This is a genomic window from Nocardia sp. NRRL WC-3656 (assembly GCF_000720265.1).
Taxonomy (GTDB): Bacteria; Actinomycetota; Actinomycetes; order Mycobacteriales; family Mycobacteriaceae; genus Nocardia; species Nocardia nova.
On sequence record NZ_JOJF01000019.1, the window covers coordinates 1 to 115,343 of the forward strand.

The window sequence follows — 115,343 nt, forward strand, 5'->3', positions numbered from 1 at the left end:
CGTCAAGGGCGAGAACATTCCCGAGCCGGGTATCCCGGAATCGTTCAAGGTTCTGCTCAAGGAACTGCAGTCGCTGTGCCTCAACGTCGAAGTGCTGTCCTCCGACGGCGCTGCGATCGAGATGCGCGACGGTGACGACGAGGACCTCGAGCGTGCCGCGGCGAACCTCGGCATCAACCTGTCCCGCAACGAGGCTGCGACGGTCGACGACCTCGCACAGTGAGCCGATCGGTCCCGGCGCCCGCATTGGGCGCCGGGGCATAGTTTCCCGCTCCGCGGAAGTGGCAGCGGTCCGCTCCGGCGGAAGAACTAGCGAACTTTGCTCGATACTGAACCCGAACAGGGGAAAGGAAGTTACGTGCTAGACGTCAACTTCTTCGATGAACTCCGGATCGGCCTGGCTACCGCCGAAGACATTCGCAACTGGTCTTTCGGTGAGGTCAAGAAGCCGGAGACCATCAACTACCGCACGCTCAAGCCGGAGAAGGACGGCTTGTTCTGCGAGAAGATCTTCGGTCCCACCCGGGACTGGGAGTGCTACTGCGGCAAGTACAAGCGCGTGCGCTTCAAGGGCATCATCTGTGAGCGCTGTGGCGTCGAGGTGACTCGCGCCAAGGTGCGTCGCGAGCGGATGGGACACATCGAGCTGGCCGCGCCGGTCACCCACATCTGGTACTTCAAGGGTGTGCCGAGCCGCCTCGGCTACCTGCTGGACCTGGCGCCGAAGGATCTCGAGAAGATCATCTACTTCGCCGCCTACGTCATCACCGCCGTCGACGAGGATCTGCGCCACAACGAGCTGTCCACGCTCGAGGCGGAGATGGAGGTCGAGAAGAAGGCGATCGCCGACCAGCGCGATGCCGACCTGGAGGCCCGCGCCCAGAAGCTCGAGGCCGACCTGGCCGAGCTCGAGGCCGAGGGTGCCAAGTCCGACGTCCGCCGCAAGGTCAAGGACGGCGGCGAGCGTGAGATGCGCCAGCTGCGCGACCGTTCCCAGCGCGAGCTGGACCGGCTCGACGAGATCTGGACCACCTTCACCAAGCTGGCTCCCAAGCAGCTGATCGTGGACGAGGTTCTCTACCGCGAGCTGCAGGACCGCTACGGCGAGTACTTCACCGGCGCGATGGGTGCCGAAGCCATCCAGAAGCTGATGGAGAACTTCGACATCGACGCCGAGGCCGAGAACCTGCGCGAAACCATTCGCACCGGTAAGGGCCAGAAGAAGCTGCGCGCGCTCAAGCGCCTGAAGGTCGTCGCGGCCTTCCAGGCCAACGGCAACTCGCCGATGGGCATGGTTCTCGACGCCGTTCCGGTGATCCCGCCGGAGCTGCGCCCGATGGTTCAGCTCGACGGTGGCCGCTTCGCCACCTCCGACCTGAACGACCTGTACCGTCGCGTGATCAACCGCAACAACCGCCTCAAGCGACTGATCGACCTCGGCGCCCCCGAGATCATCGTCAACAACGAGAAGCGGATGCTGCAGGAGTCCGTGGACGCGCTGTTCGACAACGGCCGTCGCGGTCGCCCGGTGACCGGCCCCGGTAACCGCCCGCTGAAGTCCCTGAGCGATCTGCTCAAGGGTAAGCAGGGTCGTTTCCGTCAGAACCTGCTCGGTAAGCGCGTCGACTACTCCGGCCGTTCGGTCATCGTCGTCGGTCCGCAGCTGAAGCTGCACCAGTGTGGTCTGCCCAAGCTGATGGCGCTGGAACTGTTCAAGCCGTTCGTGATGAAGCGTCTGGTCGACCTGAACCACGCGCAGAACATCAAGTCCGCCAAGCGGATGGTCGAGCGGCAGCGTGCCCAGGTGTGGGACGTCCTCGAAGAGGTCATCGCCGAGCACCCGGTCATGCTGAACCGTGCGCCCACGCTGCACCGCCTGGGTATCCAGGCCTTCGAGCCGCTGCTGGTCGAAGGTAAGGCCATCCAGCTGCACCCGCTGGTCTGTGAGGCCTTCAACGCCGACTTCGACGGTGACCAGATGGCCGTGCACCTGCCGCTGTCGGCGGAGGCGCAGGCCGAGGCCCGCATCCTGATGCTGTCGTCGAACAACATCCTGTCTCCGGCGTCCGGCCGCCCGCTGGCCATGCCGCGTCTGGACATGGTGACCGGTCTGTACTACCTGACCCGCCTGGAAGAGGGCGCCAAGGGCGAGTACCGGCCTGCCACCGCGGATGCTCCCGAGCACGGCGTCTACGCGTCGCCGGCCGAGGCCCAGATGGCCGTCGACCGCGGCGAACTGACGGTTCGCTCGCTGATCAAGGTGCGTCTCACCGAGCAGCGTCCGCCGAAGGATGTCGAGGCGGAGCTGTTCCCCGAGGGCTGGCGGCGCGGCGACGCGTGGCTGTGTGAAACCACCCTGGGCCGGGTCATCTTCAACGAGCTGCTGCCCGCCGACTACGCGTTCATCAACGAGCAGATGCCGAAGAAGCGGCAGGCGACGATCATCAACGATCTCGCCGAGCGCTACCCGATGATCGTGGTCGCGCAGACCGTCGACAAGCTCAAGGACGCCGGCTTCTACTGGGCCACGCGTTCGGGTGTCACCGTCTCCATGTCGGACGTTCTCGTTCCGCCGGAGAAGGCCGAGATCATGGAGCGCTACGAGGCGCAGTCCGACCAGATCGAGAAGAAGTACCAGCGTGGTGCTCTCGACCACCAGGAGCGCAACAACGCCCTGGTCAAGATCTGGCAGGAAGCGACCGAAGAGGTCGGTAAGGCGCTGCGTGCGCACTACCCGGCCGACAACCCGATCATCACGATCGTCGATTCGGGCGCCACGGGTAACTTCACCCAGACTCGTACCCTCGCGGGCATGAAGGGTCTGGTGACCAACCCGAAGGGTGAGTTCATTCCGCGGCCGATCAAGTCCTCGTTCCGTGAGGGCCTGACCGTTCTGGAGTACTTCATCAACACCCACGGTGCGCGAAAGGGTCTGGCCGACACCGCGCTTCGTACCGCCGACTCGGGTTACCTGACCCGTCGTCTGGTGGACGTGTCGCAGGACGTCATCGTGCGCGAGACCGACTGTGGCACCGAGCGCGGCATCCTCGTCGCGATCGCCGAGAAGCAGCCCGACGGCCTGCTCATCCGCGATCCGCACGTGGAGACCAGCACCTACGCCCGGACGCTGGCCGCCGACGCGGTCGACGCCAACGGCAACGTCATCGTGGAAAAGGGTCACGACCTCGGCGACCCCGCCATCGAGGCGCTGCTCGAGGCCGGCATCACCGACGTCAAGGTCCGCTCGGTGCTCACCTGCACCACCGGCACCGGCGTGTGTGCGACCTGCTACGGCCGCTCGATGGCGACCGGCAAGCTGGTCGACATCGGTGAGGCCGTCGGTATCGTCGCCGCCCAGTCCATCGGTGAGCCCGGTACCCAGCTGACCATGCGTACCTTCCACCAGGGTGGTGTCGCGGGTGACGACATCACCGGCGGTCTGCCCCGTGTGCAGGAGCTGTTCGAGGCTCGTGTGCCCAAGGGCAAGGCGCCGATCGCGGAGGTCTCGGGCCGGGTGCGGCTCGAGGACGACGACCGCTTCTACAAGATCACGATCATTCCGGACGACGGTTCGGACGAGGTGGTCTACGACAAGCTGTCGAAGCGTCAGCGTCTGCGGGTGTTCAAGCACGAGGACGGCTCCGAGCGTCTGCTCGCCGACGGCGACCACGTCGAGGTCGGCCAGCAGCTGCTGGAGGGCTCGGCCGATCCGCACGAGGTGCTGCGCGTGATGGGCCCGCGTCAGGTGCAGATCCACCTGGTCCACGAGGTCCAGGAGGTCTACCGGTCGCAGGGTGTATCCATCCACGACAAGCACATCGAGGTCATCGTTCGCCAGATGCTGCGCCGCGTGACCATCATCGACTCGGGTGCGACGGAGTTCCTGCCCGGTTCGCTGGTGGAGCGTTCGGAGTTCGAGGCGTCCAACCGCCGCGTCGTCGCCGAGGGTGGCGAGCCCGCGTCGGGTCGCCCGGTGCTGATGGGTATCACCAAGGCGTCGCTGGCCACCGATTCGTGGCTGTCGGCGGCCTCCTTCCAGGAGACGACTCGTGTCTTGACGGACGCGGCGATCAACTGCCGCTCCGACAAGCTGATCGGCCTGAAGGAGAACGTGATCATCGGTAAGTTGATCCCGGCCGGTACCGGTATCAACCGCTACCGCAACATCCAGGTGCAACCGACCGAAGAGGCCCGTGCCGCGGCGTACGCGGTGCCGTCCTACGACGACACCTACTACAGCCCGGAGGGCTTCGGCACCACCACCGGTGCCGCGGTCCCGCTGGACGACTACGGTTTCAGCGACTACCGGTAACGCTGCGTAGTAAGGCAATTCGCCCCGCCTCGGTCGATCCGAGGCGGGGCGTTGTCGTTTGCCGACCCCGGAACTCCTCGGCGGTGATGCGCTGGGCCGAGACGGCCGACTGCATCCAAATACTCTCCGGTGCTCGAAGATTCGGCTCCCACGCGGCGGCTTACGACTCGTCGGGTGACGGCCGGCCCGGTGCCTCGTCGCGGGGATCGAGCAAGCGGGTTCGCAGGTGTTCGAGAACCAATTCGAGGGCCCGGCGGGTGGGGTGGCCGGGTGTATCGACGAGATGTTCGGTAAGTACCGAGTGCGGCGGCGTCAACGCGGCCGGGTTCGCATCCTCGGGATCCAGTTCCACGGCCACGAAGGCCGGCCCGAGTTGGCGGCGCAGGTGCGCGAATCGTTCCTCCGGCACCAGCCGGTCACCGCGGAATCGGAGGCCGAGAACGTCGAGGCCCTGCGCGCAGCGCTGCTGGATTCGCGCGAGATCCGCTGCGGCGATACCGATCCCCTTGCGCCGGCGCTCGGTCAGCGGCACCGGTGTGGCAGGTTGCGACAGCACCGGTGCGAGCAGGTGGTCGTCGGCGGCCATGGCGAGTGCGAAGCCGCCGGTCAGGCACATTCCGACGGCGCCGATGCCCGGTCCGCCGCAGCGTCGGTGCTCGGCGGCACCCAGCGCGCGCAACCAGGTCGTGATCGGTGAGCCGCTCGGCCCGGCGAGCAGGCTGAACTCCCGTCCGATACAGAGCCGGGCGATCGTGCCGACGCCGTAGGCGAGGCTGCTCGGCAGGCCGTGCCCGGCGGGGTTCGGGTCGCGCCCGGCCGTGCCGAACATATCCGGCAGCACCGCGGTGAGGCCGAGAGCGCGGACCTGGCGGGCGAATTCGGCGACCTTGGGCGTGATGCCGGGAACCTCGGTCATCACGATCACAGCCGGACCCGTCCCGGATCGGAGGATCGCATGGGTGATGCCAGCATGAGTGAACGATTCACAGGTGAAATCGATCAGGGTGTCGTCGGACATGATGTCTCCGCCGATCAAGCTTCCGCTTCGAGGGTGTGGCGGGCGGCGATGAACAGGGTGGTGCAGACGTCGGTGAGTGCGGCGGGGGTGTGGGGTGTGCCGCTCATCAGCCAGTCGACCAGTAGGTGGTTGACGCCGCCGACGAGGGCGACCGCGGCCGCATGTTGTTTGGCCGACAGGGGTTCGGAGCGGGCGGCGGCCCAGGTGGTGGTGACGATCTCCGCGAATTCGCGCAGTACCTCGTGGCGGCGCTCCTCCATGGTGGAGGACACGCCGACGGCCTCGATCAGGGCCACTCTGGCAAGTCGCCGATCCTCGGTCAGATATTCGATGAACGTCTGTATTCCGGCACGGGTTCGGTCGTCGATGTCGTCGCCCGCCGACATCATCGCGGTCGTGGTGGCGGCGCACACCCGGTCCACGAGCTCGGAATACAGGGCGGCCAGGCAACTTTCGCGGTCGGCGAAGGATTCGTAGAAATACCGTTCGGTGAGCCGCGCGACCCGGCAGATCTGTTTGACCGAACTGCCCGCATACCCGGTGGTGCCGAAAACCTCCAGCGCGGCGTCCAGGATCGCCGCGCGCCGCTGCAGGCGGCGCTCGTCCGGCATCAGTCCCTGATACTTCCGTCCCGACATGCCCCTGTCCTTACGTCCCGGCCTATGGCACACTAGAGCATCGTTGCTGACACGCAGGCATGTCAGAATGGAGAACCATCCATGATCTCACCGATTGCCGGTCGTGTCGTCGCGGTGACCGGCGGTGCGCGGGGCATAGGCCGGGAGATCGCGCGCGTGCTCGCCGAGGCCGGTGCCCGGGTTGCCGTCGGCGACCGGGACGAACCGGCGGCCGTCGCCACCGCGGCCGAATTGTCCGGTACCGTGCGCGGTTTCGCGCTCGACGTCACCGACACGGACTCCTTCCGCGGCTTCGTCGCCGCCGTGGAATCGCTGTGGGGTCCGATCGACGTGCTGGTCAACAATGCCGGGGTGATGTGGGTGGGCCCGTTCGACGCGGAGCCCGAGGTTGCGACCGTGCGCATGCTGGAGGTCAATCTGCACGGCGTCATCCGCGGTGTGCGGCTGGTCGCACCGGGCATGCGGGCGCGCGGGCAGGGCCACATCGTCACGATCGCCTCGGCCGCCGCGCGATTGTCTCCGCCCGGCGAATCGACCTACGCCGCGACCAAACACGGGGTGCTCGGCTATCTGACCGGCGTGCGCGAGGAACTGCGCGGCAGCGGCGTGCGGATCTCGGTGATCATGCCGGGGGTGGTCGCGACCGAACTGGCCGCGGGAACCGCCACCGGCGCCGCGAAACTGCTCCAGCCCGCCGATGTCGCCCGCGCGGTGCTGCGGACCCTCGAACACCCTCGTTTCGAGGTCACCGTGCCGCGATACATCGGTCCGCTCGTCCGGCTCGCCGAACTGCTCCCGCAGCGCCTGCGCGACCTGACCTTCCGGCGCATGGTTCCCGATCAGGTCGCCGCGACCCGCGGTTCAACCACCCGCGCGGCCTACGAACGCGGCCTGGCCGATCCCGCCGGTGGGGACACCGCATGACGCCCTACCCGCCCGCTCGCTGATTCGGGCGACCACAGACCGCGTCGGCGCAGCATTGAGCCGCCCGCGCCGACGCACCCGGCCTGCCGGTTCCGGTCGACCGGAACCGGCAGGCGCTCGGAGAAGCGATCGCTGTCGCGGTGGGTCGCGAATTACCCGCCGACGTAGGCGGCGAGGTGTTCGCCGGTGAGCGTCGAGCGATCGGCGACCAGATCGGCCGGCGTTCCCTCGAAGACGATGCGCCCGCCGTCGTGGCCGGCCCCGGGACCGAGGTCGACGATCCAGTCGGCATGCGCCATGACCGCCTGGTGGTGTTCGATGACGATCACCGATTTGCCCGAGTCCACGAGGCGGTCGAGCAGGCCGAGCAGGTTCTCCACATCGGCGAGATGCAGGCCCGTGGTCGGCTCGTCGAGAACGTAGATCCCGCCCTTCTCGCCCATGCGGGTGGCGAGTTTGATGCGCTGGCGTTCACCACCCGACAGCGTGGTGAGGGGCTGACCCAGTTTCAGATAGCCGAGTCCCACATCGCCGAGGCGTTGCAGAATCTTGTGTGCCGCCGGGAGTTTCGCCTCACCCGCGCCGAAGAACTCCTCGGCTTCTGCCACCGACATCTCCAGTACCTCGCTGATGTTGCGCCCGCCGAGGTGATAGTCCAGAACCGCCGCCTGGAAGCGTTTACCGTCGCATTCCTCGCAGGTGGTCGCGACGCCGGCCATCATCGCCAGATCGGTGTAGATCACGCCGGCGCCGTTGCAGGTGGGGCACGCGCCCTCGGAGTTCGCGCTGAACAGCGCCGGCTTGACGCCGTTGGCCTTGGCGAATGCCTTGCGGATCGGCTCGAGCAGTCCGGTGTAGGTGGCCGGATTACTACGCCGGGATCCGCGAATCGCGCCCTGATCGACCACCACGACATCGTCGCGGTCGGCGACCGACCCGTGGATGAGCGAACTCTTACCGGATCCGGCCACGCCGGTGATCACACACAGCACCCCGAGCGGGATGTCGACGTCGACATCCTTCAGATTGTGGGTGGAAGCGCCGCGAATCTCCAACGCGCCGGCCGACTTCCGGGGCGCGTCCTTGAGTTTCGCCCGATCGTCGAGATGGCGGCCGGTGATCGTGTCGCTGGCGCGCAGCCCCTCGATATCGCCCTCGAAACAGACTGTGCCGCCTTGGCTTCCGGCCCCCGGACCCAGATCGACGATATGGTCGGCGATCGCGATCGCTTCCGGCTTGTGCTCCACCATCAGCACCGTGTTGCCCTTGTCGCGCAACTGCAACAGCAGGTTGTTCATTCGCTCGATATCGTGCGGATGCAGGCCGATGGTGGGTTCGTCGAAGACGTAGGTGACATCGGTCAGGGACGAGCCGAGGTGGCGAATCATCTTGGTGCGCTGTGCTTCACCGCCGGAGAGCGTGCCCGCCGGCCGATCCAGTGACAGATAGCCGAGGCCGATCTCGGTGAACGAGTCGAGCAGGTGCTGCAGGCCCTTCAGCAGCGGCGCGACCGACGGCTCGTCGAGTGCGCGCACCCATTCGGCGAGATCGCTGATCTGCATCCGGCAGACGTCGGCGATGCTCTTGTCGCCGATCTTCGAGGACCGGGCCTCGACGCTGAGCCGGGTGCCCTCACATTCCGGGCAGGTCGTGAAGGTCACCGCACGCTCGACGAACGCGCGGATATGCGGCTGCAGCGAATCGACATCCTTGGACAGCATCGACTTCTGGATCTTCGGGACCAGCCCCTCGTAGGTGAGGTTGATGCCCTCGACCTTGATCTTGGTCGGCTCCTTGTAGAGCAGGTCGTGCAGTTCGCGCTTGTTGTACTTGCGGATCGGCTTGTCGGGGTCGAACAGCCCGCAACCGCGGTAGATGCGGCCGAACCAGCCGTCCATGCTGTAGCCGGGGATGGTGAGCGCACCCTCGTTGAGCGACAGGCTCTCGTCGTAGAGGGCGGTCAGATCGAAATCGGTGACCGAGCCCATGCCCTCACAGCGCGGGCACATACCGCCGAGCCGGTGGAAGGTCGCCTTTTCGGCCTTGGTCTTACCGCCACGCTCGACGGTGATCGCACCGCTGGCGGTCACCGAGGGCACATTGAACGAATAGGCGTTCGGCGAGCCGATCTGTGGCTGGGCGAGGCGGCTGAACAGGATGCGCAACATCGCGTTGGCGTCGGTGGCGGTGCCGACCGTGGAGCGGGGGTTGGCGCCCATCCGCTCCTGGTCGACCGAGATCGCGGTGGTCAGGCCGTCCAGGAAGTCGACCTCCGGCCGCGACAGCGTCGGCATGAAGCCCTGGACGAAGGCGCTGTAGGTCTCGTTGATCATCCGCTGCGATTCCGCGGCGATGGTGCCGAAGACCAGCGAACTCTTCCCCGATCCCGAGACGCCGGTGAAGACGGTCAGGCGACGCTTGGGAATTTCGACGCTGATGTCTTTGAGATTGTTGACCCGCGCACCGTGTACGCGGATCAGGTCGTGGGTGTCGGCAACGTGCCGGTCCGGCGTCGAGGCCTTGCTCATGGTTTCTCCAATTCAGGGTGGGCGGCCTGGTCCGCCGGCCGGCTCGGTTGTCGGGGTCGGCTCAGGAGGCCTGTTGGATCCGCAGCAGATTGCCCGAGGGATCGCGGAACGCGCAGTCGCGCAGTCCGTAGGGCTGGTCGGTCGGCTCCTGCACGACCTCGGCCCCGTTCGCCTGCAGCCGCTCGAACACCTCGTCGACGTTCTTGGTCGCCAGGTTGAGGCTGGCGAAGGTGCCCTTGGCCATCATCTCGGAGATGGTGCGCTGCTCTTCTTCCGTGACGCCGGGGGTGGCGTTCGGCGGGTAGAGCACGATCGAGATGTCCGGCTGTCCGGCGGGGCCGACCGTGATCCAGTGCATGCCCTTGAAGCCGACGTCGTTGCGCACCTCGAAGCCGAGCGTGTCGCGGTAGAACGTCAGCGCGGCCTCCGGATCGTCTTGCGGGAGGAAGGTGTCGTGAATGGTGATGTCCATGTCGCTCACGCTAATTCCTACTCGGTAACCTGCGCTTCTCGATTCCTGATCGGTCTGGTCACCTGTTTCGCGACACACGACGGCATGCCCAGGGTGGCGTCGGCGGCCTCGCGCCGGTAGACGCTCGGCGGCACTCCGACCAGTTCGGTGAAGCGGGTACTGAAGGTGCCCAGCGATTGGCAGCCGACCTCGAAGCACACCTCCGTCACGCTGAGATCACCCCGGCGCAGCAGCGCCATCGCGCGTTCGATTCGCCGCGTCATGAGATATCCGTACGGCGATTCCCCGTAGGCGAGGCGGAACTGCCGGCTCAGATGCCCCGCGGACATGTGCACATCGCGCGCGAGGGCCTCCACATCCAGGGGTTTCGCATATTCCCGGTCGATGCGGTCGCGGACCTTGCGCAGCCGGGCGAGATCGCGCAGGCGCGGGTCGGGGGCAGGTGTGCTGCTCACAACGCGATGGTGCCACGCGGCGCCGACATTGCCCAGCAACCCTCACCACGAGCGGGACGAGGGGTGGCGGCGGGCGAGGTCAGCGTTCTCGGACCGGTGGGCATTTCTTCCCCGCGAGATGGCATTTGTCCTCGAAACCGGCGGGTAGCCAATTTCCGGACAGCAGCAGCGGATGATTGGGAAAGTGCAGATGGGCGGCGACGACGAATATCAGTACGGCCCAAGGTGTTCGGACCTGCCACTGGTGGAAGGCCCGATTGCGGTCGACGTAGCGCGCGACCACCTGATCGGCGGCGGTCAGGTCGATCGTCTCCAGCGATGCCCACCGGATCCGGAAGGAGTAGTCGGGGTTGGTGAGGTGGATGCGGCGGTCGGAGATCATGACCGAACCGGGGCGTTCGGCGATCCAGCGCGGTTGCGACGCCGCCTCCGCACGCTGGCGCCGGGCCTGATTCACCAGCGCGTTCCCCAGTTGCGCGGCCGCGACGAAGGAGGCGCTGCCCGCGACGTAGACGTTGTTGCGGGTCCAGCTGCCGTCCCCGGGCGCTCGCCAGAACGACCAGGTCGCCGGGCCTTCCGCGATACAGACCTCGCCCGGGTCGATCCGGATCCGGGTCGACTTGACGGGCATCCGCGCCAACTCCTCGCGACGCAGCAGATCGAGCACCCCGCAGGTGTACAGCAGGTGGTCGTCGAACCACGTCCATCCGGCCCGGTCGGCGAGGGCCCGGTCGATATCGGCCAACGGGTCGAACACTGCGATCTCACCACCTTCATCGACATACGCGACGCTGGATATCCACGGTATCGGAGGAGGCCACCGCCCGGCGAGGGCCGGCGGATCCGCCCGGTAAGCTGCTGACGCCTCGGTGGGCTCGACCAGAAGGGGGACCGTGGCCGCACTCGCGATCGGCGAGACGTTCGCCGGTTACCTCATCGAGGGCGTCCTCGGCCGTGGCGGAATGGGAACGGTCTATCTCGCCCGCCACCCCCGGCTGCCGCGCCGGGTGGCACTGAAACTGCTCGACCGGGAGGTCTCCGCCGATCACGAGCGCCGGCGCCGGTTCGATCAGGAAGCCGATATCGTTGCCCGCCTGGAACATCCGGGCATCGTGCGGATCTACGACCGCGGCGCCGATGCCGGACACCTGTGGATATCCATGCAGTATGTGCACGGTACCGATGCGGCGCGGCTAAACCGGCGGGCTCTCACCACCGAGCGGGTGTTGCGCATCGTCACCGAAACCGCTGCGGCACTGGACTACGCGCACAGCAAGGCGGTATTGCACCGCGACATCAAACCGGCGAACATCCTGCTCGAGACACCCGAGGCCGGTCGCGCCGAACGGGCGGTCCTCACCGATTTCGGCATCGCCCGATTGCAGGACGCCGATACCGAACTCACGGTGACCGGCACCCTCACCGCCACCCTCGCCTACGCCTCCCCGGAACAGCTCTCCGGTGAACCGCTCGACCATCGGTGCGATCAGTACTCCCTGGCCTGCACCCTGTTCACCCTGTTGTGCGGCCGGCCGCCCTATGCCGGTACCAATCCCGGGCAGGTGGTCGCCGGGCACGTCACCAAACCGATTCCCCGGCTGACCGCGGTGCGATCGGACCTGCCGCCGGCGCTCGACGCGGTGCTCGTGCGGGGAATGGCGAAACACCCGGGCGAGCGGTACGGAAGCTGTGGAGAGTTCGCGGCCGATCTACGAAATGCCTTTCACGGCAGAGGATCTGGTTCGGTACTCGATGTGTATCGTGCCCCGGACCGTGCCGAGGAGGAAGGGGCGGCGGCAGTCACGCAGGCGGGAATTCCGGTGCGGCAGGCATTCGACGTGCCGGGGCAGGGGCATCGACCGACGCGGGGCGAGCCGTCGATCGCTTCGCCGGCGGTTCGCGTCGGGGCGCGGCCGAGGAGGTGGATCCGGCGGGGCGCGGCCGTCGTCGCAGTCGTGGTCCTCGTGGCCGGGGCGGGCCTGGCGATCGGGGAACTGTCGGGCCGGGGTTCGGCTCCTGTCGGCTGGGACGCGAAACATCGGCTGATCGTGGACAGTTTCCCGCAGCTGTTGTCCGATCGGCCCGGGGAGACGGGGTGGTCGGGGACGCGGTGCGCGATCGATGCGACGGCGGGAGAGCGAGCGGCCGTCGCCTGCGAGAATCCGGATCGGAATCTGCGCGTGGAGATCGTCGATCTCGAAAACAGCGATGCCGCAGTCGAATTCGCAGCAGACGCCGGTAAACACAGTGGGGACCTGCTGGCGAAGCATCCAGGTTTCGCGGAACCGCTGGATGTGGTGTTGCCGACGCCGGACTCGACCGGGACGCAGGACCTGTACACATTGTTCCCGCAGGATGCGCAGCGTTCCCGATTCGTCCTCGGCCTGCGCTGGACCAAGCATGCGGCGCTGGAGATCTACGATCGCTGGTGGCCGCAGCTGCCGATGGGTGTCGCCGCGCCGGATGCGACAGCCACCCCCGATGCGAAAGCCGCTGCGCCCGACAGTGTTCCGTGGTGCTATGCCACCCGGACCGCGACCGACGTCAACGACGACGCGCCCGGCGGCACCGTATCCGGCCCGGACGCCGTGCTGGGCTACGAATACGCGCGGTACGACACCCGAAGCGGTTCGGCGGCCCGGGAATACGTCGCTCCGGAATCGACCGCCGTCCCCTCCGCCGAAAACCTGCAGAGGCAGATCGACCAGGCCCCCGTCGGCACCCAGCACTGCGTGCACGTGACCGGTGGAGATGTCCCGGACCGTTACCGGGTGCAGGTGTTCGAACGCCGCCCCGACCGCGGTTTCCTCTATCGCGCCTACACCGCCATCACCACCACCCGTGACGGCCGGGTGTTCATCCGGGAAATCCGGAACTGATCCCGGCACCGAGCCAGGCTCGTTCGAGGTTTGGGCGGAGGAGGGCATTACGGCCATCGATCGCTGGTCCTGCGGCACTTCACGGGGCGTCCGACGCGGTCCTAACGTTGTCGGATGGCTGCACCCGAGCCGGTCGGCGTCGAGCCTCGCCGCAGCAGGGGCGTGTCCGCGCGGACACGTGTCGCCGACGCGCTGAACTCCGGCGGACTGCGTGCCGTGCGGATGTGGTGGCGAGAACCCATCGACTATCGCTGGCTGCTGAGCACGCTCCGGAACCAGGGGGCGCTCGGCTTGCTGAAATTCTCGATCGGCACATCCGGGCTGGGCCTGTGCTTCGTCGCCCTCATGCTCCTGCTGTCGCCCGAAGGCCCGCAGAGCGCGTTCGGCCGGGCGGTGATCGGCCTGTTCGCCGTTGTGGCGCTGTTGGCGGCCCTGCGCTGGTATCTACTGCCCTGGCCGACCGCTTCGGTGTCACTGGCGTTGATAGCGGTCGCGGATATCGCCATCACGAGTTGCAGCCTGCTGGTCTCCGGCAGCGTGGCGATGATCAACGCGACCACTCTCATCCTGGCCGGTGGCTATCTCGCGCTCTTCCACAGCGCCAAGGCTCTCGCCGTGCACGCGGGGTGGTCGCTGTTCTCGGTGCTGCTGGTCACGGGACGAATGATGATCTCTTCCGACTCCGATCGCGACGTCCCCCTTGCGATGGCCACCGCGCTGATCATGGTCCTCGCCGTCGTCTTCGTGCTGCCCACGCTGCAGTTCTTCTATTGGGTACTGCGCACGAACGCGTTGTCGGATCCGCTGACAACCCTGCTGAACCGGCGCGGCCTCGATTACCACCTACCGAGAGTGTTCGCCCCCGGCGCGCCGCTCTGCGCGATGGTCATCGACCTGGATCGATTCAAGGAGGTCAACGACACCTTCGGGCATCAGGAGGGCGACCGGGTGCTGGCCAGAATCGCGGCACGGTTGCGCGACACCGCCGACCCCACTGCCACCATCGCGCGCACCGGTGGTGAGGAGTTCACGATCGTCGGTCCGCTGGACGCCGGAGCCGCTCGGGCGATGGCCGAGCGGCTGCGGCGGGCGGTCGAGAATTCGAGCGATGGGGCCGCGGTCACCGCCAGCATCGGCGTGGTGGTCGTCGACCTCGGTGCAGCGACCGGTGACGGTGTCTCGCCCGAGCGGCTTCTCGGCTTCGCGGACACCGCCATGTATCACGCAAAACAACGGGGCGGCAATGCCATCGTCGTGCGGGAACTGCGCGGACCTCTCGCTTGAGCGGGAAACCCGAGCCGCCGCGGGTCGGCTCGGAAATCGGCTCGTCGCAGCGGAATCGATGCGGCACCATGGGCGATGATGCGTTACTCACTCGCCGACGTCCTGCCCTCGGTGGCCGCCGCCCTGGGGATGGATGTGCACAATCCGCTGGGCCTGAGGCCGAACCGCGATGTCGTGGTGCTGCTGGTCGACGGGTTGGGCGCCGAACTGCTCGCCCGCCACCGCGACACCGCGCCGACGCTGGCCGCACATGTGGCAACCACCGTGGCCACCGGATTCCCGGCCACGACCGCGGTCGGGCTCGCGAGCCTTGCGGTCGGCGCACCGTGCGCGACCCACGGCATCATCGGCTACAGCTTCGCCGTGCCCGCCGCCGCGGGGCCGCGACTGCTCAACGCGCTGCGCTGGCGTCTGGACAGTGCGACCGGTCCGGATGCCCGCGAGCAGTACCCGCCCGAGCAGATACAGCCGGCTCGCAGCCGGGTTCAGGACCTCGCCGCGCACGGCGTCGACGTGCACTACGTCGTTCCCGGATATCAGGGCGGATCCGGTCTGACGCGGGCCGTCTTCCGCGCCCCGGGCACGCTGCACCCGGCCGAGGACCTGGACGGCGTCCGGGACGGAATCCTTTCCGTCGCGGCCGGTTCCGGCTCCGGGTCCCGATTCGCCTACGCCTACTATCCGGAGCTGGACGCGAACGGACATCTGCACGGTCCGGGATCGGCGCAATGGCTGGCGGAACTGGCCCGGATCGATGCGTGCGTGGCGGATCTGCTCACCGAACTGCCCGCGACGTGCACACTGATCGTCACCGGAGATCACGGCATGATTCGCGCGGGCGAGGTCGTCGATCTGGACGCACGCGCCGACCTGCATCGCGAGGTGCGATTGATCGGCGGGGAGGCCCGGGCGCGGCACGTCTACCTGGAACGTCCCGGCGCGCTGCCCGATGTGCTGGCCGCGTGGACCGAGGAACTGGCCGGGCACGCACGTGTGGTGAGTCGCGAACAGGCGCTGGCCGAGCACTGGTTCGGGCCTACCCCGCCCGATTCGGCGATCGCCGAACGGATCGGCGACATCATCGCCGTGGCACGCGATCGCAGCGTGCTCGTCTGCCCCGGTCGCGAACCTGTCGAATCGACACTGCTCGGCCACCACGGCGCGTGGACCGACGACGAGCAACTGGTACCGGTGGTCGTCGGCGGATAGTGGCTGCGGCCCCGCGGCTTTCGGTCACGACGGCGACGGCGCGGAATCGCGGCGCCGGGTCGATCGTCGATCGATCGCCGCGCCGACCTCGTCGATCGCCGTGCGGATGAGCCGGCCGTAGCCGTCCTCGGCCAGCGCGCCGGCATGGTCGCGCGCCGCGGCGATGTGCTCCGCGGCGGCGTCGAACGAACCCAGCAGCCGGTAGTTGTCGGCGAGGTTCAGATGCAGCGAGGGGGAGAACCCGGCGATGTGCAGACTCGCGTGATGGCTCTGCACCCGCGCCTCGGTGAGGGCGCCGGCCGCGTCGAGGGCCCGTATGTCCCACACGAGTGCCTGGGCCGGATCGGTGTGGAGGTCGGCCAGGTAGTGGGCGAGGGTGCAGCGGTGCAGCGGATCGCCCAGCGGTCCGATCGTCTCCCACAGTTCGGCGAGTTGCCCTCGGGCGGAGTCGGTTTCGCCCTGCCGGCCGCGTTCCACGGCCGCGCCGATGGCCGCCATGGTGGGGTCGTGGGCAACGGTGTCGGTCATGATTCCTCGAACTGGGCAGGGGCGACGGGCATCGCCAGGGTGGTGAGGTCGCCGTCGTCCGCGGATCGGATGACGACGGGCTGCTTCGGACCGGCGATGTCGATCATCACGTCCGGGCCGATGGCCGCGCCGATCGCCGGGTAGAGGGTGGTGATGTCGAAGGTGAGCTCGATATCCGGTCCGGTGACCGCGGCCGAAATCTGTTCGGCCGCATCGGAACCGGCCCCGATGAGTGAAATTGCCCCGGTGCGGACGCACAGCCGGATATGGCGTGCGCGTAGCGATTCCACCGCCCGGACGAGTGCGTCCCTCGGCGTCACGACGCGCGTGCGGGCGGTGTCGATGGAACCCAGCAGCATGCGGTGGTCGGGAAACGGCCCCGGCAGGATGCGGCATGTGCCGGCCGGCGACTCACCGGCCCGGAACCGGACCGAATGCGGTCCGGCATCCAGCCGGACCTGGTGGTGGCGGCGGATCCGCGGCACGGCCAGCCGCAGATCGTCACCGTCGACGGTCGCGGCCCACTCGGTCGAACTCGGCCGCTCGGGGACGAGGGTGCGGGTGGCGAGCCGGTAGCGGTCGGTGGCCGTGAGCGTCAGCGACTCCGCCGAGACCTCGACGTGGACACCGCTCAAGACGGGATGCTCCGGCTCGTGCACGGTCGCGGCGAGTATCTGTTCGACCGCCGTCGCGAAGACGGGGCCGCTGACCGTCGCGACCGCCCACCCGCGCCCGGAGCCGAGCGTCGCCTTGATCTCGGCTGCCCGTCCCCGAGCGCGCCGCACCTGCTGTTCCAGCCCGGCGACATGCTCGTCGATGAGCTGTCCCGCGCTCTCGCCCTCGGCCGTCAGCACCGCCGCGATGGTGTCCAGCGGCATGCCGATCTCGCGCAAACCGCGAATCGCCACCGCCCGTTCCAGCTGGTCGTCGGCGTAGTACCGATATCCCGACACCGGATCCACGATCGCGGGCGGTAGCAGTCCGGAGTCGGCGTAGAACCGCAGTGCGCTCGCCGTGAGCCCGCTGGCCCGCGCGAACGCTCCGATCGTCACCATTCCGGATTCCGCCACCGCCCCATCATGAAGCTTCAGCCGACCTGAAGGTCAAGAGCGGTGGATTTCACGAGCGGTGGCTCGACTCACCGCCGGAAGGTGCGCGAATGCGCCGACACGAGGGCGTGCGGGCAATGCGGACGCCCGCGGGGTGCGGGTGCGAATCCGTCGAAGCGCAGCGGCGGGGCCGGTGCGCGCAGCGTCAGCGTCGACGTCCACGGCCGCGCCGGCATCTCCATCCGGCACGCGACGTTCCAGCCGAACGGAATCGCGTGGGCGCGTTCGCCGTGTTCCTCCAGGCGATCGGCGAACTCGGCCAGCACGTCCAGGGTGTCGGCGAGATGGGTCAGCACGTCGGCGTGACCGGAGGCGAAGGTGAAACGACTGCCGCCCGTCGCGCAGAACGGACTGCCGGCGAGGACGACGAAGGATGCGTCGCTGTCGGCGCACAGTTGCCGGACCGCGCGCACGGCGTCACCGCTGATGGGGCAGTCCCCGGGTTCGACGACGATGCGCACCAGCAGGCAGTCGAAGAATCGCCGCGGTACGCCCACGGCGGCGGAGGGCAGTTCCACCGCGCACGGACCGGCGTCGACGGGCGTGTATTCGAAGCTGCGCCAACGACTTCCGGAAATTCTCATCGTCGCGCTCGCCTCACGGTGCGGTCGGCGTGGTCCGCTCGACGCCGCAGAGGGTGTAGCAGAACACGAACGGCTCGGTGCCGTCGTTGAACCAGGCATGCGGGGCGCCGTGCTGCACAACACAATCGCCCGGTCGCAGTGCCACATCCTCACCGTCGCCGATCCGCAGGCGGCCCTCTCCGCTGAGCACCACCACGAAGTCGACGCTCTCGGTGGCGTGCACGCCGGGACGAGCCGGGTCGAAGGCCGCCATCATGCCCGGCAGCTTCTGCTCCGCCTCGGCCGCCACCGCCGCCATCTCGGCCTCGGACAGCTCGGCGTCGGGCTCGTAACTCAAACCCGGTGGGACGGAGATGAATCCGAAGCGCACTCCGCCCGGGCCGGGAAAGTAGCTGGTGTCGACATCGGACGGCATCCGGTCGACGGGAAGTGTGGGCAGTTCGTCGACCTCCCACATCCGATGCAGTTGCGCCCCCGGCAGCAATGCCAGCGTCAGCGGCTCGACCTTCTCGTCGGAAAGTACTGTGCCCTGTCCGGCGCCGTCGTCCCCGACCACGATCCTGCGCATGAAAAACCTCCTGATCCTCATCCATTCCGCGCTGATCCGGACCCGTATTCCGCCGTTGTACAGCCCGTTTCCGGATATCAGCTCTCCGGCACGGTAGCGAGCGCCGGGGCGTGCCCACGTGTCCTGAAACGCACGTCCATTGTTCGCGTGCGCAGAATCGGAAAACCGGCGATGATATCGACGATGACCACTGCCGAATCGGAGACGACGAGTGCGATCGAGCCGCACGAGCGGGTCGATTACTGGGCTCATCTGATCAGCTCGTACCAGTGCGCGCTGGGCTACCGGTTCCCGACTTCCGCGGACTTTCACGGCCGGACCTCGCTGCGCCGTACCGAGTCGTATCAACTCGTCGGCTGGGAATCCGATGCCGTCACCTATTTCCGGAGTCCGCGGCTCATTCGCACCGACCCCGACCACGATTACCGTCTGCTCGTACCGATCACCGGAACCCTGGCCTTCCGCCACGGCGACGACACCGGTTCCCTGCCGCCCGGCAGTGCGTGCCTGGTGTCCACCGACGAACCCTTCCAGATGTCGATGTGTGAGGGCTCGCACGGGCTCATCGTCACGATCGCGCGCGAGGACATCCGGCATCGTCTGAACCGCCGGGAGCCGCCGCCGCGGCCGCTCGATCTCAGCACCGGGATCGGCGGCGTCGCCGGAGCGGTGGCCGGCACCCTGTACACCGAGCGCGCCGCGCTCACCGACCACCAATTCGACACGGTCGCAGAACAATTGGTGGATCTGCTGTGTATGCAGATTCTCGGGGAACCGCCGAGTGCGCCCGCCCAGCTGGCACAGGTGGAGGTGAGTGCCCGGCGCTACATCCGCACGCATGCGGGGGATCCGGAGCTCACCGGCGCGCGCGTCGCGGCGGCCCTCGGCTGGTCGCTGCGCCAGCTGCAACTCGCCTTCAGTCAGGCCGGCACCACGCCGAGCGAGGTCATCCGGGAGCAGCGGCTGCAGATCGCCCGCGACCGCCTGCGGAATCCGGCCTACCGGCAGCGCAGCGTCGCCGATATCGGCGCGGATCTGGGATTCGGTTCGGCCAGTAGTTTCACCAAGGCGTTCCGCCGCCGCTTCCACACCACTCCCGGTCAGCTGCGCGCCTGAAAATCCCTGCTGTCCGCCGGAATGCCGACGGCCCGCCTCCGTGCATGGGGTCGGGGGCGGGCCGAGGTTGCGGAGCGCGGCTCAGTTGAAGATGCCGCCGCCCTGGGTGGCGGACCCCGCCGACCCCGTCACGAACAGGTTCATGATGTTGGTGAAGACGCTGTTCGAGTTCACTGTGCCGGCGGAGTTGGAGTCGATCAGGGCGATAAAGGCGTTCATGAACTGCTTCCTCGTGCATCATGGGTCCGCGGACCCGGTTGGTTGTCCTGCCGTGCTCAGCGCAGTGGAATGAAGCTTAACCAAAATCCGCCGAATCTGAACAACCTTCTTTTCGGATTTTTCGGGCACTCCTGTCGAACCGGTGTGGCGGCGTGCTGTGGACAGGTTTCCTCGTACAGAGTAAAAAAGTGGAACACGTTTCAATTTTGGGTGCGACGGGAGACGCAATGGACCACGCTGCCATGGGCGAGCTGGTGATGGCCGGATTTCAGAAGCTGGGATTCATCCGGTTCGCGGGGGTGGAAGGGGTGGAATATCTGCCCGGCCGCAATGTGGTGAGCATGGCGCCGAAGCCGGAACACCTCAATCACAACGGCGACGTGCATGCCGCGATCCTGTTCGGCCTCGCGGAGACGGCCGCGATGGGCGCCTCCATTTCCGGCATCGTCGACCTGATGGGCGAGACGTTCATCGTCGCGCGCGACGGCCGGATCGAATATCTGGCCCGGGCCAAGGGCGAGGCGGGCCCGTTCCGCGCCACCTCGGAGTTGACCGCGGCGGAACTGGAACAGGCCCGCGCCGATATCGCCGCGCAGCAGCCGGTGGAACTGGCGATGCCGGTCGACATCACCGACAGCACCGGCAAGTCGGTCGCCGCGGCCACGTTCACCGCGGTGATCCGGCCGCGCCGCAAGTAGCCGCGCCGCGAATACGCGGGCGGCGAAGGAGATTCAGCGCTCGCTGTCCAGCATGGCCATCTGCGGGGCGGCGTAGCGGTCACCGGCGACCGCCTCGGCGGGCGCCGCCGCCTCGATCGCGGCGAGCTCCGACTCGGAGAGCCGAATATCCAGTGCGGCAACCGCTTCGGTCCAGCGGTCGACCCGGCGCGCGCCGATCAGCGGGACGATATCGGCGCCCCGGGTCAGGATCCAGGCGATCGCCAGCTGTGCCACACTCACGCCGTGCCGGTCGCCGGTCTCCGCCAGCGCGGAGACCAGCCGGAGATTGGTGGTGAGGTTCTCGCCCTGGAATCGCGGGCTGTGGGCGCGGAAATCATCGGGGGCGAAGGTCTGGTTCGCGCGCAGGGAGTCGCTCAGCAAGCCGCGCGAGAGCACGCCGTAGGCGGTGATCCCGATGCCGAGTTCCCGTGCCGTGGGCAGGATTTCGCGCTCGATGCCCCGGGTGATGAGGGCGTACTCGATCTGCAGATCGACGATCGGCGCCACTGCCGCCGCTCGCCGCAGGGTCTGCGCGCCGACCTCGGACAGCCCGATGTGACGCACATAGCCGGCCTGCACCATCTCCGCGATCGCGCCCACGGTGTCCTCGATCGGAACCGCCGGATCCAGCCGTGCGGGACGGTAGATGTCGACGTAGTCCACTCCCAGCCGCTGCAGCGAATAGTGCAGGAAGTTGCGCATCGCCTCGGGGCGTGTGTCGACGCCGCCGAAGCCGCCGTCCGGACCGCGCAGGGCGCCGAATTTCACGCTCAGCTGGTAGTCCTCGCGCGGGCGCTGGGCGAGGGCCCGGTGGATCAGCATTTCGTTGTGTCCGGCGCCGTAGAAATCGCCGGTGTCGACGAGGGTGGCGCCGGAGTCGAGGGCGGCGTGGATGGTGGCGATGGATTCGGTCTCGTCGGATTTCCCGTAGGCGCCCGACATCCCCATCGCGCCGAGACCGATGCGTCCGACCTTCGGGCCCGTCGCGCCCAGTTGTGTCTGCTCGATAGTCATGCTCGAATCCTGCGCCTCGATCCGCCGCCTTCGGCAGAGATCGTTTATCGGGGGATCGGCGATCCCTGGCTGCGGCCGCCGCGCCGGGGCAGAGTGGAGTGATGGATCGCGATGAACTGGCCGATTTCCTGCGGCGCCGGCGCGAACAGCTACAGCCCGCCGATGTGGGACTGCTGCCCGGTACCCGCCGCCGGACTCCCGGCCTGCGTCGCGACGAGGTCGCCCTGCTCGCCGGGATGTCCACCGACTACTACACCCGTCTCGAACAGTCGCGGGGCCCGCGGCCCTCGGTGCAGGTTCTCGGCGCACTCGCCCGCGCACTGCGGCTCACCGACGACGAGCGCGACCATCTCTACCACCTGTGCGGACATGCGGCGCCCCATCGTGGCGGCGGCGACCGGCACGTCGGACCCGGGCTGCTCTACCTGCTGGACAAGCTGGAGGACACGCCCGCCTGCGTGGTGTCGGATCTCGGCGAGATCCTCGCGCAGAACCGCATGCACATCAACATGATGGGTGACCACACCCGCTTCACCGGCATGGATCGCTACCTGCTGTGGCGCTGGTTCACCGATACGGCCGGCCGGGAGACTTTCCCCGACGCCGATTGGGACCGGCTGACCCGCCGGCACGTCGCCGATCTGCGGGCGACCGCCGCGCGGCGGGCGGGCGACCCCGACGTGACGGAACTGGTGACCAGGCTGCGGGCGGTCAGTCCCGAATTCGAACGGCTGTGGTCGGCGCACGAGGTGGCGGTCCGGATCAGCGATGCCAAGCGGATCCGGCACCCGCAGGTAGGGCTGCTCGACCTGGTCTGCGAAACACTGGTGACGCCGAATGCCGCCCAGCATCTGCTGGTCTACTATCCGCGCCCCGGTACCGACGCCAAGGAGCGGCTGGAACTGTTGCGCGTCATCGGAACCCAGACCATGACCGACGAGACCGATTCGGGCAGCACGGTTTTCGATCGGAGCTGATCAGCGGGGCGGGAACGTGCGGCGGGTGCGCGGTCGCAACCGCAGGTTGGGCAGCGGCGGCGCCGGAATGCGTTGCTGCGGAGTATGTCCCGCGACGTCGCCGAAGCGTTCGGTGTCGTGCTTCTCCCATGCGGTGCGGGCGGCGTCGATCTCGTCGTGGCTGCGGCCGACGAAATTCCACCACATCACCAGATCCTCGCCGAAGGGCTCGCCGCCGATCAGCACCACCCGTGCACCGGATGCGCTGCGCAGCCGCAGTTCGGCGCGGTCGCTGCCCAGATACAGCAGCGGACCGGGTTCGGCGAGTACGTCGTCGATGCGCACCTCACCCGACATCACCAGTACCGCATGCTCGAATTCGGGTGTCAGCGGCAGATGTGCGTCCGCGCCCGGGCCGACGGTGATGTCCGCGCCGACGATCGGGGAGTAGGTGACCGCCGGGGAGCGCACATCCCCGAGCGAGCCGATCAGCACGGTCGCCCGCAGTCCCGGGCGGGCCAGCACGGGCAGTTCGCGATGCTGCTCGAAGTGCGGGGCGATATCGCGGTGCGCGTCCGGCAGGGCGATCCAGAACTGCAGCCCCTGCCCGGCGGGCGCACCGGGCACGGTGTACTCCGAATGCGCGATACCGCGTCCGGAGGTCATCAGATTCAGCTGGCCGGGTTCGATCTCCACATCGGATCCGACGCTGTCGCGATGACGGATCCGGCCGTCGAACGGCCAGGTTACCGTCTGCAATCCGATATGCGGATGGGGATCGATATCCGGCGGCAGCCGATGCGAGGTCTCGGTCGAACCGAAGTGGTCGAGGAAACACCAGGCCCCGACCGTCGGCAGATCGCGCTGGGGCAGCACCCGCATCACCGTGACGCCGCGTACGCCGCCCAGTGGCACCTCCCGCGCCGGATAGAAATCCGCCCGCGGGCCGGGCGCCGGCGACGATTCGCACAGCGCCTCGGCGGGATTCGCCTCGAGATCGCTCATCGGCCACCTCCGGTCCGGGGTCACCGCTGATGCCGGGCGCGGTTACCGCTGAATGCCTTTGCCCACTACGTGAGCATCGTAGTCCGGGTGCTTGTCGAGCCAGCTCTTGATGAACGAGCAGCGGGGCACGATCGCACGGCCGCGGTCGATCGTGTCCACGATCGCGTGCTGCGCCAGCGTGCCGGCCAGGCCCTTCCCGCTGAACTCCGAATCCACCTCGGTGTGGATGAAGGTGGTGTCCTCGCCGTTGTCGCGATATTCGGCGAATCCGGCGAGTTTGTCGCCGTACCACACCTCGTAGCGGTGCTGCGCGTCGTTGCGGACGACTGCTCCGGTCGCGGCCTGATCGATCATCGGGTTACTCCTTCCGTTCCCGCACCGGATGCCTGCTCATGATCGACACGCGATTGAACGCGCCGATGGTCGTCGCGACCCAGACGATCACCGAAACCTGTTCGTCCGACAGCTGTTGCCGCGCATGGGCGTACACACGTTGCAGGGTGTCCTCATCGGGCAACGTGGTGGTCGTCTCGGCGAGTGCGAGGGCGGCGCATTCGGACGGGGTGAACAACTCGGTACGCCGCCAGGCCGGCAACACGTCGAGTTGCTGTCGGGTCACGCCTGCCTTCAGCGCTGCCTGGGAGTGCAGATCCAGGCAGTACGCGCATCCGTTGATCTGCGAGACGCGCACGTTGACCAGCTCGACCAGGGAGCGGTCGAGACCGGCGGCCGCGGCGGCGTTGCGGACGGCCAGTGCGACGCTGTTGAGCGCGCGGAAGGGCTCGGGACTCTGTTTGTCGACCCAGATGCGGGCATCGGCGGCGGGGGTTTGCATAGCGGAGGCATCCTAACCGTGCGCTGCGTCACCTTGCGCGGGATGTATGCGACGTCACGCGGGTTCAGATGTCTTGCATGGCAGCCACTCTGCCCTCGTAGAGGCCGATCTTGCGGTCCAGCACGGCGAGTGTGCTGTGCAGGTCCTCGATCTGGGCGAGCACGCCCTCGCGGGTCTTGCGGAACATCTCCAGCCGCTCCGGGGTGGTCTCGTCACCGGCGCGCACCAGTTCGGCGTAGTGGACCATATCGGCGACCGACATCCCGGTGGTGCGCAGACAGCCGATCAGATGCAGCCAGCTCAGGTCCCGATCGCTGAACCGGCGCTTGCCGCTGGAATCGCGGCCGATGTAGTCCATCAGGCCGATTCGCTCGTACCAGCGCAGCGTGTCGCGGGTGAGACCGGACCGCTCCGCGACATCGCCGATCGAATACTTCGGGCGCTCGTAATCCTCGGTGTGCTCGAGCGGATTCGCCGTGGTTGCCGTCATCGCCCCTCGCCTTCCTGAGCCGCTTCCCGACCCGCACCGGCTGCGCCGGATCTGCGCTTCGACAGTACCCACCTGGAGTGCACTCCATGCAAGCCCGAGCGCATCGGAACGCACCGCCCGGGCTCGACTCGGCGGCGGCTCAACCCCGCTGCGGCAGTTCCTGCACGGCCCACTTGTTGCCGTCGGGATCGGCGAAATAGGTGAACAGGCCCCAGCCCTCGTCCTTGACCGGCGTGGCCTCCACGCCGGCGGCCACCAGTTGTCGATAGGCCTCCTCGGCGCTGGACACCACCATCTGCATACCGACCACGCTGCCCGGCGCGGCGTCGGTGATGCCCTTGCCGATGCAGATCGAACATCCAGAACCCGGCGGAGTCAGCTGCACGAACCGGATGTCCTCGGTCGGGCTGGCGTCGTGGTCGGCGTTGAATCCGATGCTCGTGTAGAAGTCCTTCGCCCGGTCGACGTCGGTGACCGGGATGGCGACGAGTTCGATTTTCCAATCCATGCGAGGAGCATCTCATCGACCACCGACAATCCGGGTTGCCGGACAATTCGGGCGCAACCAGCGCCGAGCACCTACTCTGAGTACATGGCCAAGGAAATCGATCGGGTCCGGGCGCGGTCGGCGCTGGAGACGGTCAAGGAAAGCCCGTTCATCGCCCTCGTCGCGGCGGTCCCGGTGATCGTCGTACTGGGCGTCGTCTGGGCGCTGACGAACTGGTTCGTCGCGTTGCTGGTGCTCGTGCTGCTCGGCGCGGTCGTCGTCGTGCGCGGCAAATTCCTACGCTGACAAGCCTTTTCGACACCAGCGCGTCAGCGCGGCACGTGGAACCGGACCAATTCGCCGGTGCCCGGGTCCGCGCGTGACCACGGCCGGTCGAATTCCAGCACCGCCAGTGCGGAGGTCGGGAATTTGCGGCTGAGCTCCTCCGCCGGCAGCGAGGCGCGATTGGCCGCCAGCTCCCACGCCGTCCACGGCATCCCCGGCGAGTGGCCGATCAGCAGCAGCGTCTCCACCTCGTCGCCGGTCAACTGGATCAATTCGATCAGCGTGTGCGGCGTGGCCTCGTAGATCGCATGCTCGTAGACGGCCGGCGCGTCGATGCCGGTCGCGGCGAGCGTTTCGCGGGTCCGGACCGCGTCCGAACAGCACACCGCGTCGATCGCCGGCTGGGTCTCGCGCAGCCAGGTTCCGGCCAGCGCCGCCTCGCGCCGCCCCCGGGGCGCCAGCGGCCGATCGTGGTCGTCGACACCCGGTGGATATGCGGATTTACCGTGTCGCATCAGGATCAGCGTCCGCGCCATGAGCAATACCGTAGCGCCGTAGAAAGTAAACGGTGTTATCTAATTCGCTACCTGATGGGAGATGTAACTCACTCTCGAGGCACACTGAAGGTAGTGTCACAACGGGGGCCGAAGGCAACCGGTGCGATGCACGCCCTGTCCAAACCCGGGTGGGGATGTCCCATGATGTTTCGAGGATCTGCGAGATATGGCCTACGTGATCACGCAGCGTTGTTGCAACGACGCCAGCTGCGTTCCCGAGTGCCCGGTCGATTGCATTCGTCCCACTCCGGAGCAACCCGAGTTCGCGACGACCGAGCAGCTGTACATCGACCCCGACACCTGTATCGACTGTGGTGCGTGTGTGGATGCCTGCCCGGTGGAGGCCATCTTCTCCGAGGACGATCTGACGGCGTCGCTGGCTCGTTTCCGCGATATCAACGCCGCCTACTTCCAGCGCCACCCGCTGGAATCGAATTTCGACCCGCTGGTGACCCCGGCACGCCCGCCCAAGGAGCTGGGCACGCTGCGGGTGGCGATCGTGGGCGCCGGTCCGGCGGCCTGCTACGCCGCCGACGAGCTGCTGCGCCGCGCCGATGTCGAGGTCGAGATGTTCGACCGGCTGCCCACCCCGTGGGGTCTGGTGCGCGCCGGTGTGGCCCCGGATCATCCGGGGACCAAGTCGGTGTCGAGCATGTTCGAGAGCGCGTTCCGGCGTGACACCCTGCAGTACCGGCTCAACGTCGAGGTGGGCAAACACATCTCGCACGAGGAACTGCAGGCCCATCACCACGCGGTGATCTACGCCGTGGGCGCGTCGGCCGACCGCCGCCTGGACGTGCCCGGTGAGGATCTGCCCGGAAGCCATTCGGCGACCGAGTTCGTGGCCTGGTATAACGGCCACCCCGACTACGCCGAGCGCAGCTTCGACCTGTCCGGTGAGCGCGTGGTGATCGTCGGTAACGGCAACGTCGCCCTCGACGTCGCACGCGTGCTGACGCTGTCGCCCGACGAGCTGGCCAAGACCGATATCGCCGACCACGCCCTGGACGCGCTGCGCTCGAGCAATATCCGCGAGGTCGTGGTGCTGGGGCGGCGTGGCCCGCTGCAGGCCGCCTACACCTCGGCGGAGTTCCTGGCGCTGGGACATCTGAAGGGCGTCGATGTGATCATCGACCCCGCCGAGCTGGAGCTGGATCCGGCCGGCCAGGCGCTGCTCGACGATCCAGAGATCGAGCCCTCGCTGCGCCTGAAGTACGAACTGGCCCAGGAGTACGCGGCCAAGGCCCCGAACCCGCACAACAAGCGCATCGTGTTCCGCTACCTGGCGTCACCGACCGAGATCCGCGGCGAGGGTCACGTCGAGGAGCTCGAGTTCGTGCACAACGAACTCGTCAGCGAGGACGGCCGCGTCGTGGCGCGGGCGTCGGATCGCACCGAGACGCTGCCGGCGTCGATGGTGTTGCGGTCCATCGGCTATCGCGGTGTTCCCATCGCGGATCTGCCGTTCGACGAGCGCGCCGGGATCGTCCCGAACGAGCACGGCCGCGTCGTCTCCGACGGCGCTCACGTCACCGGCGTCTACGTCTCGGGCTGGATCAAGCGCGGTCCGCGCGGTGTGATCGGTTCCAACCGCGTGGATGCCACCGAAACCGTGGAACAGGTGCTCGAGGATTTCACCTCCGGCAAACTGGCTGCCCCGCAAGGTGATCGGGCCGCGCTCGAGGCCCTGCTCGCGCAGCGCCAGCCCGACGCCGTCGGCCGAGAGGGCTGGAAGGCCATCGACGCGGCCGAGAAGAGCGCCGGCAAGTCCGGCGGCCGGCCGCGGGTCAAGCTCACCACCATCGAAGATCTGCTCAAAGCCGCACGCGGCTGAACACCGGTGCTTCCGGACCCTCCCTCGCGGGAGGGTCCGGACGTCGGCGGGGCTCCTTCGCGAACTCTCCGCTATCCACACTCAGGTCGGTAACGCGCCGATCCGCACGGTGGTGGTGATGGTGCCACCGACCATGAACCACAGCCGCAGCACCGGCTGGCCGTTGCGGTCACCGGGCTCGTAGCGGCTGCGCACGCTGATGTGCTGACGGGCCAGCACCGGCGCCACATATTCGATCACCGCGCGATGCGGCCCGGCCACCAGCTTCGGATAGTCCACCAGGAAATGCTCGACCGCCTGCCAGTACATGGCGTTGTTGACGTGGTTGAACTGGTCGATATCGGTCGCGCGCACCGGGAACGTCAGATCGGTATCCGACTCCGGCGGCACCGCATCGGTCAGCCACGGCCGCCAGCGCAGCCGATGTTCGTCGGTGGTCCGGGCCAGATGCGCCAATCCCTGGTCGCTGATCCGGGTCGGCATATTCGTCGACTCGTTGATATTGATCCAGAAGCCCTCGGTCTCGATCAGGCCGCCGCTGTCGCTGTTGATCCGCACCCGCATATTCGTCCAGCGGGTCGACATCGCCGAACACCAGCGCCGCAACTGCACCCGATCCGGCCAGACGATCGGACGCACCACGTCGATGACGGTGCGGCGTACGATCCACGCCGGGTCGGTGCGGTGGAAGAACGTGCTGTGCAACTCTTCCCACGCGATGTCTTGCAAATATCGAGCCACGGCGTCGAGCCGCAGCCGGCTGTAGGGATCTACATCGCCAGCCCGGATGGGCCACGCCGAGGCGAAGCCCATGCCCTCCTGGGGAAGCGGGGCGAGTGGCTGATCGAGTGACACTGGTGCTCCTCGCGCTGCACGGTGTGCCGCGTACTTCATGCGGTGCTTCTTGTGACATGACTTTACGGGGCGCAGGTCACACTGTTACGCCGAGATGGCTCTACTCACACGTAGCAAATGTCCAGTTGTGTCGCGGCCACCGGCGTTCCGGCCGCCGATCAGTAGCCGACGTAGCCGCCACCACCGGAGACCGCGGAAACGCCCGGCACATTGTCGAGGGACCCGTAGCGATCGATCGAGTAGCGCGTGGCGGCCACGATGTTGTCGACCGGATTCCAGATGTCGGTGTGGCCCGGGGCCGCGTGGGCGTTGAAGGTGCTGTCGATGCACTGCATCAGCCCCTTCGACGGATGACCGGCCGCCGCATTGCTGTCCCAGTTGTTGATCGCGTTGGGATCCCCGCCGGATTCGTGCTCGATGATGAGCGCGATCGCGTTCTCATCGATCGATTCCGGGGGATAGCCCATCTCGATCAGGACCTGCTTGGCCTGGGCGATCCACTGCTGCACATCACCGGACGGATGTGCGGTCGGCGGCGGACCGCTGGTCGGACCGTTGTAGCTGCCGCCGCCGTAGCTGCCGCCGCTGTAGGAGCTGGTGCCGCCGCCGTGGTGGGAGTTGCCCATCAGGCTGGAGGACGCCGGGCTGCCCGAATGGCTCGCGACCGGTGTGGCGGTCGGGGCGGCGGGCGGCGCCGCCGCGGCGGGTGCGGTGGGAGCGGGTGGCGCCGGAGGTGCGGCGCCCGCGCCGGTGACCGGGTCTCCGAGCCCCGCGAACGCGGCATCCACCGGAGCCTTGGCGCCGTTGAGGGCGGCAATCGCCGAATCCGCCACTGTCTGCGCATTTTTCAGGGCGTTGACGATCGCCCACTCGTGCGTGGCGGCGTCGGTCTTGATCTCGGTGGTCTTCGCCGTGTACTCGATGTCGTTGAGTTTGTCGCGGTGCTGGTCGAGCCAGTCGAGCCGCTTCTGCGGGTTCACCGTGCCGTCGGGATTGACTTCGAATGCGGGCATGAGGCTGGGGGCGGGCACGAAGGTCGCCTGGTCGCGCATCTGGAGCACGGCGATCTTGGCGTTCTTCAGGTTCTCCACCTGTTGGTTCAGCGCCGTCTGCAAGCCCAGGATCGCCTGGCTCACGGTCGAGGCGCGGCCTTTCTCCACCTGCATCCGGCCGTCCGCGGCCTGCGCGGCGCCGCCGCCCCATTTCTGGTCCTGACCCAGTTTCTGCGTGCTGTTCACGGCGGCGATGACGGCCTGATCGAGGTCACCGGAGAGTTTGCCGACGGCGGTCGCGGCGGTGTTCAGTTTGTCGGGGTCCCACTTTTCGACATCGCCGATGGTCAATGCCGCGCCGCTCATGCGCGGATGCCGATCTTGTTCAGATCGTCGCGCAACTGCTGGTCGGTATCGATGATGACCTTGCCGGCCTGTTCGACGGTGTCGGCGATATGCGTTACGCGCGAACCGATTCGCTTCAACGCGTTCTCGACCGAATCCTTGGCGCCGGTGCAGGCCGCGTCCCAGCCGGTGCCCGGGAGCGCGCCGGCCGCGTCGGCCAGTCCGGAGTCGAGTTTGCCGATGGCATCGGACTCGTCGCGCAGGGTCTTCGCGAAACTTTGCAGGGCCGCGGGATCGATCTTCATCGCGTTCGCGGGTGGATCGTTGGGACCGGCCATGAGAAATCCCCCTCTTCGCTCAGTTCAGCGGGCCCAAGCGTAGCAAATCGGGGACCTGTGGACAGGGGTGCGCGAAGACCGGTTAACTTGTTGGAAAGCAGCCGCGGACAGAGAGGTCGTTTCATGCGCGCAGCCCAGGTGAGCAAGCTCGAGGGGCCCGAATCCATCGAGGTCGTGGACATCCCCGAACCGGCGGAATTCCCCGGTGGCGTGGTGATCGACGTCCATGCCGCGGGGGTGGCGTTCCCGGATGTGCTGATGACCCGGGGGCTCTACCAGATGAAACCCGAACTGCCGTTCGTGGTCGGCGGCGAGGTGGCCGGGATCGTGCGCTCGGCGCCCGAGGACGCGCGGGTCAAGCCGGGCGACCGGGTGGTGGCGCTGACCATGCTGGGTAATGCGGTCGCCGAAACCGCGGTGACCGCGAAGGAGATGGTGTTCCGGCTGCCGGACAACATTTCCCTCGAAGCGGGTGCGGGAATTCTGTTCAACGATCTGACCGTGCACTTCTGCCTGCGCAACCGGGGCCGGCTGGCCGAGGGCGAGACCGTGCTCGTACACGGTGCGGCCGGTGGCATCGGCACCTCCACGCTGCGCATGGCCGAGGCGCTGGGCGCGAGCCGGGTGATCGCCGTGGTGAGTACCGAGGAGAAGGCCGAGGTCGCGCGGGCCAACGGCGCATCCGATGTGGTGCTGACCGACGGCTGGCTGGCCGCGGTGAAGGAATTGACCGGCGGACGCGGCGTCGACATCGTGCTGGATCCGGTCGGCGGCGACCGGTTCACCGACAGCATTCGCTCGCTGGCCCCGGCCGGCCGGTTGCTCGTGGTCGGCTTCACCGCGGGCGAGATACCCACCGTGAAGGTGAATCGCCTGCTGCTCAAGAACGTCGAGGTGGTCGGCGCCGCCTGGGGCGAATGGGTGATGACCCATCCGGGTTATCTGCAGGAGCAGTGGGACGAGGTGGCGCCGCTGCTGGAATCGGGCAAGATCGCGGCGCCGCAGCCCGTGCTGTACCCGCTGACGGAGACGGCGGCCGCGGTGGCCGCGCTCGACAACCGTTCGGCGAAGGGCAAAGTCGTCGTCACCGTCCGCTGAGCGGGCCTTCGTTCGGCACCCGCCGGATGTCGGTGCCGGGCCGTAGGGTGTGCGCATCATGGAACTGTCCGACCGGATTCTGAATCGCACCCTGCTGGCCCGGCAGCACCTGCTCGAGCGGTCCCCGGTGCCGGTCTCACAGCTGTGTGAACATCTGGTCGGGCTGCAGGCCCAGGACGTGGCGCCGCCCTACGTCGGATTGTGGAGCCGGATCAGCGATTTCGATCCGGCGACGGTCTCGGCCGGCCTCGAGAACCGTTCGCTGGTGCGAATCACCTTGATGCGCGCCACGATTCACCTGGTGACGGCGGCCGATGCGGTGCGCATCGCGCCGCACATCCAGCCGGAGCTGGAGAAGATCCCGTTCCGCAAGGGCTTCTTCTACGGCGCGATGGTCGGGCTGGATCCGGAGGAGGTACGCGCCCGGGGCGAGAAGGTGCTGGGAGCGGAGCCGATGTCGTCGGCGGATCTGCGGGCCCGTGCCGTCGAGAATTATCCCGACCGCGACCCCACGGCCGTGACCCAGACCTGGCTCTACCAGCTCCCGGTGCTGCAGACCCCGCCGCGCGGCCTGTGGCGGAACAACAGCCGGCCGGTGTGGTCGCGCATCGAACCGTGGCTGGACGCAGCGCTCGATGATGCATATCCGGTGCAGGAGTTGGTCCTTCGCTATTTGCGTGCCTTCGGTCCCGCGACCACGATGGATGTGCAGACCTGGTCGCGGCTGCTCGGAATCAGGGAAATACTGGCCGGGCTGGGCGAGCGCGTGCGCACCTACACCGACGAGCGCGGCCGCGTTCTGTACGACGCCGCCGACGCCGAACTCGCCGATCCCGATCTGCCCGCACCCGTCCGGCTGCTGGGGTGGTACGACAATGTGCTGCTGTCGCATCGGGATCGCAGCCGGATCATTCCCGGAAATGCCCCGCTGCCCCTGCAACATATGGCCGCCCAGGTGTGTCCGGTGCTCATCGACGGATTTCTGGCCGGCATCTACAAAATCTTCGCCGACAAGTCGGCGGCGCGGTTGCGCATCGCACCGAGCCGGGAATGGTCGGCGGGGGAAGCGTCCGAGGTCGAAGCGGAGGCCCGGAATCTGCTGGGTTTTCTGGAACCGAGCCTGCGGCCGGAGGTCGAAATCCTCGCGCCCGGAGCGAATCTCAGAACCGGGAAGTAGGCGCGCGCTCAGGGCGTCGAATTCCGGTATGCCGGAGCCTTGCTCGTCCCCGCCGGAGTGAGCGTGCGCAGCAGCGGCAGCGTGCGATGTGCGACCACCGTGGACAGCACGATCACGCTGTGCGAGCGCACCACCGCGGCGCTGCGGTCGATACTCAGCAGCACCGCCTGCAGGCCCGAATGCGAATCGGCGCCGATGCGGCACAGGACATCGCTGGAACCGGTGGTCGCGTAGGCCTCGAGCACGCCGGGGATGGCGTCCAGATCGGTGGTCACCGCGTCCAGTGCGCCCTGCGCGATCTCCAGACTCACGAAGGCCTGCACGTCGAATCCGGCGGCGGTGACGTCGACCCGCGGATCGTAGGAGGCGATGACCCCGGCCTCCTCCATGCGCGCGATGCGCGACTGGACGGTCGCCCGCGCCACCCGGGTGCGTCGCGACAGCTCGAGTACGCCCGCCTTCTGGTACTCGTGCATGGCGGTGAGGATCGCCAGATCCAGTTCGTCCAGTTTGGCGGGGGTGCGCGTCATCGTCGTCTCCTGTATTCGGTCCGGCGCCGCGCCACCGGACGAGGCCCGTGTGCAGCTATTCAAATTGTCCAGCACTCGGCGGCATATGGTGACCAATTACGCCAGGGTGTCTACCCGAAATCCTCGATATTGCCCAGCACCACGGCTCGGAGATTATCTGGATGCATGACGATCGAGGACATCTCCCGCGACACCCGGCCCGCGGTGGCGAGCGATGCGGAGCTGCGCCGGCTCGTCGGCCTGGTCGACCACGATCCCGGTGCGGATCCGTTTCCCGTCCTCGGCTGGGAGGCGCTGGTGTGGGTGGTCGGCAACGCGACCCAGTTCACGCACTATCTGCAGGCCTTCGGGATGGCGCTGGAGGCCTATTCCGGACCGGAGACCGGCAATCGCGATCACAAGTCCTACGTCTTGCGCAGCGGCAGTGCGCGATTCGTGGTGTGCGGGGCGGTGGATCCGGCCAGTCCGCTGGTCGCCCACCACGCCCGGCACGGTGACGGCATCGTCGATATCGCGCTCGAGGTGCCCGATGTGGACCGCTGCATCGCTCACGCCCGGCGGCAGGGCGCGCGGATCCTGGTCGAGCCGCACGACGAGTCCGACGAATACGGCACGGTCCGCACCGCTGCCCTGGCCACGTACGGCGAAACCCGCCACACCCTCGTCGACCGGTCGCGCTATCACGGTCCGTATCTGCCGGGATATATCGCGCGCCGTTCGAATTATCAGCCGCGGGCGCCGCATCGGCTGTTCCAAGCCGTGGATCACGTCGTGGGCAATGTAGAGCTCGGGCGGATGGACGAGTGGGTGGAGTTCTATCGGCGCGTCATGGGTTTCACCGATATGGCCGAATTCGTCGGCGACGATATCGCCACCGAATACTCGGCCTTGATGAGCAAGGTCGTGGCCAACGGCAACCACCGGGTGAAATTCCCGTTGAACGAACCGGCGGCCGGGCGCAGACGCTCACAGATCGACGAATATCTGGAGTTCTACGGCGGCCCGGGCGTCCAGCACATCGCGCTGGCCACCGGCGACATCCTGAGCACCGTCGACGCCTTGCGCCGGGAGGGCATCGAATTCCTCGACACCCCGGACGCCTATTACGACGATCCCGAACTGCGCGCTCGCATCGGCCACGTCCGCGTCCCCGTACGACAACTGCGATCGCGCGGCATCCTGGTCGACCGCGACGAGGACGGATACCTGCTCCAGATCTTCTGCAAGCCCCTCACCGACCGCCCCACCGTATTCTTCGAATTGATCGAGCGGCACGGCTCGCTGGGCTTCGGAAAGGGCAACTTCAAGGCCCTGTTCCAGGCGATCGAGCGGGAACAGCACGCGCGCGGGAATCTGTGACCGGGCGCGCGTCCTCACCCGGCGTCGGGCAGCGCGCGCAGGCGCGCCTTGATGTCGAGGCGCCGTCGTGACCGCACGGTGTACAGGGCCAGCGCGGCGATGATCGTCCACTGCACCGGGTTCATCAGCGCGACCGCCGCCGGCACCGGCAGGCAATAGATCACCAGGAGTCGCACCACCGCATCGACCGCGAGTCCGGCGCTCCACACCGCCGTGGCGATCGTGAACGCGCGGCGCACGACGGAGTCGTTGTGCCACAACGTCTCCCAGTGCACGGCGGAATCCGGCCCGAGCGCGTGCATGCGCTGCGAGATCGCGAACATCGCCGGCCGGCCCAGCAGGCAGCTGCCCGCCAGCAGCACACTGATCACGGCGGAGGTGATCGGGTCCTTGGCCAGCATCATTCGCTCGTCACCGCCGAGTACGGCCAGGACGAGGCCCAGTGCGTTGAGCAGGAAGACGAACACGGCGATGCCGTCGGCCTTGCGGCGCGCCGCCGCGACAGCGAGCGCCCACCCGCCCGCGACGATCGTCGAACCCACCAGCGCTCGATAGCTGGTGAACCCGGCCGCGAGCAGCAGATAGTAGGTCGCGGGCGACAGGCCGATATCGGCCGCGAATCCGAGCACCCGCCACAGCCGGCGTGGTTCGCTCCCGGTGTCGGCGGCGGTGAATGTGGCGGTGTCGGTCATCGGAATCTCCCCTGTGAGTACTGGCGCTATGTCGTTGACACGCTAGGGATCTCGCGCATGTGCGCGCCTCGGCCGGGAGATGGACCACGGGATCTCCACCCACGGGTGGAGCCGGCCGGCCGAATCTCGGCCCGGCGGTCGTTCCGGCAACGATTCGACCGCGCCTACCGTCGTGGTACCGGCACGACATGCCACCAGGAGGGTTATGCGAGAGGGGCTGCGGGAGTTCGGGCGAAGGCTGATCGGCAACGATCCCGACGCCAGCCCGTTGATGCGTTCGATCGGCGCGACGCTGCTCGCGGCCAATCTGGTGTTCAACCATCGGGGATCGCCGGCGGCGTGGCTGTGGGCGGTGCTGGTGGCCGCCTATGCCGGGTGGCTCGTGTTCGCGGTGGTCGAATCCCGGTATCCGCGGGTGGCCACCCTGACGTTGACCTGGTGCGCGTTGTCGAGCGCGGCGGTCGTCGGAGCGGCCCCGGACATTTCCGCGTTCATCATGCTGTGCGCGGCGGCCAGTGTGCTCGCCCAGCAGTTCCGGTCCGCTACGCGAATCATCCTGCTCGGCTTCGCGGCACAGGTCGCGGTTCTGATCGCCGGTTGTGCGGCGGCCGGAAAGAGCCTCGGCGACCTGCTCACCTACGTCGGCGTGCTCGTCATACTGCTGCTGCTCGGTTTGTATCGCCGACAGCATCGACTGCGCGTACGCCAGACCCAGCTGCTGCTCGAACAGACGCGGCGCGCACAGAACGAACAGGCCCGGGCGGCCGCGCTGGACGAACGTGCCCGGATCGCGCGGGAATTGCACGATGTACTGGCACATTCGCTGGGAGCGCTGAGTATGCAGTTGGAGGTCGCGGAGCTGCTGCTCGACGAAAGGGGCGATATACCGGGCGCATTGGCGCATGTACGGCGCTCGCACCGGCTGGCCCGCGACGGATTGATCGAGGCGCGCGGTGCGGTGGCCGCGCTGCGCGGCGACGTGCCACCGCTGCCCGATGCGGTGTGTGAACTGGTCGAGAGTTATCGGCGCGACCACCGGATGACGGTGGAACTGCGCTGCGACGGCCCCGCCCGGCCGATGGATTCGGGTGCCGCGGTATCGCTGCTGCGCACCCTGCGCGAGGCGCTGACGAATGCCGCCAAGCACGCACCGGGCCGGCCGGTGCAGGTCGCGCTCGAGTTCGCGGCCGACGAGGTGCGACTGTCGGTGCGAAACGCGTTCGCGGAGCAGACGAATCGCGAGCCGCTGCCCGGCGGCGGGTACGGTCTGACCGGGATGCGTGAGCGGATCGCATTGGCCGGGGGCACGCTGTCGTCCGGTGCGGCCGACGGCGAATGGGTTGTGACAGCGGAGGTTCCGATTGAGTGAGGGTCAGGAACCGCTCCGGGTGCTGGTGGTCGACGACCAGCAGGTGATGCGTGAGGGTCTGGTCGCACTGCTGGGCCTGGTCGACGAGGTGCGTGTGGTCGGCGCCGCCGGTGACGGTGAACAGGCGCTGCGGGCGGTGGCGGAGACCGGCCCGGATGTGGTGCTCATGGATCTGCGGATGCCCGTACTCGACGGCGTCGAGGCGACCCGCCGGATCGCGGCCGACCACCCCGGCACCGCGGTACTGGTACTGACCACCTACGCCGACGACGCCTCGATCGTGAGCGCGCTGCGTGCGGGCGCGCGCGGCTACCTCACCAAGGACGCCGGCCGGGCGGAGATCGTCGCGGCCATCCGTGCCGCGGCGGCCGGACAGTCGACCTTCGACGCCACGGTGTCCCAGCGGCTGGTGGACGCCCTGATCGGAGCACGGGACCGGCCGGCGCCGAGTGCGCCCGCCGCCGGTAAGCCGAATCCCGACGGCCTCACCGCTCGCGAGGCGGAGGTCGTCGCGCTGATCACGCGCGGACTGAGCAACGCCGAAATAGCCGCCCACCTGTTCGTCTCGCCGGCGACGGTGAAAACTCATATCAACAACGCCTTCGCCAAGATCGGCGCCCGCAACCGCGCCGACGCCGTCCGCTACGGCTACCGCCACGGCCTGGCCGACCCGACCGCCGACTGAGGTGGTGGCCCCCTGTGCTACGCGACACCCGAGCCCAGGACGCCGAAACCAGTAGAGTGCCCATCATGCGATTGACGGCGGCGATTGTCACCGGGACGGCTCTCGCGGCACTGCTGGCGGGCTGCGGTTCGGGCGACAAGTCCGACAGTGCTTCCCCGTCGGTTCGCCCGCCCGCGAAGGTGGCGGCGCTGGGCGCGTTCGTAGGGGAGTGCGGGCATGTCACCGATGACGAGGTCCGGAATCTGGGTGGGCTCGGTCAGATCTCGCAGGTGTTCAAGAATTCGGTCGGATGCAATTGGCAGGCCGGCGGAATCGGCGGTCCCAGCGTGACGTTCGCGTCGTATCGGGGCAGTCCGATCGGGCGGGAGAAGGCGTGGGTCACCGCGCAGGGCCGCAATCCGGAGTCGATCGAGGTCGGCGGGCATCAGGGTTTCCAGGATGCGAGCCCGGACGGCACCATCTGTGACTTCGCGGTGCAGCTGGGCGACGACTTCTTCGAATGGTCGACCTCGGCCGGCGCATTCGGGCAGGTGTCGACGACACCGTGCGACAAGAACCGCAAACTGGCCGAACTGACCGTGCAGCGGCTGAAGTGAGGGCGGCTGAAATGAGCAACGGCATGCGTGATCGGGGCCGCGTCCGACGCGGCGTGCGGGCGTGCGGGATCGCGGTCCTCGCACTCGCGGTCGGGCTGACGGTAGGCGGCTGTGGTCGCACGGTCCAGGGAACCGCGTTGCCGGCGGGTAGCGGCGGCGGCGTGAACATGAACTTCGACAAGTTGCTGCGCGAATGCGAGGTCGTCAAACAGGAGGACATCGCCAAGGCGACCGGTGCTCAGGACGCGCAGGGTTCGTTCAACGGCGCGGTGTGCATGTGGGATCTGTCGGGTACGCCCGGCGGCGACGGTATGGCCACGCTGAACTGGTACGAGATGGGTTCGCTGCCGAACGAGAAGGCCAACAACGATCGGCTCGGCTACACCACCACCGATGTGAACGTGCAGGGCCGGCGCTCGCTGCAGGTCCAGCGGCCGGGCGATCCGGATTCGTGCGGTGTGATGGCGCCGGCCGCGGACACCGGCATCATCGGCTGGTGGGTGAACTACCGGCCGGGTGGTCATCCGGATCCGTGTGCCGGGGCGAAGAAGCTGGCGGAGTTGACCTTGAACCTGGCGCGCTGAGCGAATGTCGTTCGGCGCCCGGGGTCTTCGCGCGGTGTCGCAGGACCGGGTCCCGGGCGATCGTCGCCTCGCCACCCCGGCCGCGCCGCGCGGGTGGCCTCGAGAGATAGTGAAAACGCATAGTCGGTGGTGGGCCGGGGCCTGCGGACCCCACTTTTGCCCCCCGCCGCGCCGACGGGTATCGTGGATCGCTGTGCCCGGAAGCGTGCGGGCAGGTTTGTGCGTAGAACGTAAGCCAGCGAGAGCGGCCGACCGTTTCAGCGTGCCCGGAAAAGTAGGCATGTACTGCGCGCGACACGCCCGACCTCGGGACGCGTGGAAACGCGATCCGGGCAAGTGGTGACAGCTCTATGACGTCGGTGTGAACTCCGGGGAATCGGGCAGCACCGCCGACAAACAGACATCGAAGAGTTCCAGACACCTGGTTACTGAATAAGGAAAGCCGGTATATGCCAACCATCAACCAGCTGGTCCGCAAGGGTCGTCGCGACAAGGTCGCCAAGACCAAGACTGCGGCCCTGAAGGGGAGCCCGCAGCGTCGTGGCGTGTGCACCCGCGTGTACACCACGACCCCGAAGAAGCCGAACTCCGCGCTGCGTAAGGTCGCGCGTGTTCGCCTGACCAGCGCGGTCGAGGTCACGGCTTACATCCCGGGCGAGGGCCACAACCTGCAGGAGCACTCGATGGTGCTCGTTCGCGGTGGTCGTGTGAAGGACCTCCCCGGTGTGCGCTACAAGATCATCCGCGGCTCGCTCGACACCCAGGGTGTGAAGAACCGCAAGCAGGCCCGCAGCCGCTACGGCGCCAAGAAGGAGAAGAGCTGATATGCCACGCAAGGGCCCCGCACCCAAGCGTCCGCTGATCAACGATCCGGTCTACGGATCGCCGCTGGTCACTCAGCTGGTCAACAAGATCCTGCTGGACGGCAAGAAGTCGACCGCCGAGCGCATCGTCTACGGTGCCCTCGAGCAGGCGCGCGAGAAGACCGGTACCGATCCGGTCGTGACCCTCAAGCGTGCGCTCGACAACGTGAAGCCCGCCCTCGAGGTGAAGCCGCGTCGTGTCGGTGGCGCCACCTACCAGGTCCCGGTCGAGGTTCGTCCGGGTCGCGCCAACACCCTGGCGCTGCGCTGGCTGGTCAACTACTCGCGCGCGCGTCGTGAGAAGACCATGATCGAGCGTCTGGCCAACGAGTTGCTGGATGCGAGCAACGGTCTGGGCGCTTCGGTGAAGCGTCGCGAGGACACCCACAAGATGGCCGAGTCCAACCGGGCGTTCGCGCACTACCGCTGGTGATTGGTCACCCGGTCCGCCGGTGAAGGAACGGCGCCGGGAGGCGAGTCACAGTCGGGTGCGGCACGTGCTCAGCAGGGCACCAATCGGCCGCACCCGACGTTGACATAGTGATGGCCAGGGGCCCGCATCGAAGCGGAACCGCCCGGGCCGTTCCTGAAAATCCTAACTAGCTGATCGCTAACAGAGCAGAGCGGGGAAGATTTCCGTGGCACAGGACGTGCTCACCGACCTCAACAAGGTCCGCAACATCGGCATCATGGCCCACATCGATGCCGGCAAGACCACCACAACCGAACGCATTCTCTTCTACACCGGTATCACCTACAAGATCGGTGAGGTCCACGACGGCGCGGCCACGATGGACTGGATGGCTCAGGAGCAGGAGCGCGGCATCACGATCACGTCGGCCGCGACGACCTGTTTCTGGAAAGACAACCAGATCAACATCATCGACACGCCGGGACACGTCGACTTCACGGTCGAGGTGGAGCGCTCGCTGCGTGTGCTCGACGGTGCGGTTGCCGTCTTCGACGGTAAAGAGGGCGTTGAGCCGCAATCCGAGCAGGTCTGGCGGCAGGCCGACAAGTACGACGTGCCGCGCATCTGCTTCGTCAACAAGATGGACAAGCTCGGCGCGGACTTCTACTTCACCGTCCAGACCATCAAGGACCGGCTGGGTGCCAAGCCGCTGGTGCTGCAGCTGCCGATCGGCGCCGAGGACACCTTCGAGGGTGTGGTCGACCTGGTCGAGAACGTCGCCAAAGTGTGGCGTGGTGAGACCAAGCTCGGTGAGCAGTACGAGGTCGTCGAGATCCCCGAGGACCTCAAGGAGCGGGCGGAGACCTACCGGCAGGAGCTGCTGGAGACGGTCGCCGAGTCCGACGAGGCGCTGCTCGAGAAGTTCTTCGGCGGTGAGGAGCTCTCGATCGAGGAGATCAAGGGCGCCATCCGCAAGATGACGGTCAACTCCGAGCTGTACCCGGTCCTGTGTGGTTCGGCGTTCAAGAACAAGGGCGTGCAGCCCATGCTCGACGCCGTCATCGACTACCTGCCGTCGCCGCTGGACGTCGAGTCGACCTCCGGTCATGTGCCGGGCAAGGAAGACCAGGTCCTGACCCGTAAGCCGAGCGCCACGGAGCCGTTCGCGGCCCTGGCGTTCAAGATCGCGGCACACCCCTTCTTCGGCAAGCTGACCTACGTCCGCGTGTACTCGGGCAAGGTCGACTCCGGCGCTCAGGTCATCAACTCGACCAAGGGCAAGAAGGAGCGTCTGGGCAAGCTGTTCCAGATGCACTCCAACAAGGAGAACCCGGTCAACGAGGCACAGGCCGGCCACATCTACGCGGTCATCGGCCTGAAGGACACCACCACGGGTGACACCCTGTGTGATCCGCAGGACCAGATCGTCCTGGAGTCCATGACCTTCCCGGACCCGGTCATCGAGGTCTCGATCGAGCCCAAGACCAAGTCCGACCAGGAGAAGCTGGGCACCGCGATCCAGAAGCTCGCCGAAGAGGACCCGACCTTCTCGGTGAAGCTGGATCAGGAGACCGGCCAGACCGTCATCGGCGGTATGGGCGAGCTGCACCTCGACATCCTGGTCGACCGGATGAAGCGCGAATTCAAGGTCGAGGCGAACGTCGGTAAGCCGCAGGTGGCCTACCGCGAGACCATCACCAAGAAGGTCGAGAAGCTCGAGTACACCCACAAGAAGCAGACCGGTGGTTCGGGTCAGTTCGCCCGCGTCATCATCGGCTTGGAGCCCTTCACCGGCGAGGATGGCGCGACCTACGAGTTCGAGAACAAGGTCACCGGTGGCCGCGTTCCGCGCGAGTACATCCCGTCGGTGGACGCCGGCATCCAGGACGCCATGCAGTACGGTGTCCTCGCCGGTTACCCGCTGGTCAACCTGAAGGCCATCCTGCTCGACGGCGCCTACCACGAGGTCGACTCCTCGGAAATGGCGTTCAAGATCGCGGGCGCGATGGCTCTGAAGGAAGCGGCCCGAAAGGCCGGTCCGGTGATCCTCGAGCCGCTCATGGCGGTCGAGGTCATCACGCCCGAGGACTACATGGGCGATGTGATCGGCGACCTGAACTCCCGCCGTGGCCAGATCCAGGCCATGGAGGAACGCAGTGGTGCCCGTGTCGTCAAGGCGCTGGTTCCGCTCTCGGAGATGTTCGGTTACATCGGTGACCTGCGGTCGAAGACCCAGGGCCGGGCGAACTACTCCATGGTGTTCGATTCGTACGCGGAGGTTCCGGCCAACGTGGCGAAGGAGATCATCGCCAAGGCGACCGGCGAGTAATCGCAGTCGGGGCGGATTTGCGAGAATCCGCCCCGTTCGGTCGCGTACGACCCCCTGTAAATACAAACCGCACTGCTGCACAAAAGCACGCACTAACTAGTCCAGGAGGACAACAGTGGCGAAGGCGAAGTTCGAGCGGACGAAGCCCCACGTCAACATCGGCACCATCGGTCACGTCGACCACGGCAAGACCACGTTGACTGCCGCCATCACCAAGGTGCTGGCCGACAAGTACCCGGACCTGAACCAGAGCTTCGCGTTCGACCAGATCGACAAGGCTCCGGAGGAGAAGGCTCGTGGTATCACGATCAACATCTCCCACGTCGAGTACCAGACCGAGAAGCGTCACTACGCGCACGTCGACGCCCCCGGTCACGCCGACTACATCAAGAACATGATCACCGGTGCGGCCCAGATGGACGGCGCCATCCTGGTCGTGGCCGCCACCGACGGCCCGATGCCGCAGACCCGTGAGCACGTGCTGCTCGCCCGTCAGGTCGGCGTGCCCTACATCCTGGTCGCGCTGAACAAGTCGGACATGGTCGACGACGAGGAGATCCTCGAGCTCGTCGAGATGGAGGTCCGCGAGCTGCTGGCCGCCCAGGAGTTCGACGAGGACGCCCCCGTCGTCCGCGTCTCCGGCCTGAAGGCCCTCGAAGGTGACGAGAAGTGGGTCGAGTCGATCGTCGAGCTGATGAACGCTGTCGACGAGTCCATTCCGGACCCGGTTCGTGAGACCGACAAGCCGTTCCTGATGCCGATCGAGGATGTTTTCACCATCACCGGTCGTGGCACCGTGGTCACCGGTCGTGTCGAGCGTGGTGTGGTCAACGTCAACGAAGAGGTCGAGATCGTGGGTATCCGCGAGAAGACCACCAAGACCACCATCACCGGCATCGAGATGTTCCGCAAGCTGCTGGACCAGGGCCAGGCCGGTGACAACGTCGGTCTGCTGGTGCGTGGTATCAAGCGCGAAGATGTCGAGCGTGGTCAGGTCGTCATCAAGCCGGGCACCACCACCCCGCACACCGAGTTCGAGGGCCAGGCGTACATCCTGTCGAAGGACGAGGGCGGCCGCCACACCCCGTTCTTCAACAACTACCGCCCGCAGTTCTACTTCCGCACCACCGACGTGACCGGCGTCGTGACCCTCCCCGAGGGCACCGAGATGGTCATGCCGGGCGACAACACCGAGATGAGCGTCAAGCTGATCCAGCCGGTCGCCATGGAAGAGGGCCTGCGCTTCGCGATCCGCGAGGGTGGCCGCACCGTCGGCGCCGGCCGCGTCACCAAGGTCATCAAGTGACTTTGTGATCGGCCGTCACGACATGTGACAGCATGAAAAGGGCCGTTCCCCTCGGGGAGCGGCCCTTTTCGCGTTGCTGGCTCAGTTCTTCTCGGTCGCCGCCAGGAGAGCTTCGGCGAATTCGCGCATCTGGTCGGCGCCGCCGAACCAGGTGGTGACGAGTTCGACTGCGGCGGTGCGCGTTCGGTGGGCGGCGGTGATGAGGCCGTTGAGGTCGACATCGCCGGCTTCGGCGTTGCGGGCCACATTTTCCAGGGTGTGGCTGGCCAGCAGTAACTGCATCACCAGGCCGACGTCGATGGCCGGGGGTTCGCCGGTGGTCTCGGCCCGGCGGCGGGCCGCGCGGCGAGAGGTGGGGGGCAGGCCGGTGCGCGAAGCGATGTCGTCCGGTGTGTCACCGGAGTGCTGATCACCGGTGGCACGACGATTTCGGCGACCACCGGTACCGGCGGCACTCGGGGACGATTCGATGTGGGCGGCTCCGAGTGCCGAATCCTGCTGTGCCGCACCGTCTTCCGGGGCCTCGGTCGTCGGGTCGTCGGCTCGGGTTTCCGCTGCGAGCGACCGGTGCCGGCTGGTCGGAACGGACTCCGCCACCCGGACTTCCGCGGCGCGTCGTCGCAGGACGTCGGTATCGGACTGTTCGGCGAGGGTAGTCGTCGAGGCCGAGCGCAGGCCCACCGTCGCCCCGTTGCGGGAGGGAAGCTGGTGGGAAGCGGCGTGGGCGTTGTCCGCGCGGCTGCGGATCGCCGGGAGCATGTCGGTGTTCTGCCACGATTCCGGATCTCCGGAGCCGGCCTCGTCCGTTCGGTCGGCCGGATCGGAGTGGGCCGGGGGCGTCGACTCCGCGCGGTGGGAGGGGGCCGGCTCGTTCGAATGCCGGTGCGGCAGCCGCGCCGCGGGGGTCGCCATCTCGCCCTTGTCGTCCTCCGCTGCGCCCGTATTCGCCTCGGCGACGGTGTGTTCGGCGGCCTGGGCGCTCTCGGCGACGGATTCGGCCCGCGTAATGGGGTGTGGTGTGTGCTCGCTCCCGGCCGCCGATTCGGTGGTCGGGGTGGGCCGGAGGGCATCGTCGGGCGACCGGTCGGTCAGTGGTGTCGCGGCGAGCCGTGCGGGATCGGCCTCGCCGCCGGCCGATGTCGCGTGACCGATCGCCGTGCGGTGCGCACCTTCCGCTGTCGCGCTGCGGGATTCACTCTCGCTCCCGGAGGCGGCTGCGGGCGGCTCGTTGCCGGCAGTTGCCGGTTCGGTCACCGCGGTGGTGTGCTGCTCACCGGTTGCCGATTCGGTTGCCGCGATGTCGCCGGGGAGCCGGGCCGCGGGGGCGTTCGCGGCGGGCTGCTCGTCGCCGCGTGCCCGCCGAGCAGCACGGGGAATGGGCCGGCGGGGAGTGTCCGGGCGCGGTTCGGTGCTCGCCGGTGTCGCGTCGGCGGCGAGACCCGTTCCGGCACCGGTCGGTTCGGTCCGGGCGATGCCGTGGGCGGGAGTGGGAAGCCGCATCGGGAGTTTCGGCGGAGCCGGGACGGATGCGGTCGACGGGGCACCGGATTCGACCGGATCGGATCGCCGCGGTTCCGGCGGCTCGGCGGACGCCTCGGCCGGCTCGGTTTCGGCGGTACGGGCGCGACTCTGCAGCCCGGGGTCGATGCCCAGGCTCTCCGCGATGCGGCGGACGGTGTCCTCCGGATCCTGGGATCCGGCATCGAGTCCGGTTTCCCAGCTTGCCTTCTCCGGCGTCGGGTTCTCGTTGTCGCCGGGAGCCGTGGACGATCCCAGGACACCCGATCTCGGATCCACCGGCGGCGTCTCCGCCGCGCTCACCGCGAAACTGGAGGTGGGAGCGGATTCGTCGTCGGCCGCAGGATTGTTTCGCGACTGCGCCGCACCCTGCTCGTAGTCCGGATCGAACGGTGAGGCGAACATGCTGCGCTGCGCGGGTTCTCGGGTGGCCAGCGGCGGGATGTTGGTGCGGGCCGATGTGTCGCGGACCGGCAGCGGAGGTGCGGCGGGAGGTGCCGGAACCGCGGTGCCGGCGAGGTAGTCGGGTGAAAAGGACGGAACATCGGTGGGCGAGGCGACCGGGGGCGGCCCGAATACGCTCTCACTCGATCCGGAATCACCGAATTCGGCGCTGTCCCAGCGCAGTCCGAACTTCTCGGCACCGCCGTGCGCGGGACCGCTGCCACCCGTCTGCTGGCCCGGCTCCTCCTCGGAGCGGGTCAGTCGGTGCCCCTCTCGTGCAGTATGGGGTTCTCCGAAACGGGCATTGGCGGGATCCGTCATACACTCCATTCTTATCGCTCACGTTTCGGGGTGCGAGTTCGCGGGGGTGTGGGACGGTTCCCGCCGCCCTTGCGCCGCAGCTCAATCCGTCCGTTTTGCGAGTTCGGTGCCGCGGCGCAGGGTGAGCGACATCAGTTCACTCGGCTCGTCCACCTCGATCCGATGCCAACACCCCCGCGGCACGCCTGGCGGCCGTGGCCGACCGGTGGAGCGCGCTCACGGCGGCCGACACCTACGAGCAGGGATTGCGCGCGTTGGTCGATGGTCTGCTGCCGGCTCGCTGACCCGGCGGCCTCTGCTCAGCCCAGGCTGGTCATGCCGGCCGCGACGACCCGGGAGAGATTCGTGATCTCCTCGGCGCCGGCGAGTGTCAATCCGTCCAGTGCGTGCAACCGGTCGGTGCTCGCGATGGTGAGCATGGCCGACACCCAGGCGGCCGCGCACGCGCGCAGGGTTCCGGGCTGTACCTGCCCGGGCGCGCTCGCCTGCAATACCCGGGCGGTGACGTCGAGCAGCTGATCGCGCATGCGGCGCACCTGTTTTCGCACATCCGGATGCGTATCGGCCTCGCGCCACATGATCACGCGCAGCACCGAGGAATGGTGGTCGCGCAGATTCAGCGCCGCGTCGAGGTTCACCAGGCTGGTCGCCGGATCGCCGGGCCGGACCACCGTGGCGATGTCGTCGATCGGATGTGCGGGAACTCGCTCGGCCATCAGCGCCGAGAGGATCGAGTCCTTGGTGGGGAAGTAATAGAAGACCAGCCCCTTCGGAACGCCGGCCGCGGCGGCTATCGCAGCCGTCGCGGTCGCGTCGAATCCGTGTGCCGCGAACAGGCTTTCGGCGGCATCCAGAATCAGGGCGCGGGCGTCGCCGTCGACCTTGCTGCTGCGGCGACGCCCCGCTCGACGGGGTTTGGGCATCTGCATCAGTGAGCAGTATGCATCCGTGCCGATACCTGCGGAAGGGCGGCCAGGGCGACCACGACGGTCAGTACGCCGACGATCCACGCGGTCCACGACGCCGCGCTGAAGGAGCTGAAGTTCATCACCCATGGCGAGATGAACAGCAGGACGCCGAACAGGCCCATCGCGTAATCGGTTCCGGCGATTCCCGGACGGGTGAACTGGACCAGGCCGGCCAGGGCGATCAGCACGCCGAGCACGATCAGGGTCCACATGGCGCGGTTGCTGTGGTCGGTCCAGATGGGGGACAGGGCGGTGTAGACGCCCAGTGCCACGGCCACGGAACTCAGGGTGCGGTTTTCGGTGAGCATGAGTGCCTCCTCGGGGGCGGAATTATGTTCTGATCTCGGTATAACTCTGATTGACCACCCGATCAATACTTGTTCCGGAAAATTCCTGCACTCGTGTCGGATATGGTGCCCGTCACCGCATTCTAGAACGTGTTCTAGTTTATGGTGGATTGGTGCAGCAATACGTGCCAGCAGTGGGGACCGAGCCAGGAGCGCAGCGATGACAGCCCCGATCGTGATCGTCGGCGCCGGTCTGGCCGGCCTGCGTACCGCGGAGGAATTGCGCCGCGCCGGATACGAGGGCGGAGTGATCCTCGTCGGTGACGAACAGCGCCTGCCCTACGATCGGCCGCCGTTGTCCAAGCAGTTCGTGCGTGGCGAGACCGAGGATACGACGCTGCGCCCCGCCGAATTCTTCGCCGAGAAGAACATCGAGCTGCGACTGGGCCTGGCCGCGACCGGAGTCGACACCGCGGCGCGCACCGTGACCTTCGACGACGGCTCCGTGCTCGAGTACGGACAGCTGATCATCGCAACAGGCCTGCGCCCCAAGCGGATTCCGGGTCTGCCCGAGGCCGCCGGTGTCCACGTCCTGCGGCGGCACGAGGATGCGGCCGCGCTGCGCGACGGACTGGCCACCGCGCGCCGGGCGCTGGTGGTCGGCGCCGGATTCATCGGCTGCGAGCTGGCGGCGAGCTTCCGATCCCGCGGTGTCGACGTGGTGCTGGTGGAACCACAGCCCACCCCGCTGGCCGCTGCGCTGGGCGAGGCGGTCGGCCGCCTCGTCGGGCGCATGCACCGCGACGAAGGGGTGGACCTGCGCTGCGGCGTCGGACTGAGCTCGTTGCAGGTCGAAGACGGCGCGGTCACCGGGGCCACCCTCACCGACGGCACTACGGTCACCGCCGATCTGGTGGTCATCGGTGTCGGCTCCGCGCCGATCACCGAATGGCTGGCCGGATCCGGCATCCCGCTGGTGGAACCGCAGGTGGGCGGGGGTGTCCTCGCCGACGAGGTGGGCCGCACCTCGGTCGAGGGTGTGTGGGCGGTCGGCGATGTGGCCGCATGGCGCCACGACAACGGCCGGCACAAGCGGGTGGAGCACTGGACCAACGCCGGTGAGCAGGCACGGCTGCTGGTGACCGCGCTGCTCGGCGGCGACGTTCCCATGGCCGCCCGGGTGCCGTACGTGTGGAGTGACCAGTACGACCTGAAGATCCAGGTCCTCGGTACCCCGGCGGGCGCCGACGAGATCCGGATCGTCGAGGACGACGGCCGCAAATTCCTGGCGCACTACTTCGACGGCGGAGTCCTGACCGCCGTGGTCGGCGGCGGCCGCACCGCGCAGGTGATGAAGATGCGCGCCGAACTCGCAGCCAACGCCAGGTCCGCCGCACCCGCGAGCTGAACGCCCGCAACGGGCCGTGCCGCCCGGATCGGTCGGTGCGACGGCACGCTAGCGCCGCGCGGAACAGGTCCGGTCGATACCCCGGTCGGGCGTAAGGGTTCGTGGCGACGCTAATACAGTGGCTGGGTGATCGTTGCGCTCATCGATTCGGGACTGGGGTTGTTGCCGACGGGGGCGTGGCTGCGCAAGTTGCGTCCCGACCTCGATCTGCTGCTGCAACTGGATCCCGATGGTGCGCCGTGGGGGCCGAAACCCGAGCAGTGGGTGATCGATCGGGTGCTGGATGCGGCCCGCCGATCGTTGCGGCTCGGCGCGGAGGCCATCGTGCTGCCGTGCAATACCGCCAGCGTCACCGCACTCGAACAGGTGCGGGCCGAGGTCGGGCCCGAGGTGCCGGTGATCGGCACCGTTCCCGCGATCAAACCGGCGGCCGCCGCGTGTGCCTCGGTCGCGGTGTGGGCGACCGCGGCCACGACCGCGAGCCGCTACCAGGCCGATCTCATCGCTCGCTTCGGCGGTGACGCCGATGTGACCGGTGTGGCGTGCCACGGCCTCGCAGACGCGATCGACCGCGGAGATCTCCAGGCCGTCGAGCACGCCATCGCCCGCGCCGCCGAGCAGACTCCTACCGGCACCGAGGCGGTCGTCCTCGGCTGCACCCACTACCCGCTGGTCCTCGATTCCATCGTGGCCGCGCTGCCCTCGGGCGTCCGGCTGTTCGACAGCGCGGAAGCCGTTGCGGGCCAGACACTTCGGCGCATCGACGCCCTGGGCCGGCCGACCGCCGGCGCCGGCACGGTGACGGTCTACAACAGCGGCCGCGCCGGTGAACTGCCCGCGAGTGCGGCGGCCTTCGAATCCGGCCGAGTGCTCGGAGCGGTCGACACCGCGTGCCCGACCGCCTAGTTTCGCGGGGGCACTCGGCGTAGCCGGTGTCGACCCGGTCACGTTCGCGCCCGCGCTTCCCGCCGGCCGGGCACCACCGGCGCCGGTGCCGAAGATCGAAACCTGTTCCGGGACAACTTCTTTCACCGTATCCTGCCGGTGCGCCGGAAAAGGGCTGTGACCTGCGCCCCAGTCAGCCGTGGGAGGTCTGGTGGTCCGTACTCGGACGCGGTTCTACCGTGATTTCTCGCAGACGTACAGCGCGGTCGTCGACGCATTTCCGCACCCACCCCTACCGGGCCGGCCGCCACGAGGCCGGCGCATCGGTAACAGACAGAACCGGAGTTATGGCTACCCGAACGCCTTGGAGCGATGTTCATCCCGGAACCGGCGACCTCGAATCGTCCGGCTCACTACCGACGCCACCGGGTGGTCGCCGTCCGAGCTGGGGGTACCTGTGCAGTGCCGCTCTGAGCGCCGCGACTCTCGTCCTGTTGTTCCAGCCCTGGTTGTCGGCCTCCGGACCGGGCGGCGCGATCCGGTCGGATGCCTTCGGCAGGCTGACCGGTACGACCGTGTCCCAGCAGGACTGGGCGGGTGCAGGGCTGCGCGACACCGATATCAGCGGCACGTGGGCGGTGCTGACCTGTGTCGCGGTGCTCGCGACGATCTTCGCCGCGGTGGCCTATCTGCGCACCCGCGCGTCGATCTTCTCCGCCGCGGCCGCGGTGGCGGGGACCAGTGTGGCGGTGTTCGTCCTCGCGGATGTGCTGTACCTCGACAACAAGGAATCCGAGATGCGCGCGGCGGTCGCTGACGACAGCAGTTTCTCCGGCATCCTCCGCGGCCTTTTCGGTGGGGCACATGCCGCGCATCAACTGGCGGGGGCCCATCTCGATTTCGCCGCAATGCTCGCCGGAATCACGGCTTTCGGCGCGGCGGCCTGTGTGCTGACGAATCATCTGCGCGACAATCCGATTGTGCGCACCGCTGCCCGGCCGACGACGCGATCGGTCGCAGCCGCACACCCCTCGACACCGACCACGTCGCCCACGACACCAGCCGCGCCTCATCCGATCCCGGCAGCACCGCAACTGGTGTCGCCCGCAGCGACCGCACCGCACCAGGCGCCGACCGCGCCGCAGCTCGTGCCGGCCGCATCGCAGCCGGTACCGGCCGCACCCCTTTCGGCTCCGACAGCACCGCACCCGGCGCCGCCCGCACCGGCGACACCCCCGGCGCCCGTTGTCGAATTCGGGGATATCACCGCGGAGCGGCACGAGCCCGCGCCGAGCGCCGCCGAACTCCCGCCGTTTCCGGTTCGGAAACAACCGAGCTGGCGCATCGTCATTCCCGCGGGAGCGGTGTCCGCGCACGCTCCGGCGCGGGGGGAGCGCACCTTCGCCAATTAGACCCGCCACGCCACGTGTCCGGCCGCGGCCGGACACGTGGTCGTCGGGAATCGGGTGAAGGGTGAGTGATACTGCCGTACATGATCGTTGCGCATCATCCGGAGGATCGGCATCCGGCGTCGAGCGGTGTCGGCGGAGTGCGGGCATGAACTCCGCGCCGACCGCCGCCGATGTCGCCCGTGCCATGGACGAGCTGGGAGATCCCGGCCGCGCCCTCGAGTTGCGGCGGTTCTTCAAAACCGGGCCCGGGGACTACGGCGAGGGCGACGTCTTCCTCGGAGTTCCCGTGCCGCAGACCCGCAAGGTCGCGAAACAATTTTCCGCACTTCCCGTTTCGGAGATAGCTGAGCTTTTGCGGAGTCCGGTGCACGAACATCGGCTCGCGGCGTTGGTGATCGCGAACAATGCCATGGCGAAGGCGGGGAAACCGCGCACGTACGACGTTGCCGCGCAACAGGAAATCGTCGAGATGTATCTGGCGGCGGTGCGCGGCGGGCTCGTGAACAATTGGGATCTGGTCGACGTATCGGCCGAGAACATCCTCGGCCCGTGGTTACTGGAACGGCCGCGCGATCTGCTCGACGAACTGGCGCGGTCGGAATCGCTCTGGGAACGACGGGTCGCATTGCTGACGACCTTCGCATTCATCAAGGCCGGCGACGCCTCGACCACGTTCGCACTGTGCGAACGGCTGCTCGACGATCGGCGCGACCTGATTCAGAAGGCGGTCGGATGGATGCTGCGGGAAGTCGGCAAACGGGTGGACCGCGCCCTGCTCACCGAATTCTTTGACCGCCGTGCCCACGATATGGGCCGCACGGCACTGAGTTACGCCACCGAACATCTGGAACCCGAGACGCGCGCGGCCTATCGGGCGCAACGGCAGGCGCCGTAAGCCGGCTCGCCCACTATGCGGTGTCCGCCGCGGTACCGATACGGCGGCCGTGCACCGCGGCGGATTGCCCTGCCGCGCACGGCCCAGCGGGCGGCTGCGGCAGCGGCGGTCCTCAGAACTGGATCTTCAGATGATCGGTGACCGGATGCGCCTGGCACCCGAGGATGTACCCGGCTTCGATGTCCTCCGGATCGAGAATCTCCGAATTGTCCATCTCCACTTTGCCTTCCAGCACGGTGCAGGCGCAGGAGCCGCATTCGCCTTCCTGGCAGGAGTACGGCACGTCCAGGCCCTTGGCGAGCATGATGTCGACCAGGGTCTGACGCCGCGGCCACTGCATGGAATGGGTCTGGCCGTCGAGTTCGACCTCCACGGTGGCCGCGTCGGCGGCGTCCTCCTCGCTGACCTCGACCGGCGCGCCGGCGGCGAACGGATCGCCGGACAGCGAATTGAAGACCTCGGCGTGGGTGCGGTTGCGCGGCACCTCCAGCTGGGCCAGTGCGTCGTGCACCCGGTCCATGAACGCCTTCGGCCCGCACATGAAGGCGCGGAAACCGGTGTACGGGGTGCACAGCGCGGCCAGTCCGTCGGCGGTGGGCAGGCCCTGCAGCGTCTCCAGCCAGTGCACCACCACGAGCCGCTGCGGATTCTTGTCGGCGAGTTCGCGCAGTTCGTCGGCGAAGATGACCGATTCCGGATCGCGGTTGGCGTAGACCAGCACGATCCGGCCGGTGCCGCGGGCCAGCGCCGATTTCAGGATCGACATCACCGGGGTGACACCGCTGCCGGCGGCGAACAGCAGCAGATCCTCGTCCAGATCCTTCGGCGTGAAAATGCCGGAAGGCGGCAGCACCTCGATCTCGTCACCGGCTTTGACGTTGTCGCACACCCAGTTCGACGCGTATCCGTCGACCGTGCGTTTCACGGTGACCTTCGGCTGCACATCGGTGTGCGGCGAGCTGGCCAGCGAATAGCAGCGCGCGACCGAACCGGTGCGCTCGCTCGGGATGCGCAGCGTCAGAAACTGGCCGGGCTGGTAGGCGAAGCGCTCGCGCAGTTCTTCGGGCACGTCGAAGACCAGCGAACAGGCGTCGGCCGTCTCGTTGACGACAGCGGCGACCCGCAGCACGGCCGATCGTGAGCTGTGCGGTACGACGGGATCGGCGGTGGTCATGGTGTCCTCTCGGGGCCGGGCACTGGAGCAGGCAAACTAGAACGTGTTCTAATTTATGATACGTGGCCGTCCCGCTGCCGGACAAGCTGGGCCTCGAGCCCCGCGATCAGCACATCCATACCGAAGTCGTAGGAGTATTTGCCGCGCAGATCGCCCATGTGCTTGACGGCCCGCTCGACGGCTTCGGGAAGCGGCATGTCGACCAGCGCGGATCGGTCCCGTGGATTGACCCGGGCGCGGCCGAACAGATACGTGTGAATGGTGGCATAGGCGGCGAGCACATTGCGATCGTCGAAGCCCGCATCGGACAGGATTTCCATCACAGCGGCGATCAGATCGAGCTGTTTGCCCAGCGTCTGTTCGATCAGCACATCGCCGAGGCCCGGATGTTTGCGCAGCTTCTCGTCGATCTGATCGATGAGTTCGCGCAGGCGCTGCTGCCAGGTGCCGAATTCCGGCGGTGGGGTCCGCACGCCGGTCAGGGCCGCGCTGGCTACCAGATCGAGCAATTCGCGCTTGTCGGCGACGTAGTAGTAGGGCGCCATCGGCGAGACGCCTAGTTCGCGGGAGAGCCGGCGCATCGACAGCTTCTCCACGCCGTCGGCGCGCACCACACGCAATGCGGCCTCGACTATCTCGGCTTCCGAGAGTGTGTTGCCGCCCCCGCTCGTCTGCATCCGTCCGACTCCCATGCCACCTCTAGACTTGCGCAGCCCGCCCGACGGCCACCCGTCATCTGCTGTTCAACGTGCTTGCCTTCCGCAGTCTAGAGTGCGCGTTCGTGGTCGCGGCCCGGTACGTGGAGGAGATCGGCGCACGCGGCGACGCCGCATCTCACGCGGTAGTAGCCGGAGATGAACTATCGCGTCCCAGGCGGAATCTCGTTGATCATGAAGCGAATGTTGCCGTGCGATAGCTAGATAGCGTCGATGGTCATTGACACCCACGCAACGCCGGAGCCGGTGGGTTGCCGCCGGATTCGTATCGAATTCGGTCCGTTTTTTCGACACGGGATGCCCGGAGGGCGGTTAGCGCATAGCATTCTTGGAATGCGCCATGATCGACTGCCCAACGGGTTCGGGGTGCGAATCGATCCTCGGGTGCGCACCTATTCCGGTGGACGGCTCTTGGTCGGTGGCTCGCCGACGAGGTTGCTGAAACTTGCTCCGGAAGCGGCCGCCCTGATCGGTGACGGGTATCTCGAAGTGACGGATCCCCAGTCCGCGGTGGTTGCCAGACGGCTGCTCGACTCCGGGGTGGCCAACCCGCGTCCGCGCCTGCTTCCTTCCCCCGAGGAGGTCACGGTCGTGGTGCCGCACTGCAACGACGCCGCCGGATTGCAGCGGCTGCTCTCTACCCTGCGCGGGCACAGCGTGGTGGTCGTGGACGACGGTTCGGACCGGCCGGTTCGGATTCCGCGCACCGGTGGCCGTTGCCGCGTCACCGTGCTCCGCCACGATGCACGCCAGGGCGTGGTCGCCGCGCGCAATGCCGGACTGCGGGCGGCGACAACGGAATTCGTCGCATTCCTGGATTCCGATGTGGTCCCCCGCGCGGGCTGGCTGGAGGTCATGCTCGGCCATTTCAGCGATCCCGAGGTCGCGTTGGTCGCGCCCCGCATCGTGGCGCGCGAGCCGGATGCCAGTGTGCTGGGCCGCTACGAGAGCGCGCGGTCGTCCCTGGATTTCGGCCGCCGGGAAACCGCGGTCAGTTCGCGCGGCTCGGTGTCGTACGCGCCGGGCGCGGCCCTGCTGGTGCGGCGGCACGCACTGCTGGCCGAGGGCGGATTCGACGAGCAGATGCGCTCGGCCGCCGATATAGATCTGTGCTGGCGACTCGAGCGCGCCGGCTGGCGGTTGCGCTACGAGCCCGCCGCACATGTCGCCTGCGATCAACCGGCCTCGTTCGGTAAGTGGTTCGGGCGCAAGGTTTCTCACGGCGCCGCCGCGGCGCCGCTGGCCCGGCGCCACGCCGGGATGGTCGCCCCGCTGTCGGTGCCGTTCTGGACCGTCGCCGCGACCGCGCTGCTGGCCACCGCCTCGCGGGCCGGAATCCTGGGCGGGTTCGCCACGCTGCTCGCCGCGCTGATCCGGCTGCGGCGGGTGTTCGCCGAACTCGACAATCCGACGCGCGTGGCGGCTATCCATCTGGCCCGCGGATTCTCCGCCGGGGTGTGGCGGATCGTCTCGGCGTTGTGCCGGCACTACTGGCCGGTGACCGTGCTGGCGATGATCGCCTCCCGGCGCATCCGTCGGCTCGCGGTCGCGCTGGCGATCGCCGACGGACTGGCCGACTGGTTCACCCACCGCGATGCCGGCGGCCTGGATCCGGTGCGGTATCTGATGTGCAAGCGGCTCGACGACCTCGCCTACGGGACCGGCCTCTGGTCGGGTGCGCTGCGTGCTCGCAACGTGGCCGCGCTGCGCCCGGCCGTTCCGCGGCATTGATGGCCGGGGTCACAGTTGGCCCCGATATGCCGTCTACCTCACATTTCGCCGCGATCCGACGCCGGTGTGACCTGTCGGACAAACCGTATGCTTCGCCCATGCCCTTCCTGACCCGCCGGTACAGTGTGGGACGGGAAAGAAAGGCAAATGGTCAGCAATCTCACAGGCGATAACCGTCCCGAGGGCAGGGTCGAGCCCGGGACACAGCTCGGTGCGCTGGAAGCCTATGCCGCTCAGGCCCACGGTTACCTCAGCGTCGGGGGTGATCAGCTCAATCAGCTGCCCGGATTGCTGCGTCCGCTGGTTCTGGAGTCCTGGCTGCGCAGTCTGCGCGGCGGGGTCGACCCCATGGACGTACTCGACGGCCGCGGTCTGCGCGGTGCCGATCTGCAGCGCTACCGCGACAACCATCCGATTGCCGCGGTGATGCCACTGGTCGACAAGCTGCTGCTGCAGGACGCCACCGGCATCGGCCTGATCGTGGTCGTCGCCGACCAGTTCGGCCGGGTGCTGTCGGTGCACGGCAACCCCGACCGGGTCGAGGCCGCCGCCGAGGTCGGCCTGCGCGAGGGCGACGATCTGTCCGAACGCCGCATCGGCACGAACGCGGTCGGACTGGTGGTCCGCACCGGGCGCGCCACCTGGATCCACGGCCCCGAACACTTTCTGCACCGGATGCATCAGCTCACCGGGGCGGCCGCGCCCGTCCACGATCCGGACGGCCGGTTGGTCGGCGTGCTGATGATCGCCGGCGGCGTGCGTGTCGCGCGCCCGGAGATTCTGGCATTGGTGAAGGCGGCCGCGACCGCGGCGGAAATGGATCTGGTGCTCGCGGCGGTGCGCACCGAACAACGAGGCGCGGATCGCCGTGCGCCCGTGGGGCATTCGACGCCGCCGCGGACCGCCGGCCGGCTGGCGCTGGAGGTGCTGGGGCTGGGCCAGCCGCAGTTGTCGGTCGACGGCGAGCGCATCGCGTTGTCGCAGCGGCATGCCGAGATCCTGCTGCTGCTGGCCGAACACGCCGAAGGTCTGTCCGCCGATCATCTGGCGTTGCTGCTCGACGACACCGACCTCGACAACGCCACCATCCGCGCCGCCATGTCGCGGCTGCGCTCGGTGGTCGGCCCGGACGTCTTCGGCTCGCGGCCGTATCGGTTGCGGGTGCCGGTGTCCACGGATGTGGAGGCGCTGCGCGCGGCACTGGACTCCGGTGATGTGCACAGTGCGGTCCGCCATTACACCGGACCAGTGCTGCCCCGTTCGACCGCTCCCGGAGTTATAGACATCCGCGATGAATTGCGGGTGCGGCTGCGGACCGCAGTGTTACGTTCCGGTGACGCGGCCGTGCTGAGCCGTTGGACCTCGGGGGCCGAGGGGCGTGACGATGCCGCCGCGTGGGTGGCCTATCGAGCCACCGCCGATCGCGATTCCGCTCTGTATGCCCAGATCGAGGCCAAAATTCGGGTGCTCGACCGGCGGATGGGCGCCGATGCAACGCAGATGCAACGTTTCGGCTCGTAGGCTCCGCGTCTGAAAGTGTCCTGACTCACACAAACAGGTCACAGTGTGGTTTCGGGCACATCTCTGCCCCGAGATCGACCGAATTGGACGCTAGTCCGAGTTTTTTTGAGGGAACTGATTCCTTTTTATTAGTCTTCGGCCTAGTGTTCGCTGCATGAACGGTGGCGCGAGTCGCCACCGGCCGATGCAGGAGATGAGGCCGCGGGAGCTCGGGGCCGCGATGTTGGAGGAAGTCGAGTTCGAGGATGAGTTGGTGACCGCACCGGTTCACCGAAATTACTGAGACACAAACCATTTCGCTCTTTCACACCTTCGCGATCGCGTGAGGTGTATTCGCCGAACCATCCGTGGCAAAGCCAGGGTCCGCGTCGTCGCGCGGTGCCCGGGGCTTATTTCGTGCTGCCCGAAAAGCGTTCGGTCGCTGGGTATTTCGTCAAACGAGGAGGCTCTGGTGCAGAGTTCGGAGTTGAGCGGGTTCGGTCCGGTTGAAGGTCACGGCGCCGAGATCACGTCGGATCCGTCGCCGTTCCCGTTGACGCCGGCGCAGCTCGGCGTCTGGTACGCCCAGCTGCTCGATCCGCGGACTCCGATCAACATCGCCCAGTACGTCGACGTGCACGGAGACCTCGATGTCGAAGTGCTGCAAAAGGTCTCGGTCGAGGCGGCCCGGGAGTTCGGGTCCACGGTGGTGCGGCTCGGCGAAATCGACGGCGAGCCGTATCAGTGCGTGGACCCGCGGCTTCCCGTCGACATCGTGCCGGTCGATCTGCGCGATGCCCCCGATCCGGTCGCGGCGGCCCACGACTGGATGCGCGCGGACTACACGCGGCCGGTGGATCTGCTGACGGACCGGCTCTTCGCCGGCGCCGTACTGCGGGTCGGTGAACGGCGCTGGTTCTGGTATCTGCGCGCCCACCACATCGTTCTCGACGGATTCGGCGCCCTGACCAACACCATGCGCGTCGCCGAGCGCTACACCGCCGAGCTGCGCGGCATCGAACCCGAACCGGCCAAGGCCGGCAGCCTCGAATCGCTGGTCGAGGGTGAACGCGGCTACCGCGACAGCACCCGGTTCGGCTCCGATCGCGGGTACTGGGGCGAGCGGGTCCGCGATCTGGACGGCGCGACCACGCTCAACGGCCGCAGCGCACCCCGCGCGGCCGGAAACCTGGTCTACGGCCGCCGGCTGCCGGACAAGATCGCCACCCGGATGAACGACCTTGCGACAGCGCATGATTCGACGGCCGCCGTGGTGTTGCTCGCGGCCTTCGCGGCCTATCTGGCCCGGCTGAGCGGACGCGACGAGGCGGTGCTGAGCCTGCCGGTGACCGCCCGCACGACGGCCGTGATGCGGCGCTCGGCCGGCATGCTCTCCAATATCGTCCCGCTGCGGTTGCAGGTCGGGCAGGCCACCTGGGCGCAGTTGTTGCAGCAGACCCGGGTCGAGGTCGCCGGGGCCCTGCGGCATCAGCGCTACCGGCACGAGGACATCCGCCGCGACGCCGGCATGGAAGGCCTGGCCACCCGCCGCGCGCTGTTCGGGCCACTGGCCAACATCATGCTGTTCCGCAGCGACCTGACCCTGGGTGATACCACCGGCCGCTACCACGTGCTCTCGACCGGGCCGGTCGAGGATATGAGCCTCAACGTCTACTACGGCGACAGCGACCGGGTGCACGTCGACTTCGAGGCCAACCCGAATCTGTACCGCGCCGACGACATCGCCCGTCATCACGCCCGCTTCGTACGGTTCCTGGAGCGGCTGGTCGACCTCGATCCCGAGCGGCCGCTGTCGTCGGTGGCGGTCACGACCGATCTGGAGCGCGAGGTCAGCCTCCGGATCTGGAATGCCACCGAGGTGGATATCGACGCGCTTGCGGGTGCGGACGCGACCCTGGTGTCGATGTTCGAGCGCCAGGCGGCGCGGACCCCCGAGGCCGTCGCGCTGCGCGGATCGCGGACCCTCGGCTACGCCGGGTTCGCGGCCGAGGTCAACCGGCTCGCGCGGTATCTGATCGCGCACGGCGCCGGACCGGAAACCACGGTGGCACTGCATATTCGGCGTTCCCCGGAGCTCGTGGTCGCGATGTACGCGGTGCTGGCGGCGGGTGCGGCGTATGTGCCGCTGGACCCCGACCATCCCGCCGATCGCATCGGCTACGTGCTCGAGACCGCGAAGCCGGTCTGCGTGCTGACCACCGCCGGCGATCACGGCGACGGTGACACCCGGTGGATCGACATCGACGAACTGGACCTGTCGGCGCTGTCCGAGGGACCGGTGACCGATGCCGAGCGGATCTCGCCGCTGCGGCCGCAGCATCCCGCGTACGTCATCTTCACCTCCGGTTCCACCGGGCGGCCGAAGGGCGTCGCGGTCACCCATGCCGCGATCGTCAACCGGCTGGTCTGGATGCAGAGCGCCTACCGGCTCACCGCCGCGGACGTCGTCCTGCAGAAGACCCCCGCCACGTTCGACGTGTCGGTGTGGGAGTTCTTCTGGCCGTTGCAGGTCGGCGCGAGCCTGGTGCTGGCGACGCCCGACGGGCATCGCGACCCGGCCTACCTGCGCACGGTGATCGCCGAATTCGGCGTCACCATCGCGCATTTCGTGCCTTCGATGCTGGCGGCCTTCCTCGGCGGCGTGGTCGATGCCTCCGAATTGAGTTCGCTGCGTGCGGTGTTCGCGTCCGGTGAGGCGTTGCCCGGACCGCTGGCGCAGCGACTGCGGGCCGCGGCGCCGCGCGCGCGGCTGCACAATCTGTACGGACCCACCGAGGCAGCGGTCGATGTCACCGCGCATCAGGTGGGCCCGCTCGATACCACCGGTGTGCCGATCGGCGCACCGGTCTTCAACACCCGGCTGTACGTGCTCGACGCACGGCTGCAGCCGGTGCCCGTCGGCGTTCCGGGTGAGCTGTATCTGTCGGGGGTTCAGCTCGCCCGGGGCTACGTCGGGAGGCCGGAGCTGACCGCCGAACGGTTCGTCGCCGATCCGTTCGCGGACAGTGAGACGGAGGCCGGCCCCGGGGCGCGGATGTATCGCACCGGGGATCTGGTCCGCTGGACGGCCGACGGTGAGCTCGAGTATCTGGGCCGCACCGATTTCCAGGTCAAACTGCGCGGGCTGCGGATCGAACTCGGCGAGATCGAAGCGGTGCTCGGCGCGGTGCCCGGGGTCGCGCGCGCGGTGGTCGTGGTGCGCGACGATGCCGGCACGGGTGCGCAACTGGTGGCCTATCTGGTCGAGACCACCGCCGGCGCGGTCGACGTGGCGCGCGTGCGCGGCGCGGCCGCGCGCGAGTTGCCCGGATATATGGTGCCCGCGGCGTATGTGATGCTGGCATCGCTGCCGGTCAACGCCTCCGGCAAACTCGATCGGGCCGCGCTTCCCGCGCCCGAGCGGACGGCCGGACAGTACCGCCGGCCGCAGTCGGTCTCGGAGCGGGCGGTCGCCGAGGTGTTCGGTGAGGTGCTCGGCCGTGAGCGCCTCGGACTCGACGACGACTTCTTCGCCCTGGGCGGTAATTCGCTGGTCGCGACGCAGGTGGCGGCGCGATTGAACGCCGACCTCGGCTGCGCGCTGACCGTGCGGGAACTGTTCGAGGCCACCACGGTCGAGGCGCTCGCCGAGCTGATCGACCGCGCCTTCGAAACCGAGGACATGCACGAGAGCGCCGGGCCGGTCGCCGGGCCGCGACCGCAGGTGCTGCCGCTCTCGCCCGCGCAGCAGCGCATCTGGTTCCTCAACCGGTTCGAGGAGGACAGCGCCGGCTACAACATGCCGTTCGTGGTCCGGATGACCGGCGCGGTGGACACCGAGGCCCTGCGCGCGGCCCTGGCCGATGTGGTGGCCCGCCACGAGGTGTTGCGCACCGTCTTTCCGGCGGACGACGAGCTCGTGGCCCGGCAGCATATTCTCCCCGCCGGGCAGGTGGGGCCGGAGTCCTTCGCGGTGGAAACCGTTGCGGCGGAGGGCCTCGCCGCCGAGTTGACGCGGCTGGCGGCCCGCGGCTTCGATCTGACCGCCGAAATCCCGTTGCGAGCGACGATTTTCGAACTGGCCGCCGATGATGTCGCGCTGGCGATCGTGCTGCACCACATCGCCGCGGACGGACTCTCGCTGCCGGTGCTGGCGCGGGATGTGGCCGCCGCCTATACCCGCCGCCGGTCGGGTATCGACGCCCCCGAGGCGTTGCCGGCGGTGCAGTACGCCGATTACGCGCTGTGGCAACGAGATCGGCTCGGTGTCCCCGAAAATCCAGAATCCCTGGCCGCCCAGCAGCTCGGCTACTGGGCGCACACGCTGGCGGGAATTCCCGACCAGCTGGACCTGCCCGCCGATCGGCCGCGGCCCGCGGTGGCCGCCGGCCGGGGCGCCACCTATCGCTTCGACCTACCCGCGGACCTGCACGCGGCGATCTCCGAACTCGCCCGCGCCCAAAGTGTTTCGACCTTCATGGTGCTGCACGGCGCGCTGGCCGCGCTGCTCGCGCGGATCTCGGGCGGCGATGACATCGTGATCGGCACCCCGGTCGCCGGGCGTGGTCACCGCGAACTCGACGATCTGATCGGCATGTTCGTCAACACGCTGGTGCTGCGCACCCGAGTGGCGGCCGACGAACCGTTCACCGCTCTGCTGCAACGGGTCCGGGCGGTGGACCTGGGCGCCTTCGCCCACGCAGATCTGCCGTTCGAACAGTTGGTGGAGGCGCTGAACCCGGTCCGTTCGCAGGCCCGCCACCCGTTGTTCCAGGTGATGCTGGGTGTGGCCGACACTCAGGACATCGCCGTCGAGTTACCCGGATTGTCCGTGCGGACGAGTACCCTGGACACGGCGGTGACCAAGTTCGACCTTCAACTGACGGTCACCGAAAGCTTCGCCGGTGCCGGTCCCGGGGAAGGTCCGGCACCGGCGGGGATCACGGCGGAGTTCACCTACGCCACAGATCTTTTCGAGTCGGACACCATCGCGGCGTATGCGCGGTGGTGGCGGCAACTGCTCGTCCATATGGTCGCCGAGCCCACTCGTGCGGTGGGCCGGCTGCCGCTGCTCGACGCCGCCGAGTTGCGGCGCACGATCGACGCCGGCCGCCGCGGCGCGGGGGGAACGGCTCCCGACGTGCTCACCGCGTTCGAGCGGCAGGCCCTCCTGCGGCCCGATGCGGTGGCCGTGCTCGACGGCGAGCGGCAATACACGTACGCCGAGCTGTCGGCGCGGATCAACCGCCTGGCCCGCCATCTCGTCGGCGCGGGCGTCGGCCCGGAATCGCTGGTCGTCCTGGGGATGCGCCGGTCGGCCGAGCTGGTGATCGCCGCCTACGCCGTGCTGGCCGCCGGCGGGGCGTACGTACCGGTCGACCCGGATCAGCCGACGGCCCGGTTGCGGCAGGTGGCCGAGACCGCCGCGCCGGCATGCATGCTGACCGCCGGGGATGCGCCCGATCTGGACATTCCGCGGATCGCGATCGATGCGCTCGAGCTCGACGGCCTGTCCGATCGCCCGCTCACCGACGCCGACCGGCTCGCCCCGGTGCGTTCGGCCGACACCGCGTACGTCATCTTCACCTCCGGATCCACCGGAACGCCGAAAGGCGTTGCCGTCCAGCGCGGTTCGCTTGCCAACCAGATCGCCTGGATCGCCGCTGAGTACGGGATCGGTGAGCGGGACGTGGTGCTGTTCAAGACCCCGGCGACCTTCGACGTTTCGGTATGGGAGCTGTTCGCGCCGCTCGGCAGCGGAGCGCGGCTGGTGGTCGCCACACCGGACGGGCATCGCGACACCGCGTATCTGGCCGCGACCGTCGCCCGGCACGCCGTGACCATGATCTCGTTCGTACCGTCACTGCTGGCGACTTTCGCGAACACCGTGACACCGGCCGATATCCGCACGCTGCGGTGTGTTCTCGTCGCCGGCGAGGCCCTCAACGGAGAGGCCGTGCGGGCGTTCGCCGCGGTGAGCGATGCCGCCGTGCACAATCTGTACGGGCCCACGGAATTCACCGTGCACGCCACCCACGCGCCGGTTGCGCCGGACCGCACCGGTCCCGCGCCGATCGGTAAGCCGGTGCGCGACAGTCACATTCTGGTGCTCGACCGGCAGCTGCAGCCCGTTCCCGACCTGGTGATCGGCGAGCTGTACCTGTCCGGTGCGCAGGTCGCCCGGGGGTACCACCGCCGGACCGGCGCGACCGCACAGCGATTCGTGGCCGATCCGTTCGGCCCCGCGGGTGCTCGCATGTACCGCACCGGTGACCTCGTGCGCCGCCTCCGCAACGGGGATCTGGAATATCTGGGGCGCAGCGACTTCCAGGTGAAGGTGCGGGGCCAGCGCATCGAACTGGGCGAGATCGAGGCGGCGCTGCTGGCCACGCCCGGCATCGAGGCGGCAGCGGTGCGGGTGTACCGGCATCGGGCCGGCGATCTGCTGGTGGCCTATGCGGTGTGCGACGGCGATCCGCGGACCCTTGCCGAAAGCCGGCTGCGGGATCGGCTGCCGTCGTACATGGTGCCCAGCGCCTACGTCGCGCTGGCGGCCATGCCGCTGACGGCCTCCGGCAAACTCGATCGCGCCGCCCTTCCCGATCCGGTACTGGCCACCGAACGGTTCCGTGCGCCGGAGAGCGCCGAGGAGAAGGCCGTGGCGGCGGTCTTCGCCGGTGTGCTGGGTGCCGAACAGGTCGGGCTCGACGACGACTTCTTCGCCCTCGGCGGCAATTCGCTGGTGGCGACCCAGGTGTCGGCCCGGCTGGCCGAGGCGCTGGACCGCGAGGTCGCGGTGCGCCTGCTGTTCGAGAACCCGGTGGTCGCGAATCTTGCCCGGCGACTGCGGGATTCGTCTCCTCGCCGGCATCGCGCGTTGACCGCCGGGCCCCGGCCGGAGCGGCTGCCGCTGTCCTACGCGCAGCAGCGGATGTGGTTCCGCAACCAGTTCGACACCGAATCGGCGGTCGACAATCTGACCACCGCCATCCGGCTGCGGGGCGAGCTGGACGTCACCGCCCTCGCCGCGGCGGTGCGCGATGTGCTGGCGCGGCACGAGGCCCTGCGTACCCGGTATCCCGCCGTCGACGGCGTGCCCTTCCAGCAGATACTCGACCCGGCGGACGTGGTGGTCGACCTGGCGCCCCAGCCGGTGCCCGAGGACGAGTTGGCGCAGCGCCTGCGGGCCGAGGCGGCCGTCGCCTTCGCGGTGCGCGACCAGGCGCCGATCCGGACGGCGCTGCTGCGTAGCGCCGCCGATATGCACGTGCTCGTCGTCTCCATTCACCACATCGCCGCGGACGGCTGGTCGATCGCCCCGCTGACGCGGGATCTGATCCAGGCCTATGCCGCGCGCACGGCCGGCCGGGCGCCGCAGTGGCTGCCGTTGCCCGTGCAGTACGCCGACTTCGCGCTCTGGCAGCGGGCCGTGCTCGGCTCCGAGGACGATCCGAATTCACCCATCGCCGAGCAGATCCGGTTCTGGGCAGGCGAACTGGCGGGCCTGCCCGATGTGCTGGCCCTGCCGGGCGATCGGCCGCGGCCGGCGACGGCGACGGGCCGCGGCGCCCGATACCGCTTCGCGGTGCCCGCCGAGACCGTCTCCGCGCTGCGTGAGCAGGCCGAGCGGACCGGCGCCACCTTCTTCATGGCGCTGCACGCCGCCTTCGCGGTGGTGCTGGCGAAACTGTCCGGGCAGCGCGATATCGCGATCGGTACGCCGATCGCCGGCCGGGGTGAGGCCGCACTCGACGATCTGGTCGGCATGTTCGTCAATACGCTGGTGCTGCGCGCCGACGTCGCGCCCGAGTCCTCGTTCACCGCACTGCTCGACGCGGTGCGCGACGGCGACCTGCGCGCCTTCGCCCACCGCGACGTTCCGTTCGAGCGTCTGGTCGAGGTGCTGAATCCGATGCGCTCGGCGGCCCGGCACCCGCTGTTCCAGGTGATGCTGGATCTGCGCCAGGCCGCCGCCGGTGAACCGCGACTGCCGGGGCTGAGCGCGACGACGCTCGAACTCGATTCCGGCACCGCCAAATTCGACCTGCACCTGACGGCCGAGGAAGCGGCCGACGGCAACCTGGCGGCGGTCTTCGAATATGCGACGGACCTGTTCGACGAGCCGACCGTCGCGGGATTCGCGCGCCGGTTCCGCCTGGTACTGGAAGCCCTCCTCGCACAGCCGGAACGGCCCGTCGGCGATATCGAACCGATGTCGGCCGCCGAACGCGAAGAGATCCTCGGCACATGGAACGACACCGCCCACGAGGTGCCGGCGACCACACTGGCCGACCTGTTCGCCGAGCAGGCGCGGCGCAGCCCGAATGCCGTCGCCCTGCGCTTCGAGGGCGCCGAATGGACCTATGCCGGCTTCTCGGCGCGGGTGAATCGACTGGCGCGGCTGCTGGTTTCGATCGGCGTCGGCCCCGGCCGCACGGTGGCCCTGGGCATCCGCCGCAGCGACGATCTGGTGGTCGCCATGTACGCGGTGGTCGCCGCAGGCGCCGCCTACGTACCGCTCGACCCCGATCATCCCGCCCGGCGCATCGGTGACGTACTGCGCACCGCGCGGCCGGTGTGCGTGCTGACCCGCTCCACCGATGGGCTCGATCTCGATACGAGCGGTCTGGTCAGTCACTGCGCCGTCCTCGATATCGACCTGTTCGACACCGGCGACTACTCGTCGGCGCCGCTCACCGACGCCGACCGGCTGCGACCGCTGCGGCCGGGCCATCCCGCCTATGTCATCTTCACCTCGGGCTCGACGGGCAAACCCAAGGGTGTGGCGGTGAGCCACCGGGCGATCGTGAACCGGCTGGTGTGGATGCAGGCCGAATACGAACTGGCCGCCGCCGACGTCGTACTGCAGAAGACGCCGGCGACCTTCGACGTGTCGGTGTGGGAGTTCTTCTGGCCGTTGCAGGTCGGCGCCCGGCTCGTGGTGGCCCGGCCCGACGGCCATCGCGACCCCGCCTACCTCGCCGAACTGATTCGCGCCGAACACGTTTCGGTGGCGCATTTCGTGCCCTCGATGCTCGCGGTGTTCCTCGCGCACGCGCGGCCGGGTTCGCTGCGGACGGTGTTCGCTTCCGGTGAGGCGCTACCCGCGGAGGTTGCGCAGCGCCTGCGGGCGGTCACCGGTGCGCGACTACACAACCTCTACGGGCCGACCGAGGCCGCGGTCGACGTCACTCGCCACGAGGTCGTCGACACCGACACCGCGACCGTGCCGATCGGCCGCCCGGTGTTCAACACCCGGCTGTACGTGCTGGACGCGCGGCTGCGGCCGGTGCCGGTGGGGGTCGCCGGTGAGCTGTACCTGGCCGGCACGCAGTTGGCCGAAGGGTACGTCGGCCGCCCCGACATCACCGCCGAACGGTTCGTTGCCGATCCGTTCGGTACCGGGGAGCGGCTCTACCGCACCGGCGATCTGGTCACGTGGAACCCGCGCGGTGAACTGGAGTATCTGGGCCGCACCGACTTTCAGGTCAAGGTGCGCGGCCTGCGCATCGAATTGGGCGAGATCGAAGCGGCGCTCACCGCCGTGCCCGAGATCGCACAGGCCGTGGTGATCGTTCGCCACGATCCGCAGACCGGTGACCGGTTGGTCGCGTATCTGCTGCCCGCCGACGGCGCAGGCATCGATATCGACGCGGTGAAAGCCACACTGGCGCAGCGACTACCGGCCTATATGCTCCCCGCGGCCTACGTCGTACTCGACGCGTTCCCGCTCAACGGCTCGGGCAAGCTGGACCGCGGCGCCCTGCCCGATCCGGTCTGGCAGGCGCGCGAATATCACGCGCCGGCGACGGCGGCCGAAGCCGTGGTCGCCGAGGTCTTCGCGGAGGTGCTGGGCGCCGAGCGCGTAGGGCGCGACGACGATTTCTTCGACCTCGGCGGCAATTCGCTGCTCGCCACCCAGGTGCTGGCCCGCATCGGCGCCGCTCTGGACACGCAGCTGCCGGTTCGCCTGCTGTTCGAGGCCACCACGGTGGCCGAGCTGGCGGCGCGGGCCGAGCTGCTGGCCGGCACCGGTGCGCGCGCGCCGCTGACCGCGCGCACGCTGCCGGAGCAGGTGCCGCTCTCGGCGGCACAGCGGCGGATCTGGTTCCTCAACCGCTTCCGCGCCGACGAGCGGGCGGCCGCCGCGGTCGACGTCATCCCGCTGGCGCTGCGGTTGCGCGGAGAACTGGATATCGACGCCCTGCGCGCGGCCCTGGCCGATGTGGTGGAGCGGCACGAGACGTTGCGCACCCGCTACCCCGATACCGCGGACGGGCCGGTGCAGGTCGTCGAGCCCGCCGCGGCGCACATCCCGGCGTTGCGCGTGGCCGCGGTGAGCGAGCAGACGCTGGCCGAGCGCATCGCCGGGATCTGCGCCACCGAATTCGACCTCACCGTCGAAACCGGCTTGCGCGCCGAGCTTTTCGCGCTGTCCGCTGATCATCACGTACTGCTGCTGGTCCTGCATCACATCTGTGCGGACGGCCTTTCCCTGGGCCCCTTGGCCGCGGATGTGACGGCCGCGTACGCCGCGCGCCGCGACGGGCGCGCGCCCGGCTGGCAGGACCTGCTGGTGCGCTACCGCGATTACACGCTGTGGCAGGCGGAAGTCCTCGGCGATCCGGCCGATCCGGAATCCGAACTGTCCCGCCAGCGCGAATTCTGGCGCACCCGTCTGGCCGGGGTGCCGGAACAGCTGGAACTGCCCACCGATCGTCCGCGTCCCGCGACACCGTCGTACCGCGGTGGCAGCCACCGCTTCCAGATCGACTCCGATCTGCACAGCGAACTGGGCGAACTGGCCCGCAAACACGAGACCACCCTGTTCAGCACGGTGCATGCCGCGCTGGCGGTGCTGCTGTCGCGCATGTCGGGCACCTCCGATATCGCGATCGGCACCCCGGTGGCCGGGCGCGGCGAGGCCGCGCTGGACCCGATGGTCGGCATGTTCGTCAACACCATCGTGTTGCGCAGCGAGATCGACAGTCGCGAGCACTTCCACACCGTGCTCGATACCGTTCGCGCGCAGGACATTTCGGCCCTGTCGCAGGTCGACGTGCCGTTCGAGCAGGTGGTGGAGATGCTGGCGCCGGCCCGCACCGCGAGCCGTCACCCGCTGTTCCAGGTGGCGCTGACCTTCCAGAACTTCACCCTGCCCGAGGTCGAGTTGCCGGGGCTGCACGTCACGCCCGAGGCGGTCGACGCGGCCGCGGTCGCGTTCGACCTGCAGTTCACGCTGGTCGAGTCCATCGACGACGACGGTCGTGCGGGCGGGATGTCGGTCGAGATCACCTATGCCACCGATCTTTTCGACGCGGCGACGATCGCGGAGCTGGCCCGGCGCTTCGAGCAGGTGCTGGCCGCGGTCAGCCACGACCACACCGTCGTGGTCGGCGACATTCAGTTGCTCAGCGCCGAGGAACAGCATCGCGCGCTGTACGAATGGTCCGTCAGCGGCGACGATCGTTCCGAAACGACCACCATCGCAGCGCGTTTCGCGGCGGCCGCGCGGGCGGACCGAACGGCCGTCGCGGTGCGGGCCGGCGACGCGACCCTCACCTACGGCGAACTCGAGGACCGGGCCCAGGGCCTCGCCCGGCGCCTGATCGCGGCCGGCGCCGGTCCGGAAACACTGGTCGCCGTGGCGCTGCCACGCTCGGCCGACCTGATCGTCGCACTGCTCGCGGTCGTCGAATCCGGCGCCGGTTATCTGCCGATCGATCCGGATTACCCCGCCGACCGGATCGAATACATCCTCGCCGACGCCCGGCCGGTGTGCGCGATCACCGGTGCGGACGGCCCGGACCGGGGCTGGTTCGACGGCCCGGTAATCGACCTGGACACCGTGTCCTGGCAGGAGCTGGACACCGCGCCGATCACCGATGCCGACCGCCGCTCGCCGCTACGCCCGGACAACACCGCCTACGTCATCTACACCTCCGGTTCCACCGGCCGCCCCAAGGGCGTGCAGATTCCGCACGCCAATGTGATTCGGCTGCTGGACAATTCCCGCGAGCGATTCGGTTTCGACCACTCGGATGTGTGGACGCTGTTCCACTCCTACGCCTTCGACTTCTCGGTGTGGGAACTGTGGGGTGCGCTGCTGCACGGCGGCCGGATCGTCGTCGTCGACTACTTCACCTCCCGGTCGCCGCAGCAATTCCGGGAGCTGCTGATCGATGAGGGCGTGACGGTCCTCAACCAGACGCCCTCGGCGTTCTACCAGCTGATGAGCGCGGACCTGGCCGACGCTCCGGCCGACTACCGGCTGCGCTGTGTGATCTTCGGCGGCGAAGCGCTGGAGCCGGCGCGGCTGCGGGACTGGTTCGCGCGGTATCCGCACACACCGCGGCTGATCAATATGTACGGCATCACCGAGACGACGGTGCATGTGTCGTTCCGGCCGATCGACGCGCGCACCGGTGCGGCCGGGGTGATCGGAGGCGCCCTGCCGGGCCTGACCGTGCGGTTGCTCGATTCGCGGCTGCGGCCGGTGCCGGTGGGTGTGCCGGGCGAAATCTACGTCTCCGGCGGACAGCTCGCCCGCGGATATCTGCGGCGGCCCGCCTTGACCGCGGGGCGCTTCGTGGCCGACCCCTACGGGACGGCGGGTTCACGCGCCTACCGCTCCGGTGACCTCGCCCGATGGACCGCGACCGGTGACCTCGAATATCTGGGTCGCGCCGACCACCAGGTCAACCTGCGCGGATTCCGGGTGGAACTCGGCGAGATCGAGGCCGCGCTGCTGGCCGTGGACGCGGTGGCACAGGCCGCGGTCGTGGTCCGCGCGGACGACGGAGCCGAAGCCCGGATCGTCGGATATGTGGTGGGCGCCGACCTCGACGTGGCGTCGGTGCGCCGCGCGGTCGCCGAGCGGCTGCCCGAGCACATGGTTCCGGCCGCTGTGGTCGCGGTGGACCGAATTCCGTTGACCGTCAACGGAAAGCTCGACGTGCGCGCCCTTCCGGCGCCGGTGTTCGAGACGGTCGGTTACCGCCGGCCGACGACCGCCGCCGAGCAGATCGTGGCCGATGTGTTCACCGAGGTGCTCGGCGAACTCGGCACCGACCGGGCGGTGGGCGCCGACGACGACTTCTTCGCCCTCGGCGGCAGCTCGCTCTCGGCGGCCAAGGCCGTCGCCCGCATCGGCGCGGCCCTGGGCGTGAGCGTCCCGGTGCGCACGCTGTTCGAGAATCCGCGGGTCGCCGACCTCGCGGTGGCGGCGCTGACGGGCGGTGACCGGCCGGCCCTGGTCGCCGGTGCGCGCCCGGCCCGGCTGCCGCTCTCCCCGGCGCAACAGCGGATGTGGTTCCTCAACCGGTTCGACCGCACCTCGGCCGCCTACAACATTCCGCTCGCGCTGCGCCTGTCCGGCGACCTGGACGAGCGGGCCCTCGCCGCGGCACTGCGCGATGTCGTGGCACGGCACGAATCGCTGAGTACCGTCTACCCCGAGATCGGCGGCGAACCGGCGCAGGTGATCCTGCCGGTCGAGCGGGTCCACATCGACACGACCGCCGTACCGGTCGCCGAAGACGCCCTGCCGCAACGAATCCGGGAGTTGTTCGGCACCGGATTCGACGTCACCGCCGACGTGCCCGTGCGGGTGCGGGTGTTCGAACTCGCCCGCGACGAGCATGTGCTCGCGGCGGTGCTGCATCACATCTGCGCCGACGGATCCTCGATCGTGCCGTTCGTCGCCGATCTGATGCGCGCCTACGAGGCCCGGGCCCGGTCCGACGAGCCCGGCTGGTCGCCGCTGCCGATCCAGTACGCCGACTACGCGCTGTGGCAGAAGCGTCTGCTCGGCGCCGAGGACGACGCGGAATCGGTGGCCGCCCGGCAGATCGCGTTCTGGCGCGAAACGCTGGCCGGGCTGCCGGATCAGCTCGACCTGCCGACCGACCGGCCTCGCCCGGCCCGGCAGAGCCTGCACGGCCGCCGCGTCGAATTCGCCGTCGACGCCGCGGTGCACCGGCGGCTGGCCGGAGTGGGCCGCGGCGGCGGCGCCACGGTGTTCATGGTCGTGCACGCGGCGTTCGCGGCGGTGCTGGCCCGGCTCTGCGATACCGGCGACATCGCGGTGGGCACGCCCGTCGCGGGGCGCAACGACGCCGCGCTGGACGAGGTCATCGGCATGTTCGTCAACACCGTGGTGCTGCGGACCGCGGTCGATGTGGACGCGCGCTTCGACACGCTGCTCGACGCCGTGCGCGCCTCCGATATCGCCGCGCTCTCGCATACCGATGTGCCGTTCGAACGCCTCGTCGAGGTCTTGAATCCGCGCCGCTCGACCGCCCGGCATCCGCTGGTGCAGGTGGGTCTGTCGTTCCAGAACCACGATCGCGCCACCCTGCGACTACCCGGCCTGACCGTCACCGAGGTCGAATCCGACAGTGCGACAGCGCAGTTCGACCTGCATCTGTTCGCCGTCGACCACCACACCGAGTCCGGAGCCCCGGCCGGCATCGAACTGGCTCTCGGCTATGCGACCGATCTGTTCACCGCCGAGACCGCCGAGCGGATCGCCGCGCAGGTGAACCGCGTCCTGCATGCGGTGGCCGCCGCGCCCGCGACCCGGATTCGCGATCTCGACCTGCTCGGAGAGCAGCAGTACCGGTTCGTGATCGAGGACGGCAATCGGACCGCGCGGGAGGTTCCCGAGGCGACGCTGGTGGATCTGTTCGATGCCCGGGTCGCCGCGAATCCCGCGGCGGTGGCGTTGATCGACGCGGCCGGCGCCGAATTGAGCTATCGCGACTTCGATGTCCGGGTCAACCGCCTGGCCCGTCACCTCATCGGCCTCGGCGTGCGCCCGGAGACGACTGTGGTGCTGGCGCTGCGCCGTTCGGTCGATCTGGTGATCGCCATGTTCGCGGTGGCCAAGGCCGGCGGCGCCTATGTGCCGATCGATCCCGACCATCCGGCCGATCGGATCGCGCAGATCGTCGAGACCGCGCGGCCGGTGTGTGTCCTGGGCGGGGGTGCGGTGCCCGGCGTGGGTGACGACATCGCGAGGGTGGATCCCGGTACGGATCTGTCCGCGTATCCGGGCACGCCGATCACCGCCGCCGATCGGCTCGCGCCGCTGCGGCCGTCGAACACCGCCTACGTCGTGTTCACCTCCGGCTCCACCGGACGCCCCAAGGGCGTGGCGATCTCGCACGGCGCGATCGTCAACCAATTGCTGTGGCTGCGTAGCGAATTCGCCATCGACACTGCCGACCGCGCGCTGCTCAAGACGCCCGCGACCTTCGACCTGTCGGTATGGGAGTTCTGGTCGCTGCTGGTCAGTGGCGGAGCCCTGGTGATCAGCGAGCCGGGCAGCGAACGCGATCCCGACCACCTGCGCGAGCTCATGCGGCGGCACCGGGTGAGCATCCTGTTCACCGTGCCCTCGCTGCTGGGCATGCTGCTGGCCGACGAGACCGGCTTGCCGCAGACGCTGCGGGCCGTCCTCGCGATCGGTGAGGCGTTGCCGCAGTCGACGGCGCGCCAGTTCGGAACCCGCTGCTACGCAACGCTGTTCAACCTCTACGGTCCCACCGAAACCGCCGTCTCGATCACCTCGCACCGGGTCGGCGCCGATCCGGAGCCGGTGGTGCCGATCGGCGCGCCGGTGTGGAACAGCCGGGCCTATGTGCTCGATCGGCGGCTGCGGCCGGTGCCGCCGGGCGTGCCCGGCGAGCTGTATCTGGCCGGCGACCAGCTGGCCCGCGGTTATGCGGAACAACCGGCGCTCACGGCGGGCCGTTTCGTCGCCGATCCCTTCCACGGCGGCCGCATGTACCGCACGGGCGATATCGTGCGCCGCCGCACCGACGGACTGCTCGAGTATCTGGAGCGGGCCGACTTCCAGGTCAAGATCGGTGGTTTCCGGATCGAACTCGGCGACGTGGAGGCGGCCCTGCTGCGCCGGCCCGGCGTCGAGGCCGCGGTCGCGGTGGCCCGCACCGACGGCAGCGCGGGACCGCGGCTGATCGCCTACGCGGCGGTGCCCGGCGCCGATGTCGACGCCGGCACGCTGCGCGCGGCGCTCGGCAGCGAACTGCCGAAATACATGGTGCCCGCGGCCGTGGTGGTGCTGGACGCGCTGCCGCTCAACGCCAACGGCAAGGTCGACCGCGACCGGCTGCCCGCCCCGGTGCTGTCCGAGGCCGAGTTCCGGGCGCCCGATACCGAGACCGAACGCCTGGTGGCGGCGGAATTCGCCGATATCGTCGGGTTGTCCGCCGACGGCGAGTCGCCCATCGGCGCCGACACCGATTTCTTCGAACTCGGCGGCAACTCGCTCGCGGCCGCCCGCCTGGCCGCGCGGCTGGGTGCGGCCTCGGGCGTGCGGGTGCCGGTCGCCGCGGTCTTCACCGCGCCGACCGTCGCGGCGCTGGCCGCCTGGATCGATGCGGCCGAGCAGGATGTCCGTCCACCGCTGCGGCCTCGGACCACCGGCGCGCCGGTACCGCTGTCGCTCGCCCAGCAGCGGATGTGGGTGCTGAACCGGCTCGCCCCGGATTCGGCCGCCTATCACGTGCCGGTCGCGTTGCGCCTGACCGGGACGCTGGAACTCGACGCCCTCCGGGCCGCGCTCGCGGATCTGGTGCAGCGCCACGACATCCTGCGCACCCGGTATCCGGAAGCCCGCACCACCTCCGCCGAACCGGAACCGGTGCAGGAGGTGCTGCCCGCCACGCCGGTCGACCTCGAGCCGATGCCGGTGCGGCGCGACGAGATCGACGAGTGCATCGCCGAGATCGTCGCGGTCGGCTTCGACGTCACGGCCGCCCCGCCGGTGCGGGTGCGTCTGCTGCGGGTGGCCGACGTCGAGCACATCCTCGTCGTGGTGGTCCACCACATCAGTGCCGACGGCTATTCGATGGCCCCGCTGACCCGCGACCTGATCGCGGCCTACACCAGCCGGTTGGCCGGAACCGCGCCCCAGTGGAATCCGCTGCCGATCCAGTACGCCGACTACAGCGAATGGATGCGGACCGTACTCGGCGCCGAGACCGACTCGGACAGCGTGCTGTCCGAACAGCTCGGCTACTGGCGCGACCGGCTGGCCGGCGCACCCGAGCAGCTGGCGCTGCCCACCGACCGGCCGCGTCCCGCCCGCCGCGAGATGCGCGGTGCGACGGTCGATTTCGCCTTCGATCAGCCGCTGGTCGCGCAGCTGGCCGGTGTCGCGCGAGCGCACGGGACGACCCTGTTCTCGACGATGCACGCCGCCTTCGCGGTGCTGCTGGCGAAGATGTCGGGACAGTCCGACATCGTCGTCGGCGCGCCGGTGGCCGGGCGCGGGGAACGTGAACTCGACGATCTGGTCGGCATGTTCGTCAACACCGTGGCGTTGCGCACCGAGATCGACGCCCGGACGAGTTTCGCCGAGCTGCTGCGGGGTGTGCGGGAAGCCGACCTGGCGGCGCTCGGCCGCACCGAGGTGCCGTTCGAACGGGTGGTGGAGGCGCTGGGCCGCACCCGCACCAGCGCGTACACGCCGATCTTCCAGGTGCTGTTCACCTTCCAGAACCTGCCGGCCACGGCGGTCACGCTGCCCGGTCTGCGGGTCGAGACGCTCGAACCGGCGCTGCCGGAGGCGAAATTCGATCTGCAGCTCACCGCGCTGGAGGAATTCGGCGCCGACGGTGAACTGCAGCGGCTGCGGATGCAATTCTGCTATCCCACCGACATCTTCGACGAGCGCACGGTGCGATTGTTCGCCGAACGACTACAGCTGATCGTGCGGGCGGTGGCGGCGGATCCGTCGATCACCGTGCGCGCGATCGACATTCGCACCGCCGAGGAGCGCGACCGCCGCACCGGCCGCGCCGCAACCACCCGGCTGCCCGGTGATCTGGTCGATCTCATCGCCGCCGCGGCCGGAACCGCGCCCGATTCGCTGGCCGTCGAATTCGGCGGGCGCGGAATCGGATTCGCGGAACTGCACCACAAACTGGTCACCGTCGGCCGGGCCATGGGCGCGAGCGCCACTCCCGACGCGCTGATCAACGTCGCGCTGGCCGGCCTGCTGCCCGGCGTTCTCGCCGCCGGCGCCGGCGGACTCACCACCATGCTCGAGGCCCTGCATCTGCGCGCACAGGGCGTGATCACCACGGAAGGAACCCACTGATGACGCATGCAGAGTCGGTTACACCCGTTCGGTCCACCGAGCACCCCGCGCTGCGCGGCGCCTACGGCATCGCGGATCTGCCGTACCTGATCGAGGTCGTCGCCGACCTGGAACCGCAGCGCGTCGCGGTCCGGCACGCGGACGTCGCGATCACCTATACCGAGCTGGGCGCGGAGCTGACCACGCTGGCCGCGGCGATGGGTGATGCGCTGACCCCCGATGCGCTCGTGCAGGTGGTGATCTCGGGCCGGCTGCCGGCACTGCTGGAATCGGGGGAGGGCGCACTGGCCGCCGCCGTCTCCGATCTGCTCGACGACGCGCTCACCGCGGCCGCGGATGTGCTCGATCCCGGCCTGGCTCCCGCCGATACGCTCGCCACGCTGTTCGCCGAGCAGGTGCGTCGCACGCCCGGTCTGGTCGCGGTGGAATTCGACGGCAGCACCCTCACCTACGCCGAACTCGACGCCCGGGCGAACGCACTGGCCTGGCAGCTGGTCCGGCTGGGAGTGGGACCGGATGCGCGGGTGGGCGTGTCCATGCACCGGTCGCTGGAACTGGTGATCGGCATGTACGCCATCCACAAAGCCGGTGGTGCCTACGTGCCGATCGACCCGGAGCATCCCGCCGATCGCATCGCGTACGTGCTGGAGATCGCCGCGCCCGTCGTGGTCCTCACCCATGCCGGCAGTCCCTCGTTCGACGGTGTGCCCGTGCTGCGGGTGGACGAATTCGACTGGGAGACAGAGGCTTCGAACTCGGTGCTGGAGTCCGGCGAGGTGGTGCCGGCACGCCCGGACAACACCGCCTACGTCATCTTCACCTCGGGTTCGACCGGCCGGCCCAAGGGGGTCGCGGTCTCGCACCGCGCCATCGTGGCGAATCTGCGCTGGCGGCAGCGGTGCTACCGCATGCACGCAGCGGATGTGGTGCTGCAGAAGACGCCGTTCACCTTCGACGTGTCGGTGTGGGAGTTCTTCTGGCCCCTGCAGGTCGGTGCCCGGCTGGTACTCGCCGCACCGGACGGCCATCGCGATCCGGCGTATCTGATCCGGACCATCGCCGGCAAGCACATCACCATCGCGCATTTCGTGCCGTCCATGCTGGCGGTGTTCGCCGCCGCCGTCGCGGATGCCGAGGCGGTGAACGATATCGACTCCCTGCGTGCGGTTTTCGCCTCCGGTGAGGCGCTGCCCGCCGCGACCGGCGCCGCCTTCCGCGACGTGAGCGGCGCGAGCCTGCACAATCTGTACGGGCCGACCGAGGCCGCGGTCGACGTGACCGCCCACGAGGTGACCGCGGCCGATACGGTCTCGGTCCCGATCGGCGCCGCGGCCGACGACACCGATCTGCACGTCCTCGACGACAATCTGCAACCCGTCCCCGACGGTGTGGTGGGCGAGCTGTACCTGTCCGGTGTGCAGCTGGCCCGCGGCTACCTCGGCCGCGCGGGGCTGACCGCCGAGAGGTTCGTCGCCAACCCGCACGGCGCGCCCGGTGATCGCATGTACCGCACCGGCGACCTGGTGCGCTGGAACAGCGGTATCGACGGCGGCCCGCGCGAATTGGAATACTTGGGCCGCAGCGACTTCCAGGTGAAGCTGCGCGGTCTGCGGATCGAACTGGGTGAGGTCGAGGCGGCGCTGCTGGCGCACGAATCGGTGGCACAGGCCGCGGTGGTGCTGTACCGGCACAGCACGGGCGACCACCTGATCGGCTACGTCGTGGCGGCCGGCGGATGCGAACTCGATTCCGGCGCGATTCTCGGCGACGCCGCGCGGCGACTGCCTGATTACATGGTGCCGTCCTTGCTCGTCGCCATGGACCGCATGCCGGTCAACGCCAACGGCAAACTGGATCGCAAGGCGCTGCCGGAACCCGAATTCGGCGGCGCCGCAGGCGAATTCCGCGAACCGGCGACCCCGGGCGAGCGGGCGGTGGCGGAGATCTTCGCCGATCTGCTCGGCATCGACGCCGTGGGCGCCGACGACGACTTCTTCGCCCGCGGCGGCAATTCGCTGCTGGCCACCCGCGCGATCGCGCGCATCTCGGCCGCTCTCGACATCGCGGTCGACGTGCGGGACTTCTTCGACCGCCCCACCCCGGCCGGGCTCGCCGCCCTGGCCACCACCGCGCGCGTGCGGACGCCGCTGGTCGCCGGCCCGCGCCCGGATACCGTCCCGCTCTCGCCGGCGCAGCGCCGGATGTGGTTCCTCAACCGCCTGGCCAACAGCGACGCCACCGGCAACGCCGCGGCCGCGGTCGACAACATTCCGGTCGCGCTGCGCCTGCGGGGCCGGCTCGACACCGCGGCATTGCGTGCGGCCGTCGCCGACGTGACCGCGCGTCACGAGGTGCTGCGCACGGTATATCCCCAGACCGCCGCGGGTGCCGTGCAGGTCGTGCGGCCCGTTGCCGAGCCGCAGCTCGCGCCGGCCGAGGTCGCCGAGGCCGATCTGGTCGCGGCGGTGCGAGAGGTCGCCGCCACCGGCTTCGACGTCGCCGCCGAGATCCCGGTGCGGGTGCGGTTGCTGCGTACGGGCGCCGACGATCACACCCTGGTGCTGGTGGTCCACCACATCGCCGCCGACGGCGTGTCGATGGGACCGCTGCTGCGCGACCTGATCCAGGCCTACACCGCGCGCAGCCGCGGCACCGCCCCGCAATGGTCGCCGCTGCCGTTGCAGTACGCCGACTACACGCTGTGGCAGCAGCGGGTACTCGGCGACGACACCGATCCGGACTCCGAGGCGGCCCGCCAGCTCACCTTCTGGCAGCACGAATTGGCCGAGCTCCCCGCGCAATTGGATCTGCCCGCCGATCGGCCGCGCCCGGCCGCGGCCTCGTATCGGGGCGCGACCGTCGAATTCGCCATCGACGCCGGTCTGCGCACCGCCATCGACGGACTGGCCGAACAGCTGCGGGCCACGCCGTTCATGGTGCTGCACGCGGCGCTGTCGCTGCTGCTCGCCCGGTTGTCCGGGACGAGCGATATCGCGATCGGCACCCCCGTCGCGGGCCGGGGCGAGCGCGCACTCGACGATCTGGTCGGCATGTTCGTCAACACGCTCGTCCTTCGGACCCGGGTGGCGGGCGACGCCGACTTCGCCGAGCTGGTCCGCCGCACCCGCGCCGTCGATCTCGATGCCTTCGCCCATGCCGAGATTCCGTTCGAACGCCTGGTGGAGGTGTTGAATCCGGCGCGGTCGCAGGCGCGGCATCCGCTGTTCCAGGTCGGCCTGTTCATGCAGAACATCGGGGTCGGCACGCCGGAACTGCCGGGCCTCGAGACCGAGCTCGTGGATTTCGATCCCGGCTTCGCGAAATTCGACCTCCAGCTCACCGTTTCCACACCGCCCGAGGGTGGATACCGCGCCGAATTCACCTATGCCACCGATCTTTTCGATGCGCCGACGGTCGAGGAATTCGCCGCCAAATTCCTGCGCCTGCTCGGCGGCGCCACGGCCGACCCGCACCTGCCGGTCGGTGATCTGGAACTGCTCGACGCCGGCGAACTCGACTATGTGACCTCCAGCTGGAATGCCAGCGGCCACAAGGTGGCCGACCACTTCCTGCACGAGGGATTCGACCGGCAGTCGCGCCGCACGCCGAACAACCGCGCGCTCGTCTTCGAGGGCGCCGAACTGACCTACGGCGAGATGTCGGACCGGGTGAACCGCCTCGCCCGCAAGCTGATCGAATCCGGCGTCGGGCCGGAGACGCTGGTCGTGCTGGCCATGCCGAGGTCGATCGAACTGGTGCTCGGCATGTACGCGGTGCTGCACGCGGGCGGCGCCTACGTTCCGGTGGACCCGTCCCATCCGATCGAACGCATCGGCCACATCCTCGCCACCGCGCGGCCGCATACGGTGCTGACCACGCGGGCCGCCGGCTTCGAACTGCCGCCGACGGCCTCCGATACGGCGGTGGTTCACCTCGACGAACTGGACCTCTCCGATTACTCCGCCGCCAAGATCGGCGATCGGGAGCGCCGCGGCGCGCTGCATCCGGACCACCCGGCCTATGTGCTGTTCACCTCCGGCTCGACCGGGCGGCCCAAGGGAGTCGCGGTCAGCCACCGCGCCATCGCCAACCAGCTCGAATGGATGCACGCCGAGTACGGCGTGCGGGCCGGCGACATCTACCTGCAGAAGACCGCGACCACCTTCGACGTGTCGCTGTGGGGCTATTTCCTTCCGCTGCGGGCCGGCGCCACCCTGATCCTGGCCACCCCCGACGGCCACCGCGACGCCCGCTATCTCGCGGAAACCATTGCCGCGCAGCGCGTTACGCTGACCGACTTCGTGCCGTCGATGCTCACCGTCTTCCTCAACCATGCCGAGGCGCAGGAGCTGGCCACCCTGCGGGCCGCCTTCGTCGTCGGTGAGGCGCTGCCCGCCGAAACCGCGGCGCTGTTCGCCGAGAAGTGCGACGGCGCCCTGCACAATCTGTACGGCCCGACCGAGGCGGCGGTGTCGATCACCTGCCACGAGGTCACCCCGGACGACGTGCGCAGCGTGCCGATCGGCGAGCCGGAATGGAATTCGCAGGTCTTCGTGCTGGACGCCCGGCTGCATCCGGTGCCGATCGGCGCGCCGGGCGAGTTGTACCTGGCCGGCACCCAGCTCGCGCGCGGCTACTGCGGACGCGCCGATCTGACCGCGGAACGGTTCGTCGCCAATCCCTTCGGCTTCGGCGGCGAACGGATGTATCGCACCGGTGATCTGGTGCGCTGGACCCCCGAGGGCGAGCTCGACTATCTGGGCCGCATCGACTTCCAGGTGAAGTTCCGCGGCCAGCGCATCGAACTGCCGGAGATCGAAACCGCCCTACTGGCCGCACCTGGTGTCGGCCAGGCCGCGGTGCGCCTGATCACCGGCGAGAGCGGCGACTACCTCGCCGGATACGTGATCCGCACGCCGGGTGCCGAACTCGATGTGCAGGCCGTGCGGGACGGTCTCGGCACGGTGCTGCCCGCCTACATGATTCCCACCGCCGTCGTCGAACTGACCGAATTCCCGCTCAACAGCAGCGGCAAATTGGACCGCGCGGCGTTACCGCTACCGGTGCTGGCGGCCGCCGAATTCCACGCTCCGCGCACCCCGCTCGAGGAGCGGGTGGCCACGGTGTTCGCCGACGTGCTCGGGCTGGAGCGGGTCGGCCGCGACGACGACTTCTTCGCCCTCGGCGGTAGTTCGCTCGACGCCACCCAGGTCAGTGCCCGCGTCGGCCGGATCGTGGATGCCCGGGTACCGGTGCGCACCCTGTTCGAGGCCTCGACCGTCGCCGCGTTCGCGGCCGCCGTCGGCGGTGACGTGGCCGAGCGGGCCCGCCCCGCGCTGGTTAAACAGCAACGGCCGCAGCGTATTCCGCTCTCACCGGCGCAGCAGCGGATGTGGTTCCTCAACCGGTTCGATCCCGAGTCCGGTGTCCACAACATTCCGGTCGCGGTCCGGCTGACCGGTGCCCTGGATGTCGCGGCGCTGGCCGCCGCCGTCGCGGATGTGCTGGAACGCCACGAGACCCTGCGCACGCGCTATCCCGAATACGAGGACGGCCCCGCCCAGGAGGTGCTGCCCGCCGCCGATGTGCGCGTGGACCTGACACCGGTCGATGTCCCGGCGGCGGAGATCGCGGGCCGCATCGCCGCGCTCACCGCGCGGGGATTCGACGTCACCGCCGAACCGCCACTGCGCATCGCGTTGCTGCGCGGTCGCGCCGACGACGGCAGCGACATCGGCGCCGCCGGCCCGGACGGCGCGGAGCCCGAGCACATCCTCGTCTTCGTGGCCCACCACATCGCGGCCGACGGCTGGTCGATCGCCCCGCTGACCCGCGACCTCATGACCGCCTACGGCCACCGCGCGGCCGGGACCGCACCGCAGTGGGAACCGCTGCCCGTGCAGTACGCGGATTTCAGCATCTGGCAGCACGCGGTGCTGGGTTCGGAATCGGATCCCGACAGTGTCCTGGGGGCCCAGGCGGCCTACTGGCGGGCGACACTCGCCGGGCTGGCCGACGAGCTGAATCTGCCCACCGACCGGCCGCGCCCGATGCGCCCCTCCTACGCCGGTGGCCGGGTGCGATTCGATATCGGCGGCGACATCCGCGACGGCCTGCGCGAACTCGCCCAGCGGCGGCAGGCCACCACCTTCATGGCCGTGCACACCGCGCTGGCGATCTTCCTGGCCCGCATGGCCGGCACCGACGACGTGGCGATCGGCTCGCCGATCGCCGGGCGCGGCGAGCGCGAACTCGACGATCTGATCGGCATGTTCGTCAACACCGTGGTGTTGCGGACCGCGGTGCCCGGCGGCGCGAGCTTCACCGAACTGCTCGACCGCACGCGCGAGGCCGACCTGCGTGCCTTCGCACACGCCGACCTGCCGTTCGAGCGACTGGTGGAACTGCTCGATCCGGAACGGTCCACCGCGCGGCATCCGTTGTTCCAGGTGGCGCTGGCCTTCGAGAATCTGCCCACCGGTGAGCTGGAGCTGCCGGGGCTGCGGGTCGGCACGGTCGAGCCGGACGCCGGAACCGCGAAATTCGATCTGGCCCTGAACATCCGGGAGACGGCCGAGGGGATGGCCGCGGAATTCGCCTATGCCCGCGACCTTTTCGACCACGCCACGATCGAGGGCTTCGCGAGCCGCTTCCTCGGTCTGCTGCGGCAGCTGGTCGCCGATCCCGAGGCCGCGGTCGGTGATACGTCGCTGCTCAGTGCCGACGAGTACGTCCGGTTGACCCGGGTGCGGCCCGACGAGGTGATGGCGACCGCGCTGCTGCCGGAACTGCTCACCGCCGGGCTGAGTCTGGGGCGCGACCGGATCGCGGTGCGCTACGAGGGCCGTTCGATCACCTACGGCGACCTCGACGACTACTCCTCCCGGCTGGCCCGCCGGTTGATCGCGGCCGGCGTCGGCCCGGAACAGCTGGTGGCCGTGGCACTTCCGCGGTCCTTCGAGATGGTCGCCGCGGCCATGGCAGTGGCCAAGGCCGGCGGCGCACACGTGCCGGTCGACCCCACCTATCCCGCGGAGCGGGTGCGCTACATGGTCACCGACTCGGCGGCGCGGGTCGGCATCACGGTCGCCGCGTACGCCGACGCACTGCCCGAGGGCGTGCGCTGGCTGGTCCTCGACGCACCGGCGACGGAGGCCGAGCTCGCAGCCCTGCCCGCCGGGCCGATCGGCGACGCCGAACGGATCGCCACGCTGCGGATGTCCCATCCGGCGTATGTGATCTACACGTCGGGCTCGACGGGTATGCCCAAGGGCGTCACCGTGACGCATGCCGGCCTGGGCGGGCTGGCCCAGTACGCGATCGAGCGGTACGGGTTGCGGCCCGAACACCGCATGCTGCACATCTGCTCACCGAGCTTCGACCCCTCGGTCCTGGAATGGATCTGCGCCTTCGCCACCGGCGCGACGCTGGTGATCGTGCCGGCGCGCGTCATCGGCGGCCCCGAGCTGGGCGCGCTGCTGCGCACGGAGGTGGTGACGCACGCGATCATCACGCCCGCCGTGCTGGGCACCCTGGACGCCGCGGAACAGCCGCAGCTGCAGGTACTTTCGGTCGGCGGCGATGTCACCACCGACGAACTGCTGGCGACCTGGGAGCCCGGCCGCCGCTATTTCAACGGCTACGGTCCGACCGAAACCACCATCATCTCCTCCTACGCGCGCCTGACCGCCGGTCAGCCGGTCACCATCGGAACTCCGGTGCACGGCATGTCGGCGCTCGTGCTGGACCGGCGGCTGCGGCCCGTGGCGCCCGGAGTGGCCGGTGAGCTGTACCTGGCGGGCGGTGGCCTGGCGCGGGGATATCGCAACCGATCGGGAGGCACCGCCGAGCGGTTCGTGCCCAATCCCTGGGGTGCGCCGGGCAGCCGGATGTATCGCACCGGCGACGTCGTGCGCTGGCGGGCGATCGCGCCGACCGTGCGGCAGGCACAGCCGGAATGGGAGCTGGAGTACGTCGGGCGCTCGGATTTCCAGGTGAAGATCCGCGGCTTCCGGGTCGAACTCGGCGAGATCGACGCGGTGCTCGGCGCCCACCCCGACGTCGATTACGCGACCACCCTGGGCCGCGACCACGACACCCGCGGCACCATGCTGGTGTCCTACGTCCTGCCGAAGCCGGGACGCGCGATCGACCCCGCCGACCTCACCGATTTCGCGGCTCGCCGGTTGCCCTCGCATATGGTGCCGGCCGCACTGGTCGTCCTGGACAAGATTCCGCTGACCCCGGTGGGCAAGGTGGACCGCAAGGCGCTGCCCGAACCGGTGCTGGCGCCGGCGCGGTTCCGGGCGCCGGTCGGCGCCGCCGAGGTGCTGGTCGCGAACACCTTCGCCGCCCTGCTCGGCGTCGAACAGGTGGGTGCGGACGACGACTTCTTCGCCCTGGGTGGCAACTCGCTCGTCGCCACGCAGCTCGCCGCACGCCTGAACAAGGCGACCGGGGACACGGTGCCGGTGCGCGCGGTCTTCGACGCGCCGACCGTGCGGGCGCTGGCGGCCCGGATCACACTGTCGGACAACGGTTCCCGTGACTCCGGGCCGAGTGCCGTGGTCCCGCGCCCGGAGATCGTGCCGCTGTCGATCGCTCAGCAGCGCATGTGGATGCTCAACCGCCTGGACACCGGCGGCGGCAGCTACAACATCGCGTTCGCCCTGCGGCTGACCGGCAATCTGCACATCGCCGCCCTGCGCGCCGCGATCGCCGATGTGATCGAGCGGCACGAAACCCTGCGTACCCGCTACCCCGAGCGGGACGGGGCGGCGACCCAATGCGTTCTACCCGCCGCCGTCCCGGATCTCGCGGTCACCGACGTCGATGCCACCGAGGTCGCCGCCATGGCGGAAACTCTGGCGCACAGTCGTTTCGACGTGGCGAACGAGGTGCCCGTGCGGATCCGGCTGTTGCGGGTGCGCCGCGCCCCCGACGCCGATCGCGCCGCACAGACCCACGTGCTGCTGTTCGTCGTCCACCACATCGCGGCCGACGGCTGGTCCTTCGCCCCGCTGACCAGAGACCTCGCCGTCGCCTACCAGGCCCGCACCGCGAGCGCTGCGCCGCAGTGGTCGCCGCTGCCGATCCAGTACGCCGATTACGCGCTGTGGCAGCAGCGCACGCTCGGGTCGATCGCCGATCCGGACTCGGAATCCGCTCGGCAGCTGGAATTCTGGCGCACGCAACTGTCCGGGGCGCCGGAGCTGTCGGCGCTGCCGACCGACCGTCCGCGCCCCGCGATCGCCTCCCAGCGGGGCGGTGCCCGCACCGCGCGGCTGAGTCCCGCCTTGCACCAGCGCATTCACGATCTCGCGGCCGCGCATCGGGTGACACCGTTCATGGTGCTGCACGCCGCGCTGTCGGTGCTGCTGTCCCGATTCGGAGGCAGCGACGACATCGTGATCGGCGCCCCGGTCGCCGGGCGCGGTGATCAGGCGCTCGACGATCTGGTCGGCATGTTCGTCAATACCCTGGTGCTGCGGACGCCGGTGCACGGCGGGGACAGTCTCGCCGAACATCTCGACCACGTGCGGGCCGTCGACCTCGCGGCCTTCGACCATGCCGCGGTGCCGTTCGAACAGCTCGTCGACGTCCTGAATCCGGCTCGTTCCCGGGCACATTCGCCGCTGTACCAGGTGTCGTTGACGCTGCAGAACCAGACCCGCGCGCAGCTGCGGCTCGACGGGCTGGAGATCGCCGCGGTCGAACCCGCGGCGGCGCCGATCCAGGTCGACCAGCACTGGACCGCGAACGAGACCTACGCGCCGGACGGTACGGCCGCGGGTATCGACCTGCACGTGCACTATGCCGCCGACCTGTTCGATCCGGAGACCGTCGCGGCGCTGCTCGACGGCTTCGAGCGGATCGTGGCGGCGATGGCGGCCGACGGGACCACCCGGGTCGCCGACGTCGAGCTGATGTCGCCGGCCGAACGCGAGCGGCTGGTCGGCGGGCACAATGCCACCGCCTACCCGGTCGGTCCCCGCACCCTGCCCGAACTTCTCGCCGCCCGGCCGCAGCGCCCGGCCGCGCAGGCGGTGACCTTCGAGGGCACCAGTCTGTCCTATCGCGAATTCGACCGGCGGGTGCACCGGCTCGCGCGCTATCTGATCGCCCGCGGCGTGGGACCGGATACCGCTGTGGCCGTGCGCATTCCGCGCTCGCTGGAGTTGGTCGTCGCCATCCACGCGATCGTCACCGCCGGGGCGGCCTACGTACCGCTGGACCCCGACCATCCCGTCGATCGGGTGCGCCACGTCCTCGACACCGCGCGACCCGCGTGTGTGCTGACCACCACCGACGCACCCGAATTACCGGCCGGCGTGGACGCGGTGCGGCTGGACCGGCTGGATTTGTCCGGCTGTGCCGACGACGCGGTGACCGATGCCGACCGGGTGTCGCCACTGCGGCCGGAGCATATGGCGTATGTGATTTTCACGTCGGGGTCGACGGGTCGTCCCAAGGGTGTGGCGGTGAGTCACGCGGCGATCGTGAATCGTCTGGTGTGGATGCAGGCCGAGTACGGTTCGAGCTCCGACGATGTGGTGTTGCAGAAGACTCCGGCGACCTTCGATGTGTCGGTGTGGGAGTTCTTCTGGCCGTTGCAGGTGGGTGCGCGGCTGGTGGTGGCGCGCCCCGATGGGCACCGCGATCCGGCGTATCTCGCGCGGTTGACGGACGAGGAGGCCGTGACCACGGCGCACTTCGTCCCCTCGATGCTGGCCGTATTCGTCAGCTCGGTGGCGGCGGCCCCGGCGTCGTTGCGTCGCGTGTTCACCTCGGGTGAGGCGTTGCCCGCGGATACGGCCGCGCGCTGGCGTGAGCTCGGTGGTGCGCCGCTGCACAATTTGTACGGTCCGACCGAGGCCGCGGTCGATGTCACCTTCCACGAGGTGACCGAGGCGGACGCGACCGCTTCGTCGCCGACCCGTTCGACGCCGGAGCCCGGATGTACCGCACCGGTGATCTGGTCCGCTGGAACCGCGCCGGTGAACTGGAATACTTGGGCCGCAACGACTTCCAGGTGAAGTTGCGCGGACTGCGCATCGAACTCGGCGAGATCGAGGCCGCGCTGACCGGGCGGGTCGGCGTCGCCCAGGCGGCGGTGGTGGTGACGGGAGCGGGCGAGCGGGCCCGGCTGCACGCCTACGTGGTGCCGGCGGCGGGCGCCTCCGTCGATTCCGCTGCCGTCCTGGCCGCCGCGGGCCGCGCCCTGCCCGCGTACATGGTCCCGGCCGGTGTCACGGTGCTGGCGCAACTACCGGTGAACAGCTCCGGAAAGCTCGACCGCGCCGCACTGCCGGCCGTGGACCCGGGGGAGAAGTCCGTCTACCGCGCCCCGGCCGAAGGGGCCGAGGCCGTGGTCGCCGCCGTGATGGCCGAGATGCTGGGCCTCGACCCGTCCGGTGCCGACCGCTTCGGTGCCGACGACGACTTCTTCGCCGCGGGCGGTAACTCCCTGCTCGCCATGCGGGTGGTGGCCCGGGTCAACGACGCGCTGGGCTGCGATCTCAACGTCGCCGAGATCTTCGCCGCACCCACCGCCGCCCTGCTCGCCCGCCTCGTCGACGACGCACCGGGCGCGACCGTCCCGCCGCTGATCGCCGGGCCGCGTCCCGACCGAATTCCTTTGTCGCTCGCCCAAACTCGCATCTGGCTGTTGAACCGCATCGAACCGGATTCGGCGATGTACAACATCCCGTTCGCCCTGCGGCTGCGCGGCGATCTGGACGAATTCGCCCTCTCCGAGGCGGTCACCGATGTCCTGGCTCGGCACGAGTCGCTGCGCACGGTCTTCCCCGAGGATGCCGAAGGCCCGCGCCAGGACATTCGCGCCGTCGAGGACTGCGCCGCCACGGCCCTCACGCTACATACCGTGAATGCCGGCGAGGTGGATGCCGAACTCGCCGCCGCGGCGGCGCGCGGCTTCGATCTGCGGCACGACATTCCGTTGCGGATCAGCGCTTTCCGGGTCGCGCCCGACGAACACATCCTGCTGGTGGTCGTGCACCACATCGCGGCCGACGGCGTGTCCACCGCGCCGCTGGCTCGCGATCTGGTGACCGCTTACGCCGCCCGCAGGGCCGCGGCGGTACCCGACTGGCAGCCGCTGCCGGTGCAGTACGCCGATTTCGCGCTGTGGCAGCACGCGGTCCTGGGTCGCGCCGACGACCCCGAATCCCGCCTGGCCCGCCACCTCGAATTCTGGCGCGCCGAGCTGGCCGACCTGCCCGCGGTCGTCGACCTGCCGGGCGACCGGCCGCGGCCGGCGGTGGCGTCGGGCGCGGGCGCGGCGATCGAATTCCGCATTCCGGCCGAGCTGACCGCCGCCGTCGAGACCCTGGCCCGGCGCGCGGGCGTGTCCACCTTCATGGTGCTGCACGCCGCCTACGCCACCCTGCTCGCCAAGCTGTCCGGTACGGAGGACCTGGCCGTCGGCACACCGATCGCGGGCCGATCGGCGCAGGCGCTGGACGACCTGGTCGGCATGTTCGTCAACACGCTGGTCCTGCGCACCCGGATCGGCGCGCACGAACGGTTCGATGAGCTGCTCGCCCAGGTCCGCGACGCCGATGTGCGGGCCTTCGCCCACGCCGACCTGCCGTTCGACCGGCTGGTCGAGGAGGTGAATCCCGAACGCTCCCAGGCCTATGCGCCGATCGTGCAGGTGCTGCTGTCGTTCGAGCAGCGCTCCGGCACCGACCTGCGGCTACCCGGGCTGGAGGTGACCGATTACCCGCTCGCCAATCCCGTGGCGCAATTCGATCTCGCGCTGTCGCTGGCCGAGGTCGACGGCGCGCAGGGCCGCGAACTCCAGGCGGTGCTGCGGTATGCCACCGATCTGTTCGACGCGTCGACGGTGACCACACTCGGTCGCCGGCTGCTGCGGGTGCTGACCGCGGTGACGGCGGACCCCGACGTCCGCATCCGCGACATCGACCTGCTGGAACTGTCCGAACGGTTGCAGGTCCTCGACATCTGGAATGCGACCGCGGCCGAAATCGACCGCACCGCAACACTTCCCGTGCTGTTCGATGTGCAGGCCGCGCGCACGCCCAAGGCGCCCGCGCTCACCTACGCGGAGACGACGCTGACCTACGCCGAATTCGGCGCCCGCGTGAACCGGCTCGCCCGCCACCTGATCGCGCAGGGCGTGGGCCCCGGATCGCTGGTGGCGCTGCATATGCGCCGATCGCTGGAACTCGTGGCCGGCATGTACGCGACCGTCGCCGCGGGGGCCGGCTATGTGCCGCTGGACCCCGACCACCCCGCCGAACGCATCCGGTACGTCCTCGACACCGCGCGTCCGGCCTGTGTACTCGCGACCACGGATGCGCCGGTGCGCGCGGAGTCGGCGCCGCCGGTGCTCGACCTCGATCGGCTGGACGTGTCCGGCTACGCCGACGGTCCGCTGACCGATGTGGATCGGTTGGGCAAGCTGCGGCCGGAGCATGTGGCGTATGTGATTTTCACGTCGGGGTCGACGGGTCGTCCCAAGGGTGTGGCTGTGAGTCACGGGGCGATCGTGAATCGTCTGGTGTGGATGCAGTCGGAGTATCGCCTCGGTGCGGATGATGCGGTGTTGCAGAAGACTCCGGCGACCTTCGATGTGTCGGTGTGGGAGTTCTTCTGGCCGTTGCAGGTGGGTGCGCGGCTGGTGGTGGCGCGTCCGGACGGCCACCGCGACCCGGCCTACCTCGCGCGCGTGATGGACGACGAGGCGATCACCACCGCGCACTTCGTGCCCTCGATGCTGTCGGTCTTCGTCGACGCGGCGGCCGATGCCTCCGCGTTGGTTCCCGCGCGCCTGCGCCGGGTGTTCACCTCGGGTGAGGCGTTGCCCGCGGATACGGCCACGCGCTGGCGTGAGCTCGGTGGTGCGCCGCTGCACAATTTGTACGGTCCGACCGAGGCCGCGGTCGATGTCACCTTCCACGAGGTGACCGAGGCGGACGCACCGGCGATATCGCACGCTGGCAGGCCACGGGCGAACTGGAATACGTGGGCCGCGCCGATTTCCAGGTGAAGGTGCGCGGACTGCGCATCGAACTCGGTGAGATCGAGGCCGCCCTGCGCGAATCCGAGGGCGTTGCCCAGGCCGTGGCCGTGGTGCGCGACGACCGCGACACCGGCGATCGGATCGTCGCCTACGTGGTCGCCGCGTCCGGCCGTGACCTGGATGCCGAGCGGCTGCGCGCCGACTGTGCCCGGCGGCTGCCCGAATACATGGTCCCCGCGGTGATCATGAACATGGACGCCCTGCCCCTCAACGCCTCGGGCAAACTGGTCCGGAAAGCCCTGCCGGAGCCGGCTTTCCGGGCGCGCGCCTTCCGTGCTCCCGGCACGCGGGCCGAACTCGCCGTCGCCGCCGTCTACGCGGAGTTGCTGGGTCTGGACCGCGTCGGACTCGACGACGACTTCTTCGCCCTCGGTGGCAATTCGCTGACCGCCACCCGTGTCGCCGCCCGGCTGGGCGCCGAACTCGACGCCGAACTACCGGTACGCCTGATCTTCGATGCGCCGGCCGTCGGTGCCCTGGCCGCCCGCGTCGCGGAATTCGCGGGCCGCGGCGCCGCCGTGCCGCTGATCGCACGCCCGCGCCCGGACCTGGTGCCGCTCTCGCCGGCGCAGCAGCGGATGTGGTTCCTCAACCGGTTCGACCCCGGGCAGAGCGTGCACAACATCCCCGTCGCGCTGCGCCTCACCGGTGCGCTGGATACGGCGGCGCTGGAATCCGCACTCGCCGATATCGTCGTGCGCCACGAAACGCTGCGCACGGTGTACCCGGATATCGGCGGCATCGGCTACCAGCAGATTCGGCCCGCCGACCACGTACCGGTGTTGTCGCGACTGCACGGCGACGACATCGCCGCGGTCGTCGGCGCATTCGTCGCCGAACCCTTCGATGTGACCACCGAGGTTCCGCTGCGCGTGGCCCTGTTGCCGGTGCGATCGGACACCGCTGCGCCCGAACACATTCTGGTTCTCGTCGTTCACCACATCGCCGCGGACGGCTTCTCGATGGGACCGCTCGCGCGCGATATCGCCACGGCCTACGCGGCCCGCAGTGCCGGGACCGCCCCGCAGTGGCACGAGCTGGCGATCCAGTACGCCGACTACGCGCTGTGGCAGCGCGAAGTACTCGGCGCGGAATCCGATCCCGAGTCCTCGGCCGCGCGCCAACTGGAGTTCTGGCGCGACCGGTTGCGCGGACTTCCGGCCCGGCTGGACCTGCCCACCGACCGGCCACGCCCGGCGGTGGCCGAGCACGCGGCGGCCACGATCACCGTCGACTTCGACGCGCGGCTGCGCGCCGGCCTGGACGACCTGGCCGGACGCTACGAGAGCACGCCCTTCATGGTGGTGCACGCCGCGCTCGCGGTGCTGCTCGCCCGGATGTCGGGTACGGCCGATATCGCCATCGGCGCACCGGTCGCCGGACGTGGTGCGGCCGTGCTCGACGATCTGGTCGGCATGTTCGTCAACACCCTCGTGCTGCGCTCCGATATCCATTCGGCGCAGCCGTTCTCGGCCGTGCTGCGGCAAGTGCGCGAGAGTGATCTCGCCGCCTTCGCCCACGCCGACATCCCGTTCGAGCGGCTGGTGGAGGTGCTCGACCCGCCTCGATCACAAGCCCACCACCCGCTGTTCCAGGTGGCGTTGTTCTTCCAGAACCTGAATCCGGTGACGGTCGAACTGGGTGAGCTGACCGTCGGCGAGGTGCGCCTCGACACCGCGGTGAATCCGTTCGACCTGCAGGTCACCGTCACCGATCGCGAGATCGGGTTCACCTATGCGACAGCGCTTTTCGGCGCGGCGACGGTCGAGGGGCTGGCCGCGCGGTTCCTGCGGGTGCTCGAGTCGGTCGTCGCCGAACCGCAGCGCGTCGTCGGCGATATCGACCTGTTCGCCGCCGGTGAGCGCGAGCGCGTCCTCACCGAGTGGAACGATTCGGCGCATATCGGTTTCGGCGCGGAACTGCTGCTCGACGAATTCGAAGCCCAGGCCGCGACCGCGCCGCAACTGCCCGCGGTGCGCTACATCCCGGACGACGGCTCGGCGCCGACCGTCCTCACCTACGGCGAGCTGGACAGCCGCAGCAACCGGCTCGCCCGCCACCTCATCGCCGCCGGGGTGGGCCCGGAATCGCTGGTCGCCCTGTCGATTCGGCGTTCGCCGGCGTTGGTGGTGGCGATGTACGCCGTGCTCAAGGCCGGCGGGGCGTACGTTCCCATCGATCCCGACCATCCGGCCCAGCGCATCGCCCACATCCTGGAGACGGCCCGGCCCGCGGTCCTGCTCACCACCGCCGATGCCGAGGTGGACTTCGACGGCCCGACCGTCGCGGTCGACTCCGTCGCCCTCGACGCCTACCGCGACGACCCGATCGCGGTGAACGAACGCCACAGCCCGATGTACGCGAACCATCCGGCCTACGTGATCTTCACCTCCGGTTCGACCGGAAAGCCCAAGGGCGTCGCCGTCACTCACGCGGCGATCGTCAATCAGATGACGTGGATGCAGGCCGAATACCGGCTCACCGCCGCCGATGTGTACCTGCAGAAGACCGCGACCACCTTCGACGTCTCGCTGTGGGGCTATTTCCTGCCGTTGCGGATCGGCGCCACCCTGGTGCTGGCCGCTCCGGACGGCCACCGCGATCCGGGCTACCTCGCCGAGACCATCGCCGAATACGGCGTCACCGTCACCGATTTCGTGCCCTCGATGCTGAGTGTCTTCGCCGCGCAGGTCGGCTCGGCGCAGGTACGGTCGCTGCGGCAGGTGTTCGTGATCGGTGAGGCGCTGCCCGCCGAGACGGTGCGGGCGTTCGGCGCGATCAGCTCGGCGCGGCTGCACAACCTGTACGGGCCCACCGAGGCGGCGGTCTCGATCACCTACCGGGATGTCACCGGGGTGACCGACCGCCCGGCCCTGCCGATCGGCCGGCCCGAATGGAACAGCCGCGTCTACGTGCTGGATTCGCGGCTGCGGCCGACCCCGCCGGGTGTCGCGGGCGAGTTGTATCTGGCCGGCGCCCAGCTGGCGCGCGGCTACTACGGCCGCGCCGACCTCACCGCCGACCGGTTCGTCGCCGATCCGTTCGCGGTGTCGAACGGCGCCGGCGAACCCGGCTCCCGGATGTACCGCACCGGTGATCTGGTGCGCTGGGACGTCGGCGGCGGCGCACCGGAACTGATCTACCTCGGCCGCACCGACTTCCAGGTGAAATTCCGGGGTCAGCGCATCGAACTCGGCGAGATCGAGGCGGTGCTCGCGGCGGTGCCCGATGTCGCCGCGGCGGTCGTGCGGATCGTGACGGCTCCGGGTGGCGACCACCTCATCGGTTTCGTCACCCCGGCCGGCGACGGCTCCGTCGCACCCGGCCTCGGTGAGCGGGCGCGCGACGCCGCCGTCGCGCAACTGCCCGGGTACATGGTCCCGTCGGCCGTGGTCGTCCTGGACGCGTTCCCGCTCAATGCCTCCGGCAAGCTCGATCGCACTGCGCTGCCCGATGCCGGTGATCCGCGGGTCGCGGCGGTCTTCGGCGGTGGCGAGTACCGCGAGCCGAGCACACCGGCTCAGCGGCTGGTCGCCGAAACCTTCGCGCAGGTACTCGGCATCGAACGGGTCGGCGCCGACGACGACTTCTTCGCCCTCGGCGGTAATTCGCTGGTCGCCACGCGGGTACTGGCCCGGCTCGGCGAGCGCCACGGCCGTCGCGTTCCGGTGCGCATGCTGTTCGAACACCCGACCGTCGCCGGTCTGGCCGCCGCCATGATCGACATCGACGGCAGTGCAACGGATCTGCCCGGCCCCGTCGCCGCCGAACGGCCCGATGTCGTTCCGCTGGCGCCGGTGCAGCAGGGCATGTGGTTCCTCAACCGCCTGGCTCCGGATTCGGCGGCCGACAATATCGCGGTCGCGGTGCGCATCCTCGGCGATCTGGACGAGGCGACCATGTACGGCGCCTTCACCGATGTGGTCGCGCGCCACGAGGCGCTGCGCACCTACTATCCGCTCGATGCCGAGGCCGAGGGCTGCCAGGCAGTGCTGCCTCCGGAACAGGCGCATATCGAGTTCGAGAGCCGAACGGGCGCCGCGGCGGAGCCGATCGCCGACTTCGCCGGACGCGGTTTCGACGTCACCGCCGCACCGCCGGTACGGGCCCTGCTCATCCGCGAATCCGACACCAGCCACGTCTTCGTCGTCGTCGTCCACCACATCGCCGCGGACGGCTATTCGCTGAATCCGCTGCTGCGGGATCTGATCGCCGCCTATCTGGCCCGCCGGACGCGGACCGCGCCGAACTGGCCCGCGCTGCCCGTGCAGTATGCGGATTACGCACTGTGGCAACGACAGTCGCTGGCTGCCGCCGAGGCCGAACATCTGGACTTCTGGACCCGGACGCTGGCGGATCTGCCCGACGAACTCGCCCTGCCCGCCGACCGGCCGCGCCCGGCCGTGGCCTCGCGCCGGGGTGCGGTCGTGCGCGGTCGTATCGACGGCGCCGTCGCCGGTGCGGTCCACCGCCTCGCCAAGGCGCACGGCGCGACCCCGTTCATGGTCTGGCACGCCGCCCTGACCGTGCTGCTGGGCCGGCTGTCCGGCGGTGACGACATCGCGATCGGCACCCCCGTCGCCGGACGCGGCGCCAGTGCACTCGACGAGCTGATCGGCATGTTCGTCAACACCCTGACGCTGCGGACGAGACCTCGGATCGGCGACAGTTTCGATGCGGTGCTCGCGCACACCCGCGCCGTCGACCTGGCCGCATTCGCCCATGCGGCACTGCCTTTCGATCGCGTGGTCGACGCCCTGGGCGTGGCACGCACCGCGGACCGCAACCCACTGTTCACGGTGTCGCTGAGCTATCTCAACCTCGGCTCGCACACCCACGCCGTGCCGGGGCTGATCCTCGAACCGGTCGAATTCGACAATCCCGTGGCCAAATTCGACCTGCAGTTCACCGTGTCGGACGAACTCGACGCTGACGGGCACCTGCCGCTCGAACTCACCTATGCCACCGACCTGTACGACCCGGCCACCGCGGCGGGACTGCTGCGGCGGCTGGGCCGGGTGATCGGTGCCGCCGTCGCCGAACCGCAGCGCGCCGTCGGCGATATCGACCTGCTGTCCCCGGCCGAACACGCGGCCCTGCTCGACGCTCGGCCCACGCCGTTCGTCGCCGCGCGCACACTCGCGGATTTCCTGGCGGAGGCGGCGCGGCGCAATCCCACCGGTATCGCGGTGTGTGGCGACGGCCGGGATGTGACCTACGCGGAACTGGATGCCGAATCGAGCCGATTGGCGCGCATCCTGATCGAATCCGGCGTCGGCGCGGAGGATTTCGTCGCGATCGCGATCACCCGCTCGGTGCGGTGGGTGGTGGCCTGGTGGGCGGTGGCGAAGGCGGGTGCCGCCTTCCTGCCCGTCGATCCGGACTATCCGGCGGAGCGGATCGCCCATATGCTCGCCGATTCCGGTGCGGCCGTGGGTATCACCACCGTCGCGGACGCCGCCGCGTTCCCGGCGACGGTGCGCGCGCTCACCGTCGATGCGCCGGAATTCGCTGCCCGCCTGCGGAATACCTCTCCGGAGCCGATCGAGGCGCACGAACTGCTGCGCCCGGTCCGGTTGCAGAATCCGGCATGGATGATCTACACCTCCGGCACGACCGGTAAGCCGAAGGGCGTCGTGGTGACCCACGGCGGTATCGGGGCCATCGTGACCGCACATCGCCGGCACTATCGGGTCGATTCGGGCGCGCGGGTGCTGCACGCCTCCTCACCGAGCTTCGACGCGTCGATGCTGGAACTGCTGATGGCCTTCGCGGGCTCGGCGACCGCCGTCATCGCACCGGTCGGCGTGTACGGCGGCGACGAGCTGACGGAACTGCTGGCAGCGCAGCGTGTTTCGCACGCCTTCATCACACCCGCCGTGCTGCGGACCCTCGACCCCGCCGCGCTGCCCCGGCTGCGACGGTTGACGGTCGGTGGTGAGGCCTACGGTCCGGACCTGATGGCTCGCTGGGCCGCGGGCCGCGAATTCCACAACACCTACGGCCCGACCGAGACCACCGTGTTCGCCACCGTGAGCGCGGTGAAGCGTCCGGGCGACCCGCTGGACATGGGCGCCCCGATCGCCGGAATGTCGGCGGTGATACTCGACGGGCGGCTGCGCCCGGTGCCGCTCGGCGTCACGGGTGAGTTGTATCTGCGCGGCCCCGGGCTCGCGCGCGGTTATCACGCGCGGGCGGCGCTGACGGCCGAGCGCTTCGTCGCCGATCCGTACGGTGCGCCGGGCGAGCGGCTCTACCGCACCGGCGATCTGGTGCGCTGGGTGACGCGCGGCGAGGAACACGTCGTCGAATACGTGGGCCGCTCCGACCATCAGGTGAAGGTGCGCGGCCTGCGCATCGAACTCGGCGAGATCGACGCGGTGCTTGCGGCGCAGGAGTCGGTCGCATTCGCCGCCACCCTCGGCCATCTCGATGCGGCGGGGGAGACCTCGCTGGTCGCCTATGTGGTCGCCGCAGCCGGGCACGTGGTCGACGTGGACGAACTGGTGGCCCACGCCTCCCGCAGCCTCACCGCGTACATGGTTCCGGCCGCGATCATGGTCATCGACGAGATTCCGCTGACACCGACCGGAAAACTGGATCGGAAGGCGTTGCCGGAGCCGGTTTTCCGGGTAGCCGAATTCCGCGCCCCGCGCACGGCCGCCGAATCCACGGTCGCCGACATCGTGGCCGGGGTGCTCGGCCTCGGCGAATCCCGCCGCATCGGCCTCGACGACGACTTCTTCGCACTCGGTGGCAACTCGCTCACCGCAACCCGGTTGGCCGCGCGGCTCGGATCGGCATTCGACACGACGGTGCCGGTGCGCGCCGTCTTCGAACATCCCACCGTGGCCGCCCTGGCGACCGCCGCCGCGGCGCCGGAGGGCGCGCCGGCCCGGGTGGCGCTCACCCCGCGCGCCGTCGACGGGCCGGTGCCGCTGTCGCTCGCGCAGCAGCGCATGTGGCTGCTCAACCGAATGGACGAGCACTCCGCCGCCTACACGATCCCGCTCGCCATGCGGTTGAGCGGTGCACTCGACGTGCCCGCGCTGAATGCCGCGTTCGCCGATGTGGTGGCCCGGCACGAGGTGCTGCGCACGGTGTATCCGCAGACCGACGCGGGACCGGTGCAGGTGATCCTCCCGGTCGCCGACGCCCCGGCACCGCACTTGGCGCCCGTGCCGCTGCGCAGCGCCGACATGCTCGATGCCGTATCGCACTTCGTCACCGAGCCGTTCGACGTGACGGCCGCGGTGCCGCTGCGGGCCCGGCTGTTCGTCGTCACCGACGCACCCGGCAGCGAGTACGTCCTGGTCGTGGCCGTGCATCACATCGCCGCCGACGGGTCCTCGCTGGTACCGCTGGCCCGGGACGTGATGACCGCCTACGCTGCCCGCCGCGGCGGGACCGCGCCGGACTGGACGCCGCTGCCGGTCCAGTACGCCGACTTCGCGCTCTGGCAGCGCGAGGTGCTCGGCTCCGAGGAGGATCCGGAATCGCCGGCCGCCCGGCAGATCGGGTACTGGACCCGCACGCTGGCGGGGCTGCCGGACCAGCTGGCGCTGCCCACCGACCGGCCGCGTCCGGCGACGGTCTCCACCGCCGGTGGCACCGTCGATTTCACCGTGGACCCCGCGACACACAACCGGCTGGCCGAGATCGGGCGCACCCACGGCGCGACGCTGTTCATGGTGATGCACGCCGCCTTCGCGACCCTGCTGTCGCGGCTGTCGGCCTCGACGGATATCGCGATCGGTACTCCCATCGCCGGCCGCGGTGACAGGGCCCTCGACGAGTTGGTCGGCATGTTCGTCAACACCCTGGTGCTGCGCACCGAGGTCGATCCGGGCGCCGGCTTCGCCGAACTGCTCACGGGCGTGCGCGACGGCGACCTGGCCGCCTTCTCCCACGCCGACATTCCGTTCGAGCGGCTGGTGGAGGTGCTGAACCCGGTCCGGTCGACCGCCCGGCATCCGCTGTTCCAGGTCGGCTTCTCCTTCCACAACCAGGCCGCCGCGGAATTCGCGCTGGACGGCCTGACGGTGAGCGCGGCGGATTTCGATACCGCGGTCTCGCAGTTCGACCTGCATCTGGTGATCACCGACCGCTACGACGCATCCGGCGCGCCGCTCGGCATGGCCGCCTCCCTCACCTACGCCACCGCTCTCTTCGACGCCCCCACCGTCGCCGGCTTCGGCGAGCGGCTGCTGCGGCTGCTGGAAGCGGTGTGCGCCGATCCGGCTCGGGCGCTCGGCTCGGTGGATCTGCTCGCGCCGCAGGAGCGGGTGCGGATTCTGCAGACCTGGAACGACACCTCCGAAACCTATTGTGCGACAACGCTTCCCGCGCTGTGGAATGCGACGGTGGAAGCCGCCGGTTCCGCACCCGCGCTGATCGTCGATCGCGACGGCGCCGGTGAACCGGTGAGCTATGCCGAATTGTCGGCGCAGGTCAACCGCCTCGCCCGGCATCTCATCGCACTGGGCGTCGGCCCGGAGACCCGCGTGGCGCTGGCCGTGCGCCGTTCCCGGGAACTGATCGTCGCCATGTACGCGGTCAGCGTCGCCGGTGGCGCGTACGTGCCGGTCGATCCGGACCAGCCGGCCGAACGCGTCGACTACATCCTCTCGACCGCGGCTCCGCTGTGTGTGCTGACCACCTCGGATATCGCACCGACGCTGCGGGACGGGCAGTTCCGCGTGGTGGACGTCGACGAGGTGCCGGCGCTGTCCGCCGCCCCGGTGACCGATCGGGACCGCCGTGCCCCGCTGCTGCCGCAGCATCCGGCCTATGTCATCTTCACCTCCGGATCGACGGGCCGGCCCAAGGGCGTCACCCTCGCACACGAGGCGATCGTCAACCAATTGCGCTGGAAGACAGCGGCATTCGAATTGGGCGCCGACGACGCGGTGTTGTTGAAGACCGCCGCCACCTTCGACCTCTCGGTGTGGGAGTTCTGGTCCGCCGCCGTCTGTGGTGGCCGGCTCGTGGTCGCCGCCCCGGATGGCCATCGCGATCCCGCCTACCTCGACGAGCTGATACGGCGCGAGCGGGTGACCACGCTGCACGTCGTCCCGTCGATGCTCGACGCGCTGCTCACCGCCTCCGGCGGACGCCTGCCGGCCTCGCTGCGCCGCATCCTCGCCATCGGCGAGGCGCTGCCCGCGACCACCGCGCAGCGCGTGCGCCGCGCCGGTTCCGCCCGCCTGTACAACCTCTACGGCCCGACCGAGACCGCGGTCTCGATCACCGCCCACGCGGTCGACGACACCGACACGGTGACCGTTCCGATCGGTCGTCCGGAGGCCAACAGCAGGGTGTACGTGCTGGATTCGCGGCTGCTGCCGGTGCCGGTGGGCGTGCCCGGTGAGCTGTATCTGGCCGGTGCGCAGCTGGCGCGCGGCTACGACGGACGCGCCGATCTGACCGCGGAACGGTTCGTGGCCGACCCGTTCGAATCCGGAGCCCGCATGTATCGCACCGGCGACGTGGTGGCCTGGAACGCGGCCGGCGAACTCGAATATCGGGGCCGCACCGATTTCCAGGTGAAGGTGCGAGGCTTCCGCATCGAACTCGGGGAAATCGAGGCGGCGCTGCTCGCGCTGCCGGCGCTCGCGCAGGCCGCCGTGCTGGCGGTATCGGATCCGCGCACCGCCGATCGACTGGTCGCCTACCTCGTCCCGTCCGCCGGTGATGTCGATATCGCCGAGGTGAAAACGGCTCTGGCCCGGACACTTCCGTCCTACATGGTGCCCGAGGCGTTCGTCGTCCTCGAGGCGCTGCCGCTGACGGTGAACGGCAAACTGGACCGGGCCGCGCTGCCCCGCCCCGTCTTCGAGGCGACGGCCTACCGCGCTCCCGCCGGCCCGGTGGAACAGACGATCGCCGATATCTACGCCGCCGTGCTGGGGGCGCCCCGGGTCGGCGCCGACGACGACTTCTTCGCCCTCGGCGGCAACTCGCTGCTGGCCACCCAGGTATCCGCCCGCCTCGGCGCGGCCCTGGACGCCCGGATTCCGGTGCGGCTGCTGTTCGAGGCCTCGACGGTAGCCGCGCTCGCGGTGCGCGTGGACGGCCACATCGGCTCCGGTGGTCGCACGGCGCTGACCGCCGGACCGCGGCCCGAGGCGCTGCCGTTGTCGCTGGCACAGCAGCGGATGTGGTTCCTCAACCAGTTCGAACCCGAATCCGCGGCCTACAACGTGCCCGCCGCCGTGCGGCTGCGCGGTGAGCTGCGGGTCGACGCGTTGCAGCAGGCGGTGCTCGACGTCCTGGGCCGGCACGAGGTGTTGCGCACCGTCTATCCGCAGACGGCCCACGGTGTCGTGCAGCACATCCTGCCCGCCGCGCAGGCGGGCGCGGACCTCACCCCGCGGCCGGTCGGCGCCGACGAGGTCGCGGCGTGCATCGCCGAACTGGCCTCGGCCGGCTTCGACGTGAGCACCGAGGTGCCGATTCGCATTGCGCTGCTGCGCCTTTCGGCATACGAGCACGTACTGGTGTTCGTGGTGCATCACATCGCCGCCGACGGCTGGTCCATGCGGCCACTGACCCGCGATGTCATGCTCGCCTATGCCGCCCGCAGCGCCGGCCAGGCTCCGCACTGGACGCCGCTACCGGTGCAGTACGCGGATTACGCGCTGTGGCAGCGGCAGGTGCTGGGCTCGGAAGACGATGCGCGGAGCCTGATCTCGACGCAGGCGCGCTACTGGCGCGAGGCCCTGGCCGGTCTGCCGGACGAGGTGAATCTGCCCGCGGATCGCCCGCGTCCGGCGGTGCAGTCCGCACGCGGCGGCCGGGTGGTGTTCCCCATCTCGGAGCAGCTGCGCGCGGATCTGGCCGAGCTGGGCCGCGCCCACAATGCGACGTTGTTCATGGTGGTGCATGCCGCGTGGGCGCTGTTCGTGGCACGCATGGCCGGCACCGACGACGTCGCGGTCGGCACCCCGATCGCGGGCCGCGGCGAGGCCGAACTCGACGATGTGGTCGGCATGTTCGTCAACACCCTCGTGCTGCGCACCCGGGTACCGGGCGAGGCGACCTTCACCGAATTGCTCCGCAGCGCACGCGATACCGATGTGCAGGCGTTCGGACACGCCGATCTGCCCTTCGAGCGACTGGTCGAGCTGGTGAATCCGGAGCGCTCCACAGCCCGCCATCCGCTGTTCCAGGTGATGCTGACCTTCCAGAACCTGCCGCAGCGCGATTTCGAACTGCCCGGACTGCGGGTCGAGGCCGTCGATTTCGATTTCGACGCCGAACAATTCGATCTGTCGCTGACCGTGCAGGGGACCGGAGAGGGACTGCTCGCCGACCTGTCGTACGCGCGTGATCTGTTCGACCACACCACGGTCGAATCGTTCGCCCGGCGCTTCACCGGACTGCTCACGGCCGTGGCCGCCGCCCCGGAGCGGGCCGTCGGCAGCCTGCCGCTGCTGTCGGCGCCCGAGTACGAGCAGTTCACCCGGATGGACGGCGGCCCGGTGCTCGCGGACGAGCTGCTGCCGGAGATCTTCACGCGCGGCCTGCGGCACGGCGCCGACCGGATCGCGGTGCGCATCGACGGGCGATCGGTGACCTACGGCGAGCTGGATCGGCAGTCCTCGCAGCTGGCCCGGATGCTCATCGACGCGGGCGTCGGGCCGGAGCGGGCGGTGGCGATCGCGCTGCCGCGCTCCTACGAGATGATCGCCGCGGTCTGGGCGGTCGCGAAGGCGGGCGGCGCGTACGTGCCGGTCGATCCGAGCTACCCGCCGGATCGAGTCCGGCATATGGTGGTCGACTCGGCTGCCGTAATCGGCATCACCACAAGGGAATTCGCTGCCGACCTGCCCGCGGCCACCACCTGGCTGGCGCTGGACGACGAGACCACCGCCGCGGCCTGTGCGAGCCGCTCCCACGATCCGATCACCGATGCCGATCGCATCCGTCCACTGCGCCCGGACAACGCCGCCTACACCATCTACACCTCGGGTTCGACCGGCCTGCCCAAGGGCGTCACGGTCACGCACCGGCGGGTCGCCAATCTCGCCGCCCATGCCACCCGGCTGTGCCGGGTGGAGCCGCGGCACCGTTTCCTGCACGTCTGCTCGCCGAGTTTCGATCAGTCGCTGGAGGAGTGGCTGCTGACCTTCGGCAGCGGAGCCACCCTGGTCATCGCGCCGCCGTCGGTGCTGGGCGGACAGGAACTCGCCGAGCTGCTGCGCGCCGAGCGGGTCACCCACACCATGATCACCCCGGCCATGCTGGCCACCGTCGATCCGTCCGGACTGCCGGACCTCGAGGTCGTCGGCGCCGGCGGCGACGCGACCACGCCGGAACTGCTGGCCAAGTGGCAGCCCGGCCGCCGCTTCGTCAACAGCTACGGCCCGACCGAGGCCACCATCTCCTCGGCCTACGCCGTCCTGGTCGCGGGCGTGCCGATCACCATCGGCACCCCGGTGCCGGGCACGACGACACTCGTGCTCGACGCGCGGATGCAGCCGGTGCCGCCCGGTGTCGCGGGTGAACTGTACGTGGTGGGCGAGGCCCTGGCCCGCGGGTACCACGCCCGGGCGGGGCTGAGCGCCGACCGATTCGTCGCCTGCCCGTGGGGCACGCCGGGCACCCGGATGTATCGCACCGGCGACCTGGTCCGCTGGATCGTCGGCGGCGAGGGCGAGTGGGAGCTGGAATATCTGGGCCGCACCGATTTCCAGGTCAAGGTGCGCGGCTTCCGCATCGAACTCGGCGAGATCGACGCGGTGCTCACCGGCCACGACGATATCGATTTCGCGGTCACGCTGGGTCGCGAGACTCCGGCCGGCGCCACCGCGCTGGTGTCGTATGTGCATGCGGTGCAGGGACGTTCGGTCGACCCGCAGCAGCTGACCGCCTATGCCGCGCGCAGTCTGCCGTCGCATATGGTGCCTGCCGCGATCGTCGTCCTCGACCGTGTGCCGCTCACCCCGGTGGGCAAATTGGATCGGAAGGCGTTGCCGGAACCACAGTTCCGGGCGCGGCCCTACCGCGAGCCGGCCACACCGCAACAGCGACTGGTCGCCGCGGTCCTGGCCGAGGCGCTCGGGGTGCCACGGGTCGGCGCCGACGACGACTTCTTCGAACTCGGCGGCAACTCGCTCATCGCCACCCAGGTGGTCGCGCGCCTGGGCGCCCGGACCGCGACCCGGATCCCCGTGCGCACGGTGTTCGAGGCGCCGACGGTGCGTGCCCTGGCCGAACGGCTCGCCGCCCATGCCGGTACGACGAGGGTCGAGCTCACCGCACGGCCTCGGCCGCAACGGATCCCGCTGTCACCGGCACAACAGCGGATGTGGTTGCTCAACCGCATGGACCCGACCTCCGCGGCCTACAACGTGCCGTTCGCGGTGCGCCTGACCGGTGCGGTGGACGCCGCCGCACTGGAACTCGCCTTCGCCGATGTGGTCGAACGGCACGAGGTGTTGCGGACCGTCTATCCGCAGGGCGACGACGGACCGTTCCAGCAGATCCTGGCCGGCGCCGACGCCGAGTTCACGGTCGGTTCGGTGACCACCGCCGAGGTGGAAGCCGAATTCGCGCACATGCTTTCGCGCCCCTTCGATGTCACCTCCGACATTCCGGTGCGAGCCGCGCTGCTGCGGGTGACGGATACGTCCGAGCACATCGTCGTGCTGTCGATGCACCACATCTGCGCCGACGGCGCCTCGGCCGCGCCGCTGGTCCGGGATCTGCTGACCGCCTATGCCGCGCGCACGGCCGGTGCGGCCCCGCAGTGGTCCCCGCTGCCGGTGCAGTACGCCGACTACGCACTGTGGCAGCGCGAGCTGCTCGGCGCGGAGGACGATCCGCGATCCCTGGTCGCGGGTCAGCTCGCGCACTGGCGCACCGCCCTCGCGGACCTGCCCGAACAGCTGGCGCTGCCGGCGGATCGACCGCGCCCGAAGGTGCAGTCGCTGCGCGGCCGGGCGCTGACGTTCGAGATCGGCGCCGAGCGGCACGCGGCCCTGCACCGGCTGGCCCGCACTCGCCAGGCCTCGCTGTTCATGGTGGTCCGCGCCGCGCTGTCGGTCCTGCTGGCCCGGCTGGCCGCCACCGACGACGTCGCGGTCGGCGCGCCGATCGCCGGCCGCGGCGAGGCGGAACTCGACGACCTGGTCGGCATGTTCGTCAACACGCTGGTGCTGCGCGCCCGGGTCGCGCCGCAGGCATCCTTCGCCGAGCTGCTCGACCAGGTTCGCGAGACGGATCTGGCGGCCTTCGCCAACAGTGATGTGCCGTTCGAACGACTGGTGGAACTGCTCGATCCGGTCCGGTCGACGGCGCGGCATCCGCTGTTCCAGGTGGGCCTGTCGTTCCAGAACCTGAATCGGGCCGAGGTGCGGTTGCCCGGCGTGACGGTGAGCGAACTCGATGTCGACACGCGCACATCGCAATTCGATCTGCACTGGTATCTGACGGACACCTACGACGAGCAGGGCGCCCCGGCGGGCATCTCGGCCGCCGTCACCTACGCCACCGACCTGTTCGACGCGGCCACGGTGCAGCGGTTCGTGCAGCGGTTCCTGCGGGTGATCGACCGGGTCGCCGCCGACGCCGAAGTCGCGATCGGCGATATCGACCTGCTGGACGACGCCGAACGCATCCGCATGCTGGTCGACTACAACGACACAGCCCGGGATCTGCCGCCGGTCTTCGGCAGCGACCATCCGCACACGCTGACCGCCCGGTTCGCGGCCGCGGTGGCCGTGCATCCCGAGGCGGTGGCGATCGCCGAGGATCGCGCGGGAACCGCTGTCGCACAACGGGTTCTGACCTATGCGGAATTCGATGCGCGGAGCAACCGGCTGGCCCGGTATCTGATCGGCCGGGGGATCGGACCGGAGCAGCGGGTGGCGGTGGCACTGCCGCGCTCGGTCGAACTGCTGGTCGCCGTCTACGCGGTGATCAAGGCCGGCGCCGCCTATGTGCCGATCGACCCGGATCAGCCGGACGAGCGGATTCGGCACATCCTCGACACTGCTGCACCGGAATGCGTGCTGGGACTGCATGATTCGACGATCGATGGCGCGATCACCCTGGAGCGGCTGGACCTCGCGGACTACAGCGACGCCGCGGTGACCGATGCGGACCGGGTGTGTCCGTTGCGGCCGGACGGCATCGCCTACGTGATCTTCACCTCCGGGTCGACCGGGCGCCCGAAGGGCGTGGCGGTCAGCCACCGGGCGATCGTGAACCGGTTGGTGTGGATGCAGTCGGAATACCGGCTCCAGACCGACGACGTGGTGCTGCAGAAGACGCCCGTCACCTTCGACGTGTCGGTGTGGGAGTTGTTCTGGCCGTTGCAGATCGGTGCCCGGCTGGTGCTGGCCGCACCGCAGGGGCATCGCGATCCGGAATATCTGGCTCGTCTGGTGGCGGCCGAATCGGTCACCACGGCGCACTTCGTGCCGTCGATGCTCGCGGTGTTCGTCGCGGGATCGGGGGCCGGTGCGGGTACCTCGCTGCGGCGGGTCTTCGCCTCCGGTGAGGCGCTGCCGGCAGCGGTCGCGCAGCGGTTGCGGACCCTGACCGGCGCCCGGTTGCACAACCTCTACGGGCCCACCGAGGCCGCGGTGGACGTGACCTACCACGAGGTCACCGATGCCGATACCGCCACGGTGCCGATCGGCCGCCCGGTCTTCAATACCCGTGTCTACGTGCTGGATTCGCGATTGCGTCCGGTGCCGACGGGTGTCACCGGCGAGCTGTACCTGGCCGGGAGCCAGCTGGCGCGCGGATATCTCGCAGGTCCCGATCTGACCGCGGACCGGTTCGTGGCCGACCCCTTCGTGGGCGGGTCAGGGGGCATGGGCGCAGCGGGCGGGTCAGGGGGCATGGGCGCAGTGGGCGGGCAACGCATGTACCGCACTGGCGATCTGGTGGTGTGGAATGCCGACGGCGAGCTGGAGTACCGCGGCCGCTCGGACTTCCAGGTGAAGCTGCGCGGGCTGCGGATCGAGCCCGGGGAGATCGAGGCGGCGCTGGTCGCGCAGCCCGAGGTCGCCCAGGCCGTCGCACTGGTCCGCGGCGACGACGGCATGGACCAGCAGTTGGTGGCCTATGTGGTCGCCGAGGCCGGGCACACCGTCGACACCGATCGGTTGCGTGCCGGACTCGCGCGGCATCTGCCCGCGTACATGGTTCCGGCGGTCGTGGTCGTGCTCGACGAACTTCCGGTGAACGCGTCCGGCAAACTCGAACGCCGTGCCCTCCCGGCGCCGCCGCGCACGGTGCGCGAATTCCGCGCTCCGCGGACCGCGGCCGAGACGCTGGTCTGTGAGACCTTCGCGCGGGTGCTGGGTGTGCAGCGATTCGGCTTGGAGGACAACTTCTTCGAACTCGGCGGCACGTCGCTCTCGGCGACCACGCTCGCGGCGCGGTTGACTGCCGCACTCGGGCAACAGGTTCCGGTGCTGACGCTGTTCACCGCGCCGACGCCTGCGGCCGTGCTGGCCGAACTGGACCGGGCCGCAGGCGATATCGATCCCGCTGCCGCCTTCGACGTGCTGCTTCCGTTGCGGCGCAGCGGTATCGGCGAGCCGCTGTTCTGTGTGCATCCCGTCGGTGGTGTCGCCTGGTCGTTCGCCGGCCTGGCCGCCTCGGTGGAGCGGCCGCTCTACGGGCTGCAATCGCCGGCGCTGAGCGGGGAGGACCTGCCCGGCACCGTCGAGGGGTGGGCGCGGCGCTATGTCGAGGCGATCCGCTCGGTGCAGCCGGAGGGGCCGTATCACCTGCTGGGATGGTCGCTCGGTGGCGTGCTCGCCCATGCCGTCGCGGTGCAGTTGCAGGACGAGGGTGAGCGGGTCGAACTGCTGGCCGTGATGGACAGCCGGCTCGGCGAGCCCGATGCCGACGAGTCCGAGCCGGTCGCGCTGCCGGAACTGCTGGGTGGGTTGCTGGGGGAGCGGATCGAGGACTTCGGCGACCTGCCGGAGGATCGTGCCGCGCTCCTCGACATGCTGCCCGAACCGTTCGCGTCGCTGGGCCGGGATCGGATCAGCGCCGTCCTCGAGGCGGCGCTGGAATCGGTCGATCTGGCCGCCGCCTATCGGCCTCGGATCTATCGAGGTGATCTGACGTACTTCGTCGCCGCCCACGACGCCTCGAGCGATCCGGGCGCCGAGGGGTGGACATCGGCGGTCAGCGGCACGGTGCGGCGCCACCGCCTGCCCACCACCCACTGGCGCATGACGTCCGCGGAACCGTTGCGACGCATCGGCGCGGTGCTGAGCGAACACCTGAACAACGGCGAAACAGACTGATCAGCATCGCTTTTCGCCTCATCAGCCCGGAACCGATCAAGTTCCGTGCGGCCCTCGGGCGCCGGTCCGGCGTTCGCGGTTCGCGACCGTGAAAGGAAGAAGGAAAAAAAGTATGACAGGCACCGACTACACCGCGATCCTCACCCAGATCCTGAGCTTCCTCAGCTCCGGTTCCAGCCTCGCCTACACCCCGAAGTAAATCGCTCCAGAAAGGATTATCGACTGATGGATACCGGAAGCTCCGGCCTCGGCAGCATCTTCACCGCCCTCGCGAACCTGCTCTCCACCGGATCGGCGGTGTCGGTGACACCGGGCGCTTGATCGCGGTGCGGGCCCGGACATCGCGGGCCCGCACCATCACCCGGTGCGGTGGTGGAGTCACCGCGCCGGACACAGTTCCGCACGAAAGGTAATCGAATGAGCAACCCATTCGACGATGACGACGCCGAGTTCTACGTCCTGACCAACGATGAAGGCGAGCACTCGTTGTGGCCGGTGTTCGCGGCCGTGCCGAGCGGATGGACGATCGCTCACGGCCCTTGTCTGCGTCAGCTCTGCCTCGACTATGTCGAATCGCATTGGACCGATATGCGCCCGAAGTCGCTGATCGAGGCCATGCGCCTACAAGCCAACTGAATGCGTCGCGCCGCGGCGTGCCATCCGAACCCCCTGCACCGGCACGTCGCGGCGTTCACGTTCTCCTCGCATCGGCCCGGCCCGCCTGCTAATATAAGTTACAACTTATAGAAGGAGGTATGTCATGCCCTTGCTCTCCGATCCCGCCGCCCTCGCGGGGCTCGTCACGCGCGAGGTCCGCACCGGCTCTCGCGACGGCGCCACCACCAGGATCGCGGTCGCCCGCCGCAGCTATCCCACCGATCAGGCCGATCTGTGGGACGCGCTGACCAACGCCGAACGCATTCCGCGCTGGTTCCTGCCGATCAGCGGATCGCTGGAGGTCGGCGGCCGCTATCAGCTCGAGGGCAACGCCAACGGCGTGGTCGAACGCTGTGACGCGCCGAAGCATTTCGCCGTCACCTGGGAGATGGGCCCGCAGATCTCCTGGCTGGAGGTCACCCTCGGCCCCGCCGGCGACGGTACCGAACTGAAGCTCGAGCACGAGGCGCCGATCGATCCGGCCATGTGGACGCAGTTCGGGCCCGGTGCGGTCGGGGTGGGCTGGGACCTCGCCCTGCTGGGCCTGGGGATGCATGTGGACAGTGGTGAGCCGGTGGATCAGACCGTGGCGCTCACGCTGCACACTACCGCGGAAGGCCGTACATTCATCCGCACCGCCGTCACGGCGTGGGGTGCGGCCGCGATCGCCGACGGCGACGACCCCACGGCGGCCCGGACCGCCGCCGAACAGACCTTCGCCTTCTACACCACCGAACCAGAGGACACCCCGGAAGCTCGATGACCGTCCCACCCGCCCGCATCTTCGATGCGCTGGGCGACCCTGTGCGCCGTCACATTCTCGAACTGCTGGCCGCCGGCGAGCACTCCGCCGGCGCGCTGGTCGAGGCGGTCCGCACCACCACGACGATCTCCCAGCCCGCGGTGTCGCAGCACCTGAAGATATTGCGCGACACCGGATTGGTCACCGTCCGCGCCGAGGGCACCCGCCGGTACTACCGCCTCGACGCGGCCGGCGTGGAGATCGCCAGAACCTGGCTGACCACCTTGCTCGACCCGCTGCATCGGCTGGCGAATCCCCTCGACGCCCTCGCCACCGAGATCACCCGTGGCAAACGCGAGCGGCGCGCGGGAGACGCCGTCGCCCCGCCGGAGGCGCACGAAAGCGGTTACGCCGCAGGGTGATTCACAACAGTCCGCTGTTCTTGGCCAGCTGCCCGCGAATCCGTTCGCGCAGCCGCGTGGCGGCGGCCCGGTGCTTGGCCGCGGTGACCCCGTCGCCGCACGCGGTCGCCAGTTCGGCGAGGATCTCGTCCACCGGATCCAATGGGGTGAAACCGGTTTCGAGGCCGGCGACGGTCCCGGCGGCGGGCAGGAGCCGGCGATAGAGTTCGGCGCAGTCGGCGGTGGAGCCGAGGGCGATCGCCGCGCGGGCGCGGTGGGCCCGCATCATGACCGGATAGAAGTGCTCGTCGACCTCGGGGCCGTGGTGGAAGAGCGCGGCGGCTTCGGCGCGCTCGCCGGCGTCGAGGAGCGCGACGATGTAGATCTGGGTGAGCATGCCGGGGAGGGCGGCCTCGATTTCGGCGAGGCAGTCCACGGCGGGCGACAGATCGCGGCGCGCCCAGCCGAGGGGCAGCAACGCGATCAGGGCCGCCTCATCGCCCTCGGGGAAGCCAAAATCCTTTCCCGCCGAGCTGCATTCGTCGAAATAGTGCGCCGCCCGGCCGATATCGCCGCGCAGGATCTCGGTGGCCGCGCGGAAGTATCCGAGGATGGTCGCCAACGGCCGCACCTGTGCCGTGCCCGCGAACTCCAGGGCGAGGGCCGCCTGGCGTCCCGCTTCGGCCAGGTCGACGTTCTGGCAGGCGGTGCGGAAGCGCAGATAGTGTGCGAGAGCGCGGTATTGGGGCAGATCGGCCGACGTCGCGAGACGCTCCAGCTCGGCGGCCCGGTGTCCCAGGTCGTCGCCCGAATGGCCGTCGAGCACCAGGTGAGTCAGCGCGTTCAGCGCCAGGCACTGCAATTCGGCGTCGCCGGTACTGCGGGCCAGTTTGAGTGCCGCGTGGGCACGGGTGTGGGCGAGCCGGTGCGCGGCCGGGCTCGATTCGAAGACGGCGGTGGTGAGCAGGCGAACCTGGGTGGCCACCGGCTGGTCGCGGGCGGAGGCCACGGCGAGTGCCCGCCGCAGCCGCGGATTCGACCATCTCCAGTCCCGCATCGCCCACACCACCGGGGCGCGCCAACTGGTCAGCGCGCGCACCACCAACTCCCCGTCGCCCAATTCGGTGGCCAGCCGCAGCGCCTGCTCCCGGGCGTCGCGGGCCGCGGCGATGCGCCCCGCGTACGCGGAGGCGGTGACCAGTTCGCAGTAGGCGTCCACGCAGGCGACCCGATCCGCGGGCGAGGCATCGGGATCCTCGTGCCCGGCCAGCCGCCGCAGTTCGATCACCGTGCGCCACAGTGGCGCCGCGTCCGCGCGCATACCGCGCTCGACACAGTGCCGCGCCGCCGTCGTGATGTAGTCGACCGCGGAGTCGGCGGTGCTCGCGGTGACGGCCCGCACCGCGTGATGGGCCAGCACCTCGACCGCCCTGACGTCGTCGGGCCGGCAGCCGCCCAGCAGGGTCAGCACCCCCTGATGCATCCGCGTCCGTCGCAGCTGCGGAATCCCGGCGTAGACCGTGTCGCGGATCAGCGCGTGCGCGAACATGATTCGCCCCGCGGGATCGATGATCACCAGCCGCGCCAGTTCGGCGGTGCCGACGAGTCCGATGATCTCGTCCTCGGTCCGTTCGGTCAGCGCCACCAGCGTCGCCGGTTCCACCCGCTCCCCGCAGACGGCGGCGTACTCGAGCACCTCGCGGACCGCATCCGGCATCCGCGCCAGTTGCAGTTCGATCACCCCACGCACACTCGGCGGCAGATCGTGGACATCGCCACCGACGGCCATCGCGGCGGTGAGCTCACGCAGGAACAGCGGATTACCGCCGGTGCGTTCGTGCAACAGCGCGAGCAGATCGGTATCCAGACCGGACAGTCCGGCGGCCCGTGCGATGGCACACGTCCCGTCCAGATCGACACCGGTGAGCTCGATATGCGCGGCGGTCGGATCGGCGAGAGCGGCCACGGCGGCCCGCACCGACGGCGGCGCCTCCACCTCACGCAGCGTGGCGATGATCAGCAGCGGCTGGTCGTGCAGCCAGGCCACGGCCTGGCGCAGGATCTGCAGGGTGGCCTCGTCGGCGCGGTGCAGGTCCTCGAGCACCAGGGCGACCGGGCCGTCGGCGACGGCCTTGCGGCAGCGGTCGGCGATCACCCGGGAGATCTCGAACGCCCCACCGAGAACCGGCCGCGAGGTCAGATCGGCGCCGAACCTCGCGGCGACCTCGGCCCAGACCCACGCTTGCGGCGCCCCGTCCACCTCCGGGCAGCGTCCGGGCGCGACCACCCAGTCGCGGCGGCGTAGTTCGGTGGCGACCGCCTCGGCCAGCGCCGATTTGCCGAATCCCGCGCCGCCGCAGATCCACACCACCCGGGCGCCGTGTTCGATCGCCTCGTACGCCGCCTCCAGAACGACCTTGCGCTGCACCGGGTATCCGAGTGCGGTCGCGCTGTCGGCCCGCTCGTTCGGCTCGGGCGATCGCTCGATGTCGCGCACGAGGTCGGCGCGCACCGCGATGGGCGCGGTCGGCAGGGTGGACTCGAGCACCGGAACCGCCTGGTTGAGGATCGCGGTCTCCAATTCCTGGATGGGACGCCCCGGATCCAGTCCCATTTCCCGGGTGAGGAATTCCGCCGTGCGCCGCAGCGTCGCCAGCGCTTCGGTCTGCTGTCCCAGCCGATATTGCGCAAGGGCGAGCAGCCGCACGCTCTCCTCGCGGTCGGGCCGGTCCTCGACGGTGCGCCGCAGGCCGCTGATCACCTCGGTGGTGCGGCCGAGTTCCAGCGCGGCCTGTGCGCGCAATTCACCGGCGGTCAGATACAGATCGGTCAGCCGCGCCGCCTCGGCCGCCGCCCAGCCGCAATCGGCGAAACTCTCCAGCGCGCGTCCGTTCCAACAGGCCAGCGCGATATCCAGCATGCGGGTGCGCGTGGCCGCCTCGGGGGCACGGGCGCCGCTGCTCACCTGCAGATATTCGTGCAGGAGCGATTCGAACTGCCAGGCGTCGACTTCGGTGTCGCGCAACCGCAGCGCGTAGCCGAGCCCCTCCGACACCACCACCGTCGCCGGCGCGCGGGCGGGACGTTCGGGTTCGAACACCCGCCGCAGGTTGTGGATGTGCACCTGCAGCACCGACGTCGCCTTGGGTGGGGGTTCCCCGTCCCACAACTCGTCGACCAGCCGATCGGTCGACACGGCGCGGCCCTGCGCGATCACCAAGCGCGCCAGCAGGGCCCGGGTGAGCCGGCCCGCGAGACGGATCGGTGTTCCGTCGAGTGCGATGTGCATCGGCCCGAGGACATGGATGCGCCGATCAGCCATGCCATGCCCCCTGCAACCGTGACATCCCGGACACCTTCCCCATGGCCCGTCCCGTTCAGCAGCCGACGGACGGCCATTACGCTGGACATCTGATTTAAATCAGAATCTCTACTCTAAATTTTCGGCGCTGTCTGTCGTTAGCTTCATGGTTGCCAAATCGTTATATCCATTCCGTGTGGTACTTCCGGCGCCCGTGTGTTGTGCATCACGTTCCGGCTGTTCCAGGTTGTGCCACACGTGGTTCGATACCGAGTGGCGAGGTGAGCGGCTTGTAATGCAATTGTGACTTTGTCGGCGAACCGCTGTTTCGCGGTCCGGTGACCATCCTCGGCTCGTATATTTCATCGCAACTTCGGAATTGCTCTCGATATCGGTCAATTGCTTGCCGCCCGATTCGACCGGAAGTGAACCAGAAGTGGGATGGACAAGGCTGACGCTCACAAACCTGATGGATGGGGAGGTTTCGAATGGTTCGAACGTCACAGAACGCGGTAACGGAATTCGGTGGCGCAGGGCAGGAGAAATCATGAGTCAGAACAGGATCCGTCCCCGGCCCACCGTGCCGGACATCGTGGCCCTCTTTCACGACGACGATCAGGCGGGAGAACTGTTCATGCGGACCGACGAGGTGATCGCGGTGCCGGCGGGCCAATTCGTGGCCATGGCCCGCGCCGTCGCGCAACTGGCCGATCACGCCCTGGTCGGCGGCGGAATTCATGCGGACCGCCCGGACGAGGGGACACTCGGCGCCTTCGCGCACGCGGGCGAGAATTCCGTCACGGAACCGGAACCGGTCACCCGTGGGCTCTATGTCGACGCCGACGGTGACGTCTGGGAGCACGACGAGCTCGGCTGGCGGTTACTGCTGCAGGCCGGTGTGGTCGTCGACCCGGTTTCACATTGGGACTGGATCCTCGGACATGTCGGGGAATTCGGCCCGTTCACTTTCGTCGCCGCGAGCTGAGGAATTCACCGCCGCGTTTTTATCGTCAGACTGACGATTACAATGCCCGTCATGGGCAGTGGTTTTCGCCTCAATGCAGCGGTCGCGGTCGATTTGGTGGTTCTGACCCTGGGCGCCCGCCACACTGCCAACGACACGCTGTGCGCGCTGCTGGTCCAGCGCCTCTACGCACCCTATCGCGGAAGATGGGCGCTGCCGGGAGGGTTCGTCCGGCCCGAGGAAAGCCTCTCCGCGGCCGCGGTGCGGGAGTTGCGCGAGGAGACCGGAATTCGCGGCGACCGCATGCATCTGGAGCAGCTGGCGACCTACGGTGAACCCGGCCGTGATCCGCGCGGCCGGGTCATCAGTACCGCGTATCTGGCGCTGGCGCCGAATCTACCCGCGCCGCAAGCGGGTTCGCAGGCCACGGCGGCCGGTATCTGGTCGGTGGAGCAACTGCTCGCCGAGCACGGCCGCATCGCCTTCGACCATCGCCGCATTCTCACCGACGGTGTCGAGCGGGCCCGTGCCAAACTGGAATACACACCGCTGGCCACCGCCTTCTGCACCCGCGAATTCACGGTGGCCGAACTGCGCCGGGTCTACGAGGTGATGTGGGGCACCGATATCGATCCGCGCAATTTCCATCGCAAGGTCACCACTACACCGGGTTTCGTCCTGGCCACCGGCGCCACTACCACCCGCGACGGCGGTCGTCCGGCCAAGCTCTATCGTGCCGGTCCCGCGCAGGTTCTGCACCCGCCGATGTTGCGGCCCAGCTGATTCCCCGTCGTTGCCCCCGCGTGCCCGCGCGGTGGTACACCAGGAGTATGACGGAGGTCACTACCGCGACCCCGAGCGCGCCGACGGTCGCCGGGCGCTCGGCGGAGTTCTGGGGATATTTGATGTGGGGGCTCGCGGGCATCGTCATCGCGGTCCCGGAGTTGGCCGCGGTTTTCGATCTGGCCGACTGGCCGACGATTTCGGCGACGATCGGCCACCTCGAGGACGGGCATTCGTGGGTGCGGCTCGTGGTCGTCTTCGTGATCGTGGTGCTGGCCTACTACTCGCTACCGCAGCTGGCGATGCCGCCGCAGCAACCGGCCACGGTCGCGGGCCGGCAGACCACGGCCAACGGCCGGCTCACCCCCGACCCCGATGCCGTGCGCACCGAGGGGATGGGTGGCTATCTGGTGCTGGCCTGCGCGGCGCTGGCCGCCGCGGTCGCCTTCGCCGGGGGAGCCCGCGCGGTCGACCCGGGGACCTTCACCGGCGCCTATGTGCTCTACGGAACCATCGCGGTGATGTGGGTGATCCTGCCGAGCGTGCTGTCGATGTTCTTCGCGCGGGAAGTGCCGTTTCCCACGCTGTTTCGCACGATCGGCTATCTCGAGCATCGCGCGGGGTTCGTCGCCGCGCTGCTGCTCGGACTGCTGGCGATCCTGCTCATCCACCTCGCGCTCTACCCGTGGCCGCGCGTGACCGGCTGACGGGTCACTCGCGGCGCGGCGACCCGAACAGCACGACCTCCATCAGGGCCATGACGCGCTCGGGCGGGCAGAGGTTCTCGTCGTCGCCGAAGACCCGGCCCAGATCCACCACGAGCCCGAATCCGGCCTGCACCAGAATGCGCGCCTGCGCCTCGGACAGCTCCGGCCGCACCGCGACCAGCAGTTTCACCCATTCGGCCACGATCAACCGCTGAATATTGCGCAGCACCGTGCGTTCCTCGTGCGGAACGTGGCTGAACTCGGCGTAATAGACGAAGGTCAATTCGCGTTCTTCGAACGACCCGGTGACATACAGGTCGATCAGCTTCGACAGTGCCTCGGCGGGAGATTTCGACGAGGCGGTGGCCGGGCCGATCGCACCCGACACCCGATCCGCCGCCCGCCGGAACGCGGCCGCGAGCAGATCGCTCTTGCTGCGGTAATACCGGTAGACGGCCGAGGCCGCGGACAGATCCGCGGCCGTCGCGATATCCTCCACGCTCACATTGGGATAGCCGCGCTGGTGGAACAGCTCCACCGATTTCTTCAGCAGCAGTTCGTGTTTGAACGACTGCGGTATCTCCACCGACCGCGGTGTGGCCGCCGCCGGCGCGGCGTCCGGTAGTTCGGCGCCGATGATCGCCCATGCGGCCGAATTGAGCACGGCGGTAAGCGATTTCACCGGAAGCGTGGCGTGGTGGTCGCCGATGCTGCTGACGATGCTGAGCAGCGCCACCGCGCGCACCAGCCGGTCGCGCCGGGGCAGTTCCGGGCGCAATTCACCGAGCAGGTCGGCGAGGGCGCGGATCGAGGTGGTGAACTGCTCGTCCAGCGTCGCGCGATCGGTGTCGTCGAGATAGCGGCCCTCCCACCGCGCCAGCGTCACGGTCGGGCGATTGGCGATGGTCGCGGCGATCATGGCGTCGAGCACGCCGGCCAGCCGCTGCCGCACCGGAAGGTCCGCGGCCTCCGGGGCCACCGTGGTCGATTCCACCGTCAGCGCGCCGAGACGCAGCAGTTCCTCCCGGAACAGCGCGTACTTGCTGGGATAGTGCCGGTACAGGGCCGCCGAGGAAATGCCGAGGCGGGAGGCGATGTCCTCCATGCTGACCCCGTGATAGCCCAGCGAGCCGAACGCCGCCGCCGAGGTCGCGGCGATCTGGGCACGCCGATTCTTCGGGCGACGCCGAATCACCCGCTCCTGTGGCTTTGTTGCCGGCTGTTCTGCGGGGCTCGCGGTGCCGCGCTCTACGCTCACGGTTCCGGCCTGTCTGTGGTGCGGCGGCACTCCTCGGCACTCATGAATGCCATGGTAGTCACCGGATGATTTCCGGCTGCCCGGTGTTACCGCCGGTTCCGGGAGACCTGCGGGGGATCGCCGCGGTGGCGAAGGCCGAGCCCGGGCCGGGTCTCGACAATTGTGTCCTATCGCCGCCGGCGCCCGGGCCGCCGGGGTGTCCCGGTGCGAATGAAAAGCATTCTGTCGCAAGCAAA

The 115,343-nt window shown here is 69.1% G+C and carries 68 protein-coding genes; 38 read left to right on the top strand and 30 right to left on the bottom strand.

What is annotated here, in order from left to right:
* A partial coding sequence (locus IG65_RS35030; protein WP_036525526.1) for a hypothetical protein occupies positions 1 to 223 on the top strand: 223 nt, incomplete at its 5' end.
* A gap of 135 nt (positions 224 to 358) precedes the next feature.
* Entirely contained in the window at positions 359 to 4,312 is a 3,954-nt protein-coding gene (locus IG65_RS0123300) for a DNA-directed RNA polymerase subunit beta' (protein WP_030517081.1), read from the top strand.
* Positions 4,313 to 4,472: 160 nt separating this feature from the next.
* Here IG65_RS0123300 and IG65_RS0123305 read toward each other — a convergent pair whose 3' ends face one another.
* Both IG65_RS0123305 and IG65_RS0123310 read right to left on the bottom strand, forming a co-directional pair.
* Positions 4,473 to 5,330, bottom strand: coding sequence for a dienelactone hydrolase family protein (locus tag IG65_RS0123305; protein WP_030517082.1), 858 nt, complete (start codon positions 5,328 to 5,330; stop codon positions 4,473 to 4,475).
* Between the two features lie 14 nt (positions 5,331 to 5,344).
* Positions 5,345 to 5,968, bottom strand: a complete 624-nt coding sequence (locus IG65_RS0123310) for a TetR/AcrR family transcriptional regulator (protein WP_030517083.1) — start codon at positions 5,966 to 5,968, stop codon at positions 5,345 to 5,347.
* An 81-nt stretch (positions 5,969 to 6,049) separates the two neighbouring features.
* Here IG65_RS0123310 and IG65_RS0123315 point away from each other — a divergent pair, with 81 nt between their 5' ends.
* Positions 6,050 to 6,892 carry an SDR family oxidoreductase gene (locus IG65_RS0123315; RefSeq protein WP_030517084.1) on the top strand — a complete coding sequence of 281 codons (843 nt, stop codon included), beginning with the start codon at positions 6,050 to 6,052 and terminating at the stop codon, positions 6,890 to 6,892.
* Between the two features lie 152 nt (positions 6,893 to 7,044).
* Here IG65_RS0123315 and IG65_RS0123320 read toward each other — a convergent pair whose 3' ends face one another.
* From IG65_RS0123320 to IG65_RS35035, 4 genes are all read right to left on the bottom strand, one after another.
* Positions 7,045 to 9,420 (bottom strand): excinuclease ABC subunit UvrA, encoded by a 2,376-nt coding sequence (locus IG65_RS0123320; protein ID WP_030517085.1) that lies wholly within the window; start codon positions 9,418 to 9,420, stop codon positions 7,045 to 7,047.
* Between the two features lie 61 nt (positions 9,421 to 9,481).
* Positions 9,482 to 9,892: a VOC family protein gene (locus tag IG65_RS0123325; RefSeq protein ID WP_030517086.1), complete on the bottom strand. Its 411-nt coding sequence runs from the start codon at positions 9,890 to 9,892 to the stop codon at positions 9,482 to 9,484.
* Between the two features lie 17 nt (positions 9,893 to 9,909).
* The gene (locus IG65_RS0123330) at positions 9,910 to 10,347 is read right to left on the bottom strand and encodes a helix-turn-helix transcriptional regulator (RefSeq protein ID WP_030517087.1); all 438 of its coding nucleotides are present in this window, start codon (positions 10,345 to 10,347) and stop codon (positions 9,910 to 9,912) included.
* 79 nt (positions 10,348 to 10,426) lie between these two features.
* The gene (locus IG65_RS35035; RefSeq protein ID WP_036525528.1) at positions 10,427 to 11,104 is read right to left on the bottom strand and encodes a hypothetical protein; all 678 of its coding nucleotides are present in this window, start codon (positions 11,102 to 11,104) and stop codon (positions 10,427 to 10,429) included.
* Between the two features lie 136 nt (positions 11,105 to 11,240).
* Between IG65_RS35035 and IG65_RS36060 the strand changes: the two genes are divergently transcribed.
* From IG65_RS36060 to IG65_RS0123350, 3 genes are all read left to right on the top strand, one after another.
* Positions 11,241 to 13,226 carry a serine/threonine-protein kinase gene (locus IG65_RS36060; RefSeq protein ID WP_051756725.1) on the top strand — a complete coding sequence of 662 codons (1,986 nt, stop codon included), beginning with the start codon at positions 11,241 to 11,243 and terminating at the stop codon, positions 13,224 to 13,226.
* A 114-nt stretch (positions 13,227 to 13,340) separates the two neighbouring features.
* Positions 13,341 to 14,510 carry a diguanylate cyclase gene (locus IG65_RS0123345; RefSeq protein WP_081879701.1) on the top strand — a complete coding sequence of 390 codons (1,170 nt, stop codon included), beginning with the start codon at positions 13,341 to 13,343 and terminating at the stop codon, positions 14,508 to 14,510.
* Between the two features lie 78 nt (positions 14,511 to 14,588).
* Positions 14,589 to 15,719, top strand: a complete 1,131-nt coding sequence (locus IG65_RS0123350) for an alkaline phosphatase family protein (protein ID WP_030517090.1) — start codon at positions 14,589 to 14,591, stop codon at positions 15,717 to 15,719.
* 24 nt (positions 15,720 to 15,743) lie between these two features.
* Here the strand turns inward: IG65_RS0123350 and IG65_RS0123355 are convergent, their stop codons facing one another.
* The 4 genes from IG65_RS0123355 to IG65_RS38610 form a co-directional block, all read right to left on the bottom strand.
* A complete protein-coding gene (locus IG65_RS0123355) occupies positions 15,744 to 16,247 on the bottom strand; it encodes a hypothetical protein (protein ID WP_030517091.1) in 504 nt (167 codons plus the stop codon).
* A complete protein-coding gene (locus IG65_RS0123360; RefSeq protein ID WP_156055742.1) occupies positions 16,244 to 17,317 on the bottom strand; it encodes a MerR family transcriptional regulator in 1,074 nt (357 codons plus the stop codon). The genes IG65_RS0123355 and IG65_RS0123360 overlap by 4 nt, the downstream gene beginning before the upstream one ends.
* Positions 17,318 to 17,385: 68 nt before the next feature.
* On the bottom strand, positions 17,386 to 17,940 hold the full coding sequence (locus IG65_RS0123365) for a hypothetical protein (protein ID WP_156055743.1): 555 nt from the start codon (positions 17,938 to 17,940) through the stop codon (positions 17,386 to 17,388).
* A 13-nt stretch (positions 17,941 to 17,953) separates the two neighbouring features.
* Entirely contained in the window at positions 17,954 to 18,508 is a 555-nt protein-coding gene (locus IG65_RS38610) for a cupin domain-containing protein (protein ID WP_030517094.1), read from the bottom strand.
* Between the two features lie 183 nt (positions 18,509 to 18,691).
* On the opposite strand from IG65_RS38610, the gene IG65_RS38615 reads away from it, so the two are divergent.
* Positions 18,692 to 19,624 carry an AraC family transcriptional regulator gene (locus tag IG65_RS38615; protein ID WP_195073744.1) on the top strand — a complete coding sequence of 311 codons (933 nt, stop codon included), beginning with the start codon at positions 18,692 to 18,694 and terminating at the stop codon, positions 19,622 to 19,624.
* Between the two features lie 81 nt (positions 19,625 to 19,705).
* Here the strand turns inward: IG65_RS38615 and IG65_RS37925 are convergent, their stop codons facing one another.
* On the bottom strand, positions 19,706 to 19,843 hold the full coding sequence (locus IG65_RS37925; protein ID WP_156055745.1) for a hypothetical protein: 138 nt from the start codon (positions 19,841 to 19,843) through the stop codon (positions 19,706 to 19,708).
* Positions 19,844 to 20,070: 227 nt separating this feature from the next.
* Here IG65_RS37925 and IG65_RS0123385 point away from each other — a divergent pair, with 227 nt between their 5' ends.
* Positions 20,071 to 20,541 carry a PaaI family thioesterase gene (locus IG65_RS0123385; RefSeq protein ID WP_030517097.1) on the top strand — a complete coding sequence of 157 codons (471 nt, stop codon included), beginning with the start codon at positions 20,071 to 20,073 and terminating at the stop codon, positions 20,539 to 20,541.
* 33 nt (positions 20,542 to 20,574) lie between these two features.
* Here IG65_RS0123385 and IG65_RS0123390 read toward each other — a convergent pair whose 3' ends face one another.
* Positions 20,575 to 21,576, bottom strand: coding sequence for an aldo/keto reductase (locus IG65_RS0123390; RefSeq protein WP_030517098.1), 1,002 nt, complete (start codon positions 21,574 to 21,576; stop codon positions 20,575 to 20,577).
* Between the two features lie 101 nt (positions 21,577 to 21,677).
* On the opposite strand from IG65_RS0123390, the gene IG65_RS0123395 reads away from it, so the two are divergent.
* The gene (locus IG65_RS0123395) at positions 21,678 to 22,553 is read left to right on the top strand and encodes a helix-turn-helix transcriptional regulator (protein WP_030517099.1); all 876 of its coding nucleotides are present in this window, start codon (positions 21,678 to 21,680) and stop codon (positions 22,551 to 22,553) included.
* On the opposite strand, the gene IG65_RS0123400 is transcribed toward IG65_RS0123395, so the two are convergent.
* The 5 genes from IG65_RS0123400 to IG65_RS0123420 form a co-directional block, all read right to left on the bottom strand.
* Positions 22,554 to 23,537 carry a pirin family protein gene (locus IG65_RS0123400; protein ID WP_030517100.1) on the bottom strand — a complete coding sequence of 328 codons (984 nt, stop codon included), beginning with the start codon at positions 23,535 to 23,537 and terminating at the stop codon, positions 22,554 to 22,556.
* Positions 23,538 to 23,579: 42 nt separating this feature from the next.
* The gene (locus IG65_RS0123405; RefSeq protein WP_030517101.1) at positions 23,580 to 23,891 is read right to left on the bottom strand and encodes a GNAT family N-acetyltransferase; all 312 of its coding nucleotides are present in this window, start codon (positions 23,889 to 23,891) and stop codon (positions 23,580 to 23,582) included.
* A gap of 4 nt (positions 23,892 to 23,895) precedes the next feature.
* On the bottom strand, positions 23,896 to 24,372 hold the full coding sequence (locus tag IG65_RS0123410; RefSeq protein WP_030517102.1) for a carboxymuconolactone decarboxylase family protein: 477 nt from the start codon (positions 24,370 to 24,372) through the stop codon (positions 23,896 to 23,898).
* A 64-nt stretch (positions 24,373 to 24,436) separates the two neighbouring features.
* Positions 24,437 to 24,862, bottom strand: coding sequence for a MerR family transcriptional regulator (locus tag IG65_RS0123415; RefSeq protein WP_030517103.1), 426 nt, complete (start codon positions 24,860 to 24,862; stop codon positions 24,437 to 24,439).
* A 139-nt stretch (positions 24,863 to 25,001) separates the two neighbouring features.
* Positions 25,002 to 25,370, bottom strand: a complete 369-nt coding sequence (locus tag IG65_RS0123420; RefSeq protein ID WP_030517104.1) for a VOC family protein — start codon at positions 25,368 to 25,370, stop codon at positions 25,002 to 25,004.
* An 84-nt stretch (positions 25,371 to 25,454) separates the two neighbouring features.
* Between IG65_RS0123420 and IG65_RS0123425 the strand changes: the two genes are divergently transcribed.
* Positions 25,455 to 25,655 (top strand): hypothetical protein, encoded by a 201-nt coding sequence (locus IG65_RS0123425; protein ID WP_030517105.1) that lies wholly within the window; start codon positions 25,455 to 25,457, stop codon positions 25,653 to 25,655.
* 23 nt (positions 25,656 to 25,678) lie between these two features.
* Here the strand turns inward: IG65_RS0123425 and IG65_RS0123430 are convergent, their stop codons facing one another.
* Positions 25,679 to 26,170 carry a histidine phosphatase family protein gene (locus IG65_RS0123430; RefSeq protein ID WP_030517106.1) on the bottom strand — a complete coding sequence of 164 codons (492 nt, stop codon included), beginning with the start codon at positions 26,168 to 26,170 and terminating at the stop codon, positions 25,679 to 25,681.
* Between the two features lie 187 nt (positions 26,171 to 26,357).
* Between IG65_RS0123430 and IG65_RS0123435 the strand changes: the two genes are divergently transcribed.
* Positions 26,358 to 28,025 carry an FAD-dependent oxidoreductase gene (locus IG65_RS0123435; RefSeq protein ID WP_030517107.1) on the top strand — a complete coding sequence of 556 codons (1,668 nt, stop codon included), beginning with the start codon at positions 26,358 to 26,360 and terminating at the stop codon, positions 28,023 to 28,025.
* 81 nt (positions 28,026 to 28,106) lie between these two features.
* Here the strand turns inward: IG65_RS0123435 and IG65_RS0123440 are convergent, their stop codons facing one another.
* The 3 genes from IG65_RS0123440 to IG65_RS0123450 form a co-directional block, all read right to left on the bottom strand.
* Positions 28,107 to 28,880 (bottom strand): acyl-[acyl-carrier-protein] thioesterase, encoded by a 774-nt coding sequence (locus tag IG65_RS0123440; RefSeq protein WP_036525533.1) that lies wholly within the window; start codon positions 28,878 to 28,880, stop codon positions 28,107 to 28,109.
* A 158-nt stretch (positions 28,881 to 29,038) separates the two neighbouring features.
* Positions 29,039 to 30,238 (bottom strand): transglycosylase SLT domain-containing protein, encoded by a 1,200-nt coding sequence (locus tag IG65_RS0123445; RefSeq protein WP_030517109.1) that lies wholly within the window; start codon positions 30,236 to 30,238, stop codon positions 29,039 to 29,041.
* Positions 30,235 to 30,555 carry a hypothetical protein gene (locus tag IG65_RS0123450; RefSeq protein ID WP_051756726.1) on the bottom strand — a complete coding sequence of 107 codons (321 nt, stop codon included), beginning with the start codon at positions 30,553 to 30,555 and terminating at the stop codon, positions 30,235 to 30,237. The genes IG65_RS0123445 and IG65_RS0123450 overlap by 4 nt, the downstream gene beginning before the upstream one ends.
* A gap of 123 nt (positions 30,556 to 30,678) precedes the next feature.
* On the opposite strand from IG65_RS0123450, the gene IG65_RS0123455 reads away from it, so the two are divergent.
* Both IG65_RS0123455 and IG65_RS0123460 read left to right on the top strand, forming a co-directional pair.
* Positions 30,679 to 31,653, top strand: coding sequence for an NADPH:quinone oxidoreductase family protein (locus tag IG65_RS0123455; RefSeq protein ID WP_030517111.1), 975 nt, complete (start codon positions 30,679 to 30,681; stop codon positions 31,651 to 31,653).
* A gap of 58 nt (positions 31,654 to 31,711) precedes the next feature.
* A complete protein-coding gene (locus IG65_RS0123460; RefSeq protein WP_030517112.1) occupies positions 31,712 to 32,830 on the top strand; it encodes a winged helix DNA-binding domain-containing protein in 1,119 nt (372 codons plus the stop codon).
* An 8-nt stretch (positions 32,831 to 32,838) separates the two neighbouring features.
* On the opposite strand, the gene IG65_RS0123465 is transcribed toward IG65_RS0123460, so the two are convergent.
* Complete coding sequence (locus tag IG65_RS0123465; protein ID WP_030517113.1) at positions 32,839 to 33,360, bottom strand: Lrp/AsnC family transcriptional regulator; 522 nt, start codon at positions 33,358 to 33,360, stop codon at positions 32,839 to 32,841.
* 165 nt (positions 33,361 to 33,525) lie between these two features.
* On the opposite strand from IG65_RS0123465, the gene hppD reads away from it, so the two are divergent.
* Positions 33,526 to 34,719 carry a 4-hydroxyphenylpyruvate dioxygenase gene (gene hppD, locus IG65_RS0123470; RefSeq protein ID WP_030517114.1) on the top strand — a complete coding sequence of 398 codons (1,194 nt, stop codon included), beginning with the start codon at positions 33,526 to 33,528 and terminating at the stop codon, positions 34,717 to 34,719.
* A gap of 14 nt (positions 34,720 to 34,733) precedes the next feature.
* Here the strand turns inward: hppD and IG65_RS0123475 are convergent, their stop codons facing one another.
* Positions 34,734 to 35,411 (bottom strand): VC0807 family protein, encoded by a 678-nt coding sequence (locus IG65_RS0123475; RefSeq protein ID WP_030517115.1) that lies wholly within the window; start codon positions 35,409 to 35,411, stop codon positions 34,734 to 34,736.
* A 205-nt stretch (positions 35,412 to 35,616) separates the two neighbouring features.
* Between IG65_RS0123475 and IG65_RS0123480 the strand changes: the two genes are divergently transcribed.
* The 8 genes from IG65_RS0123480 (at position 35,617) to tuf (ending at position 43,555) form a co-directional block, all read left to right on the top strand.
* A complete protein-coding gene (locus tag IG65_RS0123480; RefSeq protein WP_051756728.1) occupies positions 35,617 to 36,780 on the top strand; it encodes a sensor histidine kinase in 1,164 nt (387 codons plus the stop codon).
* Positions 36,773 to 37,465: a response regulator transcription factor gene (locus IG65_RS0123485; protein ID WP_036525535.1), complete on the top strand. Its 693-nt coding sequence runs from the start codon at positions 36,773 to 36,775 to the stop codon at positions 37,463 to 37,465. Before IG65_RS0123480 ends, IG65_RS0123485 begins: the two co-directional genes overlap by 8 nt.
* A gap of 65 nt (positions 37,466 to 37,530) precedes the next feature.
* Positions 37,531 to 38,061: a DUF3558 domain-containing protein gene (locus IG65_RS0123490; protein WP_030517118.1), complete on the top strand. Its 531-nt coding sequence runs from the start codon at positions 37,531 to 37,533 to the stop codon at positions 38,059 to 38,061.
* 23 nt (positions 38,062 to 38,084) lie between these two features.
* Positions 38,085 to 38,645 (top strand): DUF3558 domain-containing protein, encoded by a 561-nt coding sequence (locus IG65_RS0123495; protein WP_081879709.1) that lies wholly within the window; start codon positions 38,085 to 38,087, stop codon positions 38,643 to 38,645.
* A 449-nt stretch (positions 38,646 to 39,094) separates the two neighbouring features.
* On the top strand, positions 39,095 to 39,469 hold the full coding sequence (rpsL, locus tag IG65_RS0123500) for a 30S ribosomal protein S12 (RefSeq protein ID WP_014353064.1): 375 nt from the start codon (positions 39,095 to 39,097) through the stop codon (positions 39,467 to 39,469).
* A gap of 1 nt (position 39,470) precedes the next feature.
* Complete coding sequence (gene rpsG, locus IG65_RS0123505; RefSeq protein WP_030517120.1) at positions 39,471 to 39,941, top strand: 30S ribosomal protein S7; 471 nt, start codon at positions 39,471 to 39,473, stop codon at positions 39,939 to 39,941.
* A gap of 205 nt (positions 39,942 to 40,146) precedes the next feature.
* Entirely contained in the window at positions 40,147 to 42,249 is a 2,103-nt protein-coding gene (gene fusA, locus IG65_RS0123510) for an elongation factor G (RefSeq protein WP_030517121.1), read from the top strand.
* A gap of 115 nt (positions 42,250 to 42,364) precedes the next feature.
* Positions 42,365 to 43,555 carry an elongation factor Tu gene (gene tuf / locus IG65_RS0123515; RefSeq protein WP_030517122.1) on the top strand — a complete coding sequence of 397 codons (1,191 nt, stop codon included), beginning with the start codon at positions 42,365 to 42,367 and terminating at the stop codon, positions 43,553 to 43,555.
* An 81-nt stretch (positions 43,556 to 43,636) separates the two neighbouring features.
* Here tuf and IG65_RS0123520 read toward each other — a convergent pair whose 3' ends face one another.
* The 3 genes from IG65_RS0123520 to IG65_RS0123540 form a co-directional block, all read right to left on the bottom strand.
* The gene (locus IG65_RS0123520) at positions 43,637 to 45,838 is read right to left on the bottom strand and encodes a hypothetical protein (RefSeq protein ID WP_030517123.1); all 2,202 of its coding nucleotides are present in this window, start codon (positions 45,836 to 45,838) and stop codon (positions 43,637 to 43,639) included.
* Between the two features lie 299 nt (positions 45,839 to 46,137).
* Positions 46,138 to 46,767, bottom strand: coding sequence for a TetR/AcrR family transcriptional regulator (locus tag IG65_RS0123535; RefSeq protein ID WP_104365767.1), 630 nt, complete (start codon positions 46,765 to 46,767; stop codon positions 46,138 to 46,140).
* Positions 46,767 to 47,114, bottom strand: a complete 348-nt coding sequence (locus IG65_RS0123540; RefSeq protein ID WP_030517125.1) for an SPW repeat protein — start codon at positions 47,112 to 47,114, stop codon at positions 46,767 to 46,769. Before IG65_RS0123540 ends, IG65_RS0123535 begins: the two co-directional genes overlap by 1 nt.
* Positions 47,115 to 47,313: 199 nt before the next feature.
* On the opposite strand from IG65_RS0123540, the gene IG65_RS0123545 reads away from it, so the two are divergent.
* From IG65_RS0123545 to IG65_RS0123565, 4 genes are all read left to right on the top strand, one after another.
* Positions 47,314 to 48,501 carry an NAD(P)/FAD-dependent oxidoreductase gene (locus IG65_RS0123545; protein WP_030517126.1) on the top strand — a complete coding sequence of 396 codons (1,188 nt, stop codon included), beginning with the start codon at positions 47,314 to 47,316 and terminating at the stop codon, positions 48,499 to 48,501.
* A 126-nt stretch (positions 48,502 to 48,627) separates the two neighbouring features.
* Positions 48,628 to 49,407: a glutamate racemase gene (locus tag IG65_RS0123550; RefSeq protein ID WP_030517127.1), complete on the top strand. Its 780-nt coding sequence runs from the start codon at positions 48,628 to 48,630 to the stop codon at positions 49,405 to 49,407.
* Between the two features lie 326 nt (positions 49,408 to 49,733).
* Complete coding sequence (locus IG65_RS0123555) at positions 49,734 to 50,798, top strand: hypothetical protein (protein ID WP_156055746.1); 1,065 nt, start codon at positions 49,734 to 49,736, stop codon at positions 50,796 to 50,798.
* Positions 50,799 to 50,943: 145 nt separating this feature from the next.
* A complete protein-coding gene (locus tag IG65_RS0123565) occupies positions 50,944 to 51,693 on the top strand; it encodes a DNA alkylation repair protein (RefSeq protein ID WP_030517129.1) in 750 nt (249 codons plus the stop codon).
* 112 nt (positions 51,694 to 51,805) lie between these two features.
* Here IG65_RS0123565 and IG65_RS0123570 read toward each other — a convergent pair whose 3' ends face one another.
* Together IG65_RS0123570 and mftR2 are read right to left on the bottom strand one after the other, a co-directional pair.
* Positions 51,806 to 52,867 (bottom strand): ferredoxin--NADP reductase, encoded by a 1,062-nt coding sequence (locus IG65_RS0123570; RefSeq protein ID WP_030517130.1) that lies wholly within the window; start codon positions 52,865 to 52,867, stop codon positions 51,806 to 51,808.
* Positions 52,868 to 52,920: 53 nt separating this feature from the next.
* Positions 52,921 to 53,544 (bottom strand): mycofactocin system transcriptional regulator MftR2, encoded by a 624-nt coding sequence (gene mftR2 / locus IG65_RS0123575; protein WP_030517131.1) that lies wholly within the window; start codon positions 53,542 to 53,544, stop codon positions 52,921 to 52,923.
* A gap of 372 nt (positions 53,545 to 53,916) precedes the next feature.
* Between mftR2 and mftF the strand changes: the two genes are divergently transcribed.
* From mftF to IG65_RS0123630, 9 genes are all read left to right on the top strand, one after another.
* Entirely contained in the window at positions 53,917 to 55,314 is a 1,398-nt protein-coding gene (mftF, locus tag IG65_RS0123580; RefSeq protein WP_030517132.1) for a mycofactocin biosynthesis glycosyltransferase MftF, read from the top strand.
* A gap of 147 nt (positions 55,315 to 55,461) precedes the next feature.
* Complete coding sequence (locus IG65_RS0123585; RefSeq protein WP_030517133.1) at positions 55,462 to 56,835, top strand: GAF domain-containing protein; 1,374 nt, start codon at positions 55,462 to 55,464, stop codon at positions 56,833 to 56,835.
* Between the two features lie 451 nt (positions 56,836 to 57,286).
* On the top strand, positions 57,287 to 74,944 hold the full coding sequence (locus tag IG65_RS0123595; RefSeq protein WP_051756730.1) for a non-ribosomal peptide synthase/polyketide synthase: 17,658 nt from the start codon (positions 57,287 to 57,289) through the stop codon (positions 74,942 to 74,944).
* The gene (locus IG65_RS36065) at positions 74,944 to 85,980 is read left to right on the top strand and encodes a non-ribosomal peptide synthetase (protein ID WP_051756732.1); all 11,037 of its coding nucleotides are present in this window, start codon (positions 74,944 to 74,946) and stop codon (positions 85,978 to 85,980) included. Before IG65_RS0123595 ends, IG65_RS36065 begins: the two co-directional genes overlap by 1 nt.
* Positions 85,902 to 88,979 (top strand): condensation domain-containing protein, encoded by a 3,078-nt coding sequence (locus IG65_RS36070; RefSeq protein ID WP_051756734.1) that lies wholly within the window; start codon positions 85,902 to 85,904, stop codon positions 88,977 to 88,979. The genes IG65_RS36065 and IG65_RS36070 overlap by 79 nt, the downstream gene beginning before the upstream one ends.
* Complete coding sequence (locus IG65_RS36075; protein ID WP_369801580.1) at positions 88,919 to 106,294, top strand: non-ribosomal peptide synthase/polyketide synthase; 17,376 nt, start codon at positions 88,919 to 88,921, stop codon at positions 106,292 to 106,294. The genes IG65_RS36070 and IG65_RS36075 overlap by 61 nt, the downstream gene beginning before the upstream one ends.
* A 417-nt stretch (positions 106,295 to 106,711) precedes the next feature.
* The gene (locus tag IG65_RS0123620; protein ID WP_030517136.1) at positions 106,712 to 106,930 is read left to right on the top strand and encodes an MbtH family protein; all 219 of its coding nucleotides are present in this window, start codon (positions 106,712 to 106,714) and stop codon (positions 106,928 to 106,930) included.
* A gap of 124 nt (positions 106,931 to 107,054) precedes the next feature.
* Positions 107,055 to 107,714: an SRPBCC family protein gene (locus IG65_RS0123625; RefSeq protein ID WP_030517137.1), complete on the top strand. Its 660-nt coding sequence runs from the start codon at positions 107,055 to 107,057 to the stop codon at positions 107,712 to 107,714.
* On the top strand, positions 107,711 to 108,115 hold the full coding sequence (locus tag IG65_RS0123630; RefSeq protein ID WP_051756736.1) for a helix-turn-helix transcriptional regulator: 405 nt from the start codon (positions 107,711 to 107,713) through the stop codon (positions 108,113 to 108,115). The genes IG65_RS0123625 and IG65_RS0123630 overlap by 4 nt, the downstream gene beginning before the upstream one ends.
* 1 nt (position 108,116) lies before the next feature.
* Here IG65_RS0123630 and IG65_RS0123635 read toward each other — a convergent pair whose 3' ends face one another.
* Positions 108,117 to 111,416 (bottom strand): BTAD domain-containing putative transcriptional regulator, encoded by a 3,300-nt coding sequence (locus tag IG65_RS0123635; RefSeq protein WP_081879705.1) that lies wholly within the window; start codon positions 111,414 to 111,416, stop codon positions 108,117 to 108,119.
* Positions 111,417 to 111,942: 526 nt separating this feature from the next.
* On the opposite strand from IG65_RS0123635, the gene IG65_RS0123640 reads away from it, so the two are divergent.
* Genes IG65_RS0123640 through IG65_RS0123650 form a run of 3 tightly spaced genes read left to right on the top strand, consistent with a single transcriptional unit; the run spans position 111,943 to position 113,849 of the window.
* A complete protein-coding gene (locus IG65_RS0123640) occupies positions 111,943 to 112,380 on the top strand; it encodes a hypothetical protein (RefSeq protein ID WP_030517140.1) in 438 nt (145 codons plus the stop codon).
* 51 nt (positions 112,381 to 112,431) lie between these two features.
* Positions 112,432 to 113,142, top strand: a complete 711-nt coding sequence (locus tag IG65_RS0123645) for an NUDIX domain-containing protein (RefSeq protein WP_030517141.1) — start codon at positions 112,432 to 112,434, stop codon at positions 113,140 to 113,142.
* 47 nt (positions 113,143 to 113,189) lie between these two features.
* Complete coding sequence (locus IG65_RS0123650) at positions 113,190 to 113,849, top strand: hypothetical protein (RefSeq protein WP_030517142.1); 660 nt, start codon at positions 113,190 to 113,192, stop codon at positions 113,847 to 113,849.
* 4 nt (positions 113,850 to 113,853) lie between these two features.
* On the opposite strand, the gene IG65_RS0123655 is transcribed toward IG65_RS0123650, so the two are convergent.
* Positions 113,854 to 115,107 (bottom strand): TetR family transcriptional regulator, encoded by a 1,254-nt coding sequence (locus IG65_RS0123655; RefSeq protein ID WP_030517143.1) that lies wholly within the window; start codon positions 115,105 to 115,107, stop codon positions 113,854 to 113,856.
* Positions 115,108 to 115,343: the final 236 nt, after the last annotated feature.

Coding starts and splice junctions, on each gene's coding strand:
- IG65_RS0123390 (WP_030517098.1), bottom strand. CDS start 21,576: ATGACTATCGAGCAGACACAACTGGGCGCGACGGGCCCGAAGGTCGGA.
- IG65_RS0123620 (WP_030517136.1), top strand. CDS start 106,712: ATGAGCAACCCATTCGACGATGACGACGCCGAGTTCTACGTCCTGACC.
- IG65_RS0123430 (WP_030517106.1), bottom strand. CDS start 26,170: ATGGCGCGGACGCTGATCCTGATGCGACACGGTAAATCCGCATATCCA.
- IG65_RS0123635 (WP_081879705.1), bottom strand. CDS start 111,416: ATGGCTGATCGGCGCATCCATGTCCTCGGGCCGATGCACATCGCACTC.
- IG65_RS0123490 (WP_030517118.1), top strand. CDS start 37,531: ATGCGATTGACGGCGGCGATTGTCACCGGGACGGCTCTCGCGGCACTG.
- IG65_RS0123630 (WP_051756736.1), top strand. CDS start 107,711: ATGACCGTCCCACCCGCCCGCATCTTCGATGCGCTGGGCGACCCTGTG.
- IG65_RS0123435 (WP_030517107.1), top strand. CDS start 26,358: ATGGCCTACGTGATCACGCAGCGTTGTTGCAACGACGCCAGCTGCGTT.
- IG65_RS0123585 (WP_030517133.1), top strand. CDS start 55,462: ATGGTCAGCAATCTCACAGGCGATAACCGTCCCGAGGGCAGGGTCGAG.
- IG65_RS0123325 (WP_030517086.1), bottom strand. CDS start 9,892: ATGGACATCACCATTCACGACACCTTCCTCCCGCAAGACGATCCGGAG.
- mftR2 (WP_030517131.1), bottom strand. CDS start 53,544: ATGCAGACGAGCGGGGGCGGCAACACACTCTCGGAAGCCGAGATAGTC.
- IG65_RS0123415 (WP_030517103.1), bottom strand. CDS start 24,862: ATGACGGCAACCACGGCGAATCCGCTCGAGCACACCGAGGATTACGAG.
- IG65_RS0123475 (WP_030517115.1), bottom strand. CDS start 35,411: ATGACCGACACCGCCACATTCACCGCCGCCGACACCGGGAGCGAACCA.
- rpsG (WP_030517120.1), top strand. CDS start 39,471: ATGCCACGCAAGGGCCCCGCACCCAAGCGTCCGCTGATCAACGATCCG.
- IG65_RS0123480 (WP_051756728.1), top strand. CDS start 35,617: ATGCGAGAGGGGCTGCGGGAGTTCGGGCGAAGGCTGATCGGCAACGAT.
- IG65_RS0123565 (WP_030517129.1), top strand. CDS start 50,944: ATGAACTCCGCGCCGACCGCCGCCGATGTCGCCCGTGCCATGGACGAG.
- IG65_RS0123540 (WP_030517125.1), bottom strand. CDS start 47,114: ATGCTCACCGAAAACCGCACCCTGAGTTCCGTGGCCGTGGCACTGGGC.
- IG65_RS0123395 (WP_030517099.1), top strand. CDS start 21,678: ATGGATCGCGATGAACTGGCCGATTTCCTGCGGCGCCGGCGCGAACAG.
- IG65_RS0123400 (WP_030517100.1), bottom strand. CDS start 23,537: ATGAGCGATCTCGAGGCGAATCCCGCCGAGGCGCTGTGCGAATCGTCG.
- IG65_RS38610 (WP_030517094.1), bottom strand. CDS start 18,508: ATGCGCAGGATCGTGGTCGGGGACGACGGCGCCGGACAGGGCACAGTA.
- IG65_RS0123450 (WP_051756726.1), bottom strand. CDS start 30,555: ATGGCCGGTCCCAACGATCCACCCGCGAACGCGATGAAGATCGATCCC.
- IG65_RS0123520 (WP_030517123.1), bottom strand. CDS start 45,838: ATGACGGATCCCGCCAATGCCCGTTTCGGAGAACCCCATACTGCACGA.
- IG65_RS0123365 (WP_156055743.1), bottom strand. CDS start 17,940: ATGAGAATTTCCGGAAGTCGTTGGCGCAGCTTCGAATACACGCCCGTC.
- IG65_RS0123625 (WP_030517137.1), top strand. CDS start 107,055: ATGCCCTTGCTCTCCGATCCCGCCGCCCTCGCGGGGCTCGTCACGCGC.
- IG65_RS0123545 (WP_030517126.1), top strand. CDS start 47,314: ATGACAGCCCCGATCGTGATCGTCGGCGCCGGTCTGGCCGGCCTGCGT.
- IG65_RS38615 (WP_195073744.1), top strand. CDS start 18,692: ATGACCACTGCCGAATCGGAGACGACGAGTGCGATCGAGCCGCACGAG.
- IG65_RS36070 (WP_051756734.1), top strand. CDS start 85,902: ATGTACCGCACCGGTGATCTGGTCCGCTGGAACCGCGCCGGTGAACTG.
- hppD (WP_030517114.1), top strand. CDS start 33,526: ATGACGATCGAGGACATCTCCCGCGACACCCGGCCCGCGGTGGCGAGC.
- IG65_RS0123455 (WP_030517111.1), top strand. CDS start 30,679: ATGCGCGCAGCCCAGGTGAGCAAGCTCGAGGGGCCCGAATCCATCGAG.
- IG65_RS0123535 (WP_104365767.1), bottom strand. CDS start 46,767: ATGCAGATGCCCAAACCCCGTCGAGCGGGGCGTCGCCGCAGCAGCAAG.
- IG65_RS0123355 (WP_030517091.1), bottom strand. CDS start 16,247: ATGACCGACACCGTTGCCCACGACCCCACCATGGCGGCCATCGGCGCG.
- IG65_RS0123350 (WP_030517090.1), top strand. CDS start 14,589: ATGCGTTACTCACTCGCCGACGTCCTGCCCTCGGTGGCCGCCGCCCTG.
- IG65_RS0123405 (WP_030517101.1), bottom strand. CDS start 23,891: ATGATCGATCAGGCCGCGACCGGAGCAGTCGTCCGCAACGACGCGCAG.
- IG65_RS0123640 (WP_030517140.1), top strand. CDS start 111,943: ATGAGTCAGAACAGGATCCGTCCCCGGCCCACCGTGCCGGACATCGTG.
- mftF (WP_030517132.1), top strand. CDS start 53,917: ATGCGCCATGATCGACTGCCCAACGGGTTCGGGGTGCGAATCGATCCT.
- IG65_RS0123310 (WP_030517083.1), bottom strand. CDS start 5,968: ATGTCGGGACGGAAGTATCAGGGACTGATGCCGGACGAGCGCCGCCTG.
- IG65_RS0123345 (WP_081879701.1), top strand. CDS start 13,341: ATGGCTGCACCCGAGCCGGTCGGCGTCGAGCCTCGCCGCAGCAGGGGC.
- IG65_RS36065 (WP_051756732.1), top strand. CDS start 74,944: ATGACGCATGCAGAGTCGGTTACACCCGTTCGGTCCACCGAGCACCCC.
- IG65_RS0123410 (WP_030517102.1), bottom strand. CDS start 24,372: ATGCAAACCCCCGCCGCCGATGCCCGCATCTGGGTCGACAAACAGAGT.
- IG65_RS0123305 (WP_030517082.1), bottom strand. CDS start 5,330: ATGTCCGACGACACCCTGATCGATTTCACCTGTGAATCGTTCACTCAT.
- IG65_RS0123650 (WP_030517142.1), top strand. CDS start 113,190: ATGACGGAGGTCACTACCGCGACCCCGAGCGCGCCGACGGTCGCCGGG.
- IG65_RS37925 (WP_156055745.1), bottom strand. CDS start 19,843: ATGAACGCCTTTATCGCCCTGATCGACTCCAACTCCGCCGGCACAGTG.
- IG65_RS0123570 (WP_030517130.1), bottom strand. CDS start 52,867: ATGACCACCGCCGATCCCGTCGTACCGCACAGCTCACGATCGGCCGTG.
- IG65_RS0123495 (WP_081879709.1), top strand. CDS start 38,085: ATGCGTGATCGGGGCCGCGTCCGACGCGGCGTGCGGGCGTGCGGGATC.
- IG65_RS0123320 (WP_030517085.1), bottom strand. CDS start 9,420: ATGAGCAAGGCCTCGACGCCGGACCGGCACGTTGCCGACACCCACGAC.
- IG65_RS0123420 (WP_030517104.1), bottom strand. CDS start 25,370: ATGGATTGGAAAATCGAACTCGTCGCCATCCCGGTCACCGACGTCGAC.
- rpsL (WP_014353064.1), top strand. CDS start 39,095: ATGCCAACCATCAACCAGCTGGTCCGCAAGGGTCGTCGCGACAAGGTC.
- IG65_RS0123385 (WP_030517097.1), top strand. CDS start 20,071: ATGGACCACGCTGCCATGGGCGAGCTGGTGATGGCCGGATTTCAGAAG.
- IG65_RS0123465 (WP_030517113.1), bottom strand. CDS start 33,360: ATGACGCGCACCCCCGCCAAACTGGACGAACTGGATCTGGCGATCCTC.
- IG65_RS0123315 (WP_030517084.1), top strand. CDS start 6,050: ATGATCTCACCGATTGCCGGTCGTGTCGTCGCGGTGACCGGCGGTGCG.
- IG65_RS0123425 (WP_030517105.1), top strand. CDS start 25,455: ATGGCCAAGGAAATCGATCGGGTCCGGGCGCGGTCGGCGCTGGAGACG.
- IG65_RS0123645 (WP_030517141.1), top strand. CDS start 112,432: ATGGGCAGTGGTTTTCGCCTCAATGCAGCGGTCGCGGTCGATTTGGTG.
- IG65_RS0123460 (WP_030517112.1), top strand. CDS start 31,712: ATGGAACTGTCCGACCGGATTCTGAATCGCACCCTGCTGGCCCGGCAG.
- IG65_RS0123555 (WP_156055746.1), top strand. CDS start 49,734: ATGGCTACCCGAACGCCTTGGAGCGATGTTCATCCCGGAACCGGCGAC.
- IG65_RS0123445 (WP_030517109.1), bottom strand. CDS start 30,238: ATGAGCGGCGCGGCATTGACCATCGGCGATGTCGAAAAGTGGGACCCC.